Source organism: Aliisedimentitalea sp. MJ-SS2 (assembly GCF_032586155.1).
Classification (GTDB): Bacteria; Pseudomonadota; Alphaproteobacteria; order Rhodobacterales; family Rhodobacteraceae; genus JAWHTC01.
Window position 1 is genome coordinate 114,861 of record NZ_JAWHTC010000003.1, and the last position, 112,725, is coordinate 227,585.

General features: G+C 59.9%; 110 protein-coding genes, 1 tRNA gene and 5 pseudogenes (2 of these 116 running past the window's edge). 57 read left to right on the forward strand and 59 right to left on the reverse strand.

Annotated features, from left to right (window positions below):
• From RXV86_RS13090 to RXV86_RS13160, 15 genes are all read left to right on the forward strand, one after another.
• A protein-coding gene (locus RXV86_RS13090; protein WP_316300532.1) for a hypothetical protein crosses the window boundary here: on the forward strand, positions 1-325 show its 3' portion. Its footprint begins 29 nt before the window's first position; only the last 325 of its 354 coding nucleotides appear in the window; its start codon lies off the left edge, out of view; its stop codon occupies positions 323-325.
• 43 nt (positions 326-368) lie between these two features.
• Positions 369-989 carry a lytic transglycosylase domain-containing protein gene (locus RXV86_RS13095; protein ID WP_316300534.1) on the forward strand — a complete coding sequence of 207 codons (621 nt, stop codon included), beginning with the start codon at positions 369-371 and terminating at the stop codon, positions 987-989.
• A complete protein-coding gene (locus RXV86_RS13100) occupies positions 986-1,279 on the forward strand; it encodes a TrbC/VirB2 family protein (protein ID WP_093036864.1) in 294 nt (97 codons plus the stop codon). The genes RXV86_RS13095 and RXV86_RS13100 overlap by 4 nt, the downstream gene beginning before the upstream one ends.
• Positions 1,280-1,291: 12 nt before the next feature.
• Positions 1,292-1,570: a VirB3 family type IV secretion system protein gene (locus tag RXV86_RS13105; protein ID WP_316300537.1), complete on the forward strand. Its 279-nt coding sequence runs from the start codon at positions 1,292-1,294 to the stop codon at positions 1,568-1,570.
• Complete coding sequence (locus tag RXV86_RS13110; RefSeq protein WP_316300539.1) at positions 1,560-3,935, forward strand: type IV secretion system DNA-binding domain-containing protein; 2,376 nt, start codon at positions 1,560-1,562, stop codon at positions 3,933-3,935. Before RXV86_RS13105 ends, RXV86_RS13110 begins: the two co-directional genes overlap by 11 nt.
• On the forward strand, positions 3,932-4,099 hold the full coding sequence (locus RXV86_RS13115; RefSeq protein WP_177193854.1) for a hypothetical protein: 168 nt from the start codon (positions 3,932-3,934) through the stop codon (positions 4,097-4,099). The genes RXV86_RS13110 and RXV86_RS13115 overlap by 4 nt, the downstream gene beginning before the upstream one ends.
• Positions 4,089-5,243 (forward strand): lytic transglycosylase domain-containing protein, encoded by a 1,155-nt coding sequence (locus RXV86_RS13120; protein ID WP_316300544.1) that lies wholly within the window; start codon positions 4,089-4,091, stop codon positions 5,241-5,243. Before RXV86_RS13115 ends, RXV86_RS13120 begins: the two co-directional genes overlap by 11 nt.
• The gene (locus RXV86_RS13125; protein ID WP_288960149.1) at positions 5,243-6,052 is read left to right on the forward strand and encodes a type IV secretion system protein; all 810 of its coding nucleotides are present in this window, start codon (positions 5,243-5,245) and stop codon (positions 6,050-6,052) included. Before RXV86_RS13120 ends, RXV86_RS13125 begins: the two co-directional genes overlap by 1 nt.
• A 14-nt stretch (positions 6,053-6,066) precedes the next feature.
• Positions 6,067-6,723 carry a virB8 family protein gene (locus RXV86_RS13130; RefSeq protein ID WP_047997957.1) on the forward strand — a complete coding sequence of 219 codons (657 nt, stop codon included), beginning with the start codon at positions 6,067-6,069 and terminating at the stop codon, positions 6,721-6,723.
• A gap of 2 nt (positions 6,724-6,725) precedes the next feature.
• Entirely contained in the window at positions 6,726-7,421 is a 696-nt protein-coding gene (locus tag RXV86_RS13135) for a TrbG/VirB9 family P-type conjugative transfer protein (protein ID WP_316300553.1), read from the forward strand.
• Positions 7,418-8,797 (forward strand): TrbI/VirB10 family protein, encoded by a 1,380-nt coding sequence (locus RXV86_RS13140; RefSeq protein ID WP_316300556.1) that lies wholly within the window; start codon positions 7,418-7,420, stop codon positions 8,795-8,797. Before RXV86_RS13135 ends, RXV86_RS13140 begins: the two co-directional genes overlap by 4 nt.
• 4 nt (positions 8,798-8,801) lie before the next feature.
• On the forward strand, positions 8,802-9,788 hold the full coding sequence (locus RXV86_RS13145) for an ATPase, T2SS/T4P/T4SS family (RefSeq protein WP_316300558.1): 987 nt from the start codon (positions 8,802-8,804) through the stop codon (positions 9,786-9,788).
• Positions 9,785-9,979, forward strand: a complete 195-nt coding sequence (locus RXV86_RS13150) for a DUF4177 domain-containing protein (protein WP_012187154.1) — start codon at positions 9,785-9,787, stop codon at positions 9,977-9,979. The genes RXV86_RS13145 and RXV86_RS13150 overlap by 4 nt, the downstream gene beginning before the upstream one ends.
• Positions 9,980-10,119: 140 nt before the next feature.
• Positions 10,120-10,389, forward strand: a complete 270-nt coding sequence (locus RXV86_RS13155; RefSeq protein ID WP_316300564.1) for a hypothetical protein — start codon at positions 10,120-10,122, stop codon at positions 10,387-10,389.
• A 12-nt stretch (positions 10,390-10,401) separates the two neighbouring features.
• Positions 10,402-11,478: a type IV secretion system protein gene (locus tag RXV86_RS13160; protein ID WP_088652243.1), complete on the forward strand. Its 1,077-nt coding sequence runs from the start codon at positions 10,402-10,404 to the stop codon at positions 11,476-11,478.
• A gap of 76 nt (positions 11,479-11,554) precedes the next feature.
• Here RXV86_RS13160 and RXV86_RS13165 read toward each other — a convergent pair whose 3' ends face one another.
• The 3 genes from RXV86_RS13165 to RXV86_RS13175 are packed head-to-tail and all read right to left on the reverse strand — an operon-like array spanning position 11,555 to position 15,075.
• Positions 11,555-12,034: a Mov34/MPN/PAD-1 family protein gene (locus RXV86_RS13165; RefSeq protein WP_316300567.1), complete on the reverse strand. Its 480-nt coding sequence runs from the start codon at positions 12,032-12,034 to the stop codon at positions 11,555-11,557.
• A complete protein-coding gene (locus RXV86_RS13170) occupies positions 12,031-13,794 on the reverse strand; it encodes a ThiF family adenylyltransferase (protein ID WP_316300570.1) in 1,764 nt (587 codons plus the stop codon). Before RXV86_RS13170 ends, RXV86_RS13165 begins: the two co-directional genes overlap by 4 nt.
• Positions 13,795-13,830: 36 nt before the next feature.
• Positions 13,831-15,075, reverse strand: a complete 1,245-nt coding sequence (locus tag RXV86_RS13175) for a CBASS cGAMP synthase (protein ID WP_316300572.1) — start codon at positions 15,073-15,075, stop codon at positions 13,831-13,833.
• 100 nt (positions 15,076-15,175) lie between these two features.
• On the opposite strand from RXV86_RS13175, the gene RXV86_RS13180 reads away from it, so the two are divergent.
• The gene (locus tag RXV86_RS13180) at positions 15,176-15,907 is read left to right on the forward strand and encodes a hypothetical protein (RefSeq protein WP_316300574.1); all 732 of its coding nucleotides are present in this window, start codon (positions 15,176-15,178) and stop codon (positions 15,905-15,907) included.
• A gap of 113 nt (positions 15,908-16,020) precedes the next feature.
• Here RXV86_RS13180 and RXV86_RS13185 read toward each other — a convergent pair whose 3' ends face one another.
• The 6 genes from RXV86_RS13185 to RXV86_RS13210 form a co-directional block, all read right to left on the reverse strand.
• Positions 16,021-18,024 (reverse strand): type IV secretory system conjugative DNA transfer family protein, encoded by a 2,004-nt coding sequence (locus tag RXV86_RS13185; RefSeq protein ID WP_316300577.1) that lies wholly within the window; start codon positions 18,022-18,024, stop codon positions 16,021-16,023.
• 8 nt (positions 18,025-18,032) lie between these two features.
• The gene (locus tag RXV86_RS13190) at positions 18,033-20,366 is read right to left on the reverse strand and encodes a relaxase/mobilization nuclease domain-containing protein (protein WP_316300579.1); all 2,334 of its coding nucleotides are present in this window, start codon (positions 20,364-20,366) and stop codon (positions 18,033-18,035) included.
• Positions 20,353-20,946 (reverse strand): helix-turn-helix domain-containing protein, encoded by a 594-nt coding sequence (locus RXV86_RS13195; protein WP_316300581.1) that lies wholly within the window; start codon positions 20,944-20,946, stop codon positions 20,353-20,355. The genes RXV86_RS13190 and RXV86_RS13195 overlap by 14 nt, the downstream gene beginning before the upstream one ends.
• Before the next feature lie 478 nt (positions 20,947-21,424).
• The gene (locus RXV86_RS13200; RefSeq protein ID WP_133358581.1) at positions 21,425-21,631 is read right to left on the reverse strand and encodes a hypothetical protein; all 207 of its coding nucleotides are present in this window, start codon (positions 21,629-21,631) and stop codon (positions 21,425-21,427) included.
• Between the two features lie 361 nt (positions 21,632-21,992).
• Positions 21,993-23,198 carry an SH3 domain-containing protein gene (locus RXV86_RS13205; protein ID WP_316300585.1) on the reverse strand — a complete coding sequence of 402 codons (1,206 nt, stop codon included), beginning with the start codon at positions 23,196-23,198 and terminating at the stop codon, positions 21,993-21,995.
• Positions 23,199-23,300: 102 nt separating this feature from the next.
• Positions 23,301-24,230 carry a DUF2493 domain-containing protein gene (locus tag RXV86_RS13210; RefSeq protein WP_316300587.1) on the reverse strand — a complete coding sequence of 310 codons (930 nt, stop codon included), beginning with the start codon at positions 24,228-24,230 and terminating at the stop codon, positions 23,301-23,303.
• A 779-nt stretch (positions 24,231-25,009) separates the two neighbouring features.
• On the opposite strand from RXV86_RS13210, the gene RXV86_RS13215 reads away from it, so the two are divergent.
• Complete coding sequence (locus RXV86_RS13215) at positions 25,010-27,241, forward strand: AAA family ATPase (RefSeq protein WP_316300589.1); 2,232 nt, start codon at positions 25,010-25,012, stop codon at positions 27,239-27,241.
• The gene (locus RXV86_RS13220; RefSeq protein ID WP_316300592.1) at positions 27,238-28,356 is read left to right on the forward strand and encodes a UvrD-helicase domain-containing protein; all 1,119 of its coding nucleotides are present in this window, start codon (positions 27,238-27,240) and stop codon (positions 28,354-28,356) included. The genes RXV86_RS13215 and RXV86_RS13220 overlap by 4 nt, the downstream gene beginning before the upstream one ends.
• Here RXV86_RS13220 and RXV86_RS13225 read toward each other — a convergent pair.
• The 3 genes from RXV86_RS13225 to RXV86_RS13235 are packed head-to-tail and all read right to left on the reverse strand — an operon-like array spanning position 28,316 to position 30,619.
• On the reverse strand, positions 28,316-29,827 hold the full coding sequence (locus tag RXV86_RS13225) for an IS66 family transposase (protein ID WP_316300594.1): 1,512 nt from the start codon (positions 29,825-29,827) through the stop codon (positions 28,316-28,318). The genes RXV86_RS13220 and RXV86_RS13225 overlap by 41 nt on opposite strands.
• A 55-nt stretch (positions 29,828-29,882) precedes the next feature.
• Entirely contained in the window at positions 29,883-30,236 is a 354-nt protein-coding gene (gene tnpB / locus RXV86_RS13230; protein ID WP_067625283.1) for an IS66 family insertion sequence element accessory protein TnpB, read from the reverse strand.
• Complete coding sequence (locus RXV86_RS13235) at positions 30,233-30,619, reverse strand: transposase (protein WP_037954242.1); 387 nt, start codon at positions 30,617-30,619, stop codon at positions 30,233-30,235. Before RXV86_RS13235 ends, tnpB (RXV86_RS13230) begins: the two co-directional genes overlap by 4 nt.
• Positions 30,620-30,801: 182 nt before the next feature.
• On the opposite strand from RXV86_RS13235, the gene RXV86_RS13240 reads away from it, so the two are divergent.
• The 3 genes from RXV86_RS13240 to RXV86_RS13250 all read left to right on the forward strand — a co-directional run bounded on the left by RXV86_RS13240 (position 30,802) and on the right by RXV86_RS13250 (position 36,141).
• Positions 30,802-31,494, forward strand: a complete 693-nt coding sequence (locus RXV86_RS13240) for a hypothetical protein (protein WP_316300601.1) — start codon at positions 30,802-30,804, stop codon at positions 31,492-31,494.
• A gap of 67 nt (positions 31,495-31,561) precedes the next feature.
• Positions 31,562-32,740 carry a DNA repair exonuclease gene (locus tag RXV86_RS13245; RefSeq protein ID WP_316300603.1) on the forward strand — a complete coding sequence of 393 codons (1,179 nt, stop codon included), beginning with the start codon at positions 31,562-31,564 and terminating at the stop codon, positions 32,738-32,740.
• A complete protein-coding gene (locus tag RXV86_RS13250) occupies positions 32,737-36,141 on the forward strand; it encodes an AAA family ATPase (protein WP_316300605.1) in 3,405 nt (1,134 codons plus the stop codon). The genes RXV86_RS13245 and RXV86_RS13250 overlap by 4 nt, the downstream gene beginning before the upstream one ends.
• Positions 36,142-36,300: 159 nt before the next feature.
• Here RXV86_RS13250 and RXV86_RS13255 read toward each other — a convergent pair whose 3' ends face one another.
• The 17 genes from RXV86_RS13255 to RXV86_RS13335 form a co-directional block, all read right to left on the reverse strand.
• Positions 36,301-36,837 (reverse strand): hypothetical protein, encoded by a 537-nt coding sequence (locus RXV86_RS13255; protein WP_316300607.1) that lies wholly within the window; start codon positions 36,835-36,837, stop codon positions 36,301-36,303.
• A 156-nt stretch (positions 36,838-36,993) separates the two neighbouring features.
• The gene (locus RXV86_RS13260; RefSeq protein WP_316300610.1) at positions 36,994-37,722 is read right to left on the reverse strand and encodes a DUF736 family protein; all 729 of its coding nucleotides are present in this window, start codon (positions 37,720-37,722) and stop codon (positions 36,994-36,996) included.
• Positions 37,723-37,846: 124 nt separating this feature from the next.
• Positions 37,847-38,149 carry a hypothetical protein gene (locus RXV86_RS13265; protein ID WP_316300612.1) on the reverse strand — a complete coding sequence of 101 codons (303 nt, stop codon included), beginning with the start codon at positions 38,147-38,149 and terminating at the stop codon, positions 37,847-37,849.
• A gap of 100 nt (positions 38,150-38,249) precedes the next feature.
• A complete protein-coding gene (locus tag RXV86_RS13270) occupies positions 38,250-38,711 on the reverse strand; it encodes a hypothetical protein (protein ID WP_316300614.1) in 462 nt (153 codons plus the stop codon).
• Position 38,712: 1 nt separating this feature from the next.
• Positions 38,713-39,099: a DUF6878 family protein gene (locus RXV86_RS13275; protein ID WP_316300616.1), complete on the reverse strand. Its 387-nt coding sequence runs from the start codon at positions 39,097-39,099 to the stop codon at positions 38,713-38,715.
• Between the two features lie 121 nt (positions 39,100-39,220).
• Positions 39,221-43,483, reverse strand: coding sequence for a strawberry notch family protein (locus RXV86_RS13280; RefSeq protein WP_316300618.1), 4,263 nt, complete (start codon positions 43,481-43,483; stop codon positions 39,221-39,223).
• 103 nt (positions 43,484-43,586) lie between these two features.
• Positions 43,587-43,739, reverse strand: coding sequence for a hypothetical protein (locus RXV86_RS13285; protein WP_009820264.1), 153 nt, complete (start codon positions 43,737-43,739; stop codon positions 43,587-43,589).
• Positions 43,729-43,893 carry a hypothetical protein gene (locus RXV86_RS13290; RefSeq protein ID WP_009820263.1) on the reverse strand — a complete coding sequence of 55 codons (165 nt, stop codon included), beginning with the start codon at positions 43,891-43,893 and terminating at the stop codon, positions 43,729-43,731. Before RXV86_RS13290 ends, RXV86_RS13285 begins: the two co-directional genes overlap by 11 nt.
• Positions 43,894-43,987: 94 nt before the next feature.
• Positions 43,988-44,506, reverse strand: a complete 519-nt coding sequence (locus RXV86_RS13295; protein ID WP_008282927.1) for a type II toxin-antitoxin system YhaV family toxin — start codon at positions 44,504-44,506, stop codon at positions 43,988-43,990.
• Complete coding sequence (locus RXV86_RS13300; RefSeq protein WP_005668772.1) at positions 44,503-44,829, reverse strand: type II toxin-antitoxin system PrlF family antitoxin; 327 nt, start codon at positions 44,827-44,829, stop codon at positions 44,503-44,505. The genes RXV86_RS13295 and RXV86_RS13300 overlap by 4 nt, the downstream gene beginning before the upstream one ends.
• Before the next feature lie 124 nt (positions 44,830-44,953).
• On the reverse strand, positions 44,954-45,607 hold the full coding sequence (locus RXV86_RS13305) for a hypothetical protein (RefSeq protein WP_316300641.1): 654 nt from the start codon (positions 45,605-45,607) through the stop codon (positions 44,954-44,956).
• The gene (locus RXV86_RS13310; protein ID WP_025042408.1) at positions 45,607-46,200 is read right to left on the reverse strand and encodes a hypothetical protein; all 594 of its coding nucleotides are present in this window, start codon (positions 46,198-46,200) and stop codon (positions 45,607-45,609) included. The genes RXV86_RS13305 and RXV86_RS13310 overlap by 1 nt, the downstream gene beginning before the upstream one ends.
• Positions 46,201-46,272: 72 nt before the next feature.
• Entirely contained in the window at positions 46,273-48,255 is a 1,983-nt protein-coding gene (locus RXV86_RS13315; protein ID WP_316300647.1) for a ParB/RepB/Spo0J family partition protein, read from the reverse strand.
• A 155-nt stretch (positions 48,256-48,410) separates the two neighbouring features.
• Complete coding sequence (locus RXV86_RS13320; protein ID WP_316300650.1) at positions 48,411-48,800, reverse strand: DUF3768 domain-containing protein; 390 nt, start codon at positions 48,798-48,800, stop codon at positions 48,411-48,413.
• 87 nt (positions 48,801-48,887) lie between these two features.
• Positions 48,888-49,097, reverse strand: coding sequence for a DUF6330 family protein (locus tag RXV86_RS13325; RefSeq protein ID WP_316300652.1), 210 nt, complete (start codon positions 49,095-49,097; stop codon positions 48,888-48,890).
• 23 nt (positions 49,098-49,120) lie between these two features.
• Positions 49,121-50,059, reverse strand: a complete 939-nt coding sequence (locus RXV86_RS13330; RefSeq protein WP_316300654.1) for a zincin-like metallopeptidase domain-containing protein — start codon at positions 50,057-50,059, stop codon at positions 49,121-49,123.
• A 40-nt stretch (positions 50,060-50,099) separates the two neighbouring features.
• Positions 50,100-50,585 carry a hypothetical protein gene (locus RXV86_RS13335; protein ID WP_316300656.1) on the reverse strand — a complete coding sequence of 162 codons (486 nt, stop codon included), beginning with the start codon at positions 50,583-50,585 and terminating at the stop codon, positions 50,100-50,102.
• A gap of 277 nt (positions 50,586-50,862) precedes the next feature.
• On the opposite strand from RXV86_RS13335, the gene RXV86_RS13340 reads away from it, so the two are divergent.
• Positions 50,863-52,065, forward strand: coding sequence for a Fic family protein (locus RXV86_RS13340; RefSeq protein ID WP_316300658.1), 1,203 nt, complete (start codon positions 50,863-50,865; stop codon positions 52,063-52,065).
• A 135-nt stretch (positions 52,066-52,200) separates the two neighbouring features.
• On the opposite strand, the gene repC is transcribed toward RXV86_RS13340, so the two are convergent.
• The 3 genes from repC to repA form a co-directional block, all read right to left on the reverse strand.
• Positions 52,201-53,421 (reverse strand): plasmid replication protein RepC, encoded by a 1,221-nt coding sequence (gene repC / locus RXV86_RS13345; protein WP_316300661.1) that lies wholly within the window; start codon positions 53,419-53,421, stop codon positions 52,201-52,203.
• 177 nt (positions 53,422-53,598) lie between these two features.
• Positions 53,599-54,615, reverse strand: coding sequence for a plasmid partitioning protein RepB (gene repB / locus RXV86_RS13350; protein WP_316300663.1), 1,017 nt, complete (start codon positions 54,613-54,615; stop codon positions 53,599-53,601).
• The gene (gene repA / locus RXV86_RS13355; protein ID WP_316300665.1) at positions 54,612-55,799 is read right to left on the reverse strand and encodes a plasmid partitioning protein RepA; all 1,188 of its coding nucleotides are present in this window, start codon (positions 55,797-55,799) and stop codon (positions 54,612-54,614) included. The genes repB and repA overlap by 4 nt, the downstream gene beginning before the upstream one ends.
• 237 nt (positions 55,800-56,036) lie before the next feature.
• On the opposite strand from repA, the gene RXV86_RS13360 reads away from it, so the two are divergent.
• Together RXV86_RS13360 and RXV86_RS13365 are read left to right on the forward strand one after the other, a co-directional pair.
• Positions 56,037-56,264 (forward strand): AbrB/MazE/SpoVT family DNA-binding domain-containing protein, encoded by a 228-nt coding sequence (locus tag RXV86_RS13360; protein ID WP_089423659.1) that lies wholly within the window; start codon positions 56,037-56,039, stop codon positions 56,262-56,264.
• Positions 56,254-56,649 carry a PIN domain-containing protein gene (locus RXV86_RS13365; protein WP_089423658.1) on the forward strand — a complete coding sequence of 132 codons (396 nt, stop codon included), beginning with the start codon at positions 56,254-56,256 and terminating at the stop codon, positions 56,647-56,649. The genes RXV86_RS13360 and RXV86_RS13365 overlap by 11 nt, the downstream gene beginning before the upstream one ends.
• 61 nt (positions 56,650-56,710) lie before the next feature.
• On the opposite strand, the gene RXV86_RS13370 is transcribed toward RXV86_RS13365, so the two are convergent.
• Positions 56,711-57,604, reverse strand: coding sequence for a recombinase family protein (locus tag RXV86_RS13370; RefSeq protein WP_316300670.1), 894 nt, complete (start codon positions 57,602-57,604; stop codon positions 56,711-56,713).
• 226 nt (positions 57,605-57,830) lie between these two features.
• Here RXV86_RS13370 and RXV86_RS13375 point away from each other — a divergent pair, with 226 nt between their 5' ends.
• Both RXV86_RS13375 and RXV86_RS13380 read left to right on the forward strand, forming a co-directional pair.
• Entirely contained in the window at positions 57,831-58,970 is a 1,140-nt protein-coding gene (locus tag RXV86_RS13375; RefSeq protein WP_316300672.1) for a hypothetical protein, read from the forward strand.
• Between the two features lie 19 nt (positions 58,971-58,989).
• The gene (locus RXV86_RS13380; RefSeq protein WP_199259373.1) at positions 58,990-59,481 is read left to right on the forward strand and encodes a hemerythrin domain-containing protein; all 492 of its coding nucleotides are present in this window, start codon (positions 58,990-58,992) and stop codon (positions 59,479-59,481) included.
• A 186-nt stretch (positions 59,482-59,667) separates the two neighbouring features.
• Here RXV86_RS13380 and RXV86_RS13385 read toward each other — a convergent pair whose 3' ends face one another.
• Positions 59,668-60,069: a LysR substrate-binding domain-containing protein gene (locus RXV86_RS13385; RefSeq protein WP_199259374.1), complete on the reverse strand. Its 402-nt coding sequence runs from the start codon at positions 60,067-60,069 to the stop codon at positions 59,668-59,670.
• A 14-nt stretch (positions 60,070-60,083) separates the two neighbouring features.
• Between RXV86_RS13385 and RXV86_RS13390 the strand changes: the two genes are divergently transcribed.
• Entirely contained in the window at positions 60,084-61,016 is a 933-nt protein-coding gene (locus RXV86_RS13390) for an IS5 family transposase (RefSeq protein WP_316300678.1), read from the forward strand.
• On the opposite strand, the gene RXV86_RS22075 is transcribed toward RXV86_RS13390, so the two are convergent.
• On the reverse strand, positions 60,974-61,408 hold the full coding sequence (locus RXV86_RS22075; protein ID WP_367575564.1) for a LysR substrate-binding domain-containing protein: 435 nt from the start codon (positions 61,406-61,408) through the stop codon (positions 60,974-60,976). The two genes, RXV86_RS13390 and RXV86_RS22075, sit on opposite strands and share 43 nt — an antisense overlap.
• Before the next feature lie 120 nt (positions 61,409-61,528).
• On the opposite strand from RXV86_RS22075, the gene RXV86_RS13395 reads away from it, so the two are divergent.
• The 11 genes and pseudogenes from RXV86_RS13395 to RXV86_RS13445 all read left to right on the forward strand — a co-directional run bounded on the left by RXV86_RS13395 (position 61,529) and on the right by RXV86_RS13445 (position 71,888).
• The gene (locus RXV86_RS13395) at positions 61,529-62,404 is read left to right on the forward strand and encodes a chlorite dismutase family protein (RefSeq protein ID WP_316300680.1); all 876 of its coding nucleotides are present in this window, start codon (positions 61,529-61,531) and stop codon (positions 62,402-62,404) included.
• A gap of 36 nt (positions 62,405-62,440) precedes the next feature.
• Positions 62,441-64,987: a molybdopterin-dependent oxidoreductase gene (locus RXV86_RS13400; protein WP_316300682.1), complete on the forward strand. Its 2,547-nt coding sequence runs from the start codon at positions 62,441-62,443 to the stop codon at positions 64,985-64,987.
• A gap of 24 nt (positions 64,988-65,011) precedes the next feature.
• On the forward strand, positions 65,012-65,881 hold the full coding sequence (locus tag RXV86_RS13405; protein ID WP_316300685.1) for a 4Fe-4S dicluster domain-containing protein: 870 nt from the start codon (positions 65,012-65,014) through the stop codon (positions 65,879-65,881).
• Positions 65,882-65,913: 32 nt separating this feature from the next.
• Positions 65,914-66,633 (forward strand): molecular chaperone, encoded by a 720-nt coding sequence (locus RXV86_RS13410; protein ID WP_199259379.1) that lies wholly within the window; start codon positions 65,914-65,916, stop codon positions 66,631-66,633.
• Positions 66,633-67,100 carry a cytochrome c gene (locus RXV86_RS13415; RefSeq protein WP_316300686.1) on the forward strand — a complete coding sequence of 156 codons (468 nt, stop codon included), beginning with the start codon at positions 66,633-66,635 and terminating at the stop codon, positions 67,098-67,100. Before RXV86_RS13410 ends, RXV86_RS13415 begins: the two co-directional genes overlap by 1 nt.
• 124 nt (positions 67,101-67,224) lie before the next feature.
• Positions 67,225-68,286: an Mrp/NBP35 family ATP-binding protein gene (locus RXV86_RS13420; protein WP_199259381.1), complete on the forward strand. Its 1,062-nt coding sequence runs from the start codon at positions 67,225-67,227 to the stop codon at positions 68,284-68,286.
• Between the two features lie 278 nt (positions 68,287-68,564).
• Positions 68,565-68,876: a carboxymuconolactone decarboxylase family protein gene (locus RXV86_RS13425; RefSeq protein WP_199259382.1), complete on the forward strand. Its 312-nt coding sequence runs from the start codon at positions 68,565-68,567 to the stop codon at positions 68,874-68,876.
• A gap of 178 nt (positions 68,877-69,054) precedes the next feature.
• Positions 69,055-69,333, forward strand: a pseudogene (locus tag RXV86_RS13430) (transposase family protein); the annotation flags it as partial.
• Positions 69,334-69,490: 157 nt separating this feature from the next.
• The gene (gene glp, locus RXV86_RS13435) at positions 69,491-70,768 is read left to right on the forward strand and encodes a gephyrin-like molybdotransferase Glp (protein WP_199259384.1); all 1,278 of its coding nucleotides are present in this window, start codon (positions 69,491-69,493) and stop codon (positions 70,766-70,768) included.
• A gap of 16 nt (positions 70,769-70,784) precedes the next feature.
• On the forward strand, positions 70,785-71,303 hold the full coding sequence (locus RXV86_RS13440) for a DUF2478 domain-containing protein (RefSeq protein WP_199259385.1): 519 nt from the start codon (positions 70,785-70,787) through the stop codon (positions 71,301-71,303).
• A 156-nt stretch (positions 71,304-71,459) separates the two neighbouring features.
• The gene (locus RXV86_RS13445) at positions 71,460-71,888 is read left to right on the forward strand and encodes a hypothetical protein (RefSeq protein ID WP_316300690.1); all 429 of its coding nucleotides are present in this window, start codon (positions 71,460-71,462) and stop codon (positions 71,886-71,888) included.
• Positions 71,889-72,068: 180 nt separating this feature from the next.
• Here RXV86_RS13445 and RXV86_RS13450 read toward each other — a convergent pair.
• Positions 72,069-72,500 (reverse strand): annotated as a pseudogene (locus tag RXV86_RS13450) (transposase); the annotation flags it as partial.
• A gap of 113 nt (positions 72,501-72,613) precedes the next feature.
• On the opposite strand from RXV86_RS13450, the pseudogene RXV86_RS13455 reads away from it, so the two are divergent.
• The 5 genes and pseudogenes from RXV86_RS13455 to RXV86_RS13475 all read left to right on the forward strand — a co-directional run.
• A pseudogene (locus RXV86_RS13455) lies at positions 72,614-72,859 on the forward strand (transposase); the annotation flags it as partial.
• A gap of 90 nt (positions 72,860-72,949) precedes the next feature.
• Positions 72,950-73,851: pseudogene (locus RXV86_RS13460) on the forward strand (IS3 family transposase); the annotation flags it as partial.
• 85 nt (positions 73,852-73,936) lie between these two features.
• Entirely contained in the window at positions 73,937-74,368 is a 432-nt protein-coding gene (locus tag RXV86_RS13465; RefSeq protein ID WP_316300517.1) for a transposase, read from the forward strand.
• Positions 74,365-74,718: an IS66 family insertion sequence element accessory protein TnpB gene (gene tnpB / locus RXV86_RS13470; RefSeq protein WP_316300519.1), complete on the forward strand. Its 354-nt coding sequence runs from the start codon at positions 74,365-74,367 to the stop codon at positions 74,716-74,718. Before RXV86_RS13465 ends, tnpB (RXV86_RS13470) begins: the two co-directional genes overlap by 4 nt.
• Positions 74,719-74,772: 54 nt before the next feature.
• A complete protein-coding gene (locus RXV86_RS13475) occupies positions 74,773-76,329 on the forward strand; it encodes an IS66 family transposase (RefSeq protein WP_316300521.1) in 1,557 nt (518 codons plus the stop codon).
• Here the strand turns inward: RXV86_RS13475 and RXV86_RS13480 are convergent.
• The 3 genes from RXV86_RS13480 to RXV86_RS13490 form a co-directional block, all read right to left on the reverse strand.
• Positions 76,326-77,429 carry a DUF6538 domain-containing protein gene (locus RXV86_RS13480; RefSeq protein WP_316300692.1) on the reverse strand — a complete coding sequence of 368 codons (1,104 nt, stop codon included), beginning with the start codon at positions 77,427-77,429 and terminating at the stop codon, positions 76,326-76,328. The two genes, RXV86_RS13475 and RXV86_RS13480, sit on opposite strands and share 4 nt — an antisense overlap.
• A gap of 94 nt (positions 77,430-77,523) precedes the next feature.
• Positions 77,524-77,597, reverse strand: a tRNA-Cys gene (locus RXV86_RS13485).
• Between the two features lie 80 nt (positions 77,598-77,677).
• A complete protein-coding gene (locus RXV86_RS13490) occupies positions 77,678-78,607 on the reverse strand; it encodes a dienelactone hydrolase family protein (RefSeq protein ID WP_316300693.1) in 930 nt (309 codons plus the stop codon).
• A 222-nt stretch (positions 78,608-78,829) separates the two neighbouring features.
• On the opposite strand from RXV86_RS13490, the gene RXV86_RS13495 reads away from it, so the two are divergent.
• The 3 genes from RXV86_RS13495 to RXV86_RS13505 all read left to right on the forward strand — a co-directional run bounded on the left by RXV86_RS13495 (position 78,830) and on the right by RXV86_RS13505 (position 82,155).
• Positions 78,830-79,483 carry a protein-L-isoaspartate O-methyltransferase gene (locus RXV86_RS13495; protein WP_316300694.1) on the forward strand — a complete coding sequence of 218 codons (654 nt, stop codon included), beginning with the start codon at positions 78,830-78,832 and terminating at the stop codon, positions 79,481-79,483.
• 40 nt (positions 79,484-79,523) lie between these two features.
• Positions 79,524-80,939, forward strand: coding sequence for a TolC family outer membrane protein (locus RXV86_RS13500; protein WP_316300696.1), 1,416 nt, complete (start codon positions 79,524-79,526; stop codon positions 80,937-80,939).
• Between the two features lie 85 nt (positions 80,940-81,024).
• Positions 81,025-82,155, forward strand: a complete 1,131-nt coding sequence (locus RXV86_RS13505; protein ID WP_316300698.1) for a hypothetical protein — start codon at positions 81,025-81,027, stop codon at positions 82,153-82,155.
• 7 nt (positions 82,156-82,162) lie between these two features.
• Here RXV86_RS13505 and RXV86_RS13510 read toward each other — a convergent pair whose 3' ends face one another.
• Positions 82,163-83,614 carry a cobyric acid synthase gene (locus RXV86_RS13510; RefSeq protein ID WP_316300700.1) on the reverse strand — a complete coding sequence of 484 codons (1,452 nt, stop codon included), beginning with the start codon at positions 83,612-83,614 and terminating at the stop codon, positions 82,163-82,165.
• 192 nt (positions 83,615-83,806) lie between these two features.
• Here RXV86_RS13510 and RXV86_RS13515 point away from each other — a divergent pair, with 192 nt between their 5' ends.
• On the forward strand, positions 83,807-84,253 hold the full coding sequence (locus tag RXV86_RS13515) for a hypothetical protein (RefSeq protein ID WP_316300702.1): 447 nt from the start codon (positions 83,807-83,809) through the stop codon (positions 84,251-84,253).
• A gap of 90 nt (positions 84,254-84,343) precedes the next feature.
• Here RXV86_RS13515 and RXV86_RS13520 read toward each other — a convergent pair whose 3' ends face one another.
• On the reverse strand, positions 84,344-84,667 hold the full coding sequence (locus RXV86_RS13520) for a DUF6280 family protein (RefSeq protein ID WP_316300704.1): 324 nt from the start codon (positions 84,665-84,667) through the stop codon (positions 84,344-84,346).
• A 216-nt stretch (positions 84,668-84,883) separates the two neighbouring features.
• Between RXV86_RS13520 and efp the strand changes: the two genes are divergently transcribed.
• Positions 84,884-85,447 (forward strand): elongation factor P, encoded by a 564-nt coding sequence (gene efp, locus RXV86_RS13525; protein WP_316300706.1) that lies wholly within the window; start codon positions 84,884-84,886, stop codon positions 85,445-85,447.
• Positions 85,448-85,779: 332 nt separating this feature from the next.
• Here the strand turns inward: efp and RXV86_RS13530 are convergent, their stop codons facing one another.
• On the reverse strand, positions 85,780-86,532 hold the full coding sequence (locus RXV86_RS13530) for a folate-binding protein (protein ID WP_316300708.1): 753 nt from the start codon (positions 86,530-86,532) through the stop codon (positions 85,780-85,782).
• A gap of 63 nt (positions 86,533-86,595) precedes the next feature.
• Here RXV86_RS13530 and RXV86_RS13535 point away from each other — a divergent pair.
• Positions 86,596-87,213 (forward strand): annotated as a pseudogene (locus tag RXV86_RS13535) (TIGR04283 family arsenosugar biosynthesis glycosyltransferase); the annotation flags it as partial.
• Here RXV86_RS13535 and RXV86_RS13540 read toward each other — a convergent pair.
• Positions 87,149-89,050 carry an ABC transporter ATP-binding protein gene (locus tag RXV86_RS13540; protein WP_316300710.1) on the reverse strand — a complete coding sequence of 634 codons (1,902 nt, stop codon included), beginning with the start codon at positions 89,048-89,050 and terminating at the stop codon, positions 87,149-87,151. The pseudogene RXV86_RS13535 and the gene RXV86_RS13540 sit on opposite strands and share 65 nt — an antisense overlap.
• 175 nt (positions 89,051-89,225) lie before the next feature.
• On the opposite strand from RXV86_RS13540, the gene RXV86_RS13545 reads away from it, so the two are divergent.
• On the forward strand, positions 89,226-90,422 hold the full coding sequence (locus RXV86_RS13545; protein ID WP_316300712.1) for an aminotransferase class V-fold PLP-dependent enzyme: 1,197 nt from the start codon (positions 89,226-89,228) through the stop codon (positions 90,420-90,422).
• A 63-nt stretch (positions 90,423-90,485) separates the two neighbouring features.
• Here RXV86_RS13545 and RXV86_RS13550 read toward each other — a convergent pair whose 3' ends face one another.
• On the reverse strand, positions 90,486-90,677 hold the full coding sequence (locus RXV86_RS13550) for a histidinol phosphate aminotransferase (RefSeq protein ID WP_316300714.1): 192 nt from the start codon (positions 90,675-90,677) through the stop codon (positions 90,486-90,488).
• A gap of 76 nt (positions 90,678-90,753) precedes the next feature.
• Positions 90,754-91,863 (reverse strand): pyridoxal phosphate-dependent aminotransferase, encoded by a 1,110-nt coding sequence (locus RXV86_RS13555; protein WP_316300716.1) that lies wholly within the window; start codon positions 91,861-91,863, stop codon positions 90,754-90,756.
• 87 nt (positions 91,864-91,950) lie between these two features.
• On the opposite strand from RXV86_RS13555, the gene RXV86_RS13560 reads away from it, so the two are divergent.
• Together RXV86_RS13560 and RXV86_RS13565 are read left to right on the forward strand one after the other, a co-directional pair.
• Complete coding sequence (locus RXV86_RS13560; protein WP_316300718.1) at positions 91,951-92,115, forward strand: Tat pathway signal protein; 165 nt, start codon at positions 91,951-91,953, stop codon at positions 92,113-92,115.
• Between the two features lie 91 nt (positions 92,116-92,206).
• Positions 92,207-92,995, forward strand: coding sequence for a crotonase/enoyl-CoA hydratase family protein (locus tag RXV86_RS13565; RefSeq protein ID WP_316300720.1), 789 nt, complete (start codon positions 92,207-92,209; stop codon positions 92,993-92,995).
• A gap of 296 nt (positions 92,996-93,291) precedes the next feature.
• Here RXV86_RS13565 and RXV86_RS13570 read toward each other — a convergent pair whose 3' ends face one another.
• The 3 genes from RXV86_RS13570 to RXV86_RS13580 form a co-directional block, all read right to left on the reverse strand.
• Complete coding sequence (locus RXV86_RS13570; protein ID WP_316300723.1) at positions 93,292-96,417, reverse strand: valine--tRNA ligase; 3,126 nt, start codon at positions 96,415-96,417, stop codon at positions 93,292-93,294.
• A 131-nt stretch (positions 96,418-96,548) separates the two neighbouring features.
• Positions 96,549-96,743, reverse strand: a complete 195-nt coding sequence (locus tag RXV86_RS13575) for a hypothetical protein (RefSeq protein WP_316300725.1) — start codon at positions 96,741-96,743, stop codon at positions 96,549-96,551.
• Positions 96,744-97,147: 404 nt separating this feature from the next.
• On the reverse strand, positions 97,148-97,654 hold the full coding sequence (locus RXV86_RS13580; protein WP_316300726.1) for a hypothetical protein: 507 nt from the start codon (positions 97,652-97,654) through the stop codon (positions 97,148-97,150).
• Positions 97,655-97,801: 147 nt separating this feature from the next.
• On the opposite strand from RXV86_RS13580, the gene RXV86_RS13585 reads away from it, so the two are divergent.
• Positions 97,802-99,088 carry a flavin-dependent oxidoreductase gene (locus tag RXV86_RS13585; protein WP_316300728.1) on the forward strand — a complete coding sequence of 429 codons (1,287 nt, stop codon included), beginning with the start codon at positions 97,802-97,804 and terminating at the stop codon, positions 99,086-99,088.
• Between the two features lie 15 nt (positions 99,089-99,103).
• On the opposite strand, the gene RXV86_RS13590 is transcribed toward RXV86_RS13585, so the two are convergent.
• Both RXV86_RS13590 and RXV86_RS13595 read right to left on the reverse strand, forming a co-directional pair.
• Positions 99,104-100,195, reverse strand: a complete 1,092-nt coding sequence (locus RXV86_RS13590) for a hypothetical protein (RefSeq protein WP_316300730.1) — start codon at positions 100,193-100,195, stop codon at positions 99,104-99,106.
• A 279-nt stretch (positions 100,196-100,474) separates the two neighbouring features.
• Positions 100,475-101,095, reverse strand: coding sequence for an HD domain-containing protein (locus RXV86_RS13595; protein ID WP_316300732.1), 621 nt, complete (start codon positions 101,093-101,095; stop codon positions 100,475-100,477).
• A 128-nt stretch (positions 101,096-101,223) separates the two neighbouring features.
• Here RXV86_RS13595 and RXV86_RS13600 point away from each other — a divergent pair, with 128 nt between their 5' ends.
• On the forward strand, positions 101,224-102,627 hold the full coding sequence (locus tag RXV86_RS13600; protein WP_316300734.1) for an amidase: 1,404 nt from the start codon (positions 101,224-101,226) through the stop codon (positions 102,625-102,627).
• Positions 102,628-102,801: 174 nt separating this feature from the next.
• Here the strand turns inward: RXV86_RS13600 and RXV86_RS13605 are convergent, their stop codons facing one another.
• Together RXV86_RS13605 and RXV86_RS13610 are read right to left on the reverse strand one after the other, a co-directional pair.
• The gene (locus RXV86_RS13605; protein WP_316300736.1) at positions 102,802-103,689 is read right to left on the reverse strand and encodes a phytanoyl-CoA dioxygenase family protein; all 888 of its coding nucleotides are present in this window, start codon (positions 103,687-103,689) and stop codon (positions 102,802-102,804) included.
• Positions 103,690-103,783: 94 nt separating this feature from the next.
• The gene (locus RXV86_RS13610) at positions 103,784-104,218 is read right to left on the reverse strand and encodes an Lrp/AsnC family transcriptional regulator (RefSeq protein ID WP_316300738.1); all 435 of its coding nucleotides are present in this window, start codon (positions 104,216-104,218) and stop codon (positions 103,784-103,786) included.
• Positions 104,219-104,339: 121 nt separating this feature from the next.
• Between RXV86_RS13610 and RXV86_RS13615 the strand changes: the two genes are divergently transcribed.
• Positions 104,340-105,494, forward strand: coding sequence for a type III PLP-dependent enzyme (locus RXV86_RS13615; RefSeq protein WP_316300740.1), 1,155 nt, complete (start codon positions 104,340-104,342; stop codon positions 105,492-105,494).
• Between the two features lie 304 nt (positions 105,495-105,798).
• Complete coding sequence (locus RXV86_RS13620; protein ID WP_316300742.1) at positions 105,799-106,833, forward strand: DUF2235 domain-containing protein; 1,035 nt, start codon at positions 105,799-105,801, stop codon at positions 106,831-106,833.
• Between the two features lie 329 nt (positions 106,834-107,162).
• On the opposite strand, the gene RXV86_RS13625 is transcribed toward RXV86_RS13620, so the two are convergent.
• Genes RXV86_RS13625 through argB form a run of 4 tightly spaced genes read right to left on the reverse strand, consistent with a single transcriptional unit; the run spans position 107,163 to position 109,949 of the window.
• A complete protein-coding gene (locus RXV86_RS13625; RefSeq protein WP_316300744.1) occupies positions 107,163-107,663 on the reverse strand; it encodes a histidine phosphatase family protein in 501 nt (166 codons plus the stop codon).
• A complete protein-coding gene (locus tag RXV86_RS13630) occupies positions 107,660-108,274 on the reverse strand; it encodes a ferredoxin (RefSeq protein WP_316300746.1) in 615 nt (204 codons plus the stop codon). Before RXV86_RS13630 ends, RXV86_RS13625 begins: the two co-directional genes overlap by 4 nt.
• Positions 108,271-109,071, reverse strand: coding sequence for a sterol desaturase family protein (locus RXV86_RS13635; RefSeq protein WP_316300748.1), 801 nt, complete (start codon positions 109,069-109,071; stop codon positions 108,271-108,273). Before RXV86_RS13635 ends, RXV86_RS13630 begins: the two co-directional genes overlap by 4 nt.
• A gap of 11 nt (positions 109,072-109,082) precedes the next feature.
• Positions 109,083-109,949 (reverse strand): acetylglutamate kinase, encoded by an 867-nt coding sequence (argB, locus tag RXV86_RS13640; RefSeq protein WP_316300750.1) that lies wholly within the window; start codon positions 109,947-109,949, stop codon positions 109,083-109,085.
• Between the two features lie 128 nt (positions 109,950-110,077).
• Here argB and RXV86_RS13645 point away from each other — a divergent pair, with 128 nt between their 5' ends.
• A complete protein-coding gene (locus RXV86_RS13645) occupies positions 110,078-110,806 on the forward strand; it encodes an SDR family oxidoreductase (RefSeq protein ID WP_316300752.1) in 729 nt (242 codons plus the stop codon).
• Positions 110,807-110,974: 168 nt separating this feature from the next.
• On the opposite strand, the gene yihA is transcribed toward RXV86_RS13645, so the two are convergent.
• The 3 genes in view from yihA to yidC are tightly spaced (each overlapping or abutting the next) and all read right to left on the reverse strand, a layout consistent with a single transcriptional unit that may run on beyond the window.
• The gene (yihA, locus tag RXV86_RS13650; RefSeq protein WP_316300754.1) at positions 110,975-111,628 is read right to left on the reverse strand and encodes a ribosome biogenesis GTP-binding protein YihA/YsxC; all 654 of its coding nucleotides are present in this window, start codon (positions 111,626-111,628) and stop codon (positions 110,975-110,977) included.
• Positions 111,628-112,389 carry an MOSC domain-containing protein gene (locus tag RXV86_RS13655; RefSeq protein WP_316300756.1) on the reverse strand — a complete coding sequence of 254 codons (762 nt, stop codon included), beginning with the start codon at positions 112,387-112,389 and terminating at the stop codon, positions 111,628-111,630. Before RXV86_RS13655 ends, yihA begins: the two co-directional genes overlap by 1 nt.
• Positions 112,386-112,725: the final stretch of a membrane protein insertase YidC gene (gene yidC, locus RXV86_RS13660; RefSeq protein ID WP_316300758.1), read on the reverse strand. 1,493 nt of this gene lie beyond the right edge of the window; only the last 340 of its 1,833 coding nucleotides appear in the window; the start codon falls outside the window, past its right edge; its stop codon occupies positions 112,386-112,388. Before yidC ends, RXV86_RS13655 begins: the two co-directional genes overlap by 4 nt.

A 112,725-nucleotide genomic window follows, 5' to 3' on the forward strand; every position in this document is an offset into this window, starting at 1 on the left:
GGTTACGGAAGCCAGGTTCCGCGAGCTTGTGGAAAGCGGCTATAGCGCAGAAATCCTGTGCCAGGAGTCGGCACATAAGAAAGGCCCCAGCTATTACGGGGTCTGGATCATGCGCGTTGTCTCTGATGAGGGGGTGGAAAAGCTCCTCGTCACCGCCCGCACGCGAACGACCTACAACGATATCAAGATCCGCGAGTTCAAGACGATCTCCGGCGTGGTGTCTTTCTTCATTGGCCTTGGCTTTGCACATGTCGACCTGCCACTTGAGGCGGGTACAAGCCGTACGCATAAACTTGCGCCATCGGACAAGGGCACTCGTAACTAACCTCGTCTGTCTCTGGCTGGTCGCCGCGCCAGCTTCAGCGCAAATGGTGCTGGTCATGGAGAGCGACGGCTCCCTGACGCCTTCCCAATCCCAGAATAGCTTCGCGCGCAATTATAATGACGGCATCGGTCAGGGGTCGGCAGCCGATGAACTTGCGATTTTCGGCAGCGATGCAACTGTGCCAGAGCGTGAAGCGATGCGCTTTGCAGCCCGTGTCGGTCCGGCACCCCTGCCCCGCGCCGATGTCCTAAACGCCATAGAGACCGCGGCACTGCGCTATGCCAGCCACCCGGGCCTAAGGCGCGCGGAGCTTTCCGTCACGGACTGGCTGAGCCTCTACCGCGCCAATATCGAAGTTGAGAGCGCCTATCGGCAGGATGCGATCTCACACGCGGGCGCCATTGGCCTTGGCCAGCTGATGCCCGCCACTGCCCGTGATCTCGGCGTTGACCCGCGTGACCCCCAACAGAACCTCGACGGCTCTGCCCGTTACCTCGCGATGATGCTGGAGCGCTTCGGCGATCCGCGCCTGGCTCTGGCTGCCTACAACGCGGGGCCGGACGCCGTGCGCCAGCACGGTGGCATTCCCCCTTACCGAGAAACCCAGAACCACGTGGCCCGCGTCATGGCCGTCGTGGCCCGATTGGAAGGATCAAATTCATGAAACAGATTTCAAACCTCTTTGTCGCCTCGCTGGCGCTATTCCTGCTCATTGCCGAGCCCGCCCTCGCCCAGAGCATCGACCTCTCCCCGATCCAGAGCCTGCTGCAGGGCATCGTCGATGCGCTGACCGGCCCGCTCGGCGTGGTTATCGCCACGCTCGCCGTGCTCGGCGTCTTCCTCAGCTGGTTCTTCAACATCATCGACCTCCGCCAGGCACTCTGGGTCCTTGTGGGCATCGCCGGTGTTGCCGCCGCCCCCACCATCGTTGCCGCCGTTTTCAGCGCCCCTTGAGAGACAGGTTCCTTGGCCGATCGATCTTCACTCTTCCTGGGTCTCGTGCGCCCGCCGAAGCTCCTGGGCCTGCCCATCATGTATGCGATGGTCTGGCTCTTCGGCTCGGTGCTCCTGTTCGTCTGGGTCCAGCACATCGCGGTGCTGGGTGTCGCCGCCCTACTCTATCCGGTGCTGTGGAAGGCCGCGGATTGGGACCCGCGTTTCATCGACGTGATGATGACGGCACTGCAGGAAACGCCACCCACGCGAAACCGCAGCATCCATGGCGGGGACAGCTATGCCCCGTGATGAAGCCCGTGATGCTGCCCTCGACCCCCGCACAATGACGCCGGACTGGTATGCGCGCGAGACCCGCCTCGCGCATATGCTGCCCTATGTAAGCCTCGTTGACGACCAGACCGTGCGGACACGGGTGAACGAACTCTTCCGGTGCATCCGGCTCGAGGGGATCAACAGCTACACGACCGATGATGCCTATCTCGACAAGGTGACAGCGCTTTTTGCCCGCATCGTCGCGCAGCTCGGCCCGGAATTCAGTTATTACGTCCACAAGGTCTCCAAGGCCATCAAACCTGATCTCGACCCCATCCGTGAGGACAGCTTCGCAGGCGAGGTTGACCGGCGCTGGCGCGCGAAACTCGATACCAGCGGGCTCCGCGACAAGACGCTGACGCTCACCGTCATTCACCGCCCACCCCCCAAAAGCCTCCTGCCGTTCCTCAGCCGCAGCGCACCGGACCGCCTGAGAGAAGAGACCCGCAAGCGCCTGCAGCGGCTGGGCGAGGCCGTGAACGTCTTCCTGTCCGGCCTCACCGACCTCAAACCGCGGCTCCTATCAGCCGCATCGGGGGAATTGGTGGGGTTTTTGGGGGCGCTCAACACGGGCACCGAGCTGCCGCTTTATCCGGCAAACACCTACGGCTTTCTGTCCTTCAACGTCGCCAATACCCGCGTGACGTTTCACGGAGACCATTTCGAGCTCTCCGAAGGCGTCGTGGGCCATCGCTACGGCAAAAGTTTCACCATCGGGGAATACTCGGAAGGCACCTCCTGCACCATGTTCGACATGCTGAACCTGCCGGTCGACATGATCGTGACGCACTCCTTCACGCCGATCAACTCAAACGTGATGGCGGGCCGCATCAAGCGGCAAAAGCGCCAGATGCAGGCCAGCCAGGACGCGGCCCTCTCGCTCCTGGAAGCCCTCGACATTGCCGCCGATGATCTCGAGGCCAAGCGCCAAAGCTTCGGCGAGCATCATATGGTCGTGACGCTCTTTTGCGAAACGCTCGAAGAGCTGCAGTCGCTCAGCGCGGAGATCGTGAATGCCGCCGCGACCGAAGGCGTGAAGATGATCGGCGAGCGGGTCGCGGCCAAGGCGCATTACCTCAGCCAGCATCCCGGCAACCAGCCCAAGCGCGTGCGTGCCAGCGCCGTCACCAATCGCAACTTCGCGGATTTTGCGGCCTTTCACCGGACACAGCTCGGCAAACCCGCCGAGAAAACCCCATGGGGCCGGGTCGTCACTTATTTGCCCACGCCGGAGCAAAGCGCCTACCGGTTTTCCTATCACGAGCAAGGCTCGCCCGACAAAGAACCGACCAGCGGCCATACCTTGATCATGGGCAGGCCGGGCTCTGGCAAGTCCGTTCTCTCCGCCTTTCTCATGACGCAGGCCCGTCGAGCAGGGGCGCGGATCTTCGTCTTCGATTACCGTCTTGGTATGGAGATGGCGGTCCGCGCCAATGGCGGGCGCTACGCCTCCCTGAACGCGGGCCAGCCCACGGGTCTCAATCCGCTCTGGACCGAGACCGATGCGCGCGGCACCGCCTGGCTCTCGGACTGGCTCACAACGCTGCTCTACCGCGCCGACAAACCCCTGACCCCGGCGCAGACCAACCGCATCCAGGAAGTGGTGCGCCAGAACGCGCAGGCCACCAATCCGGCCCTGCGGAACTGGCGGGATTTCGCATCACTTTTTGTGTCCACCGATGACGGCGGCGATCTGCACCAGCGCCTGTTTGAGTGGACCGAAGACGGCCGCTATGGCTGGATCTTCGGGCAGAGCCTCGAGGACACCTTCTCGCTCAAAGGCGATGTGGTGGGCTTCGATCTGACCGGCATTCTCGACAGCGAGGCCGACAAGGAGCGGATGGCAGTTCTCTCCTATCTTTTCCGCCGGGTCGAACGCGAGATCGAGGACCGCCGCCCCACCATCATCGTGATCGACGAGGCTTGGAAGGCGCTCGACAACGCGTATTTCGCCGAACGGCTGTCGAACTGGCTGGTGACCGCGCGCAAGCAGAACACCGTCGCCGTGATGATGACGCAATACGCAAGCCAGCTCGAGCGCACCCGGACCGGCAAGACCATCGTCGAGGCAGTTCCGACACAGATCCTGCTGCCCAATATCCGCGCGCAGCCTGCGGACTACGCCATGCTGAACCTCACGGAGAAGGAGCTCGACGTCCTTCTCAACACGGGCAGCAACAGCCGCCTCGCACTGATCCGCGACGATCAGGGCTCGATCGTCGTCGATGCCGATCTGAGCGCCCTTGGGCCCAGTCTCACGATCCTTGGCGGCATGGAAAAGGGCGAAGCGCTTGTTGGCGCCGATTACCGCGACCGCCCAGATTTTTGGAGGCTTTTATGATCCGTATCCTGTTTCTTCTCACCGCGCTCGGCGCTTTAGCCTCCTGCGCCCAGTACCAAGAACCGCAGGCCAATTGCTTCACCTTCCTAGCCTCGACAGCCCCCGTCGCGCCTGATTGCACCTTCACGCCTCTAGGTGCGCCGGAGGGCGACATTGAAGTCTAGCCTGCCTCATATCCTCGCGTTTTGCCTGCTGCCCGGTCTCGCCTTGTCTCAAGGCGTGCCGACCAATGACAGTGGGCTGACCGCGCGTGACATCGTCGAGACAGGCGATCGCGAGGCAGACTTGGCTGTTCAGGCCGACAAGCTTGCCGTGCGCGAACTCATCGCCGAGATCGAACGGGAGCAGCTGGAAACCCTCCGACGCATCCTCGATGCCCAGACCAGCTTCGGCGGTCAGGGCCTGCCTGCCATGGTCTCAGGGCTGGAAAGCGGCAGCGGCGATCCCGACCGCGCCGTGGAAGCCGTCTATGGCACGGGCGAGATCGATCCCAATCGCGGCGGTGCGCAGATGTTCGGGGATGCGTCTGAGAACATCGAGCAGCTCATCATCCGCGTCGCCCAGGAAACCAGCGGCTTTGCGGGAGTTGGCCGCGCAGGGCTCTCCCCCGTCCAATGGCGCGCGTTGCTGCAAGCGCTCATCTGGCAGGAAAGCCGTTTCACCATTGGGGCACGGTCTCCCGTCGGCGCCTATGGTCTCACCCAGATCATGCCGGGCACCGCCAGCGATCTGGGCATTAACCCGGAATACTATGACAGCCCTTACCTGCAGGTGCATGGCGGCGCGCGCTATCTCGCGACCCAGCTCAACACATTCGATGGCAATATCATCAACGCGCTCGCGGCCTATAACGCCGGACCAGGCCGGGTTTTCGAGTATGGCGGCGTGCCGCCCTTCCGCGAGACCCAGCACTACGTCCAGGTGATCCCCGAACGCTATAACCTCTATTTGACCCGTATCGGCGGGATCGAAGCGCTTGGCACGATCGACCCCGCGCTTCTGGCCAATGCTAACCTCTCAATCACCGGGCACGGCGCTGCCTTCTATGGCAACAACTCACCAGCCGCGATCCACCAAGCCGCCCTGCGCATCCGCGATATCGTCGAACGGATTTCCGAAACCGAGGACGCGCAGGAGAGCGTCGCGCTCAACACCTATGCCCGCGCCGAACTCGTGCGCCTCGTCGCTGCCCGCATCCGGCTTCAGGCAGCACGCACCCGCGTCCTTTCTGCCGAGGAGCTGGCCCAGGCCAGCGCCCGCATGGCCGAAGGCGCGTTCATGGATTTTACGATCAGGGAGATTGAATGATGGGACATCTGCTCTTGAGGACAGCTTTGGCCACGACACTTGGCGTTGGCTTGCAGTTCAGCGCCCTACCCCCTGCCGCAGCACAAGGTGTACCGGTCGTCGACACCCAGAACATCGCGCAAAACATTCAGCAGCTGCGGCAGATGATCGAAGACGAGATCCTGCAAAACGAGCAGCTGACGCAGCTCCGCGAACAGCTTGCCACGCTCACGGACCAACTCGCGGAGCTGCAAAGAACCTACGAGGCCCTCACCCGCCTCGCCGAGCTTCCAGAAATCATCCGCACCGAGATGGAAGACGAACTCAATGGCCTGCTCGACCAGGAGTTCGGGGACATCCTCGCCACGATTGAGGCGATCAAGACTGGGGATTTCTCCGGCCTGTCCGGTTCTGGCGCAGGCGAAATCGAAACCCAGATGGACCGGGTGCTGGCTGATCTCGGATTTGACGACGACACTCTCTCCGAGATGGCCACGAGCGGAAATCCCGGGGCCAATCGCGTGGCGACGCAGGCCACCACCGGTGCCCTTGTCTCGGCGGCGGCCCAGAACAGCTATGAGGATGCCGGCCAATCGCTCGAGCGGGTCGACCGCCTTGTCGGACTCATCGACGACATGGACGAACTAAAGGAAAGCATCGATCTCAACACGCGCGTGACCGCGGAGCTCGCCATTGCGCTGGTCGCCATGTGGCAACTCGAAGCCATCCAGACCGTGGGCGATGGCACCGGCGGCGTGATCGATGCCGCCACCATCGCCGAAGAACAGCGCTTCATGGATTTCACCTTGCCGGACCTGCGGGCCGAGTAATCGCGGGGGCATGAATGGTGGCGACTGAACAAGAAATCATCGAGGAAGAACTGGTCTACGGTGCCCTGCGCCGCGAACGGCTCTGGCAACGCCTTGGCCTGATGGGCCTTGTCTTCGGTATCATCGGCTGTCTGAGTGCCGCGGCTGTCTCGATCCTCGATGTCGACCCGCCCCCCGTCGTTGTCCCCTATGATCCCGCCACCGGCTTTGCACTCCCCGAAGCCTCGGTGGGCGCCTCCTCGGTGACCGCCAACCAGGCGATCATCGAGGCGGAGGTGTTCCGCTATGTGGCCGACCGGGAGGTCTATAACCAGCTCGACAACGATCTGCGCATCCGCAGCGTCCTGCGCCGCTCGGACGGAGCTGCCGAGAGCGGGCTGCGCCAGATCTGGAACAGCGCCAACGAGAATTACCCGCCGACGGTCTATGGCCCCAATGCTCGGCTCGACGTGGAAATCCTCAGCATCAACCGGATCGGAACCAACCGCGCGACGGTACGCCTGCGCAAGCGCCTGACGTCCATTAACGGCACCCAGACCGGCCTCTTCACTGCGACGCTTCTCTTCGAGTTCCGCCCGGAGACCCGCCGCTCCATCGATGAGGTCTGGACCAATCCATTCGGCTTCACCGTCCTCGAATATTCCATCCGCTCCGACAGATTGGAGAACTGACGTTGTTGTTTATAAGATCGCTTATTTTTGTCATTGCCCTGTTGCCCGGCCTCGCCTCTGCCGAAGCCATCCCGCGTGGCGGTCCCAACGACAGCCGGGTGCGCTTGGCCACCTACCAGGAGGGTCAGGTCTACCGTCTCAGCGTGTCGCTCACCCATGTGACCACCATCGAGTTCGGCGAGGGCGAAAGCATCCGCTCGATCATCGCGGGCGACACCGAGGGCTTCGAGATCGACGGCGTCCCGGGCGGTCAGGCCTTCGCGATCAAGCCTGTGGCGCGCGGGGTGCATACCAATGTGACAGTCTATACGAACCGCCGGAGCTACTACTTCAACGTCCAGGAGGTCCGCAGCCCAACCTTCTACGTGGTGCAGTTCCGCTATCCGGAGGACGATGCGCGCCCGACCCGGGCCATCGCCGCCCAAGCGCCGAACTACAATTACGGCGCCAGCGCGCGGACCGAGTTCACGCCAACGCGCATCTGGGATGACGGGACGTTCACGTATTTCGCGTTTCCGCGGAACGCACCTGTGCCAGCGATCTTCCGCTACGCGGGCGGCCGCGAGCGCACGGTCAACACGCAAACCCCTGAAGACGGCGTGTTCCGCGTCAGCGGCGTAAACCGCCAATGGGTCCTGCGACTTGGCGAAGAGGTGGTCTGCATCGAGGCGATCCCGCCCGCGGAGGCCGCCTCATGAGCGATACCGAGAATACCGAGCTGGAAAAGCGCCTCGCCGCCCTGGAGAAAGGCAGTGCCCGCGCCCCCATAGCGGCGCAGCGCCGGTCGCCCCTTCTCGCGCTGATCGTGATCCTCGTCATCGGCGCGGGTGGTGCCCTGCTTTATCTCCTCTCACAGCCCGACGAAGAGGAAGCCTTGCCGACGGCCACCCCGGACGTCTTCCAAAACGAGGGGGACGGCTTTGGCGCCATCGAGACCTTGCCCCCGCCCGAGCCCGAGGTTGTGTTCGTCGGACCAGACCCCGTTGAGCCCAATGCCGAGCTTCTGGCGCAGATCACCGCCCTGCAGGCCCAGATCGAGGAGTTGCGCAACGCCCCCGAACCGGTCGTCGAGGAAGACACCGCCGCCGCAGAGGCGATCGACGCGCTGACCGCTCAGATTGCGGCGCTGCAAGCCGCCTCGGAAGCAGCACAGCAACGATTTCAGGACGAACTGACGGCGCGGGATCGAAGTCTTGAACAACTCCGCATGGATCTGGAATTGGCCCAACTCGAGGCCAGCCGACCCCAACCCGCTCCAGCGGGCCCCACGGAAGATGAGCTGCGCGCACGCGAAGAAGAGCGACTGCGCCGCGAGGAAGAAGCCCGGCGCATGGCCGAGCTGGAGCGCCGCGCCGCGGAGGAACGCGCCTTCCAGGAGCGGCGCATCGCCTCTCCCACCATCGCTTTTGGCGGTGCCTCCGGAGCGAATGAAACGGCTCTGACCGAACGCACTTTTGGCGAGGTGACGGATTTCGTGCTGAACGGGGCGCTGCCCTCTACCGTGACGCAGGCCGAGGTGATCGCCAATTCCTCAAACACCGTCATCCAGGGCACCATGATCCAGGCCGTCATGGAAACTGCCCTCGACAGCTCCCTGCCCGGCCAGACCCGTGCCGTGGTTTCCGAGGATGTCTACAGCGTCGATGGCGCGCGCCTCTTGATCCCCCGCGGATCCCGCCTCATCGGGCGCTACCGCGCCGGCGTCGATATCGCGCAGCGCCGCGTCACGATTGCCTGGGACCGGATCATCCTGCCCGACAACCAGACCGTCCAGATCAGTTCATTCGGGGGTGATGAACTGGGCCGTTCTGGCGTCACGGGTTTCGTGGACACACGCTTCGCCGAGCGTTTCGGGTCGGCCGCCTTGATCTCGCTGATTTCCGCGGCACCAAGTGCCGCCGCCTCCGAGGTCCAGGATGAGACTGCCGCCGACGTTCTCGAAGACGTTGGCGATGATCTGGCAGATGCCACGGACAGCGTCATAGGCGATTACCTCTCCATCGGCCCCGTCATCTATGTCGACCAGGGCGCGCGCGTCACTGTCATGGTCGACCGCGATCTGGAGATATTCTGAGCCCATGTCGCTGAGCTATCTTGAAACCTCGCTCGACCGGATCGACGCCGCCGCCCGCGACGATGTCATCGAGATTTGCATCAATCCAGACGGGACCTGCTGGGGCGAATTCCAGGGCGATCACTTCATGCGCGCGCTGGACCAGAGGCTGACGGGCGTTCAGGTCAGGGACCTCGGCAACCAGATCGCCTCTTCGGCCAATACAACGATGAGCAAGGACCGCCCCATCGTCTCGGTCTCGATCACCTACAAGGGGCGCCCGATCCGCGCACAGGTCATCACCCCGCCCGCCGTGCTCTCGGCCATGTCGATCAGCCTGCGGTTCTTCTCAAGCCTGCCACTCGAGGGCATTGCGCTCGATTTTCTCTATGGCAAAGAGCGCAAGCTCGAAGACCTGCGCGTGGAAAAGAAGCGCGCCTTGCGCGCCGTGGTGGCCGCGGGTTTGATCGATGATGCGCTCGCCTTCTGCGTCGAGAACAAACTCAACATGATCGTCTCGGGCGGCACCTCCACCGGCAAGACCGTGGCCGCGCGCAAGATCCTCTCTCACGTACCGGCCGAGGAACGCATCGTCACCATCGAAGAAGCCGCCGAGCTTCTGCCGACCCAGCCCAATGCCGTGACCCTCATCGCCAATCGCGACGCAGAATTCCAGACCGCAGATGTGCTTCTCACCGCCACGCTGCGCATGCGCCCCGACCGGATCATCCTGGGCGAGGTGCGCGGCAAAGAGGCCATGACCTTTCTGGAAGCCATCAACACCGGCCATGGCGGCTCGATGACCACGCTACATGCCGAAACCCCGCAATTGGCGGTGCAGCGCCTCGCGATCGCAGCACTCAAGACCGAGATCCCGATGACCTATACTGACATGATCCAGTACATCGAGAATTCCATCGACGTGATCATCCAGGCCGGTCGGCATGACGGCAAACGCGGCATCACCGAATTCTACCTCCCCGGCGCAACTGAGATTGGAATTTCCCAATGAAGACGTTTGAATACAATATCCTGTCCTTTCCCATGACCCGCAAGACCAGCCTCTCCGACATGCAGGCCAGCCTGAACGAGAAAGGCGCAGACGGGTGGGAGGTGGTGTCGATCAGCACTTCGGAGTTCGCCAATATCGGGCACACCGTTTTCCTGAAGCGCGAAACCACACCCGCTGGAGCCACGGCATGAGGCAGGCGGGCTGTACCCTCGTACTGACTGCGCTGGTCCTGGGACTGACGTCGGCACCCGGCTTCGCTGAGCGCAATCTCGTGCCGACCCTCGATCGCAGTTTCGACGTCTGTCCGAAGCGGCCCGTTGAACCCGTGTGGATGCAGGAGATCCCCCTGCGCCAAGCCTATCAGCGCGTGCTGGTCCAGGACATCTACCGCGCCCAGAACCTCGAGCGGATTGTCGAGACCAGCAGCTGCGATTGCGAAATCCAGTTCCCGTCCTGGGACGCGGCCGAGGCGGTGTTTCGGCAGAGGTACGCGAGCGACGAACGATGGGAGATGCTGCAAGCCTCGGACGCCTACAACCGCCGCGCCAACGCCGCCCGAACTGCCGCCAAGGCCATCTGCGACGCCGCAGGGAATTGGTAAGGCAGCCCCGCGATGAGTGTCGTCACCTACTTCGTTGAAACCTCCCAAGCCTATCTCGACACCGCCGCTGAGACCCAGTTTGGTGCGGTTGCGGCAACGGTCGGCACGCTCCTGGTTTTGGGGACAACGCTGGTGGTGATCCTCGTCGGCATCAACATGATCTATCAATATCGGGCCATGGATGGGCACACAGCCTTCTGGCTCGCGGTCAAGATCGGGCTCATCGGGATATTCGCGACCAATTGGATGCAGTTCAACGCCTTCTCGTCTGCCATTCTCTATGGGATCGACAGTATCGCGGGCGCGCTTGTAGCTTCCGTCGGCGGCGGCAGCCCGGGCCCTTCAGGCACCTTCGCGGAGGAATTCGACCGGCTGATCGCGGAGCTGGGCGACTATCTGAACGCTGCCGGGTCCGAGCTGAACTGGATGGCTGGCGCCATGCTCGACATCGTCGGTGTTCTTCTGCTTTCAATCCTCGGCGGACTGGCCGCCTTCATCCTCGTGGCCTCCCGACTGATGATCGCGCTTCTGATCGGGATCGCCCCGGTGATGATATTCCTGACCCTCTTCGAGGTGACCAAGGATTATTTCGCGCGCTGGCTGTCGGCGCTGATCTCCTTCGCACTATACCCCATCGTCGTGGCCGGCGTGTTCGCGACCATCACAGGCGTCTCCTCTGCGCTCATCGGTGAACTTGGCGACCCGGAAGGCGCTTCAAACATCGGCGCGCTCATTCCCTTCTTCATGATGGTGCTCATGGCCAAGGGCTTCATTATCGCCACGCCCTTCATCGTCCGCGCGATATCCGGCAACATCATGATGCCAGCCCTCTCCGGCGGACTCGGCGGCGGCTACAGCTTCGCCCGCGCCGCCATGGGCAGCCAGCAGGCTTACAATCGCTACCTGATCGGTGGGGCAAGCGGCGCCGAATACGCAGCCCTCAGGGCGCGGCAGTTCTTTGGCGTGCAGCAGATTCCCGTGAGGCAAGGCATGGGGCAGACAGGTCAGGTAAGTGGACCAGTGTCCGCAGACTCGGGGTCAAAAATGCTGGCGCAGCTGGCGAGACTCGGACGGCTTGGGCGGCGGTGACGGTGACGGCCCATTCCGGACATTTACTGTGCCCAGCCACGCCGCGTTGCGGCTTCTTAATAGCGGACACTGGTCGTTAGACGCCAATTTCAGCCTCAAGTCTCGACCATGCGCTGGCCTCGTGAAGTGAGACATGCAAGCCCTTTGGAGGCCCGGCTGTGCCAACAATCACCATTAAAAATGCATTCAAATCATGCTTTGAGCGAGCGAACAGGTCAGCCATCGATGAAAGGTCAGTTCCAGAAGGGGTAGGAATCGATTGCGGGTGAGTGTGCCAATCTCCGAAATAGTGCAGCCCAGATTTGTGCAACGCGCTGATCTCCCGACGTTCCGAAAGACGGTCCGCGATAAAAAAGAAGCGTCCTCGTCGGTCGGAACGCCTCGGACCGGTTGCCAGCTTGACTTTGATGCATTGACCTTCGACCGCACCAAATAGCTGCCCACCAGCTTCAGGCATTTTCGGGTCCAACTGTCGCCACCCAACAAAGTAATCGAGAACATTCTGTTCTAGGGTCAGAAATTGCCCACTTTCTCCAATGGGGTAACGAATACTCATGCCTCTCCGCAAAAAGCACAATCTCCCTTTTGCCTCCACTCAAATTGCCTTGTTCCGCCGAACTCAGGAACGTCAGGAAAGCAATTTAGGAAATCCGGGGTGAAACGCCCTCCTTGCTCGGCAATTTCCTCCTTCGAAGCCCAGTAAACGGCCTCGGTCCCAGGGTGCACCTCACCAAGCAGTGCTTTCGTTGTGCTCTTCGCCACCAATGCCGCTACGCCTGACAACGATACCGGCCCATATGGTTGAAAACTGGCCCCACAATGGGGCTGTTTACGGGTCGTCTCGGTGTCCCACTCACAAACTGTTTGTAGCGTTTTCCCGAAATGGTCCATTCCGCAGGCAAAACATGGGCCCTCGGAGCTGACCAATACGGCGTGTCCTGCAACTGAAAATGGCTCTGCCCACCCATAGATCACAGGTGGGAAATCCGCTTCAGTCCTAGCCACTTGGTTGAGCCTACCCTCAGCCACCCAACTACCAACCGTGGACACGATCAAATCGGTGTTGTGGAAGACCTCAGGACGTTTGCCGTAGAGCGATTGCCAGCCCTCGGCAAAATACTTGATCGACCGCATATGCGGGAAGTCACTAGCCAATTTTTCTGCAAGTGACTTGGCTTTAAATGTCCTGACTTGCGTGACCCCGAGCACATGACGCCCGACATTGGGATAGTCCAGAAGTTCCGGGTCAACCATTGTGATCGAGCCAACACCCGTTTTGGCCAGAAGCAGAGCAACCTCGCTTCCCAATGACCCCGCGCCGACAATGAGAACACGCTTGTGGAACAAAGGCGCGACTTTATGGGTGTCACGTCCATGTATCCACGATGGGTCCGCGCGCATGGTCTCGTGGCGCTCAACCTTGTTCCCCCCGAACAGCCGCTGCATTCTGAGTTGGTTCGGCACCTTTCCAGGCCGAAAGCCCTTCTGCACCATGTCTGGGCGTCGCCCGGCTTTCATACCTTGTTTGATGGGAGGCATAACTTCGACGGCGAAAAACACCGGCCCATCAACCGTGCGCCCCTCGAAGGAAACGGTGAACTTGTCATCAGCGTTTACGGCCACATCTGCCAGCAGTTCTATGGATTCGGGTGCCAGCTCCCGCAAAAAGCGCAGAATCGCCGCACCCGACCTCGGGTATTCCGAAGGCAGGATGGGCCTATTGAGGACAATGTGTGTTGCGGTGGTGAAATTGTAGTCCTTCTTGTTCCCCGGAAAGCGGTTGCGAAGCCAACTTCCCAAGGCCGTGTCGTCATCCGCCAGATAATAGTCACCTATGCTGCTCCACAGGGATACCCTACGAGAGGCACCGTCGGGTGACAGTAGGCTGACGATGTTTTTGCCCCCCTCTGTTTTACTCCAGTAAGAGTCGAACTCATCGACAAAATCACTAAGAAACGCTTCGTCGTATGAAGCGATAATTAATCGTGCAGCTTCTTTGATGGCATCCCAAATCAACCCTTTAGGGTTCAGAGGATTGTGCTCTGCCCCCGGTGGGTAGAGGCAAAATGCACCATCTTTCTCAATGTGCGGGAACTGTATGAATTGATATTTTTCAGGGCAGTACACGCGCGGCTTTGTCCACGGGAAATCCCGAAAGATTACCACTTGCAGATCAAAGCAGTCATCTTGATGCTCAAACGGGACAAGCCAACCGCGGATTGGGTCTTTGGCCTCATATCGAGACAACTCACTCGGTGTAAGGTCTCGCACATTCGGAAATTGAGCATGCACCCACGAGGATAACCCAGCCGGCATGAGGACGGTAGGTTCAGACGACCCAGTCAATGCCGATTACCCGTAGCGGCCCCCGCCCTGCTTGTTCACAGCTGCGAGGTCATTGTTGTGCTCCGCGTCGATTTGGTCCAGCATCCCCATAGTAAGGGCCGCAGGTGCAGCCATCTCGCTTGCCTTTGTCTCAAGGCCAGCGTCCGGCACGTAGAGAGTAAGGTCGTCTGGAATACGCCCGCCAAATTGCTCTTGTAGGGCCTCATATGCCATTGCCCGGTCTGACGTTTGCGTCAGCGCGTCTGCCAGACGCTCAGCAAGCAATCTAGCTTTCGTAACGAAATCGCTGCGTTCCTCTGCGGACCAGCCCTGATCCAAGCGCTCGCCCTCTACGACCGGGTTTGGAATATCATTGGCGAGGAAGTCGGGCAAATCTTCTGCGACGCGCAACAAAGCCAGATCATCCCGGTCGCCCGCAATTGCCGCCGAAGCCTTCTCAAAGACCGACACGACTGCGGCCATGAGGGCAATCGATGCTAGCCTTCCCTCGGGCCATTGAAAATCTTTCCAGCCCTTTAGAAAGCGACTAACAGTTCGTACTTGTTCTCCGTACTCTTTCACGGCATCGATAAACCAGTCTTCGAGCTTGCGTGGATCGGACTTCTTCCAACCCTCATCTCGGTGTGCCAGCATAATCTCGTCATGCGACAGCATCCGATAGGCTGTGTCCTCCATCATGAGTTCTGTCGCGAAGTCGACGCCACGGTTTTGGGCGTCTTTCAAGATACGCTGGAAGTCCGCGTCTGGCACCGAATACAGTGCGAGGTCGGTGTGCATGGTGTCGTCAATCTTGACTCGGATGCACGAAGGCTTGTCCGTTATGAGTTGCCAGCCCTTCGTGTCACACAGTGGCGCTAGGATGCGCTCGATAATGAAAAAGTAGGCTGCGCTTTGGATCACAGGGGACCTGTCTCCACCCTTTTGAAAATAGGAGACGGGCATGAATAGCCCATCGTCTAAGTCAATCTCCTGAGGCGGCACATGCGCGGGTTGGTTGCATGTGTGGTACGAGAAGCTGCCCTGCATCCTGAATTTCGGTGTTTGGAAGCTCCGCGCGAGTATAGGCGCGTGGTCTTCGAACAGAACTTGGTCACCCAACGACTTCGCAAATGACCCAAACTGGGAGGAGATTTCACTGCGAATGTCATCCCGAGCGCTTCGCAGTGTCTGTTCCTGCTTCTCTGAAAGGTTCAATGCAAACTTGTAACCCGAGGGCCGGGACACGAAGGCTTTGTGTGCGTTAACAGGCATAAAACTGTCCCTTTTCTGGTCTTATCTTGTGGTGGTCACGCGGCTTACCCATATACTTGGGGGCATTGGGTCGAGTCTTCAATACCAGAGGTTGAGCATCGTGGCAAAGTTTGTTTCCCTTTCGTTCTGGATCACTTTAGCGGTCTACCTAGCTTTGGCCTCACCTCTCGCGGTTGGCTGGATTGAGACATGGCTTGCCGCCAACGTGCCGTTTTTGGGATCGCCAGTTGCCAACCTTCTGACTTCTAGAGTTGTCGCAGGGATCATCTGGGGAAGCATTGCGCTATTCGTCGTCGCGCCAGGCTGGCGCTTACTTTGGAAGCTACCTCTGGCAGGGACATGGCTCGCAAATCGTTACTTTCCTGATCTAAACGGCGAGTGGGTGGTGACGATCCAATCCAATTGGCCGATTATGGAACGCCTGAAAACCGCCGCCTCAAGTAACGAGATCACATTTGATCCTCTTAAAGACGAACGGCCCGGTCTCCTAGAAACGAGCTTTGATGTGAAAATCAAACAGACGTGGTTTCGGACCGACGTGGTCTTCCTGCCGAACGAAGAAACGCCACTGCTGAGTTCTGAAACAATTTCCGTGGAATTCTTCAAGTCTGGGAACGGGAATAAATCGGTTGCATGGCTTTTCGAACAGACCAACAAGCAAGACAATACTCGGCCCCTTGCAGTTACCGACCAACCCAAGTTTTATGGGTCTGCCGTGCTCAATGTGAACGAGGGTGCGACCGAACTGAAGGGACAGTATTGGCAAAACCGGTCTTGGAACCTAGGACTGAATGCTGCTGGCCAAATTTCATTGAAACGAGCTGACAGATAGTTCGATATCATGACAGCTGGAAAGGTCCGCTTTTGTCGTAGATGAATTAGCGGATGCTAATGCAACGAATTACCGAGACCGCCCTGCACGACCCACATACCATCCTCGCTACCCTATCGAGCAACCAGCTTTTCACCGCCATCCCCCACTCGCAGCATCGCTTCCATTTCGTCCAAGCCATCAACGGCGGAGCGCATCTGCGCCTCATCAACGACGCTCGCAGCTTCAGCATCCACGACCTGGTTTCCAAAATCCATCTCCATCTGACGCAGTTCCTCACCGATCACAGCTTGAACGACGGGCGCGGTCTTCTTTGGGGCGACGTCGGTTTGCCCTGACGGTTGACTGCCCGCTTCTTGGCGTGTGGTCTCCACAACGGCGTCAGACCCACCTGGTCCACTCGGCGGAGGCGTCATCGGCATGGCGCGCACACTCAACGGCAGATTGCCCTGCGGCCCCCCTCCCCCCGGCTCCGGAAACGGTAGCTCGCCCGTCTGTGCCGCGTGGATCGCGCGGAACAGCCGATCATCAAAATACTGGATCCGCTTTGCCCGGACCGGCATTTGCGCGTCGATGACCATGACGATTTCATCGAGCGGCAGGCGGCGCGCCTCATCTTCGGGCAGCAAGGAACTTTCTTCGGTCCGTGTGGATTGGCTGCGCCCTTCAAAGGGGTTTTTGCCAATGGACTGCGAGCGCGTGATGACGGTCTTGGTGGTCTTGCCGACAGCCTTGCTGAGCTCTTCGACGGTCTTTTCATCGGAGGGCGTCAGATAGAGCTTCACGCCCGCGTTGCCCTGCAGGGCGCGGCGGGTGTTCTCGCCGTAGATTTCATCGAGGGCGGGGATGGTTTGGGTGACCACGGCCAAATGGCCGCGATAGGTCCGCAGGGTCTCGATGCTCTCGACCACGATGGGCATCTTGCCCAATCGGTTGAACTCGTCGAGCATGATCATCACCGGCCAGGGCTCGTCTGGCCCGGGATCCTTTTCCTGCATGGCGGAGAGAAGATCAGAGAAGAACAGCCGGATCAGCGGCGCGAGCGGTTTCACCATCAGAGGCTGGACGACGAGATAGACCGAGAAGGGCTTCTTGCGGATCGTCCGGAAATCAAAATCCGAGACTGCCGTCGCCTCATCGATGGCCGGGTTCTGCCATTGATCGAGCCCCGAGGTCATCAGGAGCGAGACGTAAGAGGTCAGCGTATCGTTGTTGGTCGAGGCCAGCCGCGTGAAAATCAGCTTGGCCGCCCGGTTGTCGACCTCATGGCCCCGCGCGAAATACTCCTTCTGCTTGTTCCCGCCCGAGGCCGCGATGCGGTAGATCTCGCCCAAGGTCGGACGCTTGCGCTGGAACGCCAGCAGGCCTGCCGCCACGAAGAGATCGATCCCGCCTTTTAGCAGCCCCTGCACCCGGTCGTTGTCGCTTTGCAAGAAGAGCGTCGCCAGGAGCTGCAATTCCATCTGCTGGCGCGCGGGATCTTTCAGTTGATAGATGCGCAAGAGCGGGTTGTAGCGATGGGTGCGCTTGCCCTCCCAATCGGTGGGGGCAAAGCGATAGACCTTGTCGCCTTGGGCTGCGCGGTGCCGGGCCGTGGCCTCAAAACACTCGCCCTTCACATCGAGCGTCACGGCGGAGCCTTGCCAGGTCAGCAGGTTCGGAATGACAAAGCCCGTGGTCTTGCCGCGGCCCGTGGGGGCCACGATCAGCGCATGGGGGAAGACCTTGGAGCAGATGTAGTTGGCGCGGGAGCCCGGCGGCCCCAGCTTGCCGAGGATGAACCCGGTGCCCGGCGCCCCGAAGAAGCCATTGGCCTTCATCTCGCGCGCGGTCTGCCAATGGGTCTGGCCAAACCGTGTCAGGGCGGACCCCGAGAGGGCGAGGCTCAGCATCAGGCCGGCGGCGGCGAAGCTGCCGATGATCAGGTGAATAAGTTGCGCGTCCTCCGGGCGGCGATCGAGGATCGCCATGTAGTTCTGCGCGATATAGGCAAAGTCGATCTCGGCCCCGAACCCGAGATCCTGGTAGGTCAGCACCGCCGAGGCGATCGTATAGCCCATAGCCCCGGTCACCAGCGTTACCAGAAAGACCCCTGTGGCGATCCGCGCTTTTCCCATGGCGGCGCTCAATGGACCTGACCCCGCTCGGTCTCGCCATCCACGTCAGCGGTGCGGTGTTTTTCGTATTCGGTATCGGCAAGATCATCGACCACCTGGCGCAAGGCCTCCGTGTTGGCCGTCGCGGCATCGGATTGCAGATAGACCTTGGCGACATAGAGCCGGTCGAGGCGGTCCTCGAGAACCTTCTCCAGCGCATCGGCATCGCCAGATGTGAGCCGGTCGCGTTGGCGAACGTCCAGTACCCGCGCGATCTCGTCGCGGAAGGCGTCCCGCTCCGCCTCGGTCTCGAAGGGCGCGGACAACTCCCCCGCCCGCTCATGGTCCAGGACACGCGCAATCTCGTCTGCAAGGCGGTCGGCACGGTCAGACTGCGAAGCAGTTTCACCGCGGGCTGCGAGGAGTGCGTCGCGCGTTCCAGACCCAAGCCCATCGCGCATCTCGGTTTCGCGGCGGACCTGATTGATGACCTCCGTGTCGCGTATCCGGGCGACGGCCGCATAGGTCGCGCCGAGCCCGCGGGCGAGGTGGGCCGGCATGTCCGGATAGCGCTCCCTGAATTCATCCGTGACAGCATCCGCAATGGACGTGCGGAAGTCGCGTCCCTCCATGATGCGGTCGACCTCGCTGGTGATCTCGCTGGCGCGGGCAGCATCGGTGACGGTCTCCCTGTAGGGCTCAGACCGGTCGATCACATCGCCAGGGCGTGGAAGCAGCTCCGGGTGTGCCTCGAGATACGCGCGCTGCTCCGTCTCGATCCGACGCTCCGCCCGCGAGATAACCTCCCAATCCCGGTCCTCGATCTGCTGCGCGGTCAGGCCGTCTGCGCGCATCTCCTGACGGATTGTCCCTTCCATCGCCCGGACCGCGCCCTCATGATAATGGAACCGCTCGCTGACCGCTTCCGCTTCCATGACCCCATCCCGGCGCAGCACGTTTTCCCGCTCCAGAAGCGTGCCCAGTTCCACATGCACATCATTGAGAATGTCGCGCGCCTGTTCCAGATCGGCGCGGCGTTCGAGGTTCAGATCGCGCGCCTCGGCCACCTTCGAGAGATCATCGGCGATCCATTGATGCTCCAGTGCAGCGCTCGGGGCCCCGGTTTCGATCCGGGCCACCACTTCCGATGTGCTGATCCCCGTGCCCCGGAGTGCCGCGTCAATGCGCGATCTCAGGTCGGGCTCGGCCAGTCGCTCGCGCTGGCTGGCGTCAATATTGGCCTCGGAATAGATCCCGCCCTCCGAGGGGGTCTCTGACAGCGTGGATGATCGCAAACCGAGAGGCTGCATGTGCTGGACCTGCGTCTGGATCTCGATGAGGCGTTTTTCCAGCACGGGACGTTCCGCGTCAGACTTCTCGGCGATCATGCCCTGCACCCGCGCGAGCTTTTCCGCATAGAGGCTTCTCAGATCCTCAAAACTTTGATCCTCGGCCATATACACATCTCCTGTTCGGTCCACTTGCCCGCCATGCGCCAGCACCTCGCCCGCGCGGAACAGCGCCGCGGCAATATCCTCGCGGGCCTCCCTCGAGGCTTCGGCGGCAAGCGAGTGGTAGACAGTTCTGGTGTTGGCGATCTCCGCCAGCGTCCGGGTCAGGTCGGCCCCCACGCGTTCCCGCTCGCGGGGCGCGCGCCCCTCTTCTTTCGCCGCATAGACCTCGCTGGTCCGGGCGGGGTAATGTACAACCCCGCGATCCACCCGGCGCGTGGCTTCCAGCCGCACGCCGTACTTCTCCGCCTCCTCGACCATGGCGAGGCGGAAGTCGTCGTAGTTGAAGCGATGGTTGCGCCCCAAGAAGAAGAACTCGCCCTCCTGCGAGCGGCGGTTCAGCACCAGATGCGCATGCGGGTGATCGCGGTCCTCATGCACCGCGATGATGTAATCGAAATGTCCCGCGTCGGTCTGGAAGAACCGCTCGGCCACGCTTTCGGAAATATCGCGGACATCTTCGCCCCGCGTGCCGATGGGGTAGGACATGAGCATATGGGTCGTCTGGCCCAGCTTGGGCTTGAAGCCCGCATCCCAGCGCTTCGCGAAGCGCTCGGTCAGGTCCTTGATGTCACCCGCCTCGAGCTTGGACTTGCCATCCAGGAACCCGCTACTGTCCACGATATGGGTAGACTTGGTGGTGAGGTAGTCGAGCTGGTTTGCAAGCTGCGATTTGGTATGCGTCCCCCCGCCCCGGATCGCCTTGAAGACCGCTGGCCGATGCCCTGCTGCCGCGCGCGTAAGCTGGGTCTGCTTGGCCACGTGCAGCCCCTGCATCGAGCCCCGGACGCGGCTCCAGCCATCCCGGAAGACCTCGCCCGTGACGGCATGGACGGCATCATTCAGCCGCATGGGCAAACTCCCTCAGCGCGGCCGTGGCCTGCAGCTGCATCCCATCGCGACGGCGGCGCAGGAGCAGATCGATCTCGTCAGCAGAATCCAGAATGAACCGCGCCAGCCCGCGCATCTGCGCAAGGCGCAATTCGGTGAACTCGGCACTCGTGCCCCCTACGGCCCCCTGCCCCTGCCGGTTGGCCTGCGTCATCTGCTTGGCGATCTGCGCGACCCCATTCCCGACCTCGTGCAGAGAGGCGCGGTAGCGCGCCATCTCTGCCGCCATCTGCGCGTCTGGAACGAACACCCCGCCTGCCGCCTGAATAAGCCGCCTGAGCCCCTCGGCACGGCTCTCGATCCCGGCCTCGGCCAGCACCTCGTCGAGCGCCGCAAGCTCCGCAGCCGTGACCTTCACACTGACTGCTGAGACCGGGATCGCGGCATCCGTCTGGCGCTCGGCATCGGCTTTGAGCGTGTACTGAATCGCCCGCACCGACACGCCAAACCGTTCCGCCAGCACTGAAGTGGAAACGCCTTCCGCAGCTTCGCGAACGATCTCCATGCGTTCCGCATCGATGAGGCGTTTTGAGCGAGACATGCGAAGAAAGACCCCCTATTTCCTGCCACCTTCCACCAAGGCTGACCCTACCTTACGATAATATACCAAGCTGTCAATTATATACTTACGTCGCATTCAGTCTCAGGCAGCCTTGGTGTCCGCTTCCCCCGCGGCCCGCAGGGACGCGGGGGAAGCGGACACCAGCCCCGCCCGAGGGTCTGGCCAAACACGCATGTGTTCGGACGGAACCGCGGGCGGGCGCAAACCCCACCGACAGGGCGGACAGGCAGGGTCAAGGAGGGCCAGATTTGGCTTGCCAAATCTCTGCCGCAAAAACCGGGAGGCTCTGGCCGATAGGTTTTTGTGGATGGCCCCCTTGAGGCTGACTGGCCGGTCTGTCGCGGCCTGATCATTCCGGGGGTAGTGCGTCCGTTGAACGCGCAGCAACCGGCATCCCTGGAACAGGGACAGGGCCGCCCCAAGATCGTCCTGGGGCGGCCCATCCTCGTCAGAGGATTTAGTCCTGGGGATCCTTCGCGCTCGGCGGGAACATCACCAGCTCCGAGACCGCGACCGGGAAGTCGAGCTTGAGGCTGAAGAACTCCGAGCCGTCCCCGCCCCGGGTGTTGCGGAACATCGCACCCACGCGCTGAAAACGGGTGCGCTCCTGGCCATCGGTGTCGGTGAACTTGACGGGGACGGTGGCGACGTAGTGGTTGGTCATTTGGGTTACTCCTTGTTGCGATGGGGATCACCCAGCACGGGGGCAGGAGGCCCGGTCGCAAGCGCAAATGCGGAGGGTCCGCGGCCAGCCGTGGAAGCCGTATTTGTGCTTGCCGAAGCGTGAGCTGAGGGCACGAACGGGCCGACCCCGTGCGATCCACATCCATGAGCAAAAAGGAGAGACCCGAATTTGTGCCACCACTTTGAAGTCGCGATCGCACCCGACGATACCGATCTGAGGTGGCTTGGTTCGTTCTGATCCAATGCATCTGGATAATGATCCGTCACGCGCACCACACAGCGGGTCAGCGTTCTTCAGCCGCGCGCGAAGATTCGTCGTCTGTGTTGGGTGAGTGCCCCTGCTATCGGCACCAGGGTTGAGGGGGTGGGGGACAGCTGGTGCGGCCACATCGGTATGGCACGGCCAAACCTTCAGCAATGAGCGTACTGCCCACGTCCCGACCGTCAACGAACAACGAGCCACAAAGCCGCCCGAAATTGCATCGATCCGTGCCTTCAGTCCCGGGCCGGCAGGAACAGGTCACGCGCTCAAATTCAATTGACGCCGCACCCTGCACCAATTGACCAAGACGCGCTGTTGCCTGTTCCCCGACCTGGCGCTCTGCAGTGCAGGATGGTCTCCATGTCTCAGGCGCGTTAAACCCGACGAGACGCACGTTCGCTGTCATGCCTCGAATATCAATCGTATCACCATCAATGATCCGCACATCGCTGGCTCGAAGCGACCGGTCGTGCGAGGCGGGTCGCTCTGCAGGTGGCGCGGCCGGCGATAGGAAACTGGAAGACATCCAGCCCACTCCCAAGTTAGACCGAATTTGGGTCCATTGCCCTTCATCGCGAAGCATTTCGACGCGAGTCCCTTCGCTCAAGACGCCCATCACAGCGTTCGCGGTAGACGGCTCAGAACGTTGGTTGACACGTGTCCCTGTCACATAGACGTAAGTGGTGTTTGTCGTTTGCGATGTGGGAATTGCTGACGGACTGTAGGGCGTGGATCGTGAACTCGACGTCTCAAACAATGATCCAACCAATGCGAAGAACCCGACAGCAATAACCAGCGGCACCATGATTTGGCGTTGAGCCTTTCGCACGGCACGCCGAGGTGCGGTGATTGCGCGGCTCACGGAGATCGGACGAGGTCTCGCCTGAACGACTCTGGAGCTGCGCTTTGGTGCTGGTTTCGAAGTGCCGTCGTCGGCAGCTGCCCTTGTCTGGGCCGGTTTTTCCCCTTCCAGTTTCAGGACTTTGTGCAGGCTGGCGTACTGAGCTTTGCTCAGGCGCGTCTCCGTCCCGTGACGCTCAAACCGTTCAGCCATGTTTGTGAGAAAAGACACTTCCCAATCGTTTGCCTGCCCGGACCGCAAACGCGCATCAATGCGTGATTGGATCTCTTTGGTGCGTTCCGGAGAAAAAGGCATCGAGGAAAAACCTGTTCGGGTGTTGAGCTGCGCAACAAATGTCTTCTGCCGCACGGCCACATTAAGCTGTGATTGCATCGAGATACCATCCAGCCATTCCCAAAAACAGATTGGCCGTATTGCAGTCATCAAGACTTTTGCTACCCGTTGCTGGAGTTCGCTGCGACACCCCTGAGGTTCGCAAACATTTGAGAAACGACGAAAGGGCCGCCCGAAGGCGACCCTCTATGTTCACGTCTCCGCGGTCTTCTTCGCCGGGTCCGCAACCCGCATGACCGTCAGGCCTTTCGCTTCTGCCTTCTGCCCGAGGTTCAGCGCGACCCCGTTGCCGCCGAAGAGTACAACCCCCGTCGCCGCGAACTTGTCGTCCAGCATCTCGTCGTTGCACTTGAACGGTGCCGCCCGCCCGTGCGCGGACCAGCGCGGATCGAAGCGCGCCTGCGCTACCCCGCGTGCCCGGGCCCACCGGGCCGCAATCATCTCCGCCCCGTGCTTGCCACCCTTGTGGCAGAGGAAGATCTCCTGGTTGCGGTTCTGCTTGATCCGTTCGCGAACCTTGTCGAGCGTGTTGAAGATCACATCAACATCGGTCCAGTCGGTGGCGCCTGAGACGATCAGGGGCACCCCCTCGACTTTGGATTTCTCGGCAGTCTCGCGGTCGTGCTGCTCGAGGAGCTGCCGCGCCTCGAAGACCGCCCCGGTCTCTTGCGCCCGGACGCTTGCGCGCGACCCGGCTGCCGGGATGAAGGCGTGGCCCGTTTCGCTCTCGTAGCATTCCGCCGCCGCCTCGCTCATCACCTCGATGGCGCTGACGATCTCGCGCAGCTGCACAAAGCGCGCCTGCGCCTCTTCGAGCGCGGTCTCGGCGATCTCCGATCCGTCGTGGGATTTTGCCAGCGCGCCGATCTTGTCCGCGGTGCGGTCGACCTCCTTGCCGAGTGCCACCTTGCGGCGCTGCAGGATCGTCGCGAGCCCATGGGCCAGCGGTTCGATTTCGGCTTCAAGCCCGGTCCCACGCAGCTGACCGAGCAAAGCCTCGAAGCTCTCGCGGATGATGTGGTCGGTCAGGACGTGATCCTCGGGGATCGGCAGCTGCGCGTCCTTCTCGGTCAGCCCGAAAAGTTCAATGGTCTCGTAGGTGTTTGCAGTGTTGTAAGCCATGTCTGGTCTCCAGTGTTCGGTTCCAAGGCCACCACGTGAGTGTGGGGGCATGGCCGAATGCCTGGTTTCCGAATCTGCCCGGGTCAGGGACGGCGCAGCCGCCGGCTTGCCGGGCGCAAAAGTTTTCCGCGCGCGGCACCCGACACATGCGCGCGCTCGCGCACGGGACCGCCCCGCGCCACGGGCTCCGCCCTCGCCGAAAAGTTTTGCGATCCTTGACGCGGGCTGATTTGGGGGCCATCCGGAGGATATGCTTCCACGCTCATGTGTGTGTGTTTTGACGGTAGGTTTGCCCGACCCGAGCAGGCAAACGGCCCGACCGGACGCGGGAGACGGATGGAGCGGCGGGATCGTTTTGGCCTCAGGCCAAAACAGACCAGAGCGCAATCCGGCGGAGCGGCCGGGGAGGGACGTGCTCGCGAGGCGGGCAAACCGGGATGCCGGGTGCGACGCCGCGGTGAGGCCGCATGGCCGAATGCGCGACGGACCGAAGGGCCGTTCTCCCCTGCGACACGCGAAGCCGAGCTGGGGAGGCCGCAAGGCATAAGCCAAGGTTGATGTGCAGGCGACTACGCTGCAGACTACACGGATTACTTTTCGAAGCACTCCACGTGATGGGCCGGGAACGGACTGGCGGCTTCATGGCAATGAATGCAAATAAGGAGACATCCCTCTTTGCCATGGTTCGGTCCTCCCGAAATTCTACACCTAGGGAGCGACGCATTGGACTGCCCCTTTCACGGTAGACAAGCCCTGCCTCATAAGGTGGGTTTGGATGGGTGACGCAGTTGTCTTGCTTTTGTCAGCTTGGTGACATTCGCGCCGTTGCGAGCATCAGTTTTGTGTCAACCGGCGACGAATTTACCTTCCCGAACACAACCAATGATTGCTATCATCTTCGCAACTTACAGGGGGACTGGATGCGTCTAGGTAGTATATCCATTCGAAATTTTCGGCGCCTGAATGATGTGTCCGTTGATTTCGAAAGCAAGGAAACTGTTTTTGTTGGCCCGAACAACAGCGGCAAGACTTCTGCGACGGCTGCCATTCGAAGTTTTCTCGGGAACCGGGAATTCAAGATTCATGACTTCTCCATTCTCGCAATTGCCTCTATCGACGCATACGCTCCAGGGAACGAATCCAGCCTACCCCAAATAGAACTTGATCTCTGGTTTCACATCGATCCGAACTCAATTGCGTTCGGTCGGGTCTTTGCCCTGGCAACGAGCCTTTCCGCTGATTTCTCGGAAATCGGGATGCGCTGCTCGTTCGCTGCGGATGACGCAGCAGAACTCTGGAAGCATTACGATGCAGCTTTCCCGACAAAGGAAGACGGTACCCGCAAGCGCCCTCTGAGCTTCTTCCTTGGAATGGAAGGCAACTTGAAAAAGTATTTTGGCATCAAGGTGTCCTCGCTGGAAAAGCTGGAAGAGGAATTCGTGGCAACGACACTCTCCGCGCAAGAAGGCAAGAAGATTGTCCATTCTCTGCTGCGCGTCGATTTCGTTGATGCCCAGCGAAATATTGACGACGAGAATGCCGCGAGGAGCAACAGACTGTCAGACGCCTTTGCGACGTATTACCGGAGAAACCTGGAGCAGGCGGAACTGGCCGAAGAAGCTATAGCGATCATTGAACAGAATAATGAAAATCTGACTAGGCACTACGACGAACGCTTCAGACCCCTGATGACAATGATCGGAGGTCTTGGCCTTCCCTCCGACAACGACCGCGCGATGAAGGTCGTTTCGACACTCAGTTCGGAGGTTGCGTTACGCGGTAACACCGAACTCTTCTACGTCGATGCCAGCACCAGCCATGAGCTACCCGAGGCCTATAACGGACTGGGTTTCAAGAACCTGGTGTTCATGGCCATTCAGGTCGATCATTTTTATCGGCAATGGCTCGCGACCGAAGACAACCGTCCGCTGTGCCAGATGATCTTTATCGAAGAACCGGAAGTGCATTTGCACGCTCAGGTCCAACAAACATTCATTCGCCAGATGTGGGACGTGCTCACCGCTGACGCACCAGAAGGCGAAAGCAAGCCCCAGCTCACAATCACGACCCACTCGTCGCACATCCTGGATACCGTGGATTTCTCAAAAATCCGCTACTTCCGTCGGTGCCATATCAACGGTGAACAGGAGGGAGTGACCTATCAGGGAACGACCGTGCACAGCCTTCGCCAATTTCAACCTGAGCCACTTGAATTGGGCGGCGATATGATTGCACCAGAGGAATCACTTTCCTTTCTCAAAAAATATCTGAGACTTACGCATTGCGACTTGTTCTTCTCCGATGCTGCCATACTCGTTGAGGGGTCTGCGGAAAAACTGCTTTTGCCGCGCATGATTGACATATCGGCGCAGAATCTGAACAAAAAGTATCTGACCATTCTGGAGGTAGGTGGCGCTTATGGGATGCGCTTCGCCGGATTGTTGGAATTCCTCGAAATTCCCTATTTGGTCATCACCGATATCGACTCCGTTGATTCCGCGAGAAACCGGGCGAGTTGCGTCGCTACCCATCTGGGAGCCGTTTCGTCGAATGCGACTCTGGGGTATTTCTTTGGAGAGACGAGAGTCGCCGAACTCTCCCGCAACACCTTCGACGATTGTCTGCAAGCTGAAGGGATGCGTTTTGTCGCCTATCAAAAGCCAGTAGAAGTTAACCGTCAGGACAATGCTCAAACCTTCCACGGGCGAACCCTTGAAGAAGCCTTTGTCTTCGAAAACCTCGACCACTTCCATGCCGATGGACTCAGTATCGGCATTGACTTGCCGGATGGTCGAGCCGAATTGCAAGAGGCCGTCTGGCGACGCATTAAAAGCGATACTTTCAAAAAAACAGAATTTGCTATGGATGTCCTTGCCTTCGAAATACCGGCAGGCGGGGACGAAGAAGCGAATGCGGGAAAGAACCAGGACTGGAATGTTCCCCACTACATCGACGAAGGCCTAAAATGGCTGGAGACACGTCTCTCCCAAAACCTGGGAGCCGGCGAATGACGGCAAAACTCAAGCCAACTGAGGCCGATAAGAAAATTGCTGAGTGCATCGCCAAGGACGTTTCATTTTCGGTCATCGCAGGCGCTGGTTCAGGCAAAACCACATCGCTCGTTGAAGCTCTGAAAGGAATCCAGAGGTCCCGTGGAAACGAGCTTCGGAAAAACGGCCAGCGCGTGGTGTGTATCACATACACAAACCGTGCCGTTGGAGTGATTTCGTCGCGTCTAGGTTTCGATGACCTCTTTTACGTTTCCACTCTGCACGGGTTCCTTTGGGCGGAAATCGCGCGCTTCCAGGATGCTATTCGGGAGACCCTTCGTGATGCGATCGTCCCGCAACATATGGAAAAGGCCCGCGAGAAAGACAACGGGGGGACGTCTCAGGCCGCTCAAAAAGCAAGGAAAGACCTTGAGCGCCTGACTGCCCAACTTGCTGCGCTAAACGCGCATAAACCGCCGATATGCTACGAAGAAACCGTTATCAGCGACTATTCCAAATGTGTCCTGAACCATGATGATGTTATTGACGTCGCGGCCTATCTAATCACGAACAAACCACTCTTGCGCAAAGGCCTCGGGTTCAAATACCCCTACATCTTTGTCGACGAAGCTCAAGACACCTTCCCGCAGGTCGTCGAGGCGCTCAATGCTGTGTGCGCGGACGAAGGGTTACCAATCGTCGGATATTTCGGCGATCCGATGCAGCAGATTTACGATAAGCGTGCCGGAGGTTTTGCCGGTCCGAAAGGCTCCGAAAAGATTCCGAAGGAAGAGAATTTTCGAAGCTCAACCTCGGTGATCGATCTTCTCAACAACTTCAGAACCGATCTGAAGCAGGTTCCGGGTGGGAAGAACTCCGACGTTAAGGGCAGCGTCTTGATTACGATCGCGCAGGCTCCCGACCCTGCCGGTCCACGGAAAACCTATACCTCTGAACAACTCGATGAGGTAACGGCGAAGTTCGAGGAAGCCGTTGAACAATGGGGATGGACCGATATCACTCCTGTAAAGAACCTTTTTCTGGCACGCCAGATGATCGCCCGGAGGCTCGGATTCGTTGTAAGCGGTGCGCTGGTCACACGGGTTTGGCGTATTTCCAAGGCAGCAGTTCGTTGATGTCGGTTTGTTTGTGTCCTTGGGCGATAGCTGTCAGGACACCTGACAGATAGCCGTGGGGCTCGATCCCATTGAGTTTGCAGGTCTCGATCAGGGAGGCGATGACGGCCCAGTTTTGCGCCCCGGCATCGTGTCCGGCGAAGAGCGCATTTTTGCGGTTGAGGGCTATGGGACGGATGGTGCGCTCGACTGGATTGTTGTCGAGTTCGATGCGGCCATCGGTGAGGAACAGGCACAGCCCGTCCCAGTATTTGGCGATGTATTTCAGGGCTTCTCCAGTCGGAGATTTGCTTGAGACGCGGGCGCGGCTTTGTGCGAGCCAAAGCTCGAAGGCATCGATGATGGGTCTTGAGCGTTTCTGTCGTGCAGCGCGGCGTTGGTCGGCAGACAGGCCGCGCAGGTCTTTTTCGATGCGGTAGAGTGCCTGGATTTGGTTCAGACCTTCCTGCGCGATTGGTGCCGCTCCGGATTGGGTAACATCATGCAGTTTGCGGCGGGCATGGGCCCAGCAATAGGCCAGCGTCACATCCTGCGTCGGACGTTTCAGCAAGCGGTTATAGCCTGCGTAGCCGTCCACCTGCAGGGTGCCGCTAAAGCCGTTCAAAATATTATCTGCGTGCTGGCCGGATCGTCCCGGGGCATATGTGAAGGCCACACCGGGAGGATCATCACCACTCCATGGCTTGTCATCGCGGGCAAGCGCCCAAAAGTATCCTGTTTTTGTGCGTTTGCGCCCGGGTGCCAGAACCGGCGCGGGCGTTTCATCCATGAAGAGCTTGGTGGAGCGTTTCAGGTCGTCCATGAGCGCATTATAAACCGGGGTCAATTCGAACGCCGATTTGCCAACCCACGCCGCCAAGGTCGAGCGATCCAGATCTATCCCCTGACGGCTGTAAATCTGTGCTTGCCGGTAAAGAGGCAGGTGATCCGCGTATTTGGAGACGAGCACATGCGCCAGCGTGGCCTCGGTCGGCATGCCACCTGCGATAATGTGGGCCGGTGCGGGCACTTGGGTGACCCCACCCTCACAGGACCGGCAGGCGTATTTGGGCCGCCGGGTGACAATCACCCGGAACTGCGCCGGAATGATGTCCAAGCGTTCGCTGACATCTTCGCCAATGACATGACGTTCAGTTCCACACGCGCATGACAACTCTGGCTCAATGACAACCTCCACCCGTTCCAGATGTTTGGGCAGTGATCCGCGATTAGTTTGGCGAGGCTTTGGGGGCCGCACAGGCGCGGTGCGCGCGTCGGCGTCGATCTCGGCTTCCACCTGCGCGATGGCCGTCTCGATATCTTCGAGTTCCAGCTCATATTGGGCCGGATTGATCTTCTCGGACTTGGCCCCGAAGAGCGCCTTTTTGAAGGAAGCGACCAAGGCTTCCAGCCGCGCATTCTGATCCTGCTGCGCACGGATGATCGCCTTCAATTCGGCAATGTCATCAGGCAATTCATCAGGTGCAGTCATGACCGATACCATAGCAAAACAAGGGCCGAATGACCCGTGCAAACGTGCCAGTGAGTCACTCCGCCGCAGCTGGGGCTGCCACCTCCAGAGGCCGCACGCGCCGCCAGTCCAAACCCGCAAACAGCGCCTCAAACTGGGCCGGTTCCAGCCGCATCACCCCGTTCTTGATCGCAGGCCATGTAAAGCTGTTATCCTCCAGCCGCTTGTACGCCATCACAAGCCCGCTGCCGTCCCAATAAAGCAACTTCAGCCGATCCGCCCGCTTAGACCGAAACACATAGACCGACCCATCAAAAGGCTTCTGACGCAGTTGGCTCTGAACCAGAGCAGCCAACCCATCGTGGCCCTTGCGGAAGTCCACCGGATCACTGGCGACAAAAATCCGCACCTTGTGGGACGGCGTGATCACGTGACCAAAGCCCGGGCGATCTCAGCGATCCGTGTCGCAGTCGCCGCCGCATCAAGACGAACGGTGACATCGCCTTTGATCACATCAATCGTGCCGGAGGATGTCGCCGCCAGAGGCTGGGCCTCGGGCGCAGGCGCTTCAATCTCGACCGGCACAAAATCCATGCCATCCAGGTTTGGCAGAACCAGCTTGCCCTGGCGCGCCAACCGCCGCCAATCCGACACGGTGCTGGGGATCAGTTCGTATCGCTTCGCCACCGCCTTGACCGTCTCGCCTTCAATCAACGTCTCAGCAACAATCCGAGCTTTCAACTCAGACGGCCAATTCCGCTTCCCGTCCGCACGACGAGGCACCATTGCCAGAAACTCGCTTGTAGCTCCCATCGAGAAACTCCCCACAAAACAAAGAAGCCTCTGAATCGCAGATCAAGCGCTAAGCTGTAAGTGTGGGAGCGGCGCACCGCATACGATTCGTTACACTGCACAAGCTCTTTACAGGTGACTATTCGTCGTCCAGATCCCAATCCGACTATGAAGACGGCACGCACTATCTTCTCAAGCCCTTTGTGGACGGCATTTTTTCTTTGGTCGATGCATCCCGCAACAACTATCCTAAGAAGCTGATTGAAACACTCCGAAGAATAAGCCCTGCTTTTGACGACACTGGAGCGAACAAGAGCAAAACCCTCAAACAGATGCTCGAGGAAGCCTCAAAACACGCCGCTGCTTTGGTAGAAAAATGGGAAGGCAATACGGTCAAAGAAATTCTGGAATACTGTAGCGCGAACGCGCTTTATCCAATTTCGGACCGCCTTGCAGGTCAGTTGGCTCGCGCTCCCCGCCAAGCTTATGACTCCGGCAATGAGGATCACCAAAGGGAAAAAGGAGATTGGCTGGCTGATGAATTCTTCAAGCTGAAGGCTGACGAACTCGAAAAGTACATCGAATTTCTGGATGAAAATTCTCCTTTCAGTACGCAGCACGGCTCGAAAGGCGAAGAGTATGAAAACGTGCTGGTCATGATCGACGATATCGAGGCAGCCTGGAATACCTACAGCTTTTCGAAAGTTCTGACCCCTGGTGTCGCGGGCAATCCGACCGACCGGCAGCAAGAACTTACTCAAAAGCTAGCTTATGTCTGTTTTTCACGGGCGGAAGTGAACCTTAGGATTTTGATGTTTTCGAAAGCCGCGGAAGCGGCCAAAAAAGAACTGGTTGAGCGCGGTTTGTTCCAGGACAGCCAGGTTTCAATTTTGTAGGTACCGGACAGATCCTTATGCAGATTCATTTTTTCACATCGATCGTTTTCAGGAAGATTTAAAATCTATGCGTGTCCTCGTTTCAGCCGACATTCATCTCGGGTCGCCGATTCGCTCGACCGCGATGCGCAATCCGGATCTGGGTGACCATCTGAAACAGGCAAGTCGGGACACGTTCATTCGCATTGTTGACCTGGCAATCTCGGAAAGTGTCGATGCACTGGTTCTCGCTGGCGACATCTTTGATAATGACCAACCAGACCTGAAGTCCCGGGCATTTCTGATCTCGCAATTGGCACGCGCCGCTGACGCGGGTGTTCCCACAGTACTGATCCGTGGCAACCACGATGCCCTTCTCGATCACCGAGCCCACGGTAACCTGGGTCCGAATATTCATTTGCTTCACAAGAACGAGCCCAGCGTGGAAATCGGTGGCGTGTGGTTCCACGGACTGTCTTTCGACACGGCGCATGTCTCAAAAAGCTTCCTGCCCGACTACCCGGCGCCGGTGGCTGGCCGGAAAAACGTCGGACTGATGCATACGTCGCTGGATGGCTCGCCAGGTCACGATCCCTATGCTCCCTGCTCCGAGCAGGATCTGCTGGCACATGGCTATGACCTTTGGTGCCTCGGCCACATCCACGCCCCCTTTGAGCGCACATCAGGCCCAGTTCTCGCTGTCATGCCGGGCATTCCGCAACCACGCCACTTCGGAGAACTTACCGGCGGTACGGTCGCGATTGTCGAGCTTGATGATGACACTCCGAATATCGAACGGCATCGGGTTGGACATCTGAGATTCACCGAATGCGCTTTGGATCTCAGTAAATCTTCAGATGTTCAGGAAGTGTTGAGCGCGCTTCGGTGTGCACTCCAAGGGGTGCAGCATCCAGAACACCGCATAGCGGTGCGTCTGCAGGTGGCCACAGGCCACCATACTGCTGAGACACTGACGGCCCTTGCGAACGAATTGCTCGCTGACATCGAGCGCGTGTTTATCGACAAAATCAAAGTGGTTGCCCCCAAACAACTGATCGACGCAAAGGCGGATGACCTAGTGCGCCTGATGCGGGCCGAGCTCACCGAACCGGGCTTCCAGCTGGCCACCAAAGAGATCCTCGAAGAACTCAGAAACGCATTGCCCCGTGAAATTGCCGACGAATTATCTGAAGACGCCTTGGATGACCTTTTGGAGGAGGCCGTTACTGAAGTTACGCTGTCTCTGCACTCAGGAGCCGCGGAATGAGACTGAACCGGCTTGATCTCATTCGCTATGGCCGTTTTGACGGCGCCGAGATCGTGCTCCCGGCACCAGCCGAGGGCAAACCTGATGTCACCGTAATCTATGGACCGAATGAATCGGGAAAATCCACGGCCTTTAACGGGTTTCTGGAACTTCTCTTCGGTATGAAAGCAGGAACCCACCCGTACGCTTTCAGGTTTGAACGCAATGACCTTTTGGTCGGAGCGGAGCTGGGTATCCCCGGACGCGGGGTGACAGTTTTGCGCCGAAATGGCAAACGCACCCAGTCCCTGCTTGATCATCAGGACCGCCCGGTCGACGAAGCCATTCTTTCGAGTGCGCTCCATGGCCTTTCCATGGAGGGTTATGTCGAAAGGTTCTCACTCAACGACGAAGGACTCCGCAAAGGCGGTGAACGGATTGCCGAGGCAAAAGGCGACCTGGGCCAGCTTCTGCATGCGGGTGTATCAGGCCTGACCAGTATGGCGGCGACACTGGAAGACATGACAGCCCGCGCCGAAAAGTTTCACAAGAAGAGCGGCCGAGGTACGGCGCTCAAAACCGGCAAAGACCACTTGAAAGAGATCCATCAGGCACTTCGAACGGAACGTCTCACGCCGGATCGGGAACGCACTCTTCGGAAAGACAGAGAGACCGCGCAAACGGTTTTCGAACAGGCGGACACCGACCTCACGCGTGCCCGAAAACGGCAGGCAGCAGGAGCGGCGGCGCAGACCTGGTATGACAAATCGGAGGAAATTCGGAGAATCGACGAATTTTCTGCCGATTTTCCGGAAGGTCCGAATTTGAAGAAGGGCACGGGTGGGCAAGTCGCCACACTCGTGACAACCCTATCGGAGAAAGCAGAGAGTATCGCAGGCGCCGATGACAGAATTTCGCGCCATGAAGCGGTCATTTCAGAAAATGAGGCTGACCCGGCTGCCGGACATCTCGAAGCGGAACTCACAGAGCTGGATCAAATCAGAATCGATGGGGCTTCCCTCACCTCCCGAGCGGACACGGCCAGATCGGATCTCGAAAAGCGCGCAGGTGAGCGCGATGACGCGGGCCGCCAGATAAAACAGATTCTGACAGCGTTGGCGGTAAGTGACGAGCCTGTAGAGGCCTTGGTCCTGACGACCGAAGAACTGGAGACACTCGCGGATGCGGTACAGGCCTGTCAAACCAGTGAGGGCGAGCTGCGAGCGGCTTCAAACGTGTTGAAGACCGCACGCGATCAGCTGGGGGATGCTCCAACCGAACCAAAGGACTTGTCTCACCTGCAGATCGCGTTTGACGCATGGCAGAAAGTTTCGGACGTGTCAGGTCTTGAACATAACCTCGCATCGGAACGCGCCCGGCTAGCCAAAGCAGTTTCGGGTCTACCTGCTTCTTGGCAGACACTTATCGAGAACGGCCTGCCTGCACGTGAAAGTCTCGATGAAATCCTCAGGGAATGGAACACCCTGAATGCCAACATCGTTTCCGCCACAGAAGATTTGGAAGGTCGCGAAGCGGACTACAAGGCCGCGTGCGCAAAACGCGAAGCCGACGAAAGCGCGCCGGATTCGATTGACGCTGCAGCGACGGAAGAAACCCGTCGTCAGCGTGACACAGCCTGGCAATCCCATCGTGGCAGTCTCTCCGACGAAACCGCGGAGCGTTTTGAGGAGGCCATGCATGCAGATGATGGCGCCCGAACGAGTTATCTGATGGGCACGGATGCGCGCAAACAGCTTGCAAACTCGCGCGCACAGGAAAGCACCGCAAAAGCCGCACGTGACACGGCAAAAGACAAACTCGAAGCACTCACCGGAAAACACGAACCTTTGACCAAGCGGGGTGGCTCACTCGCGACTGCCCTGGGCTTTCCCGTCGATACGGGGCCGGCTGCGTTTGCTGCTAGACTTACCAGCCTGACGGCGGCGGCTGAGATCGCAACTGAGGTCACGATTGCGGAGAATGCCTTTGAGGACCGCGCCAAGCGCCGCAAGGCAGCCTTTGACGAACTGCTGGCAGCAGCCCGCCTAGTCGCCCTTGAAGGTGAAGATAGTGACCTCCCTGAGCGGGTTGGCAAGGCTCTCACACTTCAGGAAAGTGTCCGTAAGACATGGGAGAACTGGCGTCGCGGGGAACGTAGCATTGCCGACTACCAGAAAGCTGTATCCCAAGCCGAGACAGATCATAAGGCAGCCTTGGACCGACTGGAAACGCTGACCTCGGCGCGACCTCTTCCTGATCGCTCGGCCACGGGCGTGAAAGCAGCGCTGCCGCACCTGCGCACGCTGCAACAGGTTCACAGTAATCACAGAAGCCTGGCGGGACGTGTTGAAGCCCTGGAACGCGCCGTTGCCACCCTGGCAAGGAGTGCCGCACGATTGGCGGAGATCCTGGAGGAGCCTTACAATCCGAAAGACGATCCACTTCCCATCATCAACCGCGCTCGTGCGCGTGTAACCAAAACCGCTGAGGCGGATCGTGTGAGAAAACGAGAAGAAGACCTTCTCGACAAGGAGGTCAAAGGCCGAAAGCGTGCGATAGTTGCCCGGGACGAAGCGCAAACCCAGCTGGAAAACTTGTTTGAAGGACAAGGTGGTGAGGATCTTTCGCCGACGGAGCGCGTGGGGATTCTAGCTGAACGCGACGAGTTGCGCGAAGACCGGGCCAATGCGGACACGAGCCGCAATAAGGCGCGCGACGGCGTGGATCGTACGCTCTTTGACGAAGAGCTGACGCGGTTGCCCAATGTAACGCGAGAAGCGGAACTGCAGCAAGAACTTGACGATGCGCAAACGGCACGGGATGCCGCTTTGAAGGAAATGAATGAAAAAGAACGCCTTTACGAGGAAGCTTTTCATGCCGCTGACAACAGCGATCTGATCACCGAACAGGCCACGATCCTCGAAGAGTTGCGAAACGGTGCAAGGCATGCGGCTGTCGCAAGGCTCGGGATATTGGCTGCGCGGGGTGCCTTAAAGCGCTTGGCTGCCGAACGAAGCAGCGCAATGCTGAAAGACGTGGAAGAAGCTTTTGTCACCATGACATCTAAGGAATGGGAAAAAGTCGTTGTCTGGAGTGAATCCGAGGGCGAAAAGCTGGTCGGCATCAAACCCGGCGGCGACCCCGTGAAGGTCGAAAACATGTCCACCGGAACCATGGGCCAATTATATTTTGCCCTGCGCCTGGCCGGTTACCGCAGCTTCGCGCGTGATCCGGGCCCCCTGCCCATGGTTCTCGACGATATTATGGAAACCTTCGACGATACCCGTGCATCTGCCGCATTGAATCTCTGTGCCGAGATCGGACGGAGCGGTCAGGCAATCATTTTCACGCACCATGCGCACCTGTTGGAGCTTGCACGCAAGAACATTCCAGGAGTTTCCATCGTGAAGATGCCGCATTAGCATCCCGCTGTTCACTCTTCCACCTGAAGTTTGATGACTATGAAACAGCTCTTCAAAAAATATGGACCGCTTTCGCGCGCTACCGGCGATACGCCTAAGGGACCGATGGCCAAGGCGGCCAATCTGATCACAGCCTGTGCCAGGGGAGCGGCCTCGATTTTACAGGGTGTTCCCAGGCCGCAGCGGCATGATTTCACGCTCGGGGCGCTTCAGGGCTTCGGCGTATTTGCGGGCATTGTCGTCAATCGTGCCGTGCCAAAGCTTCGAGACGAAGGCGCGGGCGTCTTGGACCGTCATGTCTTTCAGCGAAGAGGACAGCGCCATGAATAGCTCATCCTCGCTGATCGCGGCGGCACGGTGCATGGCTTCCGCGTAAAATGACGGGTCGTTAAGGACCTGCTCGCTTAGCGGCATCAGCGCAAGGTTCTCTTCCGGGATCGCCATGAAGACCGTGTCCTGCAAGTCAGTCAGATAAGCGCGGCGCGACGTGGACACCGGCTTTCCTGCTGCCTTGGCGTCCAGATACGCCAGCCGGTTCTTGTCGAGCTTCGCCGTCGCATGGGACATAATGACGGCGCGCTGCCGGGCGGGTAGCGCAAATCCGGTGCAGCGCTCGATATGGGCGAGGATATCTGCAACCTCTGCCTCAACATCAAAGTTGTCAAACCATAGAACCGTCCCTGATCTAGCCGCCACGCGCCCGCCCTCGATGTTGCGATAATATATTTATGCATCACATTTACACCTGATCGCAAGCGGGTGGCGTCCTCCACGTAAACGGACACGGAAAAAGGGAAACCGTGGTCCCACGGCTCCCCTTTCGGTTCAGATCGTCTCCCCCTCGCGCGCCGATTAGGCGACCAAGGAGAGCCCCGCGCCTGCGTCCTGCGGCTGCTCACCGCTGTCGATGAACGGGATGATCGTGAAGGTCTGCCCGCCGCGCTGTTCTTCGTTCTGCACGGCGTTGACGCGCAGATCGCCATCGGGCGTGTTGACTAGCAACGAAAGGTAGTCATTGCCCGTGCGGCTGCTTTTGGCCATCCAGGCCGAGCCGACGCGGATCGGCGTGCCCCGGGGCGAGCTGACCTCGATCCGGTAGTCGGGGTGGGTCTCCTCGGTCTTGTAGCTGTTCTCGATCAGCATGAACTCCAGATCGAACATCATGTTGGCGATGTAGCCGGTGAAGGCGTTGTCGGCGTCCATGGCGGTGAGCTCGCCCGAGATCGAGCCGGATTTCATCAGGCCGTTCGAGACCAGCGGGATGATCTCGAACGCCCCGCTTTGGGCCGCACGCGCCTCTTTCGTCTGCACCGCGTTGACCCGGAACGGACCTAAGCCGACATCTATCTGCATCGAGATGTAGGGGTTGCCGCTGGTATTGCCGGTCTCGTTCCAGGCCGTGCCGATGCGCACCTTGCGGCCTGATTTGTTGACTGCCGTCACGTCAAAATCCGGGCTGCGTTCAGACATCTTGGCCCGTGCCTCGAGCTGGATGGCGATGTCAAAGCGCGTCGAGTGGATCATGCCGGTGTACTCGGCGGCTGCGGTCTCGACATTGCGGGTGAGGGTTCCTGCGAACATGGGATGGTTCCTTTTGGATTGGCCGGTGCCTGACGTTCTTGCCAACGCATCCGGGATTGCTTTCTCGACCCCTCTTGGGATCACAAATCAGAAAGCTCGCTTTCCTTTCAGCCCCGCCCACGGGTCAGAGCTGCCGTCCGAGTGGGAATGCCCCCGCGCCTCCAGGTGCTACGCCCCTCCCCTGCCCGTCTGGTCTTGATTGGCTGCCCGGATTTTCCGCGCCGTCCTCCGATCGCGCGATGAAGAACTCCGCCTCTTTTCCGTTCAACCGGTGCCCTTCCCGGTCGGTCAGGCCGATGCAGCTGCCGTTCGGCAGATAGGTGATGAGGCACTGACCGACCCGGTCCTTGTGGACAACGTAGCCGGTATTCGCCCAATGCACGGTCTGCCCGGCATCGACGGCGGCCTTGATGTCTTCGAGTGTCATGCGAACCTCCTTACGAAGAATGGTGGGGAAACGACGCAAGAAGCCCGATCTTCTGACCGGGCTTCTATGCAGCATTCGTTTGGCAAACGGCCGAGACCTGTCAGGCACTCTGCGCCGCTTGCATCGCGCGCGCCGCCATCCAATCTTTCAGGCCAAGAACCGTTCTTCCGGCGGCGACCTCGGAGGCCCAGGCAACCCTTGGGTCACCGCAGGGCTCATCGCCAAAATGCCGGTCGATGTGGCCATTGGCCATCCATGGCTCAGGCTGGATCCGTCGCAGCCAGTCGGCCATGCTCGGAATGCGGCCCTGGCAGTCTTCACGGATATGCTGCTCGCCGATCCAGCGCACGGGAATGTCCCGACCTGCGCTATTGGTCAGGGACAGGCCGAAGACACGTTCGGCCTCAAACAGGCCTTGGGCATGATGGCGCATGGCTCGGTGCGTGAAGAGCGCGAGGTGCTCTTTCGAGGCGTCAAACCAATCGTGCACAGACTGATAGTCAGACGGCACCCCGCCGAATTTCCGGGCAGAGCTTTCAGCATGATGAAGCGGATGGGCCATCTCAAAGCCCCTCGTCATAGCTGTGCGAGCATTCGACATAGCGGTCCGCGTGATCGAGGATGATGCTGTCGTTGCGCAAGTCCCAGGTCAGCGTGCCGAAGCCGCCCTCGTTGTTTTCGAACCCCGGGTGATGGTGATAGGCGAGCGACCAGGCGAAGTCGCCAACTTCTGTGGCAAGCGCCTCCGGCAGGTTGACCTCTGCAGGCTGCACCGTCACATCCTCGACATTGCCGGAGTCGCCATAGCCTTCATATTCGGCAGTGACCTCGCTGATGCCAAGCGCACGTAGTTGCGCGAGCAGCTCCGTTCGGGATGCCTTCAAGGTGGTTTCGCGCTCTGCACGCCACTGAGCCGCCATTGCGGCATAATCGATCTGGGGATTGGTCATGGGTTTGTCCTCTTGTCTGCAATTGGGGGGCCGGGCGTGGCATTGGCCCGCGCGCGCCCGGAACGCGCAGACCGGACAAATCCCGATCTGCGACGCCCGACCCAAAGCCCGCTTTGACTTTTCAGGCGGCTTGGTCCGCCGTGATAGCAGGCCCCTGCCCCACGATCCGGGCCAGAATTCCCCTCGTGTCGATCCCATCCCCATGCGGCAGGAACACCCGTAGCTGGAAGGCGATGATCTCGGTGAAGCAGCCGAGGGCCTTGAGGCCATCAATCATGCCCCTGTCCACGCCGCACAACTCAAGGCGCATCTCGCCTGCGACGCGGCGACGGGTCAAGGTGAGACCCCGGCCCAGATCGACCGGCGCAGTGGTGCCGAGGGCGGCGGTCAACATCTCCTGCGGCGTTTGCGGATTGGAGACGAGGAAGCGGGCGCGCAGCGCGGCCGCCCCTTCCTCGCTCAGCGTGCGCCCGATCATCGCGGTCGCCCCGTCGGGCGTGACCCGGTAGATGCGCTCATTGGTGGTCGGAATGTCCTTCCAGATCGGCAACAAGAGCCCGGTCAGCAGGTAGAGCTTGGTCGTGGTGGTTTTTGGCAGGGACGCAGCCTCGGCATCCCAAAGCCTTGCAAACTCGGGCCTTCCGATGTCTTCCCAGGCCGAGGACTCAAACCGTGCCTCTTCGAGGTAGCTCGACCCGTTTGGACGCACCGCCTTGCGCATCAGCGTAACGATGTCCTCGTCATACATCTGCATAGGGCGCGCCGAGATGAGCGCCGCGCGGCCGGAGGCGCGATTCACCATCGGTAGCTTGTCGGGGTTGCGCGATATGGCCTCTTCGGCCCCAAGGACGTGGACCGGGTCGGTGACCTCCAGCCCGATGATCCGCGTCACGGCGCCGGATTTCGGGCAGGTCCAGAGATCCTCCGTGGAGACCTGTTCGATCTTTTCGCCGCGCAGGGTTTCGACGCCGAGATCGAGTGTGCCCGCCGCGCGCGCCCGTTCAGTCTGATCGGCAATCCGGCGCATGAACTCGGCAAAGAGCGCGTTCTGCATGTGGATGGGCAGCGCCAGCACCCGGTTGAGAAACCGCTGGATCGGGGGAAGCTCCTCGAGAAGCACCCCGTCCTTGTCGATCAGCCGCAAGGCCGTCCAGTCGGTGAAGCTCTCGTAGCTCATCGCCTCGGCCCGCCCGGCAGCAAGATCGGCGAAATACCCGCGCAGCGCCGCTCGTGCGATCGGGCTTTCGAGATTGTCCTCCTCGCGGAACATGCCCTGCGAGCCGGTCTCGCGCTGGCCCTTCGTCAAGGCCCCCAGCTGGTCGAGGCGCTTGGCAATCGTCGAGGTGAAACGCTTCTCGCCATGCACATCGGAGGTGCAGACCCGGAAGAAGGGCGCGCTGACCTGGGCCGAGCGATGCGTGCGGCCGAGCCCCTGGATGGCCGCATCGGCGCGCCAGCCGGGCTCCAACAGGTAGTGCCGGCGCCGTTTCTGGTTCTTCGCCGTTTGCGCCGCGTGATAGGATCGGCCAGTACCGCCTGCATCGGAGAAGATCAGGATATCCTTTTCGCCGTCCATGAAGGCTTGGGTCTCGGACGAATTACTGCTGGCGGCGCGCTTTTCGATAAAGAGATGGCCATCCTCGGCCTTGAGGGGCCGGATGGACCGCCCCGTGACCTCTGCGACGGCCTCGTCGCCAAAAGCCCAGAGGATCTGATCGAGCGCCGAGGGGATCGGGGCGAGCGTCATCAACTCCATCATGGCCGCATCGCGCAGGGCGAGCGCCTCGCGCGAGACAACGAGCGCCCCGGTCTCATCCCGTAAAGGTTCCGCCACCATATTGCCGTCGATCTCGACCAGCTTTTGCGCATGAATCGGGAAGGCCTGTTCGAGGTAGCCAAGCACATAGTCGCGCGGCGTCAAGGCCCCCTCAACGAGTTCATCCTCGGGGTCCAATGTCTCAAGTCGACGTTTCAGCAGGCTCTCGCCTGTCGAAACCACCTGGATGACGCAAGCCTTGCCCGCCGCCAGATCGTCCTCGATGGCGCGGATGATCGTCGGGGCTTTCATGCCCATCAGGAGATGGTTGAAAAAGCGCTGCTTCGTGCTCTCGAAGCGGGACTTGGCCGAAGCGCGTGCGGCCGAGGCATTGGTCTCGCCCGAGGCACCGTTGACCCCAGTCGCGGTCAGCGCCGCCTCGAGATTGTGGTGGATCGTACGAAACGCGCCCGCATAGGCGTCGTAGACCTCGATCTGGGCCGGGGTGAGCGCGTGTTCGAGCACGTCATACTCCACCCCATCAAAGCTGAGGGCGCGGGCCGTGTAGAGGCCGAGCGTCTTGAGATCACGCGCGACCACCTCCATGGCGGCCACGCCGCCGGCTTCCATCGCTGAAACGAAACCCTCGCGGCTCGGGAAGGGGTATTCGGGGCCTTGTCCCCAGAGACCGAGACGCGCGGCATAGGCTAGGTTGTGCACGCTCGTGGCGCCCGTGGCCGAGATGTAGAAGACGCGAGCGCGGGGTGCTGCCAGTTGCAGCCGCAGGCCAGCAAGGCCCTGCTGGGAGGGTTTGACCCCCCTGCCCTGCTCAGACCCTGCCGCGTTCTGCATGGCATGGGCCTCATCAAAAGCGAGGACGCCTTCAAAGTCTGCGCCCATCCAGTCGAGGATTTGGCTCAGCCGCGTGGTGCCGCATTTGCCCGCCGAGCGCAGCGTGGCGTAGGTGACGAAGAGGATACCATCGCCCATCGGGATGGGCCGGTCCGGTTTCCATTTGGAGAGCGACTGGATGTCGGCGGGCGAGCCGCCGAGATCGGTCCAGTCGCGGATCGCGTCCTCAATGAGCGTGGCGGATTTGGAGACCCAGATCGCCTTTCTGCGCCCAGCCAGCCAGTTCACGAGAATGAGCCCCGCGCATTCGCGGCCCTTGCCGCAACCGGTGCCGTCGCCGAGGAAATAGCCAAGGCGATAGGCGCATGCCTCTGGGTCATCGTCTGCGCGCGTCAGCTTGGTCTGGTCGTCATCTAGGCGCATCCGCCCCGGCAGGTCGCGCCCATGGGCGTCATGCGCCATGATGATGGTCTCGAGCTGCGCCTCGGAAAGATCTCCCTCCTCGATCAACCGTGCGGGCAGGCGCAAGTCATCACTGTCCGTGTTTGAGGGCATGGGCGGGGCAACCGAGGCCATGGCGATGCTTTCAACGAGCGGCGTGGGATGTTCCTGCCCGCCTGCGATCTCGATCCGCTGCGGGCGGTAGCGCGCATAGATATCCGAGATGGGCGTGTTGTCGCGAGGGGTCTCAAAGCTAGTGAAGCTGAGCGGACAGACGGCATTGGCCCGGGGTTTGGAGGCGGCGACAGGCGCAGCAGCGGTCTTGCGCGGGGCAGATGATGCAATGGTCGGCCGCGCGTGCGGCATCGACGCCGCCTGTTGTACGGGGCGCGCCTCGGGCCGGGTTGCGGCCACGGCGTCGACAAAAGGAAGGGCTTCATCCAAGTCCCGGACACTGGCGCGGATCATCTCGCCGTCCTCCTGCACCTTGTCGAAGACCATGAGCTGGGTTTCGACAGAGGTGCCGAGCTTGCGATAGACCTGTCCCGGCATCGTGAGTGCCAAGCGCGGCGTGAGCAAACCGCAGGCGCGCGACCAATGCGCGGCATCGCGTTCGGGCGTGAATCCTTGCGGCATGATCGCCACAAGCCGCCCGTCGGGTGCCAGACGCTTTGCAGCCGCGATGAGATGTTTGGCGGCGATGTGCTTGTCTCGGGAGCGATCGACCGATGAGGCGAAGGGCGGGTTCATCAACACGACGTCGGCTAGAACCGGCGACTGCAGCAGATCGTCGATATGCTCGCCGTCATGGCCCGTCACCTCGCCGCCGAAAACCGCGCGCAGGAGGCGCTGGCGAAAGGGGTCGATTTCATTGAGCATAAGCGTGGCACCGGCCCGGGCGGCGAAAGCTGCCAGGGCACCGGTGCCAGCCGAGGGCTCCAGAACGGTCTCGCCCTTGCGGATCGCCGCGGCCCGAACCGCCATGGTCGCGAATGCCAGCGGTGTGGAAAACTGCTGCAGCCGGATCTGCTGCTCTGACCGGCGCGTTTCCGTCAGCAGCCGTGAGGCAAGCAGCCTTGCAGCGGCGATGTCACCTGCCGCGCCGTGCCCACGCAGCAGCACCTGGATGGCCGCGGCCTGCATCAGGTCATAGGCCATGCGCCAGTCCCAGGCACCGCCGGCATCGCTGCCATGAAACGTCTCGCGCATGATACGCGCGAGCGCTGAACTGCGCAGGGGCTGGTTGTCGACCTCCGCGCCGATCTGCGCGAGGGCAGAAGCGAGGTTAGCTGCGGAAATTGAGAGAGCCGTGTTTGCCGGATTGGGTTTGGACATGGAAGTTTTCCTTTGGATCAGGGTCTGAGTTCCAAAGGACAAAAAGCCCGCTTTCGCTTTTCAAGGTGACGGGGGTCAGACCGCGCTGACCTCCAAGGCTTGGTCAGGACTTGGGTTCGACCTCCCGTTTCGCATCAATCAATGCCTGTGCGGCCTGCATCACCTGAACTTGAGATGTTCCCGTGCATTCCTCCTCCAGCGCGGCCTGCACCTTCGCGCGAAACCACGCGTCATACGAATTGACATCAGCCGCCACGGAAATGCTCCTCGAGCCCGATATCCAGCAGCTTGCCGAGGTCATCGGGCATGTCTGCAACGTGCACAGCAATTGGGAAACGGTGCCCCGTCAGGTCAGGCGCGCATTGCTCCTCTAGCCCGAGGTGCTGCCTATCCTTTTCCGTTTCGTCCATTGTGCTTTCTCCGACCGTATTATCAGCCGATGCTACATCTTCCAGCGGGGCGTCGTAAACGATAATGCCAAAGGGTCACAGCAAGCTGGCCCACTTACCGATCGGGCACCGCTTCAAGGGAAGTTTCGAACCGCTTGCCCGCCGCTGCAGCTTCTTTCAAGAGCGCGTCGAAATTGTCAGGTGGATTGCCATCTTCCAACATCCCTTTGAACGTCGCATAGGCATCCGTCTTGCTGCCGTAGGCGCGCAGGGTCTTGTCGTCGTTCACCCAGGCCACCACGATGACCTTCGCATCGCTGTTGAACCGATAGAACAGCCGATACTGCTGGAAGAATTTCGCCCGGAACCAGTGCTTGCGGTGATCGCCGAGTGTGCCGCCTTGCCGGAAGGCGGCGGCACCCGGATCTGCCGGTATGGCCTCGGTGACCAGCTTGAAGATGGCGGCCAGCCGTTTCGTCGGGTTTTTCTTGCGCCAGGTCTTAGGATCGCGTGCCTTACGCGCCTCGACCTCTTCAATCAGCCCTTCGAGCTGATCCAGAAAGAGCGGATGCGCATAAATCGACCATCCGTTTACGACAAGGGGCGCTTGGGCGGGCACGCTATCGCCGCTCATTCATCCTCGAGCGATAGCGGCGCATCGAGATCGACGTCAACGTCTCCGACCAGTGCTGCAAGACGGTCATGCAAAGCCCCATCGAACGCCCGAATGCGGTCCGGATGCGCCTTGATATCGGCCTCGACAAAATCGAGAAAGGCTCCGAGCACGGGATCTTCCTCGTCGCTGCGCACGGGCTCGATATAGACCCTGCCACTCGGCTCGGTGCAGTAACGAATCTGGTCGCCCTTGCCCAGCTTGAGCTGTTTGCGCACACCCGCCGGCACGGTCGTCTGATACCGATCCGTGAGTTTCGAGACATCTTGTGCGAGGGCTGTCATGGCAGTCTCCTGAAGAAAAGGTTCTTTGCTGCCCGCGATAGGTAATGCATTTGCATTGCCTTGTCAAGACAAGCCGCAGCATCTGCTGTCGCCGGGCAGGTCAATGAACCGTCCGGCGCAGGACCTAATTTCGCCCCGCCAGGAACTCCGCCAGCACCGGGCTAGCCGCACCTTTCGCGGAGCTGAGCAGCTCCGAGCCCGCAAGCGAGGCCTTCGACAGGCGTACGAGCCCACCAGTTTCCTCGATGCGGTAGCAGCGGCGCTTTTGCCGCCCGCGCCTGTAGTGGGTCGCGGTGACAATCTGGCAGGTACTGCCACCGGTGAGCGTCACAGGTGCTGCGAGCTTGATCTTGTCGCCTTCCTCGTAGTCCGGGATCGCAGCCCAGTCCTGGCAGCGCTGGCGCCAGGCATGAGCATAGCTGTCTGGGTCTTTCAGCTCGGACAGCAGGGCCAATAGGCTCAGTGGCGCGCGGGATTCGACCGGTCCCGCGCTTTCCTCCATGTCCTTGTAGCCCCAGCAGCCGTCATCATATCGGGTAAGGAATACGGCGGCGAAAGTGATGGAGCCATCCGCATCGGTGACATAGGTCGTGTCTTCGACAGGGGTGCCGTCGATATTTGTGACCTTTGCCGCCGCGTACCAAGTCGAACCCACCTTGCAGGCTTTGACCAGTTCCGTCTTGCGCCTTTCGCCCTCGAAGGTGCACAGCCGAGCAATCTCCGCTTTCTCATCCGCGTAGGTCTGGACGCGGCCGTCGGTGTAGAAGAGCCAACCCATCACGCCGCCCTCCGGTCATCGATTTCCATCAGCGCATCGAGCGGCACGCGGTAGGGCTGCATGGCGTCGAAATCCTCGCAATTGCCGCAGTTCTGCACGATCGCGAAGGTGTCGCAGGCATCCTTGAGGATGACCCGGAAGGTGCCGCCGAGGCCCGAGGGCACCTCGTAGGTCCCGCCGATGAGATAGTCCGAGGCCCGGCGCACGAAGACGCGGATGCTGTGGCCATCGGTGGCGAGCCGGATCGCACCCCGCCCCCGGTCGATGAGCACCTGCACGTCATCCAGGATGTCGGTGTAGAACTGGCCGGTCAGATCGCGAAACGCCATGCGGCGCTGCGCCATCCAGTCGGTGTCCCGAAACGGGTTCATGCCATCGGCGAAAGCAAAGGACGGATCGGCCTGCTCGGTGGTGACGATACGGGTGGTCGTGCCATCGATGCCGTTTGAGCGCAGATGCACGCCATTGCCGACGATGAGGATCAGGGCGGGCCTGTCCACGGGCCCGTTCCAGTTGGGCAGGAAGGTTTTGCAGGCGCGTGCATGGGCGATCTGCGCCGCAACAGCGGACGCAGAGAACTTGAGAATAGCCATGGGGATGTCTTTCTGTTCGGTTTGGAAGGGTCGACCCGCGCGGGGAATGCCTCGCGCGGGTCGCGTGATGGCTCAGGCCGCTTGCGCGACCTCGCTGTCAGGCTCCGGGGTTTCCACAGTGGGCTCCGCCTCGTCACAGGCGACACCGGCGGTCTGCATCATCGGCGGGCACCAGGCGGCCACGGCAGCGCGCTGTGTATCCGTGAGCGTGGCGAAGGGCTCGGCGAAGAGCTTGTCGCAGAAGGCCACGATCTCCTTCTTGCTCGACGAGGCCAGCGTCACAGCCTCCTGGGCCAGACCCAGATCCTCGCCGAGGATCTTCAGGAGCCAGGCCTTCTTGAAGCGGTTGAAGAGGGCCGCATTCGGCGTCCAGTGGGCGCGAATGTCGGGCATGATCTCGATCTCGAACGCATGCATCAGGCTGTCGCGCTGGCGGTCCCGCGCGAAGCAGGACTGCGTGGTGCTGGCCGTGGCATAGGCCACGAGCTTGGCCTTCTCGCCGGCCTCCAGCGCGCGAAACGCCGCGAACTGATCGGCGGGCGCGCGGGTGTCATCGAGCCACGAGAGATCAAGCGCATCATGCGCCGCCGCCACCTGCTCGAGCGAGGTCTCGTCGATCTCGTCCATCTTGGCATGGCTGCGGTATTCCTTGCGGGCATCGATCTTGATCGCCTGCGTGACACTCATGCCGCTGGCCAGAACATCACTGACCAGCTTGAAGAGCGTCAGATCGAGCGTGGCCTCCGGATGCAGCGCCATTGCGGCGCCGAGGGCCATGGCCCGCTCGGTCTTGAGGTCCTCTGCCAGCGAGGCCGGGTAGGTGATGTCGCCGGCGTCCGGGGCCTCCTCCCCGGTCGGGTTGGCCGAGGAGCCGCGCGCGCCCTCCTCTTTGACGGTGTCCTCGGGGCGGACGAGGCCCACATGGAGCGTGATCTGCCCGCCCGACCAAGACGCGATCACCCCGGACCGCGCAAAGTCCTCGGCGCTGTAGGCCTCCTGCAGATCGCGGGCTTCCTCTTCCAAGGCATCCACGCGCTCGTAAAGGGCATTGTAGGCACCGTCCTCGAGCCCCTCATCCTCCATCTCGAGCTGCAGTTTCTCGAGTTCTGCGGTGATCTCATCGATGCGCTTTTGCGCAGCCTCATCAGGCTCGATCGGGCCGGGATAGACGCGGCCGTAGTCGGCCATGGTCGCGTAGTCATAGCGCACCATCGCATCGGCCCAGGCAAAGCCCAGCTTTATGCGGGCCTCTTCGGCGGCGGCACTGAGCTTCTCGAGCAGGATGGTCTCGACCAGCGCCGCATCCTCAAGCACGGAATGCTCTTCCAGAAGGTCAGCCGCGACAGCACCGCCACGCGCCTCGTAGTCTTCGCGCACGAAAGCCCCGATATCGTCGCTGACCTGCACGCCGCGGGATTTGAGCGCCTGTCGAACGGTATAGGCCTGCAGATAGCCGCCGTCCTTCGTGAGCGCCTCGAAGACCTCGCGCTGCGCCTCCTGGCTCGGGTGCTCGGCAAAGGCTTTCATCGTGTCGAGGGTGATCACCTTGGCCCGGGCCGCGGCGCGGATGTCGGGGTGGATCAGGCCATAGCGCAATCGGCCTTTCACGGCGGCGACGGTCGTGCCGAATGTTTTGGCGATCGTCTCGGGCGTCTGGCCGTCGACCTCCATCATCCGGGCGAAGGCCTCGAACTCGTCGATTGCGTTCATCGGCGCCTGGGTGACGTTCTCGGCGAGCGACAGCGCCGTGGTGACGTCGCAGTCTTCCGGCACAAGGCGGCAGTCCACCTTGGTCTTCGCCGTGAAGCCCTTGATGGCCTTGTCAGCGACCAGCTCCTTCAGCGCGGCATGCCGCCGGCCACCGGCCAGCACGGCGTATTTGCCGTCGAACTTCTGGACCAGGATCGGCTGCAAGAGGCCCAGAACGGCGATGCTGGCCTTCAGATGCGCGATGTTCTCGGGATCATAGGTTTCCGGCGCGTTGCTGCGCACATTGGCGGGATGCGGGACCAGATCGCCGATAGCGACGGTAAGGGGAGCAAAGCTTATGGTCATGGGATATCCTTCCAGGAGGGTGAGGTGTGGCCCGCGCGCTCACGCGCGTGACCAATCCCCGGCTTCAGGGATCACCACGACAAAAGGCCCACTTTCCCTTTGAGGGGTCAGCGGGCCTTCATCGTCTCAGATGTCAGGGTGAGGAGTCCCCTGCCCTACCAGTCGCGCGCCAGCATGATGGTCAGCACGCGCATGGTGGTGGCAGGATTGTCCGGGGTCTCAGCCCCGTAGCGGAAATCCGAGTCTGCTTCATAGAGATCGATTTTCCAGAACACGGTCTCGCCCCGGATCTCGACCGCCCCGAAATCGTGCCATCCCTCGGGATCATTCTCAGGCTCGAATGTATCGAACGCACCGGTGGCCTTCACCGCCTCGGCCATGAAGCCATCGCCGGCCTCCATAAGCGAGCGGGTGACATGCATCCGGCCCTGGATGGGCTGCGCGGGCGGCACTCCAAGGCACGCGAGCTTGCGAAACGCGTCGTTCTGCGCCGCGATCACACTCGGATCCGGACGGTCTGGCTGGGGTTGAATGGTCATGGACATGGGGATCTCCTTTGAGAAGTTGAAACACCCTTCCCAAAGCCTGCTTTTTCTTTTCCGTGCGGCGGATGAATCGAGGCCGAAGGCGCCCTACCCGAGCAGCCCCTTGGGTCTGTAATTCGGGTTGGGGATGGTTTCGATCCAGCCGCCCTGTTCCTTGATGCTCTCGAGCGCTGCCGAGAACGGATAAGCGCCCTCGGACGGGCTCCACCAATAGGCATCGCGTTTGAAGGTGATGATCTTGCGGCGGCCGTCTTCGAAGCAGGCCACCCGCAGCGTCTTGGGTTCCTTGCGTGACATGCGAGTCTCCGTTCTCCGTGTGGTCAGGCGGCCTCGGCACTGCGCCCTGCCCTGCCCGTTTCCGATCTGGCGATCAGATAGTCGCAGGCGCGCTGCGCGTCCGCGGCGTGCCGGAAGATCGCGCCCTTGTCCGACCGAAGAACGCGCAACCAGTTGTGGAGGTAGGCGGCATTCATCTCGAGCGTATGCGCCGTGAAGCCGAGCGTCTGACCCAGGAACACCGAGGTCAATTCTGCGACGATCTCTTCGCGCGCGTAAGAGGTGTTGCCGAATTTCGAGAGACCGAAATCTCGGTTCAGTCGATGCGGGGCTTTCGTGGCATGGGCCAGCTCATGGGCCCAGACCCCGTAGAAATTGCGCGGGTCCTGGAACCGCGTGATGGACGGCATGTAGACCTTGTCCACGGGGGGCAAATAGTACGCTTCCGTTCCTGTGAAGACGGTCGTGATGTCGATGGCATCGAAAAACGCCTGCATGTGCGGGATGGGCTCGGACGGCGGATGCTCGGGCACGGGCTCCGGATCGGGGAAGAAGCTGTCGGGCAAGCCCTCGATCTGGCAGGCATTGAACACGCGGTAGGATTTCTGGAAGCGGAAGATACGGGCTTCCTCGGAGTGATCATCCCCGTCGCTGTGATCATGCTCATCGCCGGCGTCTCTCCGGCTTTGACCGTAATAGACGACGACAGAGGACTTCTCGCCCTTGCGAACCTTTGCATCCAACGCATTGGCCTGCGGCAACGTCATCCAGAAGGGAGAGCTGTGGCCCGCCATCACGGTCCGCATCGTCAGCAGGAAGTTGTTCACCCCCTGGTACGGTTCTCCGCCCACGCGCAGGGGGCGAGAGCTGCCACCTGCGGTCCAGGGCTTGCGCCACGGCAGGACGCCGCGCTCGATGATGCGGATGATTTCGTTTGTGATGACCTCGGAGGCATCGAATTTGGGCGTGCGGGATCGGGCCATGGCTGGCGTCCTTTCGAGTTTTGGTGAGAGGGAGTGGTGATCAAGTTGACTGACGGGGGCGTGGATCGTTGGCGATCCTGCCACCGAGGGCTTCGACCATGTCGATGTAGGTGGTCAGCGACACGGACCTGCCGGGACCCGAAGAGTCAGGGTCGACCGATCCGTCCCGCGTCACCCGCGGCAGGTTCGCGAAGGCAATCACATCGGTGACGGGTCGGATATCGATAAACGGGGTCCCTCGTGCGACCGCAAGAGTGGCCAAGGGAAAGCGCTCGATTGGCGCGAAGGTTGAAACGGTGGTCCAACCGAGATGGATGAATGTCTCACCCTCTCCGCAGATCACATGGGCATTCGGCAGCGTCGCCGCCTGCTTCAGATAGCCGAGGTCACGCAGGACAGTCTCGCGCTCGAGCTGCTGTGCCCGGCCCGTCTGGCCGGTTCGGCGTAGTTCCTTGTGTCGCCACCACGAGGCAGCGGTCGTGCGCAACACGCGCAAGACACCTGTTTGCATTGGAATGCCCTTCATCAGGAAAGACAGACCGGAACCCGGCCCGGACCCATCCGAGGGACCCCAAAGGCCCTCATCCGTCAGTCACAAAACCCGAAGAACACTTTCTCTTTTTCCGGCCCCTTTGGGCACACAACAAAACCGAAAAGCCCGGCCCTTCTGCCGAAGCCATTGATTTCATACAGCAATTCTAGATCGGCACCCAAGATCGGCAACGCATATCGGCAAAACCTTGCCTGCGGTTCCAAAATGTGTATATTTTTCAATTGCTTTGCAAACATGGAAGATCGGCAAAATGCTGGAAACACCCGCCAGGATCGAACCCTGCTTCTTCGAGGAGCATATTCCTACAGAACTGGCAGACCTTTCGGTCGACATCCAGAGGGAAGCCACCGGGCTGGGACAAGGATTGCATCCTGATAGCGCAGCCGAACTTGCCGATCTCGTCCGTGTGATGAACTGCTACTACTCCAACTTGATCGAAGGACATAACACCCGCCCCCGCGACATCGAAAGGGCGCTGGCTGGTGCCGAGCTTGAGGAAGAAACCCGCCCTCTCGCCCTTGAGGCCCGGGCGCACGTCATCGTTCAACGGGCCATCGATGAGATGCATCGCATAGGCACCCTTCCCTGCCCCACATCTGTCGAATTCCTGACTTGGGTCCATAAGAGCTTCTACGACGAGATGCCGGATGAGTTTCGGGTCATCGAACATCCCGACGGCACACAAGAGCCCATCGTTCCGGGACGCATGCGCCAGGATGATGATCGGGAAGTTGCGGTCGGGCGCCACCTACCTCCTTCATCGTCGCGCGTCGCGGCATTCATGGACCATTTCGACAAACGATTTCAGATTGCGGCGCGGTCTTCGAGCGGACGGATCATCGCGATCGCCTCTGCACATCACCGGCTCAACTACATCCACCCTTTCCCGGATCGTAACGGCCGTGTCAGCAGACTGATGTCTCATGCCATGGCCCTCACAGCGGGGATTGGTGGCCAAGGGCTCTGGTCCGTATCACGTGGGCTGGCCCGCGGGCTAACCGATCGGGGCGAGTACAAACGGATGATGGATCTGGCCGACAGTCCACGCCGCGGAGACCGCGACGGACGGGGGAACCTGTCAGAAGCGGCACTGAAGACGTTTAGTGAATGGTTCCTAAAGGTGACGCTCGACCAGATCACCTTCTCAACAAGATTGTTCGATCTCGGCGGATTAGACCAACGGTATCGTCGTCTTGTTGCAGATACCATCGATGACAAGCGAGCGCCGGAACTAATCTCGGCGGTTCTTCGGCATGGGGCACTGGAACGAGGCGATGCGCAGATTGTGCTCAAGACGTCCGAGCGTACTGCTCGCAACACGCTGAGTAAACTGACCGCCGCCGGATACCTTACTTCCGCCTCGCCGAAGACGCCAGTTCGGTTGGCGTTTCCGTTGGATTATCGAGAGCGGCTCTTTCCAAACCTCTTTGGAGATGGTGACCTGACTGTGTGATTTTCGTTAGTCCGCGCTCTGCGCAGGAAAGCGCACCCAGGGAGAAAGTGGATGGATCCCCTAAACAATGAGTTCACAGCTGTGAACTGCGTCTTGTTTCGTCGCGCAGAAGACAGGTTCACAGCTGTGAACTTTTCATGCAGCGTCCTTTCTCATAAGGGCCATGATCATGGGACCACAGGAGAATTCACCGAGTGCAGCCTTTGCAGACAGCGACCGCAAATACCCACCAGGTGACCGGATGTCGCCGAAGCGTTCCAACATTGCCAAGATGACCACCGATGCCTCTTCCGGGCCCATGTACTGTTTGGCCTCATCCCACGCTGAAGGAGAGACCCCCATCATAGGTCTTATTACATCGGCAACCCTTACTAGATCATGCCAGTGGCGCACAGGTCGTTCAGCGTAAGTTCGGTATTCAGAGCAAGCGGCCAAAACGAGACCAAGGGGTATTCTAGGTAGATTGTTATCGACCGAGACAGGCTCATCAGTACTACCCTCTGCAACCAGTGCTGCCGCCGGATCGGAGGCGCTGCCCTCGCCCTGCGCTTTTTCTAAGCGTGGTTCAAAAACATAAGAGTCTTTATTTGAATTCTGATGGTGCTGCTCATTTGTGACTTCATTGGTGCTCATATCTTGTGATTGCACTGGTTCCAACAGGTCCCGAATGGCGTTGAGGGCTTCGGACAACGCAGATTCCATCTGCTGCAACTCTGCAAAGTCGAGCTTGCGGCGAAGGTCACGCGCCGTCAGGACGCATAGGTCGGACGCCTGGTCCCAGATGGCGCGGTCAGGGCGCAGAGAGCGGCCGTAGTCGACGAGACCCGCTAGATCACGGCGCATGAGGCTTACAGTGGTTCTAAGCCGCTTGTAGCGCTCCTCCGCAGCACGGACAGCCTCTGCGGCTTCGCACACTTCGACGAAGCGTTGGGCGAGGGGGGCCAGATCAAAGCCGAAAGCGATCTTTTCGTCGCCATATCGGCGCGTGTAACGTTTGCCGTTGGGACTGTCGCGACGCACGACAAAACCGGTTTGCACCAGGTTCGCCAGATGCCGCCGCATGGTCGAGCAGGGCATACCGTTCAGGCGCTCACAAATAGCCTTGTTGGACGGATGCACGACAGTTTCACTATGGTTCCCGCCAACGATCGTGGCCTGATGGAAACTGACCAATGCCTGAAGCACGCTCAAATCACGGTCGGACAAGCCGAAGGCGATACGGGCAGCGGCGAGTTCGCGAAGTGCTTCCCATTTGTTGACGCCGGAAGGGGGGAGGTCCTGTTGCGCGGCTGCCTGATATTGCAGAATGGCAGCATTTATGGGTCGCCTGAAAGGCGTTACGGGGGTGTAGTCCATTTTACATTCACTAAGACAAAGAAATCACGGTCCGCGAATCACTTAAGACTTGCGAAAAACGGCGTCCGAGACTAACTTGAAAGTGCTAAGAACAAGTCAGGGTCTCGTAGGGCGGTCGCTTTGCGGGACCTTTTCTTTGGCTTTTTCGTGCCTCCTGTTTTCGGTTTCTGCTCTTCCTCAGTCTTCTGAACGCTGCTTCCAGCGTTCGTGAAGTTCTTCAATCAAATCATCGGCTTCAGACTCTACCCAGTCGGCAAACTTACTATTCTGCAACTCGATCGAGATCCCTTTGGCGGTGCGTTTGAGCGTGCCGCCACGTTTGCCCCCAATCCTGAGCGGCTGACTGGATGCAGCAGAAGGGGAGGGGGCCTTGGCCGGTTTGACTAACCTTGTGACAACCTTCGACACGGCCTCAAACGCCTGCATAGAGGGGTCGTCGGTCGCAGGTCCGGCATCAATCACCAAGGCCACATCGGCCTTGCCATGGGTTTCCTCAGCAAGGCGGATCAGGCTGCCCCGATCCAGGTCGTTGTCCGCGATGGCACGGCCCATGGCCTCCCACCGGGGTCGGCCGATGCCGTGTGCAGCACCGATGGCGCGGATGAGGTCTGTACCGACCATGTCGGCGATGGCGATGGCCATGGACACCGAAGATTTGGTCACGGTCAGAACTTCTGCAACCTGTGATTGATTTCCAAAGCCCGACGATACGAGTTCTTGCGCAAATATCGCCTTTTCAATGAAGGACAAATCGCGGCGCGCCATGTTTTCGGAAATCTGCGCACGCAGGGCACTGTCATCATCCAGATTTGCGACCAGTGCGCGCACCTTGGCGACCTTGTCGGACTGGCGGATCGCCTCGAGCCGGCGGCGACCATAGACGAGCAGATAGCGGTCCGTCTCTGACGGGTGCCGGCGCACAAGAATTGGTACGGTCTGACCATTCGCCTCGATTGCGGCGCGCAGATCATGCACATCCGCCGGATCAAGCCGGTCGGCCATTCGGTCGTCGACGATACTGGCCGGGTCGAGTTCCCAGACATGATGTGAATCGACCGCATCACGGGCCGAGCGCAGGGCGCGGTTGGACGTCATCATGGGGGTTACGGCGCCAGCCTGAGGGGCAGGGGCCGGGCCACCGGCTGCCGCGAGATTGTCGAGCATCGACATCCGTTTTTTCTTGCCACTCGTCATGCCCGCCCCCACGTTTTCTGAATAAGTTCAGCGACTTCGTCGTTCAGCGCGTTCAGGCTTTCAAGGGCGCGATCGTAGGTCGTGCGGGTAAAGGCGCTCCGCTCGACTTCGTATAGGGTTTGCTTTGTCAGACCTGCATCGGAGATCGCCGTTGATTTGAGCATTGGCGAGTTGAGCACCGCATCGCCATACATGGTGCGCAGAAAGGCGACGATCCGGTTTTGTGGTGCATCCTGAGGTTCATAGCGTGTCAGAGCATAGCGCATCCAGTCGTGGGACATGTCCGCACCGCTTTCGGCGATCACGTCCATCAGATCAGCCGTCATGCGCAGAAATTGCGACATCGACATCACGTCGAGCATTTCCGGATGAATTGTGACCAGCACGCCGGTGGCGGCCGAAAGTGCGGACATGGTGAGAAAGCCCAATTGCGGCGGGCAGTCGATGACCACAACGTCGTAATCGCCGTCAACCTGCGCCAGCGCCTCTTTCACGCGGAAAAAGAACAGGCCTGCATTGCCTTGTGAAAGAGCACGCGGCGTTTCGTGTTCGAACTCCATCAGTTCCAGATTGCCTGGGATCAGGTCGAGGTTCGGGATATAGGTCTTTCGGATGACGGCGTGGATCGGCTCTGGGTCGTCATAGCGGATCGCGTCATAGAGCGTGCCGCCATCTGTCAGATCGAATTCGGGCTGTACGCCATGTAACGCCGTGAATGAGGCCTGCGGATCAAGATCAATGCCCAGGACGCGATAGCCGCGCAAGGCCAGCCGTTGTGCAAGGTGTGCCGAAGTCGTGGTTTTGCCCGAACCACCCTTGAAGTTCATCACACCGATGACTTGCAGGTGATCGCCGTCACGCCGTCCGGGGATATAGTCTCCAGGCTTTCGCGCGGTCTTTTCCAGCAGGACACGCAGGGCCTGAATATCCTGCGCGGAATACAGGCGACGATTGCCGGCCGTCAGTTCAGGCGAAGGGCCCTTGCCATCAAGGTTGATTTTGCGCAGGTATGAGTCGTTCACACCAAGAAGCGCCGCCGCCTCGCCGGAGGTGAATTTGCGCATTTCCTTTGTGGCGTCAGGGGGAAACAGGCTCTCGCGTTGCGAATGCAACTGGTTGGCCAGCCACTCGGAATGCTGGCGGATGACCGCGTTCAGGTCCTGATGCACGAAAGTCTTGTTCATCTGCCCTCTCGATCCGCGCTACGCATCTTCGGCGTGTTCACGGTTATTGACGTTTTTTGCCTCGTTTCCGTGACTATTGCCGTAAGAGTCGGATTCGCGCAAGTTTTTTCCACATCTTGTGTGAGCTCACCGTCGAAACACAAGCCCGTTCGCCGTCGTCGTCGAATGCTGATCTTGGCAATTGCGTCAGGATGATATACATATAGGCTCGTATATCCACCAGGAGGGACGACACCGATGCAAGTTGCAAAATGGGGGAATTCGCTCGCGGTCCGGCTGCCTGCCGATCTTGTGCGCGAACTTGGTCTTAAAGAGGGTGACCAAATCGATCTGATAAAGGACGACGGTACTTTGCTTGTCCAGCGCCAACCTCGCGCCGATGAAGTCCTGCAAGGGCTAAGGCGGTTTCGCGGAAAGCTATCCAAGGAAGCACGCCTGAGTCGCGACGCTGCGCATGAGCGCTGAATTCGCGGATACAAATGTCGTCCTTTACCTTCTTGACGACGGCCCAAAGGCGGATCGGGCGGAAGACATCCTGGGGCAGGGGCCGCGGATCAGTGTGCAGGTCCTGAACGAAGCGATGGTCAATTGCCGGAGGAAAGCCGGTCTCAGTTGGGAGGAGACCGGCGCTTTTCTCGCAGGGGTCCAATCCTTGTGTCCAGTCGAGGACCTGTCTGTGCAAACCCATCTTGTGGGCCGAGCTTTGGCAGAAAAGTACCAGCTTTCGGTCTATGACGCGATGATTGTGGCGGCCGCTCTGATTGCTGGTTGCACGACTTTGTGGAGCGAAGATATGCACGACGGATTGTTGGTCGAAGATCAGTTGCGCGTCGTGAATCCATTCACCTGACCAGAAAATGGGCTGCAACCTTGCAATTGCTCCATGAGTTGGAAGATTTGCAAGGTTGTGTTTATTGCGCGCACTTCAGCAAGCCCAACTTTTCCGCGCGTTCCAGCAGCATCCTCACGGACGACGGCTGCCAGCGGGAGCGTCCGCGCGGGGTGCGTTCGCGCATGGATTCCAGCCGGTCACAGATCGCCTGGAGCGTGATGTCAGGGTCGGCACCCTTGATGCCAGCGACAATCGCGGGCAGGCGGTCATCGGTTTTGCGGCGTCCGGCGCGGCCAAGCACCTCGGCAGGAAGGAACCCGTCGCGCACATATGCCTTCACAGCGCGCAAGAGACGGCTTTGGGTCCAGCGACGCGCCTCGGGCAGGGGGCCATTGATGATCCGCAGCAGGTCTTCCCAGGCCATATCCGGTCGCAAGCGGCGCACATGGGGCACCCAATCCTGCGCGGTCTCGTTGAGGCGCTCCATGTAGCCGTCCTGTCGCGCCAGCCGCACCTTGCGCAGCGCAGCGGGATCCTTGGCGCGCAGCCCAGGATTGCCACCAACGCGCCCTTTGGCGCGCGCAGAGGCAAGCCCGGCCTTTGTGCGCTCACGTATCAGCGCGCGCTCGAACTCGGCCGCGGCGCCCAGAACCTGCAATGTGAACTTGCCCTGCGGGGAAGCGGTGTCGATGGGGTCCTGCAGGGAGCGGAAGAAAGCTCCCTTGGCCTCCAGACGTTCGATCACCTCCAGCAAGTGCGACAGAGATCGCGCAAGCCGGTCGATCCGCACGACAACCAGCGTGTCGCCCTTGCTGATGCGCTCCAGCACACGCGCAAGCACTGGCCGGGCACGATTGCCGCCTGAGGCGTGCTCTTCGAAGATCTCGACGCATCCCGCAGTTTGCAGGGCCTCAGACTGGGGCAGGGGGGTCTGATCCTCTGTCGATACGCGGGCGTAGCCTATCAGGGGCATGGAATCGGGCCGTTTGCAATTTAAGGTATCGCTACTAAACGACCGTTTGTAAACGAATGCAAGGGCCGTCTCTGTGGCTCTTCTCGTCGGATTTCCCTTGGTTTCCTTACGCTGAGCGCGATCAGAGAGAACTCGCCGGGCATCGCGCGCGCGTACTATATAAGGAGCGTGGACACCCGTCGCGAAAACCCTTGGGTAATTCGCATAATACCGGTATTTTGCACATATGAAGCCACAAAGCACCGTCCAACATGATTTTTCAGAGGTTCTGCTCGAGGATGCCGAGGAAGCCGGAGAAACGTCGGAAGAAGATCTCTGGTTCCTGCCCGGTCCGATGGAGGAGGAGCCGGACTATCTGCCGCCCGGCCCACGGGCAGAGTCGCATGAAGCCTCGACCCTCGCCGATTGGGCGCGGGCCGAAGCAGGACTTGCGGCGCACCTCGCTCGGGTGGCCGGACGGATGGGCGCGCTGGACGAGCGGCTGCGGCGCGGCCCCGAGGGCTGGAGGCATCGGCTCGCGCTGATCGAGGCGGCCGAGCTGAGCTGGTTTGCCGGCGACCGGGTAAGTCCCGATCGACTTGCGCTCTGGATGTCCATGCGCCTGGCCGGCGTGCAGGACGACACGGGCGCTCTCGCGCGCGTCGGATGGGCCGTGCGACGCCTGACCGGTGGTCCGGGGCCCGAGTCGGGCTTCGCCGGTTTTCTCGATCGCAGCGACCCCGAGAACATCGCCGATGACGCGGACCGCTTTGCCGATCGCTCGGGAAGTTGGCTGGATCTGATGGAGGCGGCGCGCGATCTGCATCCGATTACCCGCGCCTGCATGGGCTATCACCTATGGAACCTTGCGGGTCTCGGCCAGCACGGCGACCGGATCGAGGCCGCCGTCACAGCGGGCCGGATCGCCGCGAGCGAGGGAAAGGGCGCGGTCTTCGCACCGCTGGCCATGGGTGGGGCAGGGGGGCTGCGCACAGGTGGACCTCCATCCGACCGTCTCGCCCGCTGGCTTGACGGGATGGACAGCGCCACCCTGACCGCCATGCGCCACCTCGACGATATCGAGGCATGGTCAGCACGGGCGGGATCCGTCATGGCATCCCTGTCAGGACGCACGCCGCCTGCCTTGCGTGAGGTGATGGCCGAGTGGCCATTGCTCTCGGCCCCGATGGCTGAAACCCTCACCGGCGCCAGCCGTGCTGCCGTGCAGCGCAACCTGGCATGGATGGAAGGGCAGGGGCTTATTCGGGAAGTTACCGGGCAGGGCAGGTTCCGGATGTGGCGAGTGGCTATGCAACCAATCTGTGGCGCGCCAAAAGGTCCTGAACCGTCATTGCCAGAGGCTCGTCTCGATCAACTAGATCCGTAGCGCGTCGATCACGCGCGCCATGTATGCCGTGTACCCGCGCGACACATGGGGGGCCCATCCGGGCTTCAGGGACAAGACGCGGCACTGGCTTGGTGCGCATCAGATGTTCCGGCGGCTGGGAAATCTCGTGCGGTCTGAGACCGAAGGCGATCTTGACCGCGCCCGCGACCCGGAGGATTACGCCGCGCGGCTGTCCTATTTCGGAGATGCTCTGGTCAGAAACCTGCACGGGCATCACGGCTGGGAGGATCACAGCTATTTCCCGGAGCTGTCAGTGGCCGATCCGCGCTTTGACGCGGGACTGGAGATTCTGGAAAAGGACCACGCGGCGCTGGACAGAGTGCTGGATCGGTACACGCGGGTTGCCAACCGAACGATCAAGCTGATTCAGCTTGATGAAAGTGCTGCCCGTGACGAGGCCGAGGCGGTCGAGGCCTTCCTTGCCCGCCATCTGAGCGACGAAGAAGAGCTGGCGGTGCCGATCATCCTGCATCACCGCCTGCGCGGATGAGCCATCATGACCAGCCCACTGGCGGGCGGTGCAGCGGATTGAAACGCTGCACCTCGCCCGTTCTTTCGACCCGTTTTCTGAGTGAGCGTTAATAATGACCCAATCCAAATCCACCATCCCGGCAGCTTTGCGACGGGTCACGCTAATACGAGCGACTTTGGGCAACCGGTTCGAACCGTGTAAACCCTAGGAAGGCTTGCCGATTTGTTCGCCGAAAGTTTCCAGTATCCAATTGTGAACAATTTGCGCCGGCTCGCTGAGCCGGTGAGATTCCTGGCTCAACAGATAGAAGCCTCTCCCGGTTCTGAATATCTCTCCGGTCGGGTTCACAAGCTCACCAGTGCGTAGATACCGATCGACAACGTGCCTCCATCCAATCGCGATACCTTTTCCTTCGCGGGCCGCGCTGATTACGTTACCGTAATCAGTGAACCACAACCCACCAAGGTTGCCGATGTTCTCGACACCAGCCAGACTGAACAGGTTCGCCCAATCTTCGCTTGCATGTGCCGGGCCGTCCAGGTTCAGCAAGCGGAACGGCTTTGTTGCGCAAATACCGAAGGGGGATTCATCTCGTGAATCCAGCATGGTAGCTGGTCTGCATGAGCAGACCCATCCCGCCGCGCTACAAGACCAAGAACTGGCCGGCCTACAACGAAGCGCTGAAGCAACGTGGCTCCCTGACCATCTGGTTCGACCCAGATATGACGTGGGTGCCGCCGCCCACCGGCAAGCGAGGCCGGCAGCCGCAGTATAGCGATGCCGCGATCCAGACGTGCCTGACGATGAAGGTCCTCTTCGGCATGGCGCTCCGGCAGACGACAGGCTTCGTCGAGAGCCTTTTGCGCCTGGTCGGCCTCGACTGGTCGGTGCCGGATTTCAGCACGCTGAGCAGGCGCCAGGAAACCTTGGCCGTGAGCATTCCCTACCGCGGCTCCCAGGGGCCCCTGAACCTGCTGATCGACAGCACCGGCATCAAGGCAGAGGGAGAAGGCGAGTGGCACGCCCGCAAGCATGGTGGCACAAAGCGCCGGCTATGGCGCAAGATCCACATCGGTGTCGATGAACAGACGCTGGAGATCCGAGCCATCGAGATCACCGGAAGCAACGTCGGTGACGCGCCAATGCTGCCCGAACTGCTCAGCCAGATCCCGGCCGACGTGGAGGTCGGCTCGGTCACTGCGGATGGTGCCTACGACACGCGCAAATGCCATGACGCCGTCGCCGACCGAGGCGCCCATGCCGTCATTCCGCCGCGCAAGAACGCCAAACCGTGGAAGCCCTCGACTGCCGGTGCGATCGCAAGGAACGAGGCGCTACGCGCATCGAAATACCTCGGTCGCGCGATCTGGCGAAAATGGAGCGGTTACCACCGACGAAGCCGCGCCGAGACGAAAATGCATTGCGTGAAGCTGCTGGGGCAGAGCCTCATGGCACGCGACTTCGATCGCCAGGTCGCCGAACTCCAAGTCCGTGCCGCCGTCCTGAACGGCTACACCGCGCTCGGCATACCTGACACTGAGCCCGTGGGATAAGTCCGTCTGGGGAAAGGGGAAGTCTCGGCTTCAACCTTTTTGCGCAACAAAGCCAAGCGGAACAACGGAATACTCCTGATATCCCGTAGTTCAGGGTTCTCCTCGGCGAGGCGCGGACTGCAGACAGGGAAGGTTTCCTCGTCAAACAGATGAATAGCGTCCACGCCGGGCCATCTGCCTTTCCCGTAACGTATGGCGAGATCAATCCCGTCCACATCGAAATCAAGCCGCTCGTCACTTTCTATCACCCGAATGTCTATCTCCGGGTAAGAAACGTGAAAGTCCGCCAACCGAGACAGAAAGGTCAATCCTGCAAAAGCGAGAGTGGTTGTGATCGTCACGGAGGGTCGGTCGTCCTGTGCCTGGATCTCTCGTAGACCGAGGCAGATCAACGACGTATTTGATCTGAATCAAGGCAGGCAGTTTACAGCCTTCGTATGATTAATTGCGATGGAAACTATTGATGCAGGATCACATTTAGTGACTGCCCTAAGAGCTTGGGAGAAAAAAGCATGCCAATTTTCTACAGAAACCGTCGGACTTATGCAACTCAAATGTTGACGGTAGCAGCCACTGCCATGCTCGTGGCAGCGGGACCGATGTCTGGCACGATGGTCTATGCACAACAAGCGAATGCAGAAGCCGGAGTGGCGATGGATATTGACCACGCGAAAATCCTGAAAGATGCTGGCGTCATTGGCGTTTTCGCCACATACAAAGTCAATCCGGACTACTACCAAAGGGCATCGGCTGAGCGGCGCGGTGGGGTTGATGAAGTGCTCGCCGTTGTTGATGCGCACAAAAGCGAAGTGCGAGTTGACGCCTATCTGACGAGGGGTCTTAGCTCTGAGAGCGACTTCATGCTTCGTGTCCACGCCTATGACCTCGAAGCGGCTCAAAATTTCATGACCGATTTCAAAAATACCCGGTTTGGGATGCACACGGAAGTTACCGAAACTCTAACCGGCATCACAAAATCCCTGAACTATGTCACGAAAGAAGCTTCGCCAGACATGAACGCTGCCTTGTCTTCTGCTTCGTACTCAGATGAGGAGCCGAAATACTCGATTGTCGTTCCGATCGAGAAAAATGCAGAGTGGTGGAACATGAGCCACGAAGAACGCCTTGCGGAGATGGAAGTCCACACGGCACCGACGCTTGAATTCCTCGTGAACGTCAAGCGCAAGCTTTACCATTCGACCGGATTGGACGATGTCGATTTTATTACATATTTTGAGACCGCTGATCTAAATGCGTTCAACAACTTGGCGGTGTCTTTGATGCAGGTTCCCGAAAATCTGTATCATGAACAGTGGGGTGAGCCGACCATCCTTTCGACCATCCAGCCGATTGAAGACGTGGTGAAGACACTTTCGGCATTGAAGTAACGCGCCGATGCTAGCAAGCACGGATAGGAGAAGAAGATGACCACTTCAACAAGACGTAGTTTCATCAAGGGCAGTTTGGCTGCGCTTGTGGGTGCCTCGGTGAATCCTTTCGGTCAAACCAGCGCCGCATTAGCGGCTTTGGTCCAGACCGAAGCGCGCCCATGGGAACAACAAATGCGAGACAAGTTCCTTGGGGAGACGAAGTTCCGCGCCGTCAATATGCCAAACTGCACGGGGTCCTGCGGCTGGAATGTTTTTGTGAAGGATGGGATCGTTCAACGAGTGGAGCAACCGCTCGATTACCCAGACGATGAATATAACCCGCGTGGGTGTATGAAGGGTCAGACCTATGTCCGCCGGGTCTATGCGGCAGACCGGATCAAATACCCGATGAGGCGAGTAGGTGCACGCGGTTCTGGCATATGGGAACGGCTCAGCTGGGACGAAGCGCTTGACTACGTTGCATCTGAAATGAAACGGATTTCCGAAAAATACGGTAACGATACAGTTTGGATTTATCCTCCTGTTCCTGCTACCGGGCTTGTAAAACAAGGCGGCGGCTTTCGCTTCGCTTCGGTGAACGGCTTCGGTATTGGTACATTCTACAACTGGTACGGTGATCTTCCGCTTGCGCATCCTATGACGTGGAACGTCCAGACGGAAGAGCATGAATTCCGAGATGTGCTAAATACAAAATATGCAATTATCTGGGGTTCTGATATATTTCAAACCCGGATGCCTGATGCGCATTTTTTCACGGATGTCAGGGCGAAGGGGGTGAAACTCGTCTATATCGCACCCTACTTTGACCCTACGGCCAGCGGTGTTGACGAATGGGTCAAACTTCGTCCAGGAACAGACGCGGCCCTGGCGCTCGGCTTGTGTCACGTCGTTGTGAAAAAAGGACTTGCAGACGAGGCGCACCTCCGCCGTACGACAAGCGGCCCGCTTCTCATCAGAGAGGATAACAGCAAGTACCTCAAGGCCTCCGATGTGGATCCCGACGGTGATCCGAAAACCTTCATGGTGTATGATTCCAAATCCGAAGCGCCCGTCCCCGACGTGTATTTCAGCGACGAACCGCCGCTCACGGGTAGCTGGTCGGTCAAGCTTGCAAATGGTGAAACGATCACCTGCTCCACTTCCCATACGCTGTTTCTCAAAACGCTTGATGAACACGATCCGGAAACAGTCTCCGAGATTACCGGCGTTCCAGTTGACGTCATTGAACGGATTGCGGTGGAGTATGCATCTGCAGATCCGGCGAGCATCTGGTCCGGCACTGGCATTAACCATTGGTACCACGGAGATCTGATGGGGAGAGCCGTGATTGCCTTGGGATGCATGACCGGTAACGTCGGCAAACAGGGCGGGGGCGTCAGCCCTTGGGCTGGTCAGTACCGGATGCGTCTCAATCCCACCGAGTATTTCTTCCCGAAGAAAAATGCGGACGGGTCCGAACGTTATCGCCCAGTTCCGCTCGACACGGCATATGTCGTAAATGGGCCAACGGAAACCATGGCTGATAAGGAAAAGCTGTGGCGCCAAATTCGGTGTATCTATGCGGCCGGGGGCAATCTGTTTGGCCAAGCCTCGGACCAAGCCCAGCTGGCGAAGACACTTGATGAAGAAATCGAATTTATCGTTTCTCCGGAAGTTCAGATGAGCAGTACCGCGCAACTCGCGGATGTCATACTGCCTGTCGTAAGCTGGTATGAGCTGCCAATGGACATCTGTACGACGCCCGCTCACCCATACCTTCAGATGCACGAAGGAGCTCTAAAGCCGATCTATGACGCCAAGCCTGACATAGAAATCTACTACGAACTTTGCAAACGATTGGGCACCGGTGATATCTTCAAGTTTAGTAAGCCTGAGCAAGCTGCAGACCTTTTGTTAAAGACTGGTGGTCCGCGAGTTGAAGGCATTACGCTGGAACGACTCAAAAAAGAACGAGTCATCAAGGTGAATCTGCCAACAGATCCATTCGCCCCCTTCACCGAGGAGGTCGAAGGCAAGAAAATGTTTGCAACGGCCTCAGGGCGACAAGAGCTCTATAAGGACGAAGACAGGTTTATTGAATACGGTGAACAGTTGCCCATTCATAAGGAGCCGCACGTCGCATCACCCTATGGAACATCGAAAGTTTGGAGCGAGGCGAAAAAGGAACGAAACCCAAACATGCAGGCCTATCCGCTGGTTTACCACGCAAGACATACGCGTTGGAGCGTTCACTCGTCTTGGAGAACAACGGATATTCTCCTTAAATTGGACGATATCGGCCAACCTTTGCTTGAGATGAACCGCGAAGAAGCTGCGAAGCGTGACCTAGTAGCGGGTAAGTACGCCATTGCGTACAACCAACATGGTTACATCAAGGCGAAGGTGAAAATTCGCGACTCAGTCCCGACAGGTGCTGTTCTGATCTATTTCGGATGGCAACGGCAACAAATCCGAGAGGGTCATTGGAACGGTCTATCTCGCGTTGATATCAATCCGATCCATGAAATCTACTTCAAACCAAATGTTTGGGGACCGGTGTCCGGGCATTTTGATCAAATTTGTGAAGTCAAGAAAGCTTAACTTCCGAAACTGAAAGGAAAGAAGATGTCCGAAGAGCTTTGGCAAAAATACTATGGTCAGCCAAACCCGAAATACGGAAATCGTGCACAATATGGGATGCTGATTGACATCAACAAATGTATTGGCTGTCACACTTGCACGATGGCCTGCAAGAATACTTGGACGAGCGGTTCGGGCCAGGAGGATATGTTCTGGAACAGCGTCACGACCGCGCCCTATGGAAAATATCCCCGTCACGGTGAGGAAACGGCCAGTCACGACGAGTATGACTATCGGTATCCAAATCTGTACCAGGACACACCCAAAGGCACCGGTCCTGACCTCTGGCAATTCTACTTGGCAAGACCGTGCAACCATTGCGCTAATCCAGCATGCCTACCGGCCTGTCCTACACGGTCAATATACAAGAACGATGATGGGATCGTGTTGATTGACCAAGACGACTGCAAAGGCTTCCAGTACTGCGTGAAGGCTTGCCCATACGACAAGATTTACTACAACGCAACGACGGGAAAATCAGAGAAGTGTGTATTCTGTTTCCCACTCTTGGAAAAGGGTCAAGAGCCGCAATGTGTCAAGAGCTGTACTGGCAAGATTCGAATCTTCGGAAACTTGATGGATCCGGAAAGCACAATTTCAAAAATGATACGCGATCCGTCTCTTGGTGTACAACCTTATGATCCCGAAGTAGGCCTCGGCGCGACCCATCGCACTATCAGCGAAGGTGAACGGCGTCAGTATCGACCGGATTTCGGAACTATTCCGTCCGTTTGGTATGTCCCTCCAAGGAACATTCCACCTGAAGAGGTTGAGAAGTATTTTGGATATGCGATGCAGGGTCTCATTCAGGAGCCTAACCCCGTGCCGGAAGAGGTTAAGATGAAAGATCTCTGAACTCGCGACTCTAGAACAAGGATAACAGTGTTATGACTGAAATGGTCAAAAGGTCCGACTTGTACGGTTCCGAAACTGCAATGGCAAGGGGTCAAATCTACAGCTTCCTAGAGCTGGCCTTTGGCCACCCTGCCGAACAGGGAATTGAGTATTTTCGACAAGAATCCACCGAAAAGTCGTTAGACGAAACTCTGAGTAAGGTTGATCGCCCAGCTGCTTTTGATAAAGAAATGTATAATTGTTTCGACCGATTTTTCAGGAATCTTAGGGAGTCATCTGTCCAAAGAATCGAGGGAGATTACATCAAGCTTTTCTCGAGTAACTATCCGATTATTCCTTGCCCACCCTATGGATCGCTTTTTACAGTCGATGAAACCAAGCGTCTCGAAGAAATGACGGCTGTCAAGGAGGCGTACCGAGAATCTGGTATGACGTTGTCTGATAAGCACGAGGAACTTCCCGACCACCTCGGCGTCGAGCTTGAGTTTCTTCAATACCTGAGTTTTCGGGAGAGCGAAAGCTTGCGAGATAAGGAAGGGGAAGTTGCAAAGTTCTGGAGGGACAAACAAGCTTATTTTCTTGCACGGTTTGCCGTTCCTTTCGTGACACAGATGGCTTTGATCGCCCAAAAAGCCGAACCAGATAACATTTACTCGGATTTGGTTGGTGCGATCCGGCTTTTTATCGATCACCACAGTGGCGAATTTACTGAGATTACCCTGGACGACAACAGAAGCTTGGAGGAATCGTGATGGGAACCCGCATATCGTTTATTGGACTACTTATGGCCGGCGCCATGCTGACCCCGACATCAGTATTTTCTCAGGAGAAATCTGATGGGGCAACGGACTCGTCTCTATCAGCACCAAGTCCGGTGCCTATGCCCTATTTCACGTCAGTAATTGAAGTGTCAGCCGAAAATGGGCGCCTAATTTATTCAGAAAATTGTTCAGTTTGCCATGGGTTGTTCGGTCGGGGCGATGGGCCTAGGGTCTCAAGCTTTGGAGAATACCAATACATTCCGGATCTTTCAGACGGATATATTATTGAAGGTCGTGATGAGGAAATAATGGAGGAAATCAGCGAAGGTCTTAACAGACTGGAGCCACCAGCAATCATCATGCCACAATTTAAGTATATTTTGGCGCGATCTGATATTGAAAGTGTTCTTGAGTATCTCAAGATACTTCCCGAGATAGCGCCACCCCTCATCGAATAGCTTGACACTCGTTACTGATCATACAGTGTGCGGGCGCGGCGTTCATGGCGTGGAGATGTCGGTCGTGTTGAGGAACTCGGCGTGGTGGATGTGGTGACCGGAACAATCAAGGGGTAGAGTTGAATTGACAACAACACGCGAGGGCGTTCTAGAGGCGCTGAAACGGATCACCGACCCGGTGAGCGGGTCCGATATCGTTGCTACGGGCGTGGTGCGGGCGCTAACGGTCGAGGGCGAGACAGTTAGCTTCGTGCTCGATATCGATCCCTCCAAGGTCAAGGCCTACGAGGCGGTCCGCGAAGCCGCCGAGGCGGCAGCGAAATCGGCGGGTGCGGAGCGCGTCTCGGCGGTGCTGACCGCGCATTCGGCAGTGGAGATGCCCGAACTCAAGCCCAAGCCCAAGGTCGTACCCGAGGGGCCGCAGCGCGTGCCCGGCGTCGACCACATCATCGCCGTGGCCTCTGGCAAGGGCGGGGTGGGCAAATCCACTGTCTCGGCAAATCTCGCCTGCGCGCTCGCCGCCAAGGGCCGCCGGGTGGGCCTTCTCGATGCCGATGTCCACGGTCCCTCGCAGCCCCGGATGTTGGGCGTATCGGATCGCCCCACTAGCCCCGACGGAAAGGTCCTTCTCCCTGTGCACAATCACGACGTCACCATGATGTCCATCGGCCTCTTGGCGAACGAAAATCAGGCGTTGCTCTGGCGCGGCTCGAGACTGGTGGGCGGGCTGCAACAGATGTTGATGGATGTGCAGTGGGGCGCGCTCGATTGCCTGATCGTCGATCTACCGCCGGGCACCGGCGACGTGTCGATGTCGCTGACAGAGAAAGCCAAGTTGGACGGCGCAATCATTGTCTCGACGCCGCAAGACGTGGCGCTTCTGGATGCGCGCAGGGCGATCGACATGTTCAATCAGTTGGATGTGCCGGTGCTGGGCATGATCGAGAACATGAGCGCGCATGTCTGCTCTAACTGCGGGCAAGAAGAGCATATCTTCGGCCACGGTGGTGTCAAGGCGGAGGCTGAGGGGCTAGGCGTGCCGCTGCTGGCGGAAATCCCGCTTCATCTCGACATCCGGCTCGCCTCAGACGGCGGCGCGCCCATCGTGGTTACCAAGCCTGACAGCCCGCAGGCGCAGGCCTTCCAGCAGGTTGCACGCGATCTCATAGGCATGGGCGTAGCATGATCGCGCCCCGCTTTCCCACCGCTGATGTTGGGCCTCGCCGTCACCGGCGCGACCGTCCCCTGCGAGTAGGCCCGCGCGCTTGCCGCGCTCGTATGCGACGCGAGACTGGTAGTGCATAAGTTGGGGGCGATGCCGCTTTCAATGTGCCCCACGACAAGCGACGCCTTGCCTCTTTCCTCGAGATCAGCCCGGAAACCTCAGCCGGGCGTTCAAGTTTTCGCGGAATATCGAGTAACCCAGCCTTTGATCGACAAACCGTAAATATGAAGGAGACCAAGATGACCAGATCCATGCCCGGTGCCGCCGGCGACCTCGCCGATGAGCATCCCGATATCTGGAAGGCCTATTCGGCCCTCGGCAAGGCAACAGCCGATTGCGGGCCGCTGACCGATCGGGAAAAACGGCTCGTCAAGCTCGCACTTGCGATCGGCGTGGGTTCTGAGGGGGCGGTGCATTCCCACACCCGACGGGCAAAGGTCGACGGGATCGAAGTTGCTGCAATCATTCAGGTGGCCATGCTGGCCATCGGACCGCTTGGCCTACCCCGCGCCGTGGCCGCCAAGACCTGGATCGAGGATATCGACGACTGATCCTCAGTGCAGCGGGCAAACCTCTAAAAAAATGGTTCTGCCTCAATCTGTGTGGCGCAACTATCCTGAGACTGGAAGATTCAGGAGGGATAGTTGTGATTTCAAAGAAGCACTGGTCGCCCGTGTGCGATGTTTCGGTTCAAAGCGTTAAGCCGGCGGGTGGCTTGTATCCGGCACTCTGGCACCTCAGGGCATTTGCCCTGACTGTGGTTTGCGTTCACGACGACGTCACGGATGGCCGCATCGGCGACAGGATTTTCCCGCACATGGAGACGAGGTCACAGTGGAACTCCAGGTTTGCCGCTGGCGATGTTTGGCTTCCGCTTGCCCGCGCCGAACGTTTTCAGACCAGATCCTATCGGTTGCACGTCCGTTTGCACGTCGCACCTCGCGTGTCGGGGAGATTGTCAGTCACTTGGGGCATGCGACAGGTGGGCGGACTGCCGAGCGACTCTTGCACATGGCCAATGCAGTCGCGCCGCGCCATTTCAGCGAGCTTGTGCTAGATCAACGAACTCTCCTGCTCTGTGTATAGAGTGATTGTGTGAAACACACGGGAGGAGTGTCGTATCATGACGTCAAGTTTGTTCGAGACAACGACAGGAGGCGGCACAATGACAGCTCTGACAAGAATCGTTGAGCAAGGGTGCGGGTGCGGCGCAGCTGATGAGTTGGGCGGTTTGGTCTCAATCGACGAGGCGATAGCCCGTATTGTTCGGAATGCGGTTGAGGTCGCGGAGACGGAAATCTTGTCTCTTGCCAGTGCACGCGGAAGGGTGCTTGGTGAGCCTGTTTGTGCGATCTCGGCCGCGCCACCGTTCGACAATGCGGCGATGGATGGCTACGCGATCAATTCAGCCTGCCTGACGGGGAATGGTCCGTGGATTCTTCCTGTGACAAACCGGATTGCGGCCGGGCAGAAGAACGTAGGATCGGTTCGCCTTGGAAACGCTGCGCAGATATTTACCGGCGCGCCAATGCCGGAGGGTGCGGATGCTGTAGTGATGCAGGAAAACGTCCAGCGCACCGAAGGCGCAATAGTTGTCTTGCAAAAGGTGAGGTCGAGTTCGCATGTCCGGCGAACGGGCGAGGACATGGTTGCAGGCGACGTTGTCGTATCCGCTGGCCGTCGTCTTACGGCGCGGGACATTGCTGCTTGCGCGGCCGCTGGGTCAGCGGCTGTTAGGGTCCGGCGTCGCGTTCGTGTTGCTCTTTTGGTCACCGGCGATGAAGTGAGTACGACCGGAGACTCCCGAAAAACTTCAGGCATCTGGGATGTGAATACCCCGATGTTGAGAGCCGCAATTGAGACGACCGGGATTGAACTTGTCCGCGTCGAAACCGGTGAGGATAACCGCGCCGGTCTACGACGACAACTTGGCGAACTTGCTAAGAGCGTCGATCTGATTGTTACCACCGGCGGTATATCTGTCGGCGAGGAAGACCATGTAAAACCTGCGTTGACCGATCTTGGCCTGCTCATGGCGTTCACTGGTGTCGTCATGAAGCCTGGGAAACCAGTTTCCTACGGGAAATTGGGAGCTGTGCATTGGCTCGGTTTGCCTGGAAATCCGCTCTCGGCATTCATTGCCTGGCAAATGTTTGGGACAGTGCTTTCCCGGTGTCTGTCCGGGGGCACGGCACCGCACAGCCGCCGCAGACACGTCGTCCTGTCGCGCCCGTTGCGTCACAAGTTCGGGCGATGTGAATTGCGATTGGCGGAACTGTCCGGGTTTGACGGCATGGGCCGAGAGGGTGTTCACTTTGATGATGCCACCCATTCCGGGCGCGTGGCTCGCCTCCCCATCGCGGATGGTGTCATTCTGATTCCCTCTGAAGTTGAAAACCTGCCAGAAGGCGCGCTGGTGGAATTCCAGCCATTCTGTGATTGATAGAGGAAGAATGACCATGAAAATCGCCTATACGATGGCACCCGGACGCGGTGATACAGATCAATTGCTGTTCACGCTGGCGCAAGATCTCGCGGCTGAGGGCTACCGCACCTGTGGGACAGTTCAGATCAATACGGATCGTGGCGGGCATCCTTGTGACATGGATGTTCAGGTGCTTCCGGACGGGCCTGTGCTGCGGATTTCGCAGAACCTCGGAGGGGAAGCGAAAGGATGCAGGTTGGATCCCGCAGTCTTGGAAACCGCTGTTGGATTGGTCGAGATGCAGCTCAATACCGCTCCCGAGCTTCTGATCGTGAATAAATTTGGAAAACACGAGGCCGATGGCCGGGGTTTTCGATCGGTCATTGCAGAGGCGATTTCGCGCGATATTCCTGTTCTTGTCGGGGTCAACTCTTTGAACCTGGACGCGTTTCAGGAATTCGTAGGCCCGGCGGCAACAGAGCTTGAGCCTTCGAGAAGTGTCTTGGTCAGTTGGCTGCAAGCAGCTATGGGCAAAGAACGGGATGTCGCCTGAGGCATCTGTGATCTTGATTAAAGACGCGCCAAATATTTTCCGGGAAGCTGAGCGGAAGCGCGGCTTATTGAAGGGCCGCGAATTTGGAATGGGCGACGGAAGGCGGCGGTCAATCGCGATACGCATTTTCCCAAGTCTTGAGCCGGGAAGCTGGCAATGCAGATCGGGGCATTTATGACTGATGCACTGAAAACCTACATGAGCCGCAATGTGCCGCGCTATACAAGCTATCCGACAGCCCCGCACTTCTCAAAGGCGATTGGCTCAAAGGAGTATGCACACTGGCTTGCGGCGCTACCGCCTGAGAAGCCTGTTTCTCTCTATTTGCATGTTCCCTACTGCCGCGAGCTTTGCTGGTATTGCGGATGCAATATGAAGCTGGCCAAGAAAGATGCGCCGGTCGCGCAATATGCGCAGACGCTTAACCGGGAGATCGATCTTTTGGCCGGGCATCTGCCGGACCGTATGGCCATCACTCATCTGCATTGGGGTGGGGGGACACCGACGGCGCTGGTGCCCGATGATCTGGAGCGCGCGATGCAGGCCGTGCGGGCCAATTTCAACATCACCGCCGACGCCGATTGACAATGATCCAACGGATCGGACAGTTGGGCTTCACCCGCGCCAGTTTCGGCGTGCAGGAATTTGACCCTAAAGCTCAGAAAGCGATCAACCGCATACAGCCGCCTGATATGGTGCGCCATTCAGTCGATGGATTGCGCGCGGCAGGGGTGGCGGGCATTAACTTCGATTTGATCTACGGTCTCGGATCTGATTGGTCAATTGGGTTGTGATGGCCAGGAGTTGCGTGCGAGCTGCAACCAACGACCGGATCAGCATCGCTTCGAACGACTTAACCCTGACGGCCTTATAGAAGCCAGTTTCGGCAAGTCTGGCCAACCCTTCGGCATCGTTTGCGTCGGTCTTGTTCAACGTCTCGCCCAAAATCTTCTGTGCGTGCCGTGCCTCGATGTAAATTGCCGGAAGCCCTTCCCCCGTCAAGGCATGAAAGAACCAAGTGGCAAGTGGACCGGTTTCAAAAACGACCCTCAAGGGATCGTGTGCGTGCTTGCGAACAATCTGCGCAATAATCTCGGGGTCGGAGGGGCATTTCCCGCGCCAAATTCTTTTACCGTCTTCCCGGATCGCGATCGCGGTATCCTTCAGCGAAACGTCAAGCCCTATACGCTGGCCCATGCTCAATCTCCATCTATTGCTTCGAACAAGACCCTTTTCGGATCACGCTCTGAATCATACCGAAGAAAAAGCATTCCGATGCCATGAAGGAAACGGCGAGACAGAGCGATTACCCCATGTTCTGCGATCCCTCCTCACCATGGCAGAAAGGGACGGTCGAGAACACCAATCGACGCGCAAGAAGATGGTTGCCGAGGAAGCGCGACATCACGGCACTCACTGATCATGACTTGAAGATGATCAGTGACTGCCTCAACGACACCCCCCGCAAATGTCTCGGATGGAAAACGCCCGCTGAGGTCTTCCGCGAAAAGATGATGGAAGAAATGGGGCGATCCCCTTACCCTCAGAGGCAATAGGAGTCGCGGTGATCTGATCCCCGCAAACTGGACCGTCTGAAGCTGGAGTTTTCCGCTACGATTTCCTGGCTGGGAGAGGAGCGGACTCACATGAAGGCATCGAAGTTTTCGGACGCGCAGAAAGCGTTCATCATCAAGCAGGGCGAGGAAGGCACGCCGGTGTCTGAGATCTGCCGCAAGGCAGGCATCAGCCAGGCGACCTACTTCAATTGGAAGAAGAAGTATGCCGGCCTTTTGCCGACCGAGATGAAGCGGTTGAAGCAGCTCGAGGATGAGAATGGGCGGTTGAAGAAGATCGTGGCCGATCTGACGCTGGACCGCGAGATGTTGCAGGATGTCATCCGGCGAAAGATCTGAAACCTGGTCGGATGCGCGAACTGGTGCGCGGGATGTGCAGCAATTGGGCGGTCTCGATCCGGACGGCGTGTGGCGCCATCGGATTTGATCGTTCGACGTTCCACTACAAATCCCGCCGCGCCGATCAGGCTGCCGTGGAATAGCGGATCAGGGAGATTTGCGAGACACGTGTGCGCTACGGCTATCGCCGGGTTCATGTGCTCTTGGACCGCGAGGGCTGGGGCATCAACATCAAGAAAGTCTATCGTATTTACAGGGAGTTGGGCATGCAGTTGAGGAACAAGACGCCAAAGCGGCGGGTGAAGGCCAAGCTGCGCGATGACCGTGCCGAAGCCGTCGGGCCGAACGATGTCTGGGCGATGGATTTTGTCCATGACCAACTGGCGACGGGCAAGAAGCTTCGGGTTTTGACGGTCGTGGACACGTTCTCGCAATACGTTCCGGTGCTCGACGCGCGGTTCAGCTATCGCGGGGAGGATGTCGTGGCGACGCTGGACCGGGTGTGCCGCAAATCGGGCTACCCCAAGACGATCCGGGTCGATCAAGGCAGCGAGTTCATCTCCCGCGACATGGACCTCTGGGCCTATCAGCGCGGTGTCACGCTCGACTTCTCACGGCCGGGAAAGCCGACAGACGTAAGCGTTTCCTGGCCCGCACCTTCCCAATTCTCACCTGACCTGAGATTTCGCACCTGACGGAGATTAGGGCAGGAGTTTCGCGATGGCGACTACGGTGGAGTTTCTCAGGGACTACGGGGTGGACATACGGACCAATGGTCAGCGACGCTGGCCGGATGAGGTCAAGGCGCGGATCGTGGCTGAGAGCTTGAAGCCTGGGGCGACAGTGAACGGGGTTGCTGCCCGGTATGGGCTTCGGGCGAACCATTTATCGGAATGGCGCAGTCGGGCGCGCGATGGCAGGTTGGTTTTGCCCGCAGTTGAAGACGATGACTTTTGTTTTGCGTCGATTGTAGTGGCGGATGATGGCGGCGATGCTCCTGTGCCAGTAGCGTCTGCACATCTGGCCAAGTCTGACGTTGCACCATCTGGTCCTATCGAGATTTGCATCGGCCAGGTGACAATCCGGCTTGATGGCGCCACAGGGGCTGCGCGGGTTGGTGAGATTGTACGGGCGATCGGTGCGCGGCCATGATGTTCCCGTCCAATCGGGTGCGGGTTCTGGTCTCGACGCAGCCTGTGGACTTCAGGAAGGGTCATGATGGCCTGGCCGCGCTCGTGTCATCAGTGCTGCGCAAGGATCCGTTCACCGGCACAGTGTTTGTGTTCCGCTCACGCCGGGCGGATCGGCTAAAGCTTTTGTATTGGGACGGCACCGGTCTGGTAATGGCGTATAAGCGGCTGGAGGATTCGACCTTCACCTGGCCCGCGATCAAGGCTGGGATAATGGCGCTGAACCATGCCCAATTCGAGGCGCTGTTTGCAGGTCTGGACTGGCGGAAGGTAAAGGCGCTGGAGAGGCGCCCACCATCTGCGGCAGAGTGAATCAACCGCCTGGTTTTGCGTGTTTTTACTGGGGCTTTGTGGTAGCTCTGGCCTATGCAAACAGCCCCCATTCTTGATCTTTCTGCCATCCCGGTTTTGCAGCGCGCAGCGGTTCTGGCATTGATGGATGAGGTGACAGCGCTGAAGGATATCACCAAGCGGCAGGAACATCTGATCGCTGAACTGAACCACGCCCTGCATGGCAAACGGTCAGAGAAGCTGTCCGAGGATGAGCGACAACTGGCGTTCGAGGATCTGTCCATCGCGCTGGCCGAGGTCGAGGCGGAAAAAGAAAAACAGGCCGCCAAAGCGGGCGACGGGACGGCCAAACCGTCGCCCAAGCGCACCATCGGCAACCTTCCCGCTGCGCTGCCGCGCATCGAAGAGGTCATCGAACCTGACAGCCTGATCTGCCCATGCGGCTGCGGTGTCATGCACAGAATTGGCGAAGACCGCAGCGAGCGGCTGGACATCGTGCCTGCCCAGCTGCGCGTCATCGTCACCGTGCGCCCGAAGTATGCCTGCCGGACCTGCACCGACGGGGTCACCCAGGCATCAGCGCCATCGCATCTGATCATGGGCGGCCTGCCGACCGAGGCCACCATCGCTCATGTGCTGGTCAGCAAATATGCGGACCATCTTCCCTTATACCGCCAGAGCCAAATACTGGCGCGCGCAGGGCTTGATCTGCACCGCGCGGTGCTGGCCGATTGGGTCGGAAAAGCGGCGTTCCATTTGAAGCCGGTTGTCGACCGGCTGGCCGACCATCTGAAACGATCCGGCAAGCTGTTCATGGACGAGACAACGGCTCCGGTGCTGGACCCGGGGCGCGGAAAGACAAAGACCGGGTATCTTTGGGCGTTGGCTCGCGACGACCGAGCTTGGGGCGGTGAGGACCCGCCCGGCGTGGTTTACTTCTATGCCCCGGGTCGTGCGGGTGAGAATGCCGAAACCTTCCTCACCGGCTTCGATGGCATCCTGCAGATCGACGGGTATCAGGGCTATAATCGGTTGACCAAACCTTCGCGCAAGGGTGGTACGCCCATTCGGGTGGCCCATTGCTGGGCGCATGCGCGCCGCAAGCTCAAAGAAGTCTTCGACCGCGACGGATCAGAGATCGCCGCAGAAGGGCTGCACCGGATCGCCGAATTTTACGCCGTCGAGGCCGATATCCGCGGTATCTCGCCCGGCCAGAGATTATCAGCCCGTCAGGCCCGCACCGCGCCGCTGGTCGCAGCCTTCGGCGACTGGCTTCAGGCGCAACGCCGCAAAGTCTCCAGTAAATCCCGGCTCGGCGAAAAGCTGACCTACATCCATAACCATTGGAATGGGCTGCAAACCTTCCTGACCGATGGCCGCGTCGAGATCGACAACAACCGCGTCGAAAACCTCATCCGCCCCATCGCCCTCAATCGCAAAAACGCGCTCTTCGCCGGCCACGACGAAGGCGGCATCGCATGGGGCCGCATCGCCTCGCTGATAGAGACCTGCAAGATCAACGGCGTCGAACCCTTCGCCTATCTCAAGGCCACCCTCTCAGCAATCGCCAACGGCCACCCGCAAAGCCGCCTTGACGACCTTCTGCCGTGGAAATTTGCGCCGTCAAGCTAATCCGCTGGTGCCATCCAGCTAACGCTTACGGTAAAGAAGTCGTTTAGCTCTTTGGAAACCCCTGCGTTCCGCAGCATGTCCTTGAGGGTGCCCCTGAACGAGTGAAGCGCCTTGCGATCATCGTCTCCGACCGCTGAGCGGACAAAAGGCATCATTGCACGGGAAGCATTGTTCTGCGATTTTCCGTCTTGACCTTCGGGGTAGTCGAACAGGCGATCTTCGCCTGGTTCAGGCAATAGAAGCTGCCGGTGCAGAGGAACAAAACGCTGTGAACCCGGCGTCTTGATGATCGCCTCTGTAAGATCGAGGTAGGTGATTTCATCCCTTTGTTTCACCTGGTGCCATCGGAGTAGTGCGATTTCGTCCAACCGGGCACCAGTTGTTGCCAGCAACGACATGCACAGGCGCTCCTGCACCGGGAGTTCCTGGGAAAATATCTTCTCCAAGTCTTCCGTCGGAAAAGGTTTCCACGGACGTCCAGGGTAACCGTAGTCGGAGAGGCGAAGATTCCGAAGCTTGTGGTCTTCGATGAGATCATGTTCTTCGCACCAGGTCAGCATCGTACCCACGGCTCTGACTCGTGTCCCGACAGTGCTTCTGGCATAGCCGCTTTGGTCGAGGTAGCGGGCATACTGATACCCGTGCTTCTTTTTCAGTTGATCGATTTGCAAGTCGCCGACCACAGAGATGAACTCCTTCAGGTGGCCGACAACACCGTTCTTTGTCTTTTCCCGGCCCCAGTTCCGACCTTCCACGTACTTGGGCCATACCCTGGACATCCGAAGTGATATGTTTTGCTTTGGGATAACAGGTTTCGGCCTCCAGGCCAGAAGAGGATCGGGTGGTCCCACCACGTAGTTGAATTTCACTTCCGGTTGTGGATTCAACCGTTCGAGTTCAGCATCAAATCTAGCATAGATTTCTTCAGTGATCCGATGCTGACGCCGTTCTGCTTCTTTTCTGTCCGTTGTTCCCGTTGACCGCCTGATCTGCTTGTCATTTCCCTTCTGCAACTCCGGAGGCTTGGTAACCTGCACGTACCAGACGTTGCCCTTTGCCCTGAGCGAGATAAGTTTCGAAGGGTGGTAACTCAAAGTCATATATCCACCATAGTGTCCAAAATAGTGTCCAATACAGGTTCCAGATGCTTCTGAAATCCTTATTTTCTTACAGTATTGGTGTGATGATGGTCAATGGAGGCGAGTACCGGAATCGAACCGGTGTACACGGATTTGCAATCCGCTGCGTCACCACTCCGCCAACTCGCCATCCGTGGTGTAGGGCTGCCTTATTGCCGGTTTTGCAGGGCTTGTCCAGATGGCAAAACCTGTAATTGAACCGGCCGCGTTCATTGCAGATGTTTGCGCATGAAATCCGCTGCGCGAAGGTTGGAATCGCGGGTTGCCAGATCGTCGGCGAAGGTGCGAACGTTGGGCGGGCGGAAATCGAAGCCACGGCCGACGCCGGGATAGATGATCAGCTTCACGTCGCGGCCCGCCTCCTTCATGAACCGTACTGCCGTTTCGATTGAGCGGCGGCGTTGGTACTGCTCGTATTCGCCGATGAAGACCATAGTGGGGATCGCCAGACGGTCAAGGTCTGGGTGGTAGCGATAGACCTGAAGTGGCTCAACGGCATTGGGGTCCTGCCAGTGCGGGTAGAACGAGACATAGCAGGCTACGTCGCGCGACTGGCGGTTCTGGTCGACGGCGACACGCAGGGTGTAATAACCGCCACGGGTGTGGGAATAGACGCAGGCTTTGCTGCTCGACACGTCCGGTTGCTTCAGAAGGAAGTCGATCCCGGCACCGACATCACCTTCCATCGCTGGGTCATGCTCGAGCGGGAAGACCTCGACGAAGCGCGCTTCGTAGACATCTGGGGCCAGAACGACAAAGCCGCGTGCGGCCATGCGACGGGCTAGGCGCTGAACGAACGGGTCGAGCCCTCGGCGGCCGTGCTGGAATAGGACGGCAGGAAATTTCCCTTGGGTTTCAGGGCGGTAAAGTATGGCAGGCACGTCGGTACCATCGGCGGGGTTGGTATAGCTGACTTGGCGTTCAGAAACCGCGTGGTTTTCCGGGGCGGGGATTATGCCCTTGTCATACCACTCGTCTGACCACCAGAATTTGTCCTCCACCGGTTTGGTGTTGATCGGAGCATCAAGGGTTCGGCCAACGACGGTGTCGGCGGACTGGGCCAGAATACCGGGCGCGGTAAGGCCAAGTGCCATCACTGCCGCCAGCGCGATAGCGCGGGATTTCAGGGTAAGGAACATGGTTGGGCCCTCCGTTCGTTTCAAAAGTTGCGCCATGGCACCGCAAAAGCGGCCCTTGCGTCAACAGGTTTCCCAAGCACGGCTGGGTTTCGATCATGAGCCGTGGCCTTTCAAACATGGCAGGAAAGTGCCGCGCAAATCGCCCGGTGGTCATTGCCGCTGCCGGATAGATATGCGAAATAGGAGCCACTGGATTCTGCTCAAACCTTACAGGCACTGATCATGACAGATTTTACCGCGCGCCGGACGATGATGGTGGACACTCAGGTTCGCCCCTCGGACGTCACCAAATTCCCGGTCATCGAAGCGATGCTCTCCGTCCCGCGTGAGGCCTTTGTGCCCGACGATAAGCGTGAAGCGGCTTATATCGGCGAGAATGTCGATCTGGGCGGCGGGCGCGTTGTGCTGGAAGCCCGCACCCTGGCCAAGATGTTGGATGCTCTGGATATTCAGGGCGACGAGCTGGTGCTCGATATCGGTTCGGGGCTGGGCTACTCGGCGGCGGTGATCGCCCGCATGGCCGAAGCCGTGGTCGCTGTCGAGGAAGACGAAACCTGGGCCGAAGAGGCACAAACACAGCTGGCCGAGCAAGGCGCGGATAACGTGATCGTTCAGCAGACGGCGCTGACCGAAGGCGCGGCACAGCATGGCCCTTATGACGTGATCTGCGTCGAAGGCGCAGTCGAGAACCTGCCCGAGGCATTGACCGATCAGCTCAAGGAAGGCGGCCGGATGGGTGTGCTCTTCGCCGAGGGGGCGCTGGGTGTTGTGCGTGTCGGTTACAAAATTGATGGACGGATGAACTGGCGTTTTGCGTTTAACGCAGGAGCGCCAGTGTTGCCCGGGTTCGAACGGCACACGGCCTTCGCGCTCTGACGGGCAACCCAAAGACAAAAAAACGACAGGAGCGGACAACATGGCGTGGGTGCGATTGAAGGCGAAGCTGGCAATTGCCGGTGTGGCGATGGCAATGGCGCTGGGCCCGGTTGCGGCCAAGGCCGAGACGCTGGCCGATGCCATGGCTTCGGCCTATGAGCACAATGGCTTGATCGATCAGAATCGCGCCTTGTTGCGGGCGGCCGATGAAGATGTAGCCCAAGCCTACTCCGCTCTGAAACCGATTATCAACTGGTCAGTGGATGTTACCCGCAGCTGGGGGCGGGCCTATAGCAGTTCGCTTGGATTCTCGGTGGGTTCCGGCGCCACCGAAGCCAATGCTGGGATCGCAGCTGAACTGCTGCTTTGGGATTTCGGAACCAGCGCGCTGAAAGTTGACATGGCTAAAGAGGCGGTGCTGTCGACTAGGCAGGCCCTGTTGTCGGTTGAACAGCAGGTGTTGCTACGTGCCGCATTGGCCTATCTCGAAGTGCAGCGGAACCACGAGTTCGTACGCTTACGTGACAACAACGTGCGGGTGATCGGTGTCGAACTGCGTGCTGCGCGTGACCGGTTCGAAGTGGGCGAAGTGACTCGCACCGACGTGGCCATCGCCGAAGCCCGGCTGGCGGCGGCACGTTCGGCTCATGCGGCGGCGCAGGGTGGATTGGCTCAGGCCATCGAGGAGTTTCGCGCCGCGGTGGGCCGCAGGCCCGGGCACCTGCAATCGCCGCCGCGCCTGCCCAATCCGGCCAAATCGTCCGAATCTGCCAAGGCTGCCGCATTGCGCCAGCATCCCGAGATGTTGAAGGTTCAACATGACGTCGCTGCCGCCGAACTTGCCATTTTGGCGGCCAAGGGGGCGATGAAACCAACGATCAAGCTGACCGGGAAATACGGTTTGTCGCAAACCTTCAATAGCCCGGCTTATTCTAACGGTGGTTCGATAGGGGTCGAGGCCTCAGGCCCTATTTATCAGGGTGGACGGTTGAGTTCGCTGGTGCGTCAGGCGATGGCGCGGCGCGACGCGGCACGTGGTGGTCTGCACGTCGTGCGCCACTCGTTGGCGCAGAATGTCGGTAATGCCTGGGCCCTGCTGCAGGTTGCTCGCGCGGGCCGCGAAGCCAGTGAGCGGCAAGTGCGGGCCAGCACTGTGGCGTTTCGTGGGGTTCGCGAAGAAGCCACCTTGGGTGCGCGTACGACACTGGATGTGCTGGATGCCGAACAGGAACTTCTGGACGCCAAGGCCAATTTGATTTCGGCAACAATCGACCAGCATTCGGCGGCCTATCAGTTGCTTGCGGCGATGGGTTTGCTGACTGCCGAGCGGATGAAGCTGCGGGTGCCGCATTACGATCCGGCGGCCTATTACAACCTGGTAAAGGATGCGCCGACGGTGCATTCCAAGCAAGGAAAACAGCTCGACAAGGTGCTGCGCGCTCTGGGGAAAGAGTAAAAATCGCCGTATCTGTTGTGAGAATCTCACCGAGGGGTTAAACTCTTCGGGAGGCAAGCAGTGGTAAATCCGTATGAATGACCCCGTGACCAATGTGGAAATCGAGGACGTGTTGTCGTCTATTCGCCGTTTGGTGTCTGAGAACGCGCGCTCCGACGATGCCAAGGACGAGACGAATCGTGAGGCATCCGATTCGGCGCTGGACGCTCTTGCAGCAGCGACCGCGAAACCTGCCGAAAAGCTAGAGAAGACACCCGAGATCACCGATGGCGATGATGAAGGCGCTCCGATGGCCGAAGATGTGCAGCCGGTGAGCAACATGCTTGTCCTGACGGCGGATCATCGCGTGCCCGAGGCGGCCAACCTGCATGATGAGGTGCAAGAGGATCTGGCAAGTGAGCTGGATGAGATCCATCACTGGGCGGATGACGGGGCTGAAACCCGGGTGGAAGAGATCGCTGAACAAGAACAGTTGGAAGCGGTGATCCATGATGCCATCGACGAAGCGGTTCAGGATATCGTGGCCGACATCGAAACCGACTATGAACCAGACGTTGACCAGGATGACCTGGAGGAGACGTTGGATGTGTCTGAGCCGAGTAACGACGTCCCTGAAGATGCAGTTGAGGCGCTGACCTTTACCCATAGAGGGCCGGATTTCGGGCTGGAAGATGGCATTGAAGATGACACCGCCGCCCTTGCCAGCCGCATTGCCGAGTTGGAAGCGGCCGTCGGTGAGCGCGACGATCAATGGGAACCTGACGGAGATGGCGACGGTGGTGATAACGCCGGCGGGCCTGTCGAGGCGATGGCTTGGGAAGATACCGATGTCCCCGAGAGCGGTCATGATCATGTTTGGGAGGCTGATCCGCTTGTCGTGGAAGAGTCGCAGATGGTCGAGCCGGAAGAACCAGAACCCGAGCCCGAATCCGAGCCTGCTGAGCCTGTGCAGGAGGCCGCGCCAGAGCCGGAATCCGAACCGGATTCCGAACCCGAGTCCGCCGCCGACCCGCAACTGGCCCGTGATCTGGATCCCACACCGGAGCTGTTCGCCGATTCAGATGCGGTGATCGATGAGGAAACGCTGCGCGAAATGGTAGCCGAGATCGTTCGCCGTGAACTTCAAGGGTCATTAGGCGAGCGGATCACTCGCAATGTGCGCAAGCTGGTGCGGCGCGAGATCCACCGTGCTTTAGCCGCGCGAGAGCTGGACTGAGCCCGGGTCAGATTTCTACTGACAATTCCAGAAGAAGATCGAGATCGAGGTGAGTGGCGATGTGGGTGCCTAGCCGGTCCAGTACCGCGTCGGTCTCGGCGTCGTAGGCGGTGCTCGACGCGCCGCCTAGTTGCGCCAGGAAATCGCCACGAAACTGGTCGGAACTGAAGAGGCCATGCAAATAGCATCCCATCACCCGACCGTTGCCGGAGGTCGCGCCGTGGGTGGTGCCGCCAATTGACAGCCAGGCTCGCACGCAATCCGGCCCGGTCGTCTCGCCGATGTGGATTTCATAACCGCAGACCGATGCACCAGTGGGCAGATATTCTGCCTGTTGCAGAGCCAGGTGTTTTTTCGGAGTCATGGTCGTCTCCACATCGAGAAGGCCAAGGCCCTCGACTTTGCCCGGCGGACCTTCGATGCCTTCGGGGTCGTCGATCACTCGGCCGAGCATTTGGTATCCTCCACATATGCCCAGAACATGTCCCCCGCGCCGCAAATGCGCCAAGAGGTCGATATCCCAGCCCTGGGCGCGGAAATGGGCCAGATCGGCGATTGTGGATTTCGAGCCGGGGATCAGCACCAGGTCCGCGTCGCCGGGAAGGGGGCGCCCGGGCTCGACAATCTCGACGCTGACGCCGGGTTCGACGGAAAGCGGGTCGAGGTCGTCGAAATTGGCAATCCGGGCCAGCCGCGGCACGGCAACTTTAAACGCGTCCGGTTTGGGCGACGAGGCAATGTCCATCACGTCCTCGGCAGGCAGCCGCCAGGCCTCGTCGAACCAGGGAAGCACGCCCAGCGAGGGCCAGCCTGTCATGTCGAAGATGGATGCCAGCCCATCGTCGAACAGGCTGACATCGCCACGGAACTTGTTGATGGCAAAGCCTTTGATCCGAGCGGCGTCGGCAGGGGGCAGGACGGTCTTGGTGCCGACGATTTGGGCAATCACGCCGCCCCGATCGATATCTCCCACAAGAACAACGGGAACATTCGCAGCTTCGGCAAAGCCCATGTTGGCAATGTCTCCGGCACGCAGGTTGATCTCGGCCGGGCTGCCCGCGCCTTCGATAAGCACGATGTCGGCTGTTGTCGCCAATCGATGGAAGCTTTCGAGTGTGGCGTCGAGCAGGCTGGGTTTGGCCTTGGCGTAATCGCGCGCCTTGAGTGTCATCATGCGCTTGCCTTGCACGATCACCTGGGCGCCGATATCGGTTTCGGGTTTCAGCAACACCGGATTCATGTCCGTCGTCGGATCGCGCCGGGCGGCAAGGGCCTGCAACGCCTGTGCGCGGCCAATCTCACCGCCATCTACGGTAACGGCGGCGTTGTTTGACATGTTTTGCGGCTTGAACGGTGCAACCGAGAGCCCGCGATTGCTCAGTGCCCGGGCGATCCCGGCCACAAGCATCGACTTGCCCACGTTCGAGCCAGCTCCCTGTATCATGATGCTGCGTGTCACGGCATGCCCTGTCTTGTGCTAGGGTTGTTCATAATTAGCCGAGCTGTGCGGGGGAAGCGGTCTTTTTACCGATTTCGCGACTCTTTTTTTCGAGTCATGTGCAGTCGGCAGAATTTTTGTCAGGCGTTGAACGTCGGGCGGTTGCGGAAAAGAGCTTCGGTTATTTCAAATCTTTCGATTAGAACTGGGAACATGCGCAGCTTTTTTCATTTCGATCAAGAAAACAATTTGCTGCGCGTCAAGCATGCCGGGATGACTGAAAGCCACATTTGTATCCGGGTCGCCCGTCAGCTTCGAACCTTGCCAAGTTTTGATCCCGCTGCTCATGTTCTGGTCGACATGCGGGAGGCAGAGGATGCGACCTTCCGGTCGAGTGATTGGTTAAGTTTTGGCCTGCTGCTTGAAGCGGAAAAGAAAGACCTGGAGAACAGCATCCGCTATGCGATCTTAATTGCGCCGGATAGCGAATGCGCCTTGGCCGAGGCCCGGACTTACGAGGGCTATGTCGGATCGGTCTCAAACATGCAGGTCGAGATTTTCGATGACGCAGAGCGTGCGGCAGAATGGCTGTTGTCGGGCAAGCCCAAGGCGGTTTTGGCCGATGATCTGGAGTGGACCGAGATTTCCGTCGTGGCCTAGCTCGGGCGGGTGTGTTCGGCTGCACAAAAAGAAAACCCCCACGCCTCCACGAGGAGGCTAGGCCCGAGTTTCGGGAAAATTCTATTTCGATCAGGCGGCTTCGGCCTGTTGTGCCGCGGCGTTGCGGCGTTCGCTTTCTTCGCGCGACAGCGCGACCGAGGTCCGAACACCCTTGGCGACAAAGCCCATCAGGCCTTCGACAACGCGTTCATTCGGGTCGATCCCGGCGCAGGAAAGCACTTCGCGGCCGTCACGGGACCGCGCCCAGCGAGCGATCTGCTCGGGGCCGTTGCCATATTTCTTGTCGTCGGCGATGGCGTCGTCGAGTGCAGCCAACACAACGGCTGCAAAGAGTTTACGTGCACGGTTGCCTTGCTCATTATTGAAGGCCGTGCCGTCAACGAAATCTTTCATGTTCCGTCCTTTGTTATTGCTCTTGTAATTCCGGCGTGGGGTCCCTTATGACGAGTTTCGGATGATTCGGGTAGCCCGTTTTTGCATAGCTTGCTTGCAAAAATTGCATGGCTCACCCCGGGAGGCACCAATATTTCGTCTTCTTGCCCTTCTAGTGAACCCCAGATATAGGTGCCGCCAAACTCCGATCAACCTTTTTGCCACGGTTTTGACTCAATGCCTAAGATCAACGGAAACGAGATTCGCCCCGGGAATGTCCTGGAACACAATGACGGCCTGTGGGCCGCCGTAAAAGTTGACCATGTGAAGCCCGGCAAGGGTGGGGCGTTTGCCCAGGTCGAACTTCGCAACCTTCGTAATGGATCCAAACTTAACGAGCGGTTTAGAAGCGCCGACAAAGTCGAGCGCGTGCGCCTGGAACAGAAAGACCAGCAGTTTCTTTATGAAAACGACGGAATGCTGGTGTTCATGGACAGCGAAACCTACGAGCAGATCGAGCTTCCGGCCGAGATTCTGGGCGATCGCCGCCCGTTCCTGCAGGACGGTATGACCATTGTGGTCGAGTTTTACGAGGCCGAAGCGCTGAACGCGACTTTGCCACAGAAAGTGACCTGCACGATCGAGGAAACCGAACCGGTGGTTAAAGGTCAAACAGCCGCCAACAGCTTCAAACCGGCGATCCTAGACAATGGGGTAAAGGTGATGGTGCCTCCCTTTGTTGGCGTGGATGAGGCCATAGTGGTTAACACCGAGACGATGGAATACGTGGAACGCGCCTGAAACGCGGCCCCCCTGTGGCGATTTGACACCCCGGCTCGGCAGCGCCAGGCCGGGTTTTTTTGTGCGCAATCGGAACGTGAGTGCCCGGGATGGGAATGCAGGCAGGTTTTTCCCCTGATGCCCAACATTCGAAATCCGGCATAAGAAACCTACCTGACGCCTTGGTTTTGGTTTATCCGGCTTCGTTTCTTGAGGAACGAGTGTGTGTTTGCGGCCGGTTGTTTCATGAGTACCGGGCGGTTCAGGCTTCGTGGGAGAGAGACAAGTACACGCGGTTCACGTGCGCCACGAAGGGCGGGGTCGGAGCAATCCGGCCCCGTTCCTTTTTCGGGCTATGCCAGCGCATCCTTGTCCCAATGTGCCGTGACATCCCCAGCCATCAATTCGTTGTCCGCCCGATCAAAACGCAAATAGGCAATGGCCTTGTTGCCCGACACGGTGTGCACCGTGCCAGCCGGCTTGCCTTTCGAGGTGAGTTCGGTTCCCGGCGCGACGGGGGCTGACAGATGGATGCGGCCCAGTCCCTTGCGCAGTTCTGTCTTGTGCTTCATGCGGGCGGTGACCTCTTGCCCGACATAGCAGCCCTTGCGGAAATCGACGCCGTTCAGACGTTCGAACCCGGCCTCGAGGATGAACGTGTCGGGTGTCAGTTCCGCGCCGGTTTCGGGGATGATGTTTTCGACCCGGATCGCGTCCCAGTCCGGCTGCTCTTCCGAACCTGACGTGCCGGCCTCGTGATAGGCGCGCCAGCCCAAGGCCGCGTGGCGTGGGTCGGAAAAGGCGCCCACCGGTCTATCGCCGATACCGCACCGGACTTGCAGGGCGGTCTCTTCTATCTCAACATCGGCGCGCAGCTTGTACATCGACAGGCGGGTGATTGTCGGCGCGGCGATCCGCGCATCAATATCCAACAGGATCGCATCACCCGCGGGCACCAGAAAGAAATCGGCCAAGTACTTGCCCTGGGGCGTCAGAAGCGCGGCATAGACCAGCCCGTCGGACAGGTTTTTTACATCGTTGCTGACCAGCCCCTGAAGGAAGCTTTCACGGTCGGCGCCGGTGATACGATAGATTGCGCGGGTCATGGCCCCTCCCAAGTTCTGCGTCGCTGTAATATAGGGGGTTCGAAACCAGTTAACAGGGGCAAGATGCGCGCCGTTCTTTCCATCGTGATCCCGACCTTGAATGCTCAGGACGAGCTGCCTTTGTGTCTGTCCGCCTTGATGGAAGGAATAGAGGGTGGGGTGATCCGGGAACTGGTACTATCCGATGGCGGGTCTGAAGACGCTACCCTTGCTATCGCCGAAGATGTGGGCGCGGTAGTTGTCACCGGCGCGCCATCGCGCGGCGGGCAGCTGCGGCGCGGCGCCGGGGCGGCACAGGGCGAATGGCTGCTCTGTCTGCATGCCGATACGCAATTGGGGCCGGGCTGGGCTGAGGCCGTACTGACGCATATCGCGATGTATCCAGGCAAGGCAGGGTACTTCCAGCTTCGTTTCGCGACGAAAGGTGTTGCTGCCCGGATCGTGTCGGGCTGGGCCAATCTGCGGGCGCGGTTTCTCGGACTGCCATTCGGGGATCAAGGGCTGCTGATTTCGCGCGCACTCTACGACATTGTTGGCGGGTTCGATGACTTTCCGCTGATGGAGGATGTCGCGATCGCTCGCAAGCTCGGGCGTGGCCGGCTTGCAGTACTGGGCTCTACTGCCCGAACCAGCGCCCAAAGATACGAGACACAAGGCTGGATCCGTCGCGGTGCGCGGAACCTGGGTCTCCAACTCCGTTACCTCTGCGGCGTTTCCCCTGAGCGGCTAGCGCAACGCTATCGGCAGTAGGGCCGTCGTCCTTGAATTGCAGCGAGTGCAGCCGGGCATAGAGGCCGCCGCGTGCCAGCAACTCCTCGTGCTTACCTTCGTCGACGACCTGACCGCGATCCATCACAACGATCTTGTCGGCATTACGCACTGTGGACAGGCGGTGTGCGATCACCAGCGTGGTGCGGCCCTTGGACAGCTCGTCCAACGCCTCCTGCACCACGGCCTCAGATTCAGCATCCAGCGCCGATGTTGCCTCGTCCAGAAGCAGGATTGGTGTGTCACGCAACAGTGCCCGAGCGATGGCAACGCGCTGACGCTGGCCACCCGACAGGCTTGATCCGCGCGGACCGACGGGGGTATCGAGCCCGTGCTCCAGCTTTGGCAGGAAGTCGGTGACATGGGCGGCCGAGAGCGCGACCTGCAAGGCCTTGTCGCTGACATCGGTGCGGCCCAGCAGTATGTTTTCACGCAGGGTTTCGTCAAACAGGGCGGCGTCCTGGCTGACCACCGAAAAGAGATCGCGCAGATCTTCGAGCGTCATGTTCCCCGCGCCAACACCGCCGATCTGGACTTTGCCCGATTGCGGATCAACCAGACGGGTGAGCAGGTTAAAAATGGTGGATTTTCCCGCACCCGAGGGGCCGACAAGCGCGGTGGTCTTGCCCGGTTCGGCCACCAGATTGGTGCCATTCAATACCTTTGTGTCGCCATACGACAGGTCGACGCCTTGCAGAGTAATGCCGGGCGTGCCCTTGGGCGCATCAACCGGGTTGTCCGGCGAAATCAGCGTCGGTTCCGCTTCCATCAGAACCTTGATCCGCTCGATCCCGGCGGCGGCGACCTGCCAGAGGCCAGCCATCGTGCCCATGCGGCGCAGCGGTTCAAAGGCAAAGCCGATGGCGGTGAAAAACCGCATGAACTCACCCACCGTTTTTTCGCCTGAGATGATCTCGCCGCCGCCAAAGTAGAGCACGCCGAAAAAGCCCAATCCTGCCATGACGTCGACAAGGCCAGGAATAGTGGCTGTGCCCGCCGCCGAGCGGACTTCGGCCTTGACCAGATCATCGGTCAACTCGCCAAAGCGATCGGATTGGTATTGCTCGAGCCGGTTCAGCTTGACCGGGATGATGCCATGAAAGACCTCGTCTAGCCGGGTGGCGAGCTTGGCGCCAAGATCACGGGCTTCGCGGGCGCGGGCGCGGACAAACTTCTGGACGACTTGCGAAGGAGCCACGAGGATCGGGGCGCCAATCAGGGCGATCACCGTCCACAGCCAATCGACCGAGACGGCCACACCGATCAATACGATCAGCGCGAAGATATCACGACCGAGGCCGGTCATGATATTGGGCCAGGCCAGGTTCACGGTTGTGACGTCGCCCTGCACCCGCTGAATAAGGAATCCGGGCGGGTGGGTCTGATGAAAACTGCCGTCTTGGCGCATGATCCGGGCCAGCAGGTCACCGCGCATCCGGGCGGCAACATTCTGGGAGATATAAGACAGAACGGTTTTCTGCCCGACCGAAGCCAGCGCCCGAACCACGAAGATACCCATGACCCCGAGGCCCACCCAGACAAGTGCCGAGCGATCACCGGCGACAAAAACCTTGTCGAACATCGGCTCCATCATCATCGCCAGCGCGCCCTGGGTTGCGCCTTCGAGCGCCATGAACAACAGCGCCAGCAGCACCAGCCCGATATGGCGCTTGAGATACCCACGCCAGAGCCAGCCCAGAAGCTGGCGGCTGTCGGCATCACTGTCTTGGTTGGCGGTCTGGTCGCTCATCCACAGCCCCTTTTGGCGGTGACCCTGATCGCTTGGTAGGCGGACCGGTCCCGGCTGGCAGTTCCTTCATGTAGCCGGGCACGCGGCGGCTGACAAGCATTGCCGACTCTGGCGGGATTGACGCGGTCTGCGCGCCGGGTAGGGTCGCAGGTTCCAGACGATAGGAGAATCGACCATGTCTGATGCAGGTGGACGCGGATATCTTGCCATTCCCGGGCCTTCGGTGATGCCCGAGGAGGTGTTGCGCGCGATGCACCGCGCTGCGCCCAATATCTATGAAGGCGCACTGGTCGAGATGACGGCGTCGATCCTGCCGGACCTGCAATATGTGGCTCGGACCTGCGGTAAGGTGGGCATCTATATCGCCAATGGGCACGGTGCCTGGGAGGCGTCGCTGGCCAATGTGATTGCGCCTGGCGACACGGTTCTGGTGCCTGCGACGGGGCGGTTTGCCCATGGCTGGGCCGAGATGGCACAAGGGTTGGGCGCCGAGGTGGAACTGATCGAGTTCGGCCGCTCGGCGGCGTTCGACGCGGGGCGCGTCGAAGACGCGTTGCGGGCCGACAAGGAAGGCCGGATAAAGGCGGTTCTGGCGACCCATGTGGATACGTCGACCTCGATCGTCAATGACATCGCGTCGCTGCGCGCGGCGATGGATGCGGTAGGGCATCCGGCGCTGTTGATGGCCGATTGCATCGCTTCGATGGGCTGTGACCGGTTCGAGATGGATGAATGGGGGGTCGATGTGGCCGTCGCTGCCAGTCAGAAGGGGTTGATGGTGCCGCCGGGGCTGGGTTTTGTTTTTGCGTCGGAGAAAGCCGAAGAGGTGCGGCGCGGGATGGAACGTGTCAGCCGGTATTGGGATTGGCAACCGCGGTTTGACCCGGAGTTCTATTACCAGCATTTCGGCGGCACCGCGCCGACGCATCACCTGTACGGGTTGCGCGCATCGCTGGACATGATCCGGGCCGAGGGGATCGAATCGATCTGGGACCGGCATGAACGACTGGCCCGGGCAATCTGGGCGGCCTGTGCCGCTTGGGGACAGGGCGGGCCGCTGACCATGAATGTCGAAGATCCGGCGCATCGGTCGCGGGCAGTCACGGCCCTTAGGATCGGGTTGCCGCACGGGCCACGCCTGCGCCGATGGGTCGAGGAAAACGCGGGCCTGACTCTGGGTATCGGGCTGGGCATGTCGGAAAAAGGTGATCCGTCAGGCGGCGGTTTTTTCCGGCTGGGCCATATGGGCCACGTGAACCCGCAGATGATCATGGGGCTGTTGGGTGGGATCGAAACCGCCTTTGCCGCATTGGATATTCCGCACGGGCGCGGGGCGCTTGAGGCGGCGGCGCGAGAACTTGCTGCGGTGTGAGTGCGTTAAGGACGGAATTTTGATTACTTGGGCCGAGAAAGAGCAGCAGGTTACGTTCCGTTGTCAGGTGTCGCGACGGGCCAGATAATGATCAAGCCGGGTAATCAGGTAGTCGAGAAAGACGGCCAAGATCAGCAGGGCCGAAAAGCCCATGGTCGCCCAGACCACCATGAATACCCACAGAAGGTTAACAAAACCCATCACCAACGTGGCGGTTTCATAGTTCGAGACGCTGAGGCGTGGATGGCTACGCATTGGTAGGCTCCTGATCAATGAGAAGGAGCATAGCGTGGTAAGTCCAAAGAAGTGGTAAACCCTGCGTGTGCGGGCCCTATGCGCGGGCTTCTGCCAATGCTTTTGGCAAGGCATCAGCGAAATGGGTCAGCAAGCCCGTTGGGCCGCAGGATAGCCGGATGCAGCGATTGCCCGGCGCGGCAAAGGGCATACGGACGAAGACGCCGCGTGCGACCAGACCATCGAGAACCGATTTGGCAAACGTTCCATCGCCACCGCAATCGATGGTGACAAAATTGGTGGCCGAGGGCAGGGCGGTGAGGCCGTTATCAGCGGCGATCCGGGTGATTTCATCGCGGGCGGCGGCGACGTTGGCGATGTTCTCGGCCAGGTATTGTTGGTCGGCAAGCGCGACGAGCGCGCCCTCCTGCGCGGCGCGGTTCATGCCGAAATGGTTTCGGATCTTGTTGAAAGCATTGATCAGCTCCGGGGCGCCCATGGCATAGCCCACGCGCGCGCCAGCCATGCCGTAAGCCTTTGAAAAGGTGCGCATGCGGATGACGCGCGGGTCGTCGATATCGATATTGGGTACAGCGTCGGCTGGGGCGAATTCGACATAGGCTTCGTCGAGGATCAGAACCGTTCCTTCAGAGATGTTGTCGAGCTGGGCCTCGATTTCTTCACCCGCGACCCAACTTGCCATGGGGTTGTCGGGGTTGGCGAAATAGACCAGTTTTGCGTCGACCTCGGCTGCTTTTTCAAGCAGGGCTGGCAGATCCTCGGCATCGTCCTTGTAGGGTAGTTTGACCAATTCACCACCAAAGCCCGCAACATGATAGTTGAACGTGGGGTAAGCGCCATCGGACGTGACGACCTTGTCACCGGGGCCAACGACAAGGCGAGCGAGGTAACCGAGCAACCCGTCAATACCTTCTCCGACCATGATGTTTTCGGGTTTGACGCCGTGATGCGCAGCCAGCGCGTGGCGCAGGTCGTGGCTTTCGGGGTCGCCATACATCCAGATGTCAGAGGCGGCTTTGGCCATGGCCTCAACGGCTTTTGGGGAGGGGCCGAAGACGTTTTCGTTCGCGCCTAACCTTGCTTTGAATTCAAAGCCTTGCAGGCGTTCCTGGGTCTCGGGGCCGACAAAGGGAACGGTGGCGGGCAGGGATTGGGCGAGCGGGGTGAGGCGAGGTCCGTGGGTCATGGGGGAGAGTTAACCCTTTGCGGCGAGCGTTGAAAAGGCGATTCGGGATGCTTAGATGAGAATAGTTCGCAAGTAATGGGGTTCATGATGGCGAAACTGACACGGCGCGGCTTTATCGCCGCTACATTGGCAGCGGGCACGGTCCGGACATTGCCGCAGATCGCAGCGAAAACCGGTGGGCGGCGTATCCTGACGCTGGTTTACGACAAGTCGCTTGGGATGATGCGCGCTGTTGAGCGGGTTGTGCCGTAGGCGCGCAATTCCAACTGTGCCGTGAGGTCAGGCTTTTCCTGAAACGCTTCACACGGCACTCTGCCGGGCAACTGGATAAAGGAGTGCCCCGATGGCCCGTGTTACCACCGAGATCGTCGATCATGTTGCCCATGTCACCCTGACCCGGGGCGACAAGATGAATGGCGTCGATCAGGAGATGGCCGAGAGCATCGTGGCCGCCGGGGATGCCCTGATCGATAACGCGGATGTGCGCGCGGTGGTGCTTTCCGGCGAGGGGCGGGCCTTTTGTGCGGGCCTTGACGTGGCAAGCTTTGCGATGCTGGCTGGGCAGGACCCGCACGGGGTGGTCATGCCCCGGCTTGAAGGCAAGAATACCAATCTTTATCAAGAGGTTGCGATGGTCTGGCGGCGTGTGCCGGTGCCGGTGATCGCCTCGCTGCACGGGGTTGTCTTTGGCGCAGGGTTCCAGCTGGCGCTGGGGGCGGATGTGCGGATTTGCCATCCCGAGACCAAGCTGGCGGTGATGGAGATGAAATGGGGATTGGTGCCGGATATGGGCGGCATGGTGCTGATGCCCGAGGTGATGCGCTCGGACGTGATCCGGCGGATGACCTATACGGCCGAGCCGGTGGACGGGGCGCAGGCGCTGGATTGGGGCGTTGTCACAGAGGTTTCCGAGAATCCGCTTGAGGCCGCCAAGGCCCTGGCGAGTACGATAGCAGGCAAGAGCCCGAGCGCGATCCGTGCGGCCAAACGGTTGATCGATGTGGCCGAAAGCGGCGCGGGAGAAGATGCGGTGTTGATCGCGGAAAGCCAGGAGCAATCGGATCTGATCGGAAAGCCGCATCAGATGGAAGTGATTGCCGCGAACATGCAGAAACGGGCACCGAAGTTTTAGGTGACGGGAGTGGTGGGTTGAGACCCACCCTACGGGCGTTTGCGAACCCACATTTGTGAACCCAGAGGTCGGTGGGGTTAACGGGTGATCTGTGGTGGATCGGTAACAGGGCTGGAACCTGTCTGGTTCCTGTCGGGTATCTGTCTGGCGCTCGGTGGGGCAGAGATTTGGTAAGGGGAAATGGTTAACGCATCGTGCGGTCGCGGCGGGTGAACGCACTGCGCCCCGCCTTGGACGTCGTGTGACGTGTCAGGCGGGGCGCAGTTGAGTATTTGAGCAAAGAAAGAGGGGGCGGGTCAGCCCATTTCTTCGAGCCGCTGCATCGCCGATTTTAGCGTGGCCTGTTCTTCTTCGCGGGCCCGGAGATTTTCCGTGGCCTCGGCCACGACCTCTTCGGGGGCGTTTTCAGCGAATTTGGGATTGTTCAGACGCCCCTTGAGTCCGCCGATTTCCTTGGCCAGCTTGTCGAGGGTTTTTTGCAGGCGGGCCTTTTCAGCGTCGATGTCGATGATGTCGGCCAGAGGCAGGCCAAACTCGCCCCCGTCAACGGCGATGGTCACGGTTCCCTTGGGGAAATCGGCCTTGGTCAGGCTGTCGATCCGGGCAAGGCGTTTGATCATGACCTCGTTATTGTCCCAGGCGGTCTGCCCGGCGGCATCGAGCGACTTTTGCAGCATTGGCAGATGCAGGCCGGCAGGCACGTGCATTTGCGCACGGGCGGAGCGGATGCCCTCGATCAGGTTGATCACCCAGTTCATTTCACGGTCGGCCGCGGGATCGATCAGGTCGCTGCCATAGTCGGGCCAGTCGGTGAGCATCAGGAAGCCATCACGTTGGGCCGTGGTCTGCCACAGCTCTTCGGTGATGTAGGGCATGATCGGGTGCAGAATCAGCAACGTCTGATCCAGAACCCAGCGCATGGTGGCTTGGGTTTCGGCCTTGGCGGCTTCGTCGTCGCCCTGAAGAAGGGGTTTCGAGAACTCGACATACCAGTCGCAGACTTTGCCCCATGTGAAGGCGTAAAGCGCGTTGGCAGCGTCGTTGAAGCGATAGTCAGTCAGGGCCGCATCGACGGTTTCGCGGGTGCGGGCGACTTCGCCGATGATCCACTTGTTAACGGTGGCGTTGGCCGAAGGGATACCGGCGGAGGTGGCGGCCTCGTAGACGCCGTTCATTTCAGCAAAGCGGATGGCGTTCCAGATCTTGGTGCCAAAATTGCGGTAGCCCTTGATCCGGTCCTTGGAGAGTTTCAGCACGCCGCCAATCGCTGCCATCTGCGCCATGGTGAAGCGCAGGGCGTCGGCTCCGTATTCGTCGACGATTTCCAAGGGGTCAACCACGTTGCCCTTGGTTTTCGACATTTTCTGCCCCTTCTCGTCGCGCACAAGCTGGTGCAGGTAGACGGTGTGGAACGGTTCGCGATCGGTGATGGCAAGCTGTTGCATCATCATCCGGGCAACCCAGAAGAACAGGATGTCGAAGCCGGTGACGAGGACATCGGTGGGGTAGTATTTCGCCAGTTCCTCGGTCTGTTCCGGCCAGCCCAGCGTGCCCATCGGCCAGAGGCCGGAGGAGAACCAGGTGTCGAGCACGTCTTCGTCGCGCCAGACCGGGTAGACCAGTTTGGTCGGATCCTGGGTGGCTTCGTATTCGGCCAGCGCGGTGGCAAAGGCCTCGGTTGCGGCGTGGCGGTCTTCGACCTCGATCACGCGGGCGTGGTCGAGCGGCGTCGGCAGGGTTGCAAGAACGTCGTTGAATTTCGGGATGACGTTTTCGAAGCTCGTCGCAGCGTGGTGACGCTCGTCCCCGATCAGCAGGTTCTGATCGAGCAGGAAGCGGCCCATTTCGACAAGATCGAGCGCACCGTCGCCTTCATCGTCGTAGAAACCATCGGCGGAGAGGTTGAAGCCGAACCAGACCGGGATCTGGTGGCCCCACCAGAGCTGGCGTGAGATGCACCAGGGTTCGATGTTTTCGAGCCAGTGGTAATAGGTTTTTTCGCCCGATTCCGGGATGATCTTGGTGCGGCCTTCGCGGACGGCATCAAGGGCCGGGCCGACAACCTTTTCGGCGTCCACGAACCACTGGTCGGTGAGCATCGGTTCGATGACGACCTGCGAACGGTCGCCGAAGGGTTGCATGATCGGTTTGGCTTCGACGTAAGGAATGGGGTGCGTAACCTCGTTCCCGTCGTCATCCTTGACCGTTTCAGTGGTCATTACCGCGAGGCCTTCGTCGGTGATTTCCTGCACGACCTTGGTGCGGGCCTCAAACCGGTCGAGGCCGCGAAGGTGGTCGGGGATCAGGTTGATCACGTCGATTTCGCTCTCGGTGAAGGCCTTGCCGCGGGCGTAGTCCTGCGCCTTGCTGGCCTCATCCGCGTAGGGCGCGCCGTCGGCGCGCATGTGCCCACGGGTGTCCATCAGGCGATAGCAGGGAATGTTGCCGCGCTTGGCGACACCGTAGTCGTTGAAGTCATGTGCGCCGGTGATTTTCACTGCGCCCGAGCCGAAGGTGGGGTCGGGGTAGTCATCGGTGATGATCGGGATCTGGCGGCGGTGTTCCTTGGGTCCCACGGGAATTTCGCAGAGCTTGCCGACAATCGGGGCATAGCGTTCATCGCTGGGGTGCACCGCGACCGCGCCGTCACCGAGCATGGTTTCGGGCCGGGTGGTGGCGATGGAGATGTAATCGCGGGTCTCGGTCAGAGTGACGTTGCCGTCCTCGTCCTTCTCGACGTAGGTGTAGGTCTCGCCGCCCGCCAGCGGGTATTTGAAGTGCCACATGTGGCCGGGGGTTTCGATGTTTTCGACCTCGAGGTCCGAGATTGCGGTTTCGAACTTCGGGTCCCAGTTCACCAGGCGTTTGCCGCGATAGATTTTACCTTCGTTGTAGAGATCGACGAAGAACTTGATCACCGCGTCGTGGAAATTGGCCGAGTTTTCATGACCCGTGCGCGGATCGCCCGGCGCACCGGCCATGGTGAAGGCGTTGCGCGACCAGTCACAGGAGCATCCAAGGCGTCGGAGCTGATCGATGATGGTTGAGCCGTATTCGCCCTTCCACTCCCAGACCTTTTCCAGAAACTTTTCGCGGCCCAGTTCACGGCGGCCGGGTTGCTGGGTTTCTGCCAGGAGTTTTTCAACCTGCATCTGGGTGGCGATGCCGGCGTGGTCCTGACCGGGCTGCCACAGCGTGTCGAAGCCGCGCATTCGGTGCCAGCGGATCAGGATGTCCTGGAGCGTGTTGTTGAAGGCGTGGCCGACATGCAGTGCGCCGGTCACGTTGGGCGGAGGGATCATGACAGTAAAGGTTTCGTCCCGGCTTGCATTGGCGCCGGCCTTGAAGGCGCCGCCGTCTTCCCAGGCCTTGTAGAGCCGGTCTTCGGCTTGCTGCGCGTCGAATGTCTTTTCCATCGCCATGATCAGATGGTCCCGTCGTAGTCGGTTTCGTGTCGGGGCGTTCCTAGCGAATGGGGGGGGAAAGGGGAAGGGGTTGGCGGCAGGTTTCACTTACCGTTGCACCTGAGCGTGTTTGTGCGCGCGCTCTTGTGCTACTCAAGCGGGATGCGCAGGTAGAGGTGATAATACTGGAAACCCCAAACTTCCCTGGCGCGGCTGATTTCCGACGTTGCCGCCGCAACGATCGCGGTCGCCACCACCGAGGTCACGAGGTCGCCAGTGTTTACACCGACCGCGTTGACAATCTGGTCCGGATGCAGGACGCCCTGGCCGATCTTGTCATTCACCTTGCACGTGACTTACAGTGGTTCGGGGCGCCCTTTGGTTTGGGGAAAGTTCACCCAGGAGGGCGAGATGAGCTCGGCTTTGAACTGGCTTGACTTGAACACGCATCGTGCACCGCCGATTTCTACTGGATTTCCGTTGGGACCCTCGATGAAAGTTCGGACACCGCGATCTAGCTTTCCCACAACAGGCGGCGTGTTTGGCGATCCAAGCCGCACAAAATCGACCGGCTCCCGCTCTATGTCGAGGGGCACCTGGCACGCGGAAAGGGAGAGGGCCAATGGCAGGGCGGCGAGGGTTTTACGCATGAGATGCCTTTCTGTCGGTTTGGCTCCAAATAGCTTGGTACGGGGCGGGGTACAGAGTCCGTGGATGCCGGCGTATCCGTGTCACGGCCCCGTGCAGATCACTCGAGCGCCACGCCAACGCCCGCTGCCGGATCCATGACATAGGCCCAGTGGTCGCGTTCCTGGGCCACGCCATGGGTGGCGGCAGCCGCGACAAGGGTGACAAGCAGGGCGGCACCGGGATGGGTACCCGAGGTGACGCTCATGTATCTCGCTGCCAGTCGCGAGGTGATCTGTGTGCTGCCGGTCTTGTCGTTGGCCTTGCAGGTGATCGTCATCGGCGATGCCTTGCCCTTGGTGCGCGGAAATTGAACCGTGGCCGGGGTCTGGAATCTGGCGACGAATTCGTCGGATTTCGCAGTGCAGGAGGCGCCGGACACTTCGACCCGCTTATTGTCGGCATTCTTGGTATAGGCCCGAACCGGGGCCGCGTCGAGTTTCACCACCTTCTGGGCGTTGCCCGATTTGGTGCGGGCAAAATCAACCGGTTTCGAAGTGATTTCAATCGGCTTCATGCAAGCGGAAACGGTAATGGCGAGGGGCAGAATCAGAAGTGCTTTTTTCATCAGATTTACTCGTTAAAGTTTAGTTTTGATGGTGGTAAGCTAGACGCTAAATGGCGTCAACGGGTTTTCGCATGTTTGCCATGCGCGCCCGCTTGTCCCCGGTTTTGCGCAGGCTATAAATGTGGTTGCAATGGCTTGGGGGTGAACATGTCCGAAAACCGCATCATGATCGCAGGCGGCGGGATCGCCGGGTTGTCTCTGGCGTTGACGCTGCACGAGATCGGGGTGCCGTTCACCGTTTTCGAGTCGGTGCGCGAGCTGAAACCGCTGGGGGTGGGGATCAACCTGCAACCCAACGCGGTGCGCGAGCTTTACGACATGGGCGTCAGTGCCGAGATGCTGGATGACGTCGGCGTGCCGGCCAGAGAATGGGCGCTTGTCGGGCGCAACGGGCGCGACATCTATGCCGAACCGCGCGGTGAATTGGCCGGTTACAACTGGCCGCAATATGCGGTGCATCGCGGTGGGTTCCACATGCTTCTGGCGCGGCTGGTTCGGGAGCGCGCGGGCGAGGATGCGGTGCAATTGGGGCAACGGGTGACGGGCTATGAAAATAGCGCCGACGGAAGCGTGACGGCGCTTGTCGAAGGTGCCGAGGGGGAGGGGACGCGTGAAACAGGGGCGCTGCTGATCGGGGCGGACGGGATACATTCGCAGATTCGGGCTCAGATGCATCCCGAACAGCCGCCGATCCATTGGGGCGGCGCGGTGATGTGGCGCGGTACGACGATGGCCAGGCCCATTCGCACCGGGTCGTCTTTTGTCGGGCTGGGTTCGTCCGAGCAGCGCATGGTGATCTATCCGATCTCGCACCCGGACCCCGAGACCGGGCTGGCGCAGATCAATTGGATCGCCGAGGTGACCTATGACGACCCGAACGCGCGCGATGCCGTGGGCTGGTTCCGGCAGGTAGAGATTGACGATTTCGTGCAGCATTTCGAGGGTTGGAATTTCGACTGGCTGGATGTGCCTGCGCTGATCCGCGGGGCGGATGTGGCCTATGAAAACCCGATGATCGACCGCGATCCGGTCGAGACCTGGCGAGATGGTTCGGTGGCGCTGATGGGGGATGCGGCACATGCGATGTACCCGACGGGGTCGAACGGGGCGAGCCAGGCGGTGATTGATGCGCGGACGCTGGGGGCGTGCCTGTTGCAGCATGGTGCAAATGCGCAGGCATTGGCGGCCTATGACGAAAAACTGTGCGGACCGGTGAGCGAGCTGATCCTGCGCAACCGCGGCGCTGGGCCGTTCGGATTGCTGAATATGGTCGACGAGCGCTGTGGCGGGGTGTTCGAGGAGATTGACACGGTGGTGCCCGCCGAGGAGCGGACCGCCTTCATGGCGGCCTACAAGGCGGCGGCGGGCTTTGCCATCGAGACGCTTAACGCGGCACCGCGCACGATTGTCGAAGGCGCGAAGGTGGCCCGGTAAACCGACTGTGGGCGGTTAGAGGCTGCGCAGGAAAGCGTGTGTTTCCGGGCTGTCCAGATGGGTTTCGGCGTCCTTTATCACGGCAGGCAAGACGTGGGCCTGTGCCTCGGGTTCGGAGAAGCGGCGCGGTCGGGTGACCTGATCCAGATCGTCGAAGAAAGGCGCTCGGCCGCTAACCTGATTCAGCCAGTCATGGATTGGGGCGAAAGCCCGATATAGCTCATCGCGTTGGCCAGGGCCGAACAGATCGACCGCGTCATTGGCCGGCAGGGGCAGGCGCGTGGCGGCGGTTTTGAGATGGTCGCGAAACCGCGAAGCGTCGCGCGGCGACAGTTGCGCGAAGGCCTGTCGCGAAAGGCCGATCAGTGCATAAGGCAGGCTGACATTGCTGTTCTCGGGGAAGGTGAGATCGGGCGGCAGGTTGCAGGCATCGGCAAAATGGCGCGCCGCGCCACCGATGGTGAGGGTGTCGCGATAGGGGGTAAGGATCACGCGGGCGCCGGGAAAGGCGTCGAGCCAGGGTGATAGTGCCCGGCGAAAGTCAAAATGAACCGAGCCAAGATAGTCCCCGAGCCCATCCTGCGACAAGGCAGGGAAGGGCGCCCCGAATTCCAGCCGCTGGCTTTGCCAGGCGGCGATGGCATCGTCTGGGCGGCGGATCGTGGCCATGATCGTGACGTCACCCCGGCCGAACGTATCGGCAAAGCGTGAAGGGATTTCCGGGGCGTGCAACGCGGCGCGGGCGAGGTCCTCGGAACAGAAGATCACGCTTTGGGCGCGCATGGTCCCGGCCATGTCCCGCACCATGTTGAGTGCCAATTGCCCGGTGAACATTGGGCGGTGAACCTGCGGAAAGGTTTGCTCGGGGCGGGCGTCGGCAAGAAGCCGGTAGGCGAGCGCGTTATGCGCCATCACCTCGTTGAGACGTTCGGGGCTGTCGGGTGCAAGCCTGTCTGTGGTGTCGGCAATGAGCCGGGATAGGGCCGCGGGGGTCACGGGAGGGTAGAAAATACCGTCTTTTGCCAGCCGGGTCTGATTGGCCAGAAGGAAGCGTTGCAGGCTGGTGGAGCCGGTCTTGTGCAGGCCGAGGGCGAAGATCTTTTGCATGGATGAGCCTTGGCCGATGTCCTGTCTGATCGTTCCTGGACCGGAGAGTAGGGCGTAGGCGATGCGCCTTCAAGTAGACCTTGTCGCGCGAGACGCCAGTGAACGGCATGCGTTGAGATTACGTGCGAGCGGAGGATTCGACTTCTGAGTGTCACTGAGTTCCGCGATCGCGACCGAAAGGTGTATGTGTGGCTGAGGTCACTTTTTGGCGGTGGTGACCTCGGCCTGGTAATCCTGCACGGCGAAAAAAGGTGCGCAGTGAATGCGCACCCCACGAGGTCAGGCGCGGTTGGCGGCGGTGTCGGCATCCATCAGCGGCACCCTCTCACCGGCGCGGATCACCGCCGGATCATAAGGTTTGCGGGAAAACACCTGGTGCACCATGGGGGCAAAGAACTCGATCGGCAGGTCGTCGTAATCGGGATCGAATGAGGACTGGTCCCAGCGTTCGCAGAAATCGGCGCAATCGTCGAAATAGGGGTGTCCGCGATGGCGTTCGCGCTTGTGCTGGTCCATGCCGGGAACCTTGTCGGCGTAGAACAACATCTGGAAATCGGCATGTTTCTCGACCGCCCAGGCGACTTGCTCACGCACGAAGGGGCGCAGGATCGCCGCCGCGTATTCGTCGTGGTTGTAGGGCGCGTAAATGTCGCCGATGTCATGCAACAGCGCCCCGACGACCCAGTCTGTATCGGCCCCGTCGCGCCAGGCCCGTGTCGCCGATTGCACCGAATGGCCGAGCCGGGTGATCTGGTAACCGCTCAAAGATTCGTCCAGCTCGACCAGTGCCTTCAGCAGGCGGTCGGCAGTGTGGCTGGCATATTCGGTCTCGTGTTCGGTCAGGAAGGCGTATTCCTCGGCGGTGCCGTCCTTCATCTGGGTGAATTTGACCTTTTCCATTGCGGCCTCCCTTCGGTGTTTTCCCGAAGCTGGCTGATTCCGTCGCGTCTTGCCAGCCATTTTGCGACATAAGGGTTTTCGCATTTGGGCCATTGTGGATAGCCTTGGCGCAAAGGGAGGGTGTTGCAATGGACGAGATCATCACGTGGAGCGCAGTTCGTACTGCCGAAGAAATTGCCAAGGGCCATGTCAGTGTAGCCGAGGTCACGCGGGCGCATCTGGACCGGGTTGATACCTGTGAGCCGGACCTGCGCGCCGTGGTCGAGCCGCTGGAAGAGAGCGCCATGGCGCAGGCCGAAGCGATGGATGCGAACCGGCCCGATCAACTGCCGCCGATGTGGGGCCTGCCGGTAACGATCAAGATCAACGTAGATTTTGAAGGGTTGCCCAATTCGAACGGGTTGCCGGCGCTGAATGAAACGCCATGTGCCGAGGATGCGCCGGTGGTGAGGAACGTGCGCGCAGGGGGCGCGGTGGTGATCGGGCGGACATCGACACCAGAGTTTTCTTTAAGGTTCTTCACTTCGAACCCGATCTACGGCCGGACGCTGAACCCCTGGGACAGCGCGCTGACACCTGGCGGGTCGTCTGGCGGGGCCTCGGCCGCGGTGGCAAGCGGCATGGGGGTGTTGGGCCATGGCAACGATCTGGGCGGCAGCTTGCGCTATCCGGCCTATTGCTGCGGTCTGGCAACGTTGCGCCCGTCGATGGGGCGGATACCGGCGTTCAACGCCTCGGCCCCAACCGAGCGGCCCGCGACCATGGCGATGATGAGCGTGCAGGGCATGATCGGTCGCCAGGTGGGTGATATCCGGCTGGCGCATGGGGTGTTGTCGCAGCGTTCTGCCGATGATCCGTTGTGGAACGCGGCACCAGATAGCGGGCGGTCGCGCGAAGGGCGGGCCTTGCGTGTCGGCTGGTGTGTCGACCCGTTTGGCGACGGGGTTGATCCGGGTGTCGCGGCGGCTGTCCACGAGGCGGTAGGCGCGGCCCGGGCCGCGGGCATGGAGCTGGTCGAAATCATGCCGCCGATGGCCGCCGAAACAGCGCAAACCTGGGGTGAACTTCTGAATGCCGAGGCGGCAGTATCGATGATGGATGCGATACGGACCATGGGCTCGAAAGAAGCACAGGGGGTGATTGACGGTTACGGCGAGATCTTCGGGGTGCCGGGGCTGGAAGGTTTCATGACGGCGCAGGCGCGGCGGATGACGGCAATCCGGCAATGGGGCCGGATGTTCGATGAAGTTGATGCGCTGATCCTGCCAGTGTCGGCGCAACCGCCGTTCCGGGCAGACCAGGACCTTGAAGGGACAGAGGCGCTGCGCGAGATCATGCAGGCGCACCGGTTCCTATATATCGTCAACGTGCTTGGGTTGCCGGCGGCCACGGTTCGCACAACGCAGGATGCGCCCGTTCCGTTGGGGGTGCAGATTGTCGGGGACCGGATGGATGACCTGGTCTGCCTGGATGTGGCGCAGGCGATCGAACAGGAATTGGCGTTTGATCTGGGTCCGATTGATCCGCGGTAGAGGGCGGCGCTTGGGCTTGAGCGGACTTTCGAATTGCTTTCGCAATCCGACCGTCTGGGGGCGCTGCCCCCAGACCCCCGAGGTGTATTCAGTCAGATGAGGGGGCGGGCGGGTTTGCTGACGGTCCGCGTGAGGCCAATACTTGTCAAAGAGGTCCAAGGCTGACTGTTTTTTCTAGCCGTAGATGTTGCCCGCCGATTTCTGTTGTTTGGCCCCGTTCATCATCACCTTGGCCTGCTCGCGTCGGATTTCCTCGTAAAGCGCGAGTGCGCGGGGCTCGAAAGGCCGTGTGGGCGGGGCGTAAGGGATGAAATTTCCGGTTCGGTCGGCGCCGCGCACAGGAATGGCGTAATCCTTGTCACCGACCTCTTGTGCGACGGAAGGTGAGACGTACCGGATCACGCAGGCGATGCGGCGATCATCGGTGGTGTTGGGCCCCGAACCATGGATGGTCAGCCCGTGATGCAGGCTGATCTGGCCGGGATGGATTTCAATGGCAGTCTTATCCTTGTCGGCCACGTCGACTGCGATCTCCTGTCCCCGGCTGAGCAAGTTGTTGTCATCGAACGTGTCCTCATGCGGCAGGATCGAATTCTTGTGACTGCCAGCGACAAAATCCATGCAGCCCGAGGCGGGTGTTGCGGACGAGAGCGCCAGCCACACCGTTACCATCCCGTCGGTGGCGCCCAGCCCCCAATAGGTCAGGTCCTGGTGCATCGACACGACGTGGCGGGTGTTCGGTTCCTTGATGAAGTATTCGACCCCGTAGATCAGGATGTCCGGCCCGATCACCCCTTCGACCACGTCGAGAATGCGCGGATCCGACCCGATACGGTGGCTAAGCGGCAGCACGCATTGCGAGTTGACCCGCTTGTAGGTGTTAAGCGGCAGCGGCAACCCGTTGTCACGCCAGGTCTCTTCGGTCTGTTCCAACTCGGCGCGCAGGGCGGCGGCTTCGGCGGCACTCATCACCTCGATGGGGAAAAGATAGCCGTCCTGCCAGTATTGTTTGACGAGGGCTTGCGGCAGGGCGCGGTTTTCAAGGGGCAGTGGGGCGGGCACTTCGCGGCTCCTTTCGTGGTTCTAGAAGGGAGCGTGGCGGCGGGAAACATGCGCGTCTTGCCGATCTGCGACAGGGTGTCGCAAATGGGCAAACTCAGGGCAGGCGGTCGATCTTGGTCGAGAGATGGATCAGGCTTTCTGACCCTTTGACACCGCGGGCCTCGGTGATCCGGTCAAGCGTTTCATCCAGCGCATCAGTCGAGGGCGCTGTCAGGGTGGCAATCAAGTCGAACCGGCCGGAGGTGGTCGAGACATGTTCGACGAGGGGCAGCGATTTCAGTCTCGCCAGCACCTCGGGCTGGCTGCGCGGTTCGACCGAGATCAGAACCGTGGCGCGGATCGAGGCCTGGCTGCCCGCGCCCAGTTTCAGGGTGTATCCGGCGATCACGCCGCGTGCTTCAAGCCGGTCGATCCGGGCCTGCACGGTGGTGCGGGCAAGGCCCAGCCTGCGCGCCAGTGTGGCCACCGGGCTGCGGGCGTTTTGCGCAAGTAGGGCCAGAAGGGCCTGATCTGTTTCGTCGGTCTGCATGATTAACCCAACAATATGACGAAAATTTCACGAGGAATAGCCTAAATGATGCATGAAATCGACAGGAAATCAGGGGAGATTGGGGGAAATCAACAGGTAAACCCAACGGTTGAGGCGCGCGATGTTCAGTTCAAACCCGATAGTAGACCCTCGTCCGCATTTGCGGCGCAACCGCCCGGATGCGGTGGTGATGTATTTTGATCCGGCCACCTTGCAGGCCACCGCGAAACGGTTCCAAGCCGGGTTTGCCGGCCTTGTGACCTATGCGGTCAAGGCCAATGCCACGCCGGTGGTCTTGGAAAACCTGGCCGCTGCCGGAATCCGCGCGTTCGATGTGGCCAGCCCGCGCGAAATGGACCTGGTGGCCGCGGCCGCCCCTGGGGCGAAGATGCATTACAACAACCCGGTACGGTCACGGGCCGAAGTGGCCAAAGGGATCGCGGCGGGGGTGGTGTCATGGTCGGTTGACGGGCTGGGCGAGCTTGAGAAGCTGGGCAAGCCACGGTTCGCGGGCGAAGAAGTGGCGGTGCGGCTGGCGCTGCCGGTAAAAGGGGCGTCCTATGATTTCGGCGCCAAGTTCGGCGAGACACCCGACGGCTGTGTGGATCTGCTGCAGGAGGTGGAGCGGCGGGGGTTTACCCCGGCAATGACCTTTCATCCCGGGACGCAATGTGCTGACCCGAATGCCTGGGGTGAATACATCCGGGTCTGCGCCGCGGTTGCGCATCGCGCCGGGGTGCGGCTGGCGCGGTTGAACGTCGGCGGTGGTTTTGCCGCGCACAGGTTCGGGGCGGCCCCCGATCTGGAAGCGATTTTTGCGACCATCGCCGCAGAGACGCGGGCTGCCTTTGGCGATCAGGCACCTAAGTTGGTGTGCGAACCGGGGCGGGCGATGGTGGCCGAGAGCTTTGTCCTGGCGACTCGGGTGAAGGCGCTGCGCGAAGATGGGGCGGTATTTCTGAATGATGGCATTTACGGTGCGCTGTCCGAGCTGCGCGACATTGGCCCGACCGACCGGGTGTTGGTGGTGTCGCCCGAGGGTCAGGACCGGCGCGGCGCGCTGATGCCGCGGATGATATTCGGTCCCACCTGCGATAGCCTGGATTGCCTGCCCGCCCCTGTCGCCCTGCCCAAGGACATCAGGGAAGAGGATTATGTGCTGTTTTCCGGTATGGGGGCCTATTCGCTGGCGATTGCCACGGCGTTCAACGGCTACGGCCCGGCGCAGGTGGTGACGCTGTTGGGCGGGCCGGAAAAAAAAGCTGGCGCAGCTTAACCCAATTGCAAACAATGCCGCCGATGCTGTGTCCTGTGCAAGGGTGACGTTTGACACGGTTGGTTGCGTAACCATTGACATTGCCGCCCGGTCACGAGGGCGGCCAGACGGTTTGTATCGAGGCGGTACAGGGTGACAGTGACCCGTTTGTGCGGGGTGGCGGCACCGTCATATTGCGGCTTGCTGCCACCCAACCTGCGCCCCGCGGACGATGCGGCAATGACGATCACGGGGAATTTCATGGACCGTGTGGGCAATGCGGGGGATCATCCCGGGCAGCATGCTACGACAATTGGGAAATTCGATGCTCCGGTGGTTACGCCCCTGGAGACGCGACCGGGGCACGGTCCTGCCGCGTGGTCGCGGTGCGATGGTTCACGTGATCGTGCTGGATGGGACCATGTCGACCTTGCATCCGGGATGTGAGTCCAATGCCGGGCTGACCTATCGTCTGCTCACGCGGATCGGCGCGCCCGTGTCGGTCTATTACGAGGCGGGGGTTCAATGGCGCGACTGGCGCTCGACCGGTGACGTAATGATGGGGCGTGGCATCAACCGGCAGATCCGTCGCGCCTATGGCTACCTGGCCTCGCGCTATCGTCCGGGGGACCGGATTTACCTGTTTGGATATTCGCGTGGGGCCTTTGCGGTGCGGTCGCTTGCCGGGGTGATCGACCAGGTCGGGCTGTTGCGTGCCGAATGCGCCACGGAACGCAACGTGCAAACCGCCTATCGCCACTATCAGGCCGAACCCGGCGGTGACGTGGCCGAGGCCTTTACTGCTGCGCATTGTCACGGCTCGGTCAAGATCGAGATGTTGGGTGTCTGGGATACGGTCAAGGCTCTGGGCCTGCGGTTGCCGATCCTGTGGCGGTGGTCGGAGCAGGCGCATCGGTTTCACAACCATCACCTTGGGGCGTCGGTTCGGCATGGCTATCATGCCCTGGCGCTGGATGAGACCCGCGAGGCCTTTGCCCCGGTGATGTGGACCTGCGAGGAAAACGAGGGCGAAGGCCATGTCGAGCAGGTCTGGTTTCCTGGCGCGCATAGTGATGTTGGGGGACAATTGGGTGGGTTTGACGCGGCGCGGCCATTGGCCAACCTGTCGCTGGTGTGGATGATGGAACGGGCCGAAGCCCATGGCCTGCCCTTGCCCATGGATTGGCGCGCGGCGTTTCCCACCGAGCCGACCGCACCTTCGGTGGGAACCTGGATGGGCTGGGGCAAGCTGTTTCTGATCCGCAAACGCCGTGTGGTCGGGGCGGACCGGTCAGAACGCCTGCATGAAAGCGTGGCACAGCGTGACGTGATGCGGGCAGAGGCCGAGGCCGCTGTTTGAAGGGGACAGGGCTGGTTATGGTCCCCGAGCGGCCGTTGGCTAGTCAATGCCTGCGTGGGTCAAGCGCCTCTGCCCGCCGCGCAGTCGCCGGAATTGACCCGCCAGGCGATGTTGATAGGAAAATCTGCCGGGAGGGGCGCGCAGGCTGTGCTGGCGATATAGAGAGGCGTGAAACGCTGTGAGTCCGCGTCGATTTTGCGAGGAAAAAGCGACCCTCACCAACGTTTGATCGCCACTCTAAGGTCTGGCGATTGTGCGTCTTTGCGAGCGTTTTGCCAATGCCCGCTTCAGGCTCCCAACCTGTTTCTACGGCAGAGGTTGGTCCTGATTCAGTTGACCAATTCGCGGGGCACGACGAAATCAACCACCTCGCCCGAATGGAAGGCGGCATCGTCCCAACTATCGACCGGCAGGTCGGTCACCAGCGTGGCGCCGGTGGGGTATTGGTGGAACTTGTCGTGATCATGCGGTGCGGCCAGAATCCGGTCGGCGAAATTGGCGCAACCCGGGTTGTGGGTGATGACCAGAACCGTTTTTCCGGCCCCGTTGTCGCGCAGGCTTTCGAGGATGACGCCGGTGGAGGCATGGTAGAGATCGTCGAGGTACTTGGTCGGCACGACGCCCAGCTTGAGCCCATCGAGAGTTTCGCGGGTGCGGATGGAACTGGAGCAGAGCACGATGTCGGGCTTGTAATCGTTCTCTTCCAGCCATTTGCCGAGTGCCACCGCCGAGCGGCGGCCACGTTTGTTCAGCGGGCGTTCCTTGTCCTCCCAATCGGGATTGTCCCAGCTGGATTTGGCGTGGCGCATCAGGATCAGGCGGAGACTCATGCAAAGGCCCTCATGTGGAAAGCGGATTGTGCCGGAAGTCTGCCATAGGAGCGGGACACGGGACAAGCACGCCGAACAGCGCAGCCCTGCGTCATACAGTCTTGCCCCCGATCGGTCTTGATGTGGTCGCGGCAGGCCTGCACCTGATAGTCGCCTGCGCCCAGAGCGCCGATCGGGCAGGCGGAGAGGCAGGGTTTTTCCGTGCAGCTGTCGCAAGGATTTGCCAGCGGGCCGGGCAGCGGCTCGTCACCGGTGATGATGACGGCTCCGCGAAACGACACCATCAATCCGGCCTCGCCATGAACCAGCATGCCGACCGGCGAGATCCATGCACGACCGGATCGCAGGGCCCAGTCCTGAAACGGCGGGTAGGGTGGGCCGTCGGAGGGAAAGATCGGGGCGCCGCCCCATTCCTCGGCCAACTCGGCGATGACCCGCTCGGACCAGCGATCCAGCGGATCCGGCTTGCCGTCGTCGTATTCCGGCTGGGTAGTGAAATGGGCCCAGAAGCCGGGTTCATTTGGACCCAGAAGCAGGATGGTATGGCCACGATCACGAAGCCCGCCCATAGTGCGCAGGGCGTGGATTTCCGGTTCCGGCGAAAATGTCACTTGTTTCGGAAGGGCAAAAGCAGAGCCCAGCCCAGTTTTGACGGTTTGTCGTCGCGCCATCTCAGACCGATTTCCATGCCTTCGTGGCCCTTGTCCGGCTGAGCGGTATAGGTGCGAAATAACCGGTCCCAGATCGACAGGGCAAAACCGTAGTTGCTGTCATGTTCGGCGCGCAGGGTGGAATGATGCACCCGGTGCATGTCGGGGGTGACGAGGACAAGACGCAGCCAGCGATCCAGCGCCGGGGGCAGGGCCATGTTGGCGTGGTTGAACATGGCGGTGCCGTTGAGGATGATCTCGAACAGGATGATGGCGAGGGCTGCCGGGCCGATCAGGTAGACAAGGCCGATCTTGAGCAGCATCGAGAGGGCGATTTCAACCGGGTGGAAGCGGATTGCGGTGGTCACGTCGATGTCGCGATCGGCATGATGCACCTGGTGCAACCGCCACAGGATCGGGATCTTGTGGGTGATCAGGTGCTGGGCCCATATGGCAAAATCGAAAAACAGCACCGCAGCGGTAATCTCAATCCATATCGGCCAGTCGAGCGTGTTGAGTAGGCCCCAGCCATTGACGCTTGCGTCCACAGCCGCACCGACGGCGAGAAGCGGCATTGCCAGCGCCTGTGCCAGGCCGCGCAAGGTGACGGCGTTGAGAACGGTCATTCCCCAGTTGGTCGTCCAGCGGGTGGCGCGCGGCTGCGTCCTGTCGCGCCGCGGCGCCAGGGCCTCGAGCGTGGCGAAAAGGGCGAAGAGGCCGAGGAAGATCGAAAACCGGATGAGCGCTTCGTTTTGCATGGCGGATCGGGTCACACTGTTTCGCGAATTAGGCTGCCGGCACCGTGCTCGGTGAAAAGCTCGAGCAGCACCGCGTGCGGCGCACGGCCATCGAGGATGACAGCGGCGCGGACGCCACCTTCGAGCGCATGCAGTGCGGTTTCGGTTTTCGGGATCATGCCGCCGCCGATGGTGCCGTCCTTGATCAGGGTATGGATCTGGCTGGCCTCGAGATCAGTCAGCAGCGCGCCGGACTTGTCCTTGACGCCTTCGACATCGGTCAGAAGCAGCAACCGGTCGGCCTTGAGCGCGGCGGCAATGGCACCGGCGGCGGTGTCGCCGTTGATGTTGAAGGTTTCGCCGCTTTCACCCCCGCCAAGAGGCGCAATCACGGGGATCGCGCCGGCCTCGAACAGCTGGTGCAGGATGGCGGGGTTTACCGCGGACGGGGTGCCGACAAAGCCAAGTGCGGGGGCGGTCGGGGTGCAGGTGACAAGACTTGCATCCTTTCCCGAGAGGCCCACGGCGGTGCCACCTTGGGTACCGATGGCCTGAACGATGCGCTTGTTGACGCGACCCGACAGGACCATTTCCACCACTTCCATGGTGGCGGCATCTGTGACCCGTTTTCCGTTGACGAATTCGGACTGGATGTCGAGACGTTTCAGCATTTCATTGATCATCGGGCCGCCGCCATGGACGATCACCGGGTTCACGCCGACCTGACGCAGCAGCACCATGTCGCGGGCAAACAGCTCCATTGCCTCGTCGCTGCCCATGGCGTGGCCTCCCAGTTTCACCACCACGATGGCGCCGGTATAGCGCTGCAGATAAGGCAGGGCCTCGGACAAGGTCCGGGCGGTGGCAATCCAGTCGCGTTTCATGTTCTGCTGTCTCATGTCTGGTCCGGGGTCGTTGTTAAACCTTGCTTTACGCCTTTCGCGGGATGGTGCCAAGCCACTGGTCAATCGGACCGCAATGGGGGATGCTGGAACAAACCCACCGTCAGAGAGGGAGCTTGAGAGAGATGCAGAAGAAAACAATGCTTTTGACCGGGGCCAGCCGCGGGATCGGACATGCCACGGTGCGGCGGTTCAATCGTGAAGGCTGGCGGGTAATTACCTGTTCGCGCCACCCGTTTCCGGCGGAATGTCCCTGGGGTGGCGGCGCGGAAAACCATGTCGAAATCGATCTGAGCGATCCCAAGGACACGATGCGGGCAGTGGAGGACATTCGTTCACGCCTGAATGGCCGGCTGGACGCGCTCGTCAATAATGCCGGCGTGTCGCCAAAAGGACCGGAAGGCGAACGTTTGAATACACTGACCACCGATCTTGCGGATTGGGGCAAGGTGTTTCATGTCAATTTCTTTGCTTCCGTTGTTCTGGCGCGAGGGTTGAAAGAGGAATTGACCGCTGCCAAGGGAGCAGTGGTGAACGTGACGTCTATTGCAGGTAACGAGGTGCATCCCTTTGCAGGGGCAGCCTATGCCACGTCGAAGGCGGCATTGAAGGCGCTGACCCGCGAAATGGCGCATGATTTCGGACCGATGGGGGTGCGTGTCAATGCAATCGCGCCGGGCGAGATCGAAACCGCGATCCTGTCGCCGGGGACCGAAACGCTGGTTGAGCAGATCCCGCTGCGCCGATTGGGTCAACCCGAGGAAGTGGCGGCAACGATCTTTTTCCTGTGCACCGATGCTTCCTCTTACATTTCCGGCACAGAGATCGAGATCAATGGCGGGCAGCATGTTTGAGGTTGCCTGATCAAAATGTGCGCTACCGCGCGCTCTTGTCCAGATGGGGGCGAGGCGACGAGCAATCTGGGATCGCGGCACCTGCTGATGGTTTGGAAATGAGTATTTGTGTCAAGAAAGAGCAGGGATGTTTGCTCTTTCTTGATCGAAATAGTCCTGTGTCTGCGTCTAGATCAGACTGGCGATTATGGCGCGCAGGGTCTCGATGCCGTCACCCTTTTCCGACGAGGTAAGCACCAGTTCGGGATAGGCGGCGGGATGTTTCGAGAGCCTCTCGCGCACCTGCTTCAGCACACGTTCACGGTCTTTCAGTTTGACCTTGTCAGACTTGGTCAGCACGCATTGGAAAGTCACGGCGGAGCTGTCGAGAAGGGACATGATTTCCTCGTCCACTGGTTTGATGCCGTGGCGGGCATCGACCAGCACGAAGGCGCGGCGCAGCGATGCGCGGCCCGAGAGGTATTGTTTCAGCAGTTTCTGCCATTTTGCAACCACTGCGACCGGCGCGTTGGCAAAGCCATAACCGGGCAGGTCGACAAGGTAATGGTCGGGCTCGATCGAGAAGAAGTTGATTTCCTGGGTGCGGCCGGGGGTGTTAGAGGCCCGGGCCAATCCGTTGCGACCGGTGAGCGCGTTGATCAGGGAAGATTTGCCGACGTTTGAGCGTCCGGCAAAGCAGATTTCGATCCGGTCGGCGGGGGGCAGGCCGGACATGGCAACCACGCCTTTGATGAACTCGGCCGTGCCGCCGGCAAACAGCTTGCGGCCTTTTTCGCGAGTGATTTCGTTGGGCTCTTCGGCCAATGGAAAGGCAAGTTGCATCAGGTCAGCACCTCGATCTGGTCGCCTTCCTGCACATGGCCGGATTTGGTGACCTTGAGGTAAATGCCGAAATTGGAGTGGCCATAGGCCTCGCGCAAGGTGCCCAGCGTGTCGGCGTCACGTTTTCCGGTTTCGGGATTGGCCTCGGTCATGCGGCAGCGCCCGACGGGTTCGACCACCTCCATCTCGGCCTTGCCGATACGGATGGTGTTGCCGATGAGATCGAATTCTTCCCAGGGGGCCAGACCGTCAACGAGGAAATTGCCGCGCCAGCGCAGCGACGAAATCTCGCGCCCCAGGCGACCTTCCAAGGCGCGGTGCGAGGCCAGGTTCATCAGCGAGATCGACTGGTAGCCGGTATCGGTCATCGCCTCGTCCGGCGCGCGGACAAAGCGCGACGGCAGGAGCTTGGCGCCAAGCGAGATCGGCATAACCCATTGGATGAATTCGCAGCCATCGCCGTGATCTGCCGGGTTGATCGTGAGCGCCGGACGGTCCGGGTGAAAGAAGGTGATCGAACGAAACGCCGGATCGGTCATGCATTCGATCTGTTGCAGCCGGGGGCTTGAGGCGCCGCGTGAGAAATCGCCCGGCGGGTTCCAGCCGGGGCGCTCGACGTCAAAGCACGAGCGTTCATGTGCAATCGCCCAGACCCTGTCCCATGGCATGGCCTTGCCCTCTTCGAGCGTGACCATGTCGATCCGTTCGCGGCCATGGGCCTTGACCGGGTGGCGCCAGATCTGGGCGAGGTGCGCCGTCACGCGCTGTCCCCACCGTCGCGCTTGAGGCTGGAGCGGATGTTGCCGAACACGTTCGGTTTATAGCCGTGGCTGCGCATGATCAGGTATTGCTGGGTGAAGGTGATCACGTTGTTGGCGATCCAGTAGAGCACCAGGCCGCTGGCAAAGCTGCCCAGCATGAACATGAAGACCCAAGGCATCCAGGCGAAAATCTGTTTTTGAACCGGATCGGTGGGGGCCGGGTTCAGTTTCTGCTGCAGCCACATCGAAACGCCGAGCGCAATCGGCATGATGCCGAGGAACAGGATCGCCATGATCGAACCTGGCTCGGGGCCGTCCCAGGGCAAGATGCCGAAA

Bases quoted from the DNA above. Each gene is read 5' to 3' on its own strand.
- RXV86_RS13095 (WP_316300534.1), top strand. From the start codon at position 369: ATGGTGCTGGTCATGGAGAGCGACGGCTCCCTGACGCCTTCCCAATCC.
- RXV86_RS13100 (WP_093036864.1), top strand. From the start codon at position 986: ATGAAACAGATTTCAAACCTCTTTGTCGCCTCGCTGGCGCTATTCCTG.
- RXV86_RS13110 (WP_316300539.1), top strand. From the start codon at position 1,560: ATGCCCCGTGATGAAGCCCGTGATGCTGCCCTCGACCCCCGCACAATG.
- RXV86_RS13115 (WP_177193854.1), top strand. From the start codon at position 3,932: ATGATCCGTATCCTGTTTCTTCTCACCGCGCTCGGCGCTTTAGCCTCC.
- RXV86_RS13125 (WP_288960149.1), top strand. From the start codon at position 5,243: ATGGGACATCTGCTCTTGAGGACAGCTTTGGCCACGACACTTGGCGTT.
- RXV86_RS13130 (WP_047997957.1), top strand. From the start codon at position 6,067: ATGGTGGCGACTGAACAAGAAATCATCGAGGAAGAACTGGTCTACGGT.
- RXV86_RS13140 (WP_316300556.1), top strand. From the start codon at position 7,418: ATGAGCGATACCGAGAATACCGAGCTGGAAAAGCGCCTCGCCGCCCTG.
- RXV86_RS13145 (WP_316300558.1), top strand. From the start codon at position 8,802: ATGTCGCTGAGCTATCTTGAAACCTCGCTCGACCGGATCGACGCCGCC.
- RXV86_RS13150 (WP_012187154.1), top strand. From the start codon at position 9,785: ATGAAGACGTTTGAATACAATATCCTGTCCTTTCCCATGACCCGCAAG.
- RXV86_RS13155 (WP_316300564.1), top strand. From the start codon at position 10,120: ATGCAGGAGATCCCCCTGCGCCAAGCCTATCAGCGCGTGCTGGTCCAG.
- RXV86_RS13160 (WP_088652243.1), top strand. From the start codon at position 10,402: ATGAGTGTCGTCACCTACTTCGTTGAAACCTCCCAAGCCTATCTCGAC.
- RXV86_RS13165 (WP_316300567.1), bottom strand. From the start codon at position 12,034: ATGAGTATTCGTTACCCCATTGGAGAAAGTGGGCAATTTCTGACCCTA.
- RXV86_RS13170 (WP_316300570.1), bottom strand. From the start codon at position 13,794: ATGCCGGCTGGGTTATCCTCGTGGGTGCATGCTCAATTTCCGAATGTG.
- RXV86_RS13175 (WP_316300572.1), bottom strand. From the start codon at position 15,075: ATGCCTGTTAACGCACACAAAGCCTTCGTGTCCCGGCCCTCGGGTTAC.
- RXV86_RS13185 (WP_316300577.1), bottom strand. From the start codon at position 18,024: ATGGGAAAAGCGCGGATCGCCACAGGGGTCTTTCTGGTAACGCTGGTG.
- RXV86_RS13190 (WP_316300579.1), bottom strand. From the start codon at position 20,366: ATGCGGCTGAATGATGCCGTCCATGCCGTCACGGGCGAGGTCTTCCGG.
- RXV86_RS13195 (WP_316300581.1), bottom strand. From the start codon at position 20,946: ATGTCTCGCTCAAAACGCCTCATCGATGCGGAACGCATGGAGATCGTT.
- RXV86_RS13200 (WP_133358581.1), bottom strand. From the start codon at position 21,631: ATGACCAACCACTACGTCGCCACCGTCCCCGTCAAGTTCACCGACACC.
- RXV86_RS13205 (WP_316300585.1), bottom strand. From the start codon at position 23,198: ATGACTGCAATACGGCCAATCTGTTTTTGGGAATGGCTGGATGGTATC.
- RXV86_RS13210 (WP_316300587.1), bottom strand. From the start codon at position 24,230: ATGGCTTACAACACTGCAAACACCTACGAGACCATTGAACTTTTCGGG.
- RXV86_RS13220 (WP_316300592.1), top strand. From the start codon at position 27,238: ATGACGGCAAAACTCAAGCCAACTGAGGCCGATAAGAAAATTGCTGAG.
- RXV86_RS13225 (WP_316300594.1), bottom strand. From the start codon at position 29,827: ATGACTGCACCTGATGAATTGCCTGATGACATTGCCGAATTGAAGGCG.
- RXV86_RS13235 (WP_037954242.1), bottom strand. From the start codon at position 30,619: ATGGGAGCTACAAGCGAGTTTCTGGCAATGGTGCCTCGTCGTGCGGAC.
- RXV86_RS13245 (WP_316300603.1), top strand. From the start codon at position 31,562: ATGCGTGTCCTCGTTTCAGCCGACATTCATCTCGGGTCGCCGATTCGC.
- RXV86_RS13250 (WP_316300605.1), top strand. From the start codon at position 32,737: ATGAGACTGAACCGGCTTGATCTCATTCGCTATGGCCGTTTTGACGGC.
- RXV86_RS13260 (WP_316300610.1), bottom strand. From the start codon at position 37,722: ATGTTCGCAGGAACCCTCACCCGCAATGTCGAGACCGCAGCCGCCGAG.
- RXV86_RS13265 (WP_316300612.1), bottom strand. From the start codon at position 38,149: ATGACACTCGAAGACATCAAGGCCGCCGTCGATGCCGGGCAGACCGTG.
- RXV86_RS13270 (WP_316300614.1), bottom strand. From the start codon at position 38,711: ATGGCCCATCCGCTTCATCATGCTGAAAGCTCTGCCCGGAAATTCGGC.
- RXV86_RS13275 (WP_316300616.1), bottom strand. From the start codon at position 39,099: ATGACCAATCCCCAGATCGATTATGCCGCAATGGCGGCTCAGTGGCGT.
- RXV86_RS13280 (WP_316300618.1), bottom strand. From the start codon at position 43,483: ATGTCCAAACCCAATCCGGCAAACACGGCTCTCTCAATTTCCGCAGCT.
- RXV86_RS13290 (WP_009820263.1), bottom strand. From the start codon at position 43,893: ATGGACGAAACGGAAAAGGATAGGCAGCACCTCGGGCTAGAGGAGCAA.
- RXV86_RS13295 (WP_008282927.1), bottom strand. From the start codon at position 44,506: ATGAGCGGCGATAGCGTGCCCGCCCAAGCGCCCCTTGTCGTAAACGGA.
- RXV86_RS13300 (WP_005668772.1), bottom strand. From the start codon at position 44,829: ATGACAGCCCTCGCACAAGATGTCTCGAAACTCACGGATCGGTATCAG.
- RXV86_RS13305 (WP_316300641.1), bottom strand. From the start codon at position 45,607: ATGGGTTGGCTCTTCTACACCGACGGCCGCGTCCAGACCTACGCGGAT.
- RXV86_RS13310 (WP_025042408.1), bottom strand. From the start codon at position 46,200: ATGGCTATTCTCAAGTTCTCTGCGTCCGCTGTTGCGGCGCAGATCGCC.
- RXV86_RS13315 (WP_316300647.1), bottom strand. From the start codon at position 48,255: ATGACCATAAGCTTTGCTCCCCTTACCGTCGCTATCGGCGATCTGGTC.
- RXV86_RS13320 (WP_316300650.1), bottom strand. From the start codon at position 48,800: ATGTCCATGACCATTCAACCCCAGCCAGACCGTCCGGATCCGAGTGTG.
- RXV86_RS13325 (WP_316300652.1), bottom strand. From the start codon at position 49,097: ATGTCACGCAAGGAACCCAAGACGCTGCGGGTGGCCTGCTTCGAAGAC.
- RXV86_RS13330 (WP_316300654.1), bottom strand. From the start codon at position 50,059: ATGGCCCGATCCCGCACGCCCAAATTCGATGCCTCCGAGGTCATCACA.
- RXV86_RS13335 (WP_316300656.1), bottom strand. From the start codon at position 50,585: ATGAAGGGCATTCCAATGCAAACAGGTGTCTTGCGCGTGTTGCGCACG.
- RXV86_RS13340 (WP_316300658.1), top strand. From the start codon at position 50,863: ATGCTGGAAACACCCGCCAGGATCGAACCCTGCTTCTTCGAGGAGCAT.
- repC (WP_316300661.1), bottom strand. From the start codon at position 53,421: ATGGACTACACCCCCGTAACGCCTTTCAGGCGACCCATAAATGCTGCC.
- repB (WP_316300663.1), bottom strand. From the start codon at position 54,615: ATGACGAGTGGCAAGAAAAAACGGATGTCGATGCTCGACAATCTCGCG.
- repA (WP_316300665.1), bottom strand. From the start codon at position 55,799: ATGAACAAGACTTTCGTGCATCAGGACCTGAACGCGGTCATCCGCCAG.
- RXV86_RS13360 (WP_089423659.1), top strand. From the start codon at position 56,037: ATGCAAGTTGCAAAATGGGGGAATTCGCTCGCGGTCCGGCTGCCTGCC.
- RXV86_RS13365 (WP_089423658.1), top strand. From the start codon at position 56,254: ATGAGCGCTGAATTCGCGGATACAAATGTCGTCCTTTACCTTCTTGAC.
- RXV86_RS13370 (WP_316300670.1), bottom strand. From the start codon at position 57,604: ATGCCCCTGATAGGCTACGCCCGCGTATCGACAGAGGATCAGACCCCC.
- RXV86_RS13375 (WP_316300672.1), top strand. From the start codon at position 57,831: ATGAAGCCACAAAGCACCGTCCAACATGATTTTTCAGAGGTTCTGCTC.
- RXV86_RS13380 (WP_199259373.1), top strand. From the start codon at position 58,990: ATGTATGCCGTGTACCCGCGCGACACATGGGGGGCCCATCCGGGCTTC.
- RXV86_RS13385 (WP_199259374.1), bottom strand. From the start codon at position 60,069: ATGCTGGATTCACGAGATGAATCCCCCTTCGGTATTTGCGCAACAAAG.
- RXV86_RS13390 (WP_316300678.1), top strand. From the start codon at position 60,084: ATGAGCAGACCCATCCCGCCGCGCTACAAGACCAAGAACTGGCCGGCC.
- RXV86_RS13395 (WP_316300680.1), top strand. From the start codon at position 61,529: ATGCCAATTTTCTACAGAAACCGTCGGACTTATGCAACTCAAATGTTG.
- RXV86_RS13400 (WP_316300682.1), top strand. From the start codon at position 62,441: ATGACCACTTCAACAAGACGTAGTTTCATCAAGGGCAGTTTGGCTGCG.
- RXV86_RS13405 (WP_316300685.1), top strand. From the start codon at position 65,012: ATGTCCGAAGAGCTTTGGCAAAAATACTATGGTCAGCCAAACCCGAAA.
- RXV86_RS13410 (WP_199259379.1), top strand. From the start codon at position 65,914: ATGACTGAAATGGTCAAAAGGTCCGACTTGTACGGTTCCGAAACTGCA.
- RXV86_RS13415 (WP_316300686.1), top strand. From the start codon at position 66,633: ATGGGAACCCGCATATCGTTTATTGGACTACTTATGGCCGGCGCCATG.
- RXV86_RS13425 (WP_199259382.1), top strand. From the start codon at position 68,565: ATGACCAGATCCATGCCCGGTGCCGCCGGCGACCTCGCCGATGAGCAT.
- glp (WP_199259384.1), top strand. From the start codon at position 69,491: ATGACAGCTCTGACAAGAATCGTTGAGCAAGGGTGCGGGTGCGGCGCA.
- RXV86_RS13440 (WP_199259385.1), top strand. From the start codon at position 70,785: ATGAAAATCGCCTATACGATGGCACCCGGACGCGGTGATACAGATCAA.
- RXV86_RS13445 (WP_316300690.1), top strand. From the start codon at position 71,460: ATGCAGATCGGGGCATTTATGACTGATGCACTGAAAACCTACATGAGC.
- RXV86_RS13465 (WP_316300517.1), top strand. From the start codon at position 73,937: ATGGCGACTACGGTGGAGTTTCTCAGGGACTACGGGGTGGACATACGG.
- tnpB (WP_316300519.1), top strand. From the start codon at position 74,365: ATGATGTTCCCGTCCAATCGGGTGCGGGTTCTGGTCTCGACGCAGCCT.
- RXV86_RS13475 (WP_316300521.1), top strand. From the start codon at position 74,773: ATGCAAACAGCCCCCATTCTTGATCTTTCTGCCATCCCGGTTTTGCAG.
- RXV86_RS13480 (WP_316300692.1), bottom strand. From the start codon at position 77,429: ATGACTTTGAGTTACCACCCTTCGAAACTTATCTCGCTCAGGGCAAAG.
- RXV86_RS13490 (WP_316300693.1), bottom strand. From the start codon at position 78,607: ATGTTCCTTACCCTGAAATCCCGCGCTATCGCGCTGGCGGCAGTGATG.
- RXV86_RS13495 (WP_316300694.1), top strand. From the start codon at position 78,830: ATGACAGATTTTACCGCGCGCCGGACGATGATGGTGGACACTCAGGTT.
- RXV86_RS13500 (WP_316300696.1), top strand. From the start codon at position 79,524: ATGGCGTGGGTGCGATTGAAGGCGAAGCTGGCAATTGCCGGTGTGGCG.
- RXV86_RS13515 (WP_316300702.1), top strand. From the start codon at position 83,807: ATGCGCAGCTTTTTTCATTTCGATCAAGAAAACAATTTGCTGCGCGTC.
- RXV86_RS13520 (WP_316300704.1), bottom strand. From the start codon at position 84,667: ATGAAAGATTTCGTTGACGGCACGGCCTTCAATAATGAGCAAGGCAAC.
- efp (WP_316300706.1), top strand. From the start codon at position 84,884: ATGCCTAAGATCAACGGAAACGAGATTCGCCCCGGGAATGTCCTGGAA.
- RXV86_RS13530 (WP_316300708.1), bottom strand. From the start codon at position 86,532: ATGACCCGCGCAATCTATCGTATCACCGGCGCCGACCGTGAAAGCTTC.
- RXV86_RS13540 (WP_316300710.1), bottom strand. From the start codon at position 89,050: ATGAGCGACCAGACCGCCAACCAAGACAGTGATGCCGACAGCCGCCAG.
- RXV86_RS13545 (WP_316300712.1), top strand. From the start codon at position 89,226: ATGTCTGATGCAGGTGGACGCGGATATCTTGCCATTCCCGGGCCTTCG.
- RXV86_RS13550 (WP_316300714.1), bottom strand. From the start codon at position 90,677: ATGCGTAGCCATCCACGCCTCAGCGTCTCGAACTATGAAACCGCCACG.
- RXV86_RS13555 (WP_316300716.1), bottom strand. From the start codon at position 91,863: ATGACCCACGGACCTCGCCTCACCCCGCTCGCCCAATCCCTGCCCGCC.
- RXV86_RS13560 (WP_316300718.1), top strand. From the start codon at position 91,951: ATGGCGAAACTGACACGGCGCGGCTTTATCGCCGCTACATTGGCAGCG.
- RXV86_RS13565 (WP_316300720.1), top strand. From the start codon at position 92,207: ATGGCCCGTGTTACCACCGAGATCGTCGATCATGTTGCCCATGTCACC.
- RXV86_RS13570 (WP_316300723.1), bottom strand. From the start codon at position 96,417: ATGGCGATGGAAAAGACATTCGACGCGCAGCAAGCCGAAGACCGGCTC.
- RXV86_RS13580 (WP_316300726.1), bottom strand. From the start codon at position 97,654: ATGAAAAAAGCACTTCTGATTCTGCCCCTCGCCATTACCGTTTCCGCT.
- RXV86_RS13585 (WP_316300728.1), top strand. From the start codon at position 97,802: ATGTCCGAAAACCGCATCATGATCGCAGGCGGCGGGATCGCCGGGTTG.
- RXV86_RS13590 (WP_316300730.1), bottom strand. From the start codon at position 100,195: ATGCAAAAGATCTTCGCCCTCGGCCTGCACAAGACCGGCTCCACCAGC.
- RXV86_RS13595 (WP_316300732.1), bottom strand. From the start codon at position 101,095: ATGGAAAAGGTCAAATTCACCCAGATGAAGGACGGCACCGCCGAGGAA.
- RXV86_RS13600 (WP_316300734.1), top strand. From the start codon at position 101,224: ATGGACGAGATCATCACGTGGAGCGCAGTTCGTACTGCCGAAGAAATT.
- RXV86_RS13610 (WP_316300738.1), bottom strand. From the start codon at position 104,218: ATGCAGACCGACGAAACAGATCAGGCCCTTCTGGCCCTACTTGCGCAA.
- RXV86_RS13615 (WP_316300740.1), top strand. From the start codon at position 104,340: ATGTTCAGTTCAAACCCGATAGTAGACCCTCGTCCGCATTTGCGGCGC.
- RXV86_RS13620 (WP_316300742.1), top strand. From the start codon at position 105,799: ATGCTCCGGTGGTTACGCCCCTGGAGACGCGACCGGGGCACGGTCCTG.
- RXV86_RS13625 (WP_316300744.1), bottom strand. From the start codon at position 107,663: ATGAGTCTCCGCCTGATCCTGATGCGCCACGCCAAATCCAGCTGGGAC.
- RXV86_RS13635 (WP_316300748.1), bottom strand. From the start codon at position 109,071: ATGCAAAACGAAGCGCTCATCCGGTTTTCGATCTTCCTCGGCCTCTTC.
- argB (WP_316300750.1), bottom strand. From the start codon at position 109,949: ATGAGACAGCAGAACATGAAACGCGACTGGATTGCCACCGCCCGGACC.
- RXV86_RS13645 (WP_316300752.1), top strand. From the start codon at position 110,078: ATGCAGAAGAAAACAATGCTTTTGACCGGGGCCAGCCGCGGGATCGGA.
- yihA (WP_316300754.1), bottom strand. From the start codon at position 111,628: ATGCAACTTGCCTTTCCATTGGCCGAAGAGCCCAACGAAATCACTCGC.